This window comes from Flavobacterium nitrogenifigens, assembly GCF_003254565.1.
Lineage (GTDB): Bacteria > Bacteroidota > Bacteroidia > Flavobacteriales > Flavobacteriaceae > Flavobacterium > Flavobacterium nitrogenifigens.
In genome coordinates this window covers 57,672-161,254 of sequence record NZ_QJRI01000170.1, presented here as the reverse complement: position 1 = coordinate 161,254, position 103,583 = coordinate 57,672, and the positions used below count along the sequence as shown (strand labels likewise).

Below are 103,583 nucleotides of genomic sequence, written 5' to 3'. Positions count from 1 at the left end.
TTAATTTTTGCGATTAATAAAATAAATAGATTTAAATTCATTCCGTTAGGAATGTCTGGTCGGTAGTAGAAAATGAAATGTTGAATTGCGGTTATACGTTCCGTAGGAACGTTTGATTGGTAATACAGATGAATTATTTCCACATAACAGGTGTCCCTACAGGACACATTCATCAAAACGATATTATTTTTTTCTACCGATGAGATATTCCTATCGGAATATTAATTTTTGCGATTAATAAAATAAATAGATTCAAATTCATTCCGTTAGGAATGTCTGGTCGGTAGTAGAAAATGAAATGTTGAATTACGGTTATACGTTCCGTAGGAACGTTTGATTGGTAATATAGATGGGTTATTTCCTTATAACAGGTGTTCCTACAGGACACAATGCAAAACGGTTTTATTTTTTTCTACCGATGAGATATTCCTAGCGGAATATTAAATATTTCTATGCACTATTAAAAGAGAGCAGCTTTGTCAAAGTTTAAAACTTTGACAAAGTTCTAAGCGCCTAGCTTTGCGTTCTTAAAAAATTATAACCTCAATCAAAAAACAAAAAAAAACTTTGCGCTCTTTGCGGTTTTTAAAAAAAAAGTCTACAAAACACGATAAACAGGATACTGCATATGTGCCTTTTCATAATAAACAGAATGCTTGTAAATCCAATCCAATTGTGCTTCGGCGCTTTTAGCAAACTCGTGATCGTTTTGTTTTTTAGCTTCTAATTCTGCTTTTAGAGTTGGATTTTCTTTTAAAAGCTGCCCGGCAGTATCTTCAAAAATATATTCTGAGTAATGTTCTTTTTGCTGTAAAATTGGGTCGAAGAAATTCCAGTTAAAGAACGAATCTACGCCTTCTGGTTCAAAAGCTTCTAGAAGATATTTTACGCCTTTTTGGTTTGTCGGAACAATGTAATCTCCTTTGGCGAAAGCCATTTTAACCATTTTAGAAGTTACCATTGTATTTCTGTGTAAATAATGTCCTTCGTAAGCAGACGGAACGGTTTTAAAATCGGCAATTCTATAGCTTTCGACTTCTATAATCGTATCGTTTTTAATTGGTTTAAACGAGATATTATTGTTTTTCAAAAGATCAATAATATTCCAATATCCTCTCGGAACAACATAAGCTGTCGGAATCACAACTTCTTTAACCGATTTAAATTCTTTGATGTACGGAACATCTTTTTTATAAGGTTTGTTTCGGTCGTAATACAAACGATTTCCTGTTGTAGCATCGCTTTTTTTGTAACCTGCTTCATATCCTAAAAACGAAAAAGTAGTCGCTTTTGTGCTGTCCATTTCCCATTTTAAAGTGTATGATTTCTTTGGCTGATATTGCTCTAAGTTTTTTACTCTCAAATCTTTTATCTTTTGATAATTAGCATCGGTATAATCCAAAGTCGATTTCATGTATTCGTAGGTCATTTTTACACGTTCGGTATATTTTTTCAGCATGTGTGTTTCGACCACAAAACCAATCGTATTAAAAAGCGAAGTATAACCCGTTGTATATCGCGGACTATCGACAAACTGCCCAAAACCTTTATCTGGAGTATCTTTAAACGAATCGACATAAGGCGTAGTTTCGATTTTCTTTTTTTGAAGATCTTTTACCAAAGCCGGCATCATTTCGTTATTCATAAAATTGCCCAAAACTGTTCCTAATTTGTTATGCTGCGTCATGATGTAGGTTAGTTTGTATTGATAATCAGAACCATTGCTTACGTGATTATCGATAAAAACATCAGCATTTATTTTTTGGAAAATTTCAACAAAACTTTTTGTATTTCTAGTATCCGATTTCATTAAATCACGATTCAAATCGTAGTTTCTAGCATTTCCTCTAAAACCATAAATCTCTGGTCCGTCTTGGTTGGCACGAGTTGTTGAATTTCTATTTAAAGCTCCGCCAATATTATAAACCGGAATGGTAACCAAAACGGTGTTTTTTGGCGCTTTCATTTTCCCTGTTGCCAAATCTCTGTAGAATTGCATGGTTGCATCGATTCCGTCAGGTTCTCCCGCATGGATTCCGTTATTTATAAACAAAACAGCTTTTGTTTTCTGGATTTTATCAAAATCAAATTCCTTATCGGGATTAAAAGTAATCATGTGCAGAGGTTCACCAGAATCAGTCAATCCCATTTCTTTCATTTGAATGGTTGGGAAATCATTTGCCAGCATCTTCCAATAAGCGATAGTTTCCTGATACGAAGCCGATTGGTTGCCATTTCCTTTCTCAAAAAACGTATCGTATTTTTTGTTGTTTTGAGCGAAAATCGTGATGGTGAAAAGTGAAAAGAGAATTGTAAAAAGTTTCATGGTTTTGGGTTTAATAGGAATCAAATATAAGTTTTTTGTTTCAAGTTTAAGATTTCAAGTTTGATGTACTGTGTGTTTTTTTTAACGCAAAGCGCGCAAAGATTTTTTATATTCAAGGTTTTGAAAAACGCAAAGTTCGCAAAGCTTTGAACATAAACTTCGCGAACTTTGCGTAAACCTTTGCGTGCTTTGCGGTTAAAAAACTTTCCCTACTTTTGCAGCATGAAAAAACACCATTCCAACGATATACTTTCGAATTTAGGGATTCAGAGCCTCAACGAGATGCAGGAAACTGCACATGACGTTATTCTGAACGATAACAACGTTTTATTGCTTTCTCCGACAGGATCTGGAAAAACATTAGCGTTTTTGCTTCCAATTTTAGAATTACTGCAACCTGAAATCTTATCGGTTCAATGTTTGATTTTGGTTCCGTCACGCGAATTAGGGCTTCAGATTGAACAGGTTTGGAAGAAAATGGGAACGCAGTACAAAGTAAACATTTGTTACGGCGGACACTCGATTGAAACCGAAATGAAAAATTTAAGCAATCCGCCAGCGGTTTTAATTGGAACGCCAGGAAGAATTGCAGATCATATTGACAGAGATACTTTTAGAACCGATAAAATTCAGACTCTAATTTTGGACGAATTTGATAAATCGCTTCAATTAGGGTTTCACGAACAGATGTCTTTTATCATTGGTAGATTGCCAAAAGTCAATAAAAGGGTTTTGGTTTCAGCAACTTCAGATATTGAGATTCCGAAATACACGAGAGTTGTAAATCCAACTGTTCTAGATTTTATTCCAGAGGAAGAAGAAAAGGCAAATCTTTCTATGAAAATGGTGATTTCGCCAGCAAAAGATAAACTGCAGAGTTTATTCAACTTGATTTGTTCTTTGAAATCGGAATCAGCTATTATTTTCTGTAATCATAGAGATGCTGCAGAACGTATCAGCGATACATTAAACGAAAAAGGAATCTATTCGGTATATTATCATGGCGGAATGGATCAGGAAGAGCGGGAGAGAGCCTTAATTCAATTCAGAAACAGAAGTGTGACGTATTTGGTTACGACAGATTTGGCAGCGAGAGGTTTGGATATTCCAGAAATGAAACATGTTATTCATTATCATCTGCCTTTAAAAGAAGATGAGTTTACGCACAGAAACGGACGTACAGCGCGTATGCAGGCAACAGGAACGGCTTATATTATCATTCACGAAAGTGAAAAACAATTGGATTACATTGATTACGAAATGGATGTTTTGGATGTGGAAGGAAATGTTTCATTGCCAAAGCCACCTCAATTCCAAACTATTTACATAAGCGGCGGAAAGAAAACCAAGTTGAATAAATTTGATATTGTTGGATTCTTTTCTCAAAAAGGAAAACTGGAAAAAGAAGATTTAGGATTAATCGAAGTAAAAGATTTTGTTTCGTTTGCAGCAGTTAAATACAATAAAGTAAAGGATCTTCTGAAAAACATCAAAGACGAGAAGATGAAAGGCAAGAAGTTTAAAATCGAAGTTGCCCGCAATGTGATTAAGAAAGTTGAAGACGAGAAGAGAGGGAAGTACTGATTCTAGATAATAAAGAAGAAAGATGCAAGAAGAAAGATTTTAGAATCGAGAAGCAAGACATTAGATGTAAAGATTGGAATTTGAAATTTTTTATTTGAAGTTTATTTATTTGTATTTCAGTGTTTTAAGGATGTGTAACTAAGTTTTACAATTTTATGTTAAAAAAATAATGATTTGATAGGTGTTTTTTCAATAATTCTATGTTTTTTTGCTACAGTAAAATTGTAACCCCAAATTCAGTATGAAAAACATTATTACCCTTGCAGCTATGTTATTTAGCTTCGTTTCGTTTGCACAAGTAAAGGTTCTTGAAACTGTTCCTGTTGAGAAATTAGGGAAAGTAAATAACAATTACATCCAAAAAATTGGAGATGAGTACACGGTGTATTACACAATTATCCAAAGCGATGAGGATTCTTCTAACTTAAGAAAGTTTTCATTCAAAAACATCGATAATGCATACAACAATCTTTATAACATTATCGTAGGAGGATTTACTGCAACACCTTTGTATGATATCAAATTAGAATTACCAAACAACTACATTTGGTTGCACTACACAGGAAATGTAGTTCCAGACAAAGCAACTGTACAATTTATGGTTTCTAGTAAAGAAAGAGATGCTGATACAAACAATGTTTCTGAGCCTTTCGTAAAAGACCAAATCAGTAAATTATTCCAGAAATAATTTTCTACAAGAAATAATATATTTAAAAAGCCCGTTCTGTTTTATGAACGGGCTTTTTTTTAGTTTCAAGTTTCAGGTTTCAAGTTTGTTTACTTTGTCTTTAATTTTACTGTAATCCTGATAGTTATCGGGAGCTAATTTTCTATACTTAAAGGGTTTTTAAAAGAGCAAAGTTCGCAAAGCTTTGTGAATAAAACTTTGCGAACTTTGCGTTTTTACTTTGTGTGCTTTGCGGTTAAACTAAAATCTTAGAATCTTAGCCACTTAGAATCTTAGCATCTCTTTATATCTTCTTAACGTACTGTGTAATAATCACAATCTGCTGTCCGTCTACTTTTCCTTCAATATATTCAGCATTTTCGTGATCTAAACGGATGTTTCTAACCGCAGTTCCTTGTTTGGCAACCATGCTCGATCCTTTTACTTTAAGATCTTTAATTAATACGACAGAATCTCCGTGTTGTAGCACTACGCCGTTGCTGTCACGGTGAACTAATTTATTTTCATCATCTTCGCCTTCTCCTGTTGCTTTTGCCCATTCTAGAGTATCTTCATCTAGATACATCATATCAAGCAATTCCTGTGGCCATCCTGCAGCGCGCATACGGCTTAACATTCTCCAAGCTACTACTTGTACAGGAATATTTTCGTTCCACATGCTGTCGTTAAGACATCTCCAGTGGTTTAAATCGACATTATCTGGATTTTCAATTTGGTCAATACAAGTGTTACAGGCCAATACAGCTTCGTCAATTCCGCCTTTTCTAGTTGGAAGAACCTGATATACTTTTAAATTCTCTTCATTACCGCAAAGTTCACATTTTGACCCGCTTCGTTTGCTTAATTCTCTCTCGATACTCATTGTTTGTTGTTTGTTTTAAAAATGCGAAATTACTTATAATTTGCTTCGCTGGCAAGTTTATGGTTTGTTGTTTTATTTCTTAACCCTAACCGCCTCAGGAACCAGCATTTCGTACTCGCCACCATGACGCAATACATCACGTACAATGCTTGAACTAATAAATGAGGTGCTTGCAGCTGTCAATAAGAAAACGGTTTCTATTTTAGACAGTTTTCTATTGGTGTGTGCAATGGCTTTTTCGAATTCGAAATCGGCTGGGTTGCGTAAACCTCTTAGAATAAAATTGGCTTTTTCTTTTTTCGCTAAATCAATCGTTAAGCCTTCGTAAGTGATAACTGAAACTTTTGGTTCGTCTTTGAAGGTTTCTTCGATAAAGCGTTTTCTTTCTTCTAATGAAAACATGTATTTTTTTTCGGCATTGACACCAATGGCAATTATGATTTCATCAAATAAAGGAATTCCTCTTTTGATAATGTCTTCGTGTCCTAATGTAATTGGGTCAAATGATCCTGGGAATATGGCTTTTCGCATTTTTTTAAGGTTCTAAGGTTCTGAGATGCTAAGATTCTAAGCTTGATTAGGATTGTGATGAATCTTAGTTTTTATTTTTTTTTTTTTTTGGAATTTGTTTAAGTGATTCTTTTTGAATTGATTGCTGTTACCCATTCGTCTTTATGGCAGATTTCGCAGTTTGCGATTCCTTTTGGCAACTCTTGAGTGTGTCCGCAGAATGTGCAGGCATGAATTCCGTCTTTTGAGATGTTTTTGCTTTTTTCATTGAACAGCGAAGGTAAAATAGGGAGTCCGTATTTTACATTTTCATCAGAATAAAAAAACACGCTTATTTCTCCACTTGGTTCGATAAAGGCATGTTTCACCTGTCCTAAATGTTCAATGGATCTTACGCGAAGTTCAGAGAAAAATTCGTCTTGTGCCAGACTTTCTTTTTTAAAACTTGACACAGAAAACTTTCCATCATTAATTAAACATTCGGTTTTTCCTTCTATGAATTCTTCAAATTTTTTGCTTTTTCCGGTAAGCCAAGTAACAGATCGATATAAAATTATAATAACTGAAAATACCACTGCAGCTGGAATGATTCCAACATCTTCATAAAACATTGGATCGCCAGCAGCAGATCCTAATGCAATTATAATTACGGTTTCGAAAATGGATAATTGTTTTACACCTCGTTTACCAGCCAATTTTAAGGTTAGCAGCAATATTGTGAACATTACTGTCGAACGAAATATTACTTCCAAAAGGAAAACTTCTGGCAATTCATTAAAAAAAAGTCTATTCCATTCGAAAATTTCTTTCATTTTTAAGGTGCTAAGGTTCACAGGTTATTATTAGATTGCTAAGTCTGACAGTTGAAAAAAATAAGGTGCTAAAATCTTAGAATCTTAGCACCTTAGTGTCTTAGCGTTTTATTTCAAAGCTAACTCAATTGCATTTGTGAATAAATCTTCCAGAGAAATTCCGGCTGCTTTTGCTTGTTGCGGAATCAAACTTTCTGTTGTTAAACCTGGAATAGTGTTCATTTCAAGCATGTGCGGTTCGCCGTTTACAATAATGAATTCGCTTCTTGAGAAACCTCTCATTTTTAAAACTTCGTAAGCGCGTTTTGCAGTTTCTGACACTTTTTTAGTCAGTTCGTCAGAGATTCTGGCAGGCGTAATTTCCTGCGATTTTCCTTCGTATTTTGCTTCGTAATCAAAGAAATCATTGTCTGATACGATTTCTGTAATCGGTAAAACGATAATTTCGCCTTTGTAATTGATAACTCCTACAGAAACTTCAGTTCCGTCAAGGAAGCTTTCAATGATGATTTCGTTATCTTCTTTATAAGCTACTTCAATCGCGATTGGCAATTCTGCTTCTGTTTTTACTTTTGAGATTCCGAAACTAGAACCCGCTTTGTTTGGTTTTACGAAACATGGCAATCCTACTTTCTTAACGATTTCTGCAGTATTGATTTCGTCTCCTTTGTTCAAATAATAAGAAATTGCTGTTTTGATTCCGTATGGTTTTAAAACAGATAATAAATCTCTTTTATTGAATGTTAAGGCTGATTGGTAATAATCGCAAGAAGATTGTGGCATTCCAATCAATTCGAAATAAGCTTGCATTAATCCGTCTTCGCCTGGAGTTCCGTGGATGGCGTTGAAAACACAATCAAATGTGATTTTTTCACCGTTTACTGTTACTGAAAAATCATTTCTATCGATTGGAAATTCGGCATCGTTTTGGTCTACATAAACCCATTTTTCTTTAAAAATGTGAATACGGAATCCGTTGTATTTTGTTTTGTCAAGATATTGATACACGACATTTCCGCTGATTAATGATATTTTGTATTCGCTGGAATAGCCGCCCATGATGATGGCAATGTTTTTCATGTTTTTGTTTCAGTTTTTAATTTGTTTCAAGTTTCAGGTTTTGCCGTAAATCGTTTAAATCTGTTTTGAAACTTTATTTAATATATGTTTTTTTAATAAATAACGTTCTTATGAAACCAAGTGCCCTAGCCCCGATAGAGCCGGTATCCTTTTTGGCTGCTTTTTCTGCAGACAAAAAGATATAGGCGAAAGCGGGAATAGCTCCTAAAAATTATCCTTAGACTTTGTTCAGGATGACAATCATGGCACTTTCTTGTTTTAAACAAAATTATCATTTTTTTTGAAACGAAATACTTTATCTTTGTCGCTATTAAAAATAAATTTATGAGTTTACGTCAGTATTTAACAAGCCGAGTTTTTTTCTTGCAATTGCTTGCTGCCGCAGCTATTATTGCGGTTATTGGTTATTTATTTATGCATTGGTTAACTTTTACGACAGATCATGGACACGAAATAGCAGTGCCGAATTTGTCTAAATTGACTGAGGAGCAAGTGGAAAACAAATTGGACGAATTGGATTTGGATTACGTTCTATTGGATAGTGTTGATTACAGAAGTGAATACCCAAAATACAGTGTTGTAGAGCAAGATCCGCTGCCTGGAACAATGGTAAAAGTGGGTAGAAAAATTTATATTAAGATTAATGCTTCTGGTTTTTCTTCTGTGAAAATTCCAGATTTAATTGAGAAAACATATCGTGAGGCTGTGCCAACGTTGAAAGCGTTGGGTCTTGAGCCAGGTACGATTACGTATATTCCGAATCTTGGAAAAGATATGGTTTTGGAAATGCGTTTAAAAGGAAGAAACTTAAAAGTAGGAGATAGAGTGCTTAAAGCTTCTAAAATTGATTTGGTTTTAGGAGATGGAAAAGCAAGTTATGTAGATGAAAGTCAGGCAACAGATAGTACTGCGGTGCCTGCAGAAACCCCAAGTGATGAACAATAATATTGAAGAAAATTTAGATCTGGAAGACGAATTATTTGAGCACTACAGATTTGAAGTCCCAAAAGGTCAAGCGTTTTTACGTATTGACAAATATTTAATGTATTTGATTCCGAATGCCACACGAAATAAAATTCAGAATGCGGCAACTAATGGAAACATTTTTGTGAATGATATTCCAGTAAAATCAAATTATAAAGTAAAACCTTTTGATGTGATAACGGTTATGTTGTCGCATCCTCCGTTTGAAAATAGAGTAGATCCAGAAGATATTCCGTTGGATATTGTTTATGAAGATGATGCGTTATTGCTTATCAATAAACCGCCGGGATTGGTTGTACACCCAGGTCACGGGAATTATACTGGAACTTTGGTGAACGCTTTGGCATTTCATTTTGAAAATCTGCCAATGAACAGCAGTGAACGCCCAGGTTTGGTTCATAGAATCGATAAGGATACTTCTGGTCTTTTGGTTGTGGCCAAAACAGAAGCTGCTATGACGCATTTAGCAAAACAATTTGAGGCTAAAACTACCGAACGTGAGTATATTGCTTTAGTTTGGGGAAATGTTGTGGCTGAAAGCGGTACAATTGAAGGAAATCTAGCAAGACATTTAAAAGACCGTATGCAAATGGCGGTTTTTGATGATCCAGAAATTGGGAAGCCTGCTATTACGCATTATAAAGTTTTGGAGCGTTTTGGTTATGTAACTCTTATTTCTTGTAAATTGGAAACAGGAAGAACACACCAGATTCGTGCGCATATGAAACATATCGGTCATCCTTTGTTTAATGATGAGCGTTATGGCGGTCACTTGATTTTGAAAGGAACGACTTTTACGAAATATAAACAGTTTATTGAGAATTGTTTTAAAGCTTTACCACGTCAGGCGCTGCATGCTAAAACGCTTGGATTTGTTCACCCAAATACGGGAGAATTAATGCGTTTTGATACAGAACTTCCTCAGGATTTTCAGGATTGTATTGAGAAATGGCGTAATTATGTGAAGTCGCATAATGTTGAGGACGAAGTGTAATTAGATAATTAGGGAATTTGTCAATTAGATAATTTTCTTTAAAATAAAAAAAGCTCCTTTTGGGAGCTTTTTTTATGATTCTATTTTGACATTTCGATCAAGAAATATTGAGATTTTTTCTGCTATTTCATGTGCATCTTTTTCTAATAATTGTTTTTTTATGATGTAGTCATTTGATGAAATAGGAAAGACATCTAAGTACACCTTCCAACCTAAGCTATATTTCTCGTTGAGATAAACTACATTTATAGATTGTAATTTATATAATTTGCAATGAAATTTATTATTAATGTACAAATCTTCATTTCTAATGCTAAGTACATGTAATTTGTTTCTATACCATTCGAAATAATTATTGAATAGAATAAATAAACTTACAAGCATTAATATAATTATTGCAATAAATGTGTCAGCCAGTACTTCAGGTTTTAATAAAGAGAAAATGAATACGAACGTTGAAATGAAAATTATCGAAGGAACAATTAATGATTTTTTATTGAAATAAAAAGAAATAGTCATTTCGTTATCACCATTTTGCAAGATCTCATATTTTTCCATCCGTTATGTCTGTTTCTAGAAAGATTTTATTTTTAAATAGGTTATTTTGACTTCTCCATTGGTTATAAAACCTAATTTTCCTTTTTGGTTTAGATTGCTTTTTTCAAGAGAACATTCTAAAGTTGTTTTGTCGTCAACAGAAAATGATAATTGGTTGTTTTTGACTTTAATTTTCACTGAATACCATTTGTTGTTTTCTAATTTCATTGGTTTTCTAAACAAAGTTTTTCCGCCTCGTTTGCCATACGAATCGTCTTTTTTATCATAGACTCCGTCGCCAATTACTATGTTCTGGTCAATTTGGTATAAGTATGTTCTAATATATTTTCCTTTATCTAAATTGAGCATGATTTCGAATAAAGATGCATTTGTCATGTTCACTTTAAAATCGATTTCATAATTCTCTGGAAGCTGTTTTTTTGAAACCAAAACTCCCCATGGCGAAAGAGAACCATTTCCCGTAAGAGTATCATTTTTTAGAATCCATTCTTTAGAATTAATCGCCCAATCTGATTTTAGCTCTTTTGAATTGTTTAAGATGTATTCTTTTTTTACTGTTGATATGGTACTGGAACACGAAATCAAGATAAGTTGTAAAAGGAGAAATACTGCAAATTTTGTTTTCATTTAATTTAATTCTGAGTGATATTTTATTTTTCCGATTGAACCTGTTTCTGAAGGCAAAAGTTCGAAAACAGAAGTAGGAGCAAGGCCTTGTTCGATTCGGTGCGAAACATAAATAATACTCACATTTGTTTCTTGTTTGATGGTATTAATTAATTGAATCACTAGATCTACATTTTCGTCGTCTAAGCCTTCAACGGGTTCATCTAGAATTAATAATGGAGGGTGTTTCAAAACGGCACGGACAATTAATGCTACACGCTGCTGTCCGATAGAAAGATCTATGAAACGCTTTTTTCTTAGATGTGTCATTTCTATTACTTCAAGCCATTGTGTTACGATATTTTTCTGATGTGTTGTTGGTTCTGTATATAATCCGATTTGGTCAAAGAATCCTGAGAGAATCATTTGTTCCAGTGTGTGCCCTTTTTGAAACAAATCCATCATAGAAGTGGCGTAAATCCCGATTTGTTTTTTGATTTCCCAAACACTTTCTCCTGTACCTTTTTTTCTTCCGAATAAAAACAAGTTTTGTCCAAAACCTTTCGGGTTGTCTCCTGTAATCAAAGATAAAATAGTACTTTTTCCAGAACCATTTGGACCGACTAACTGCCAGAATTCGCCTTGTTTGATTGCCCAAGAAATGTTGTTGAGAATCTTTCTTTCATCATAACTCACCGAAACATTTTCAAGTCTGATTAATTCGTTTTCGGGAAAAGTATGGATTTCCGTTGCTTTTGGAATTGCAGTTGTATTTAATGTTTTGAAATGATTTTCGGTTTTTTTAAATGGATGCAATTCGAATGTATTGTCTTTAATTTGCGCTTTATTTGGCACAAATTCAAGCACATCGACAGTACGATTTAAAAGTTGAATAATGGCAATATCATTCGTTAGATCTTTTAAGGAATCGGCTAAAACTACTCGCGAGGCCTGATCCAAATGATCAAAAGGATTATCGAAAATTATGTAATCTGGTTTTTGATTAATACAGTATTTTAAAAATTCTTTTTTACGTTCGCCAGAAGAAAATGTTCGAAGCTGTCTATGCGAATCTGGCGAAGCTTCTACGCTGTCATATTGAAACTCTTTTTCGATAAATTTTTCAATGGCTATGTCAGAAAACAGTATTCCTTTTTGATTGTTAAAAACGGCTAATTCTCCAGTCGCTTCGCCATTTAATATATTGTCTATTAACTTCTTTTTATTTACCTGATTTGATAAAAGTATATCCCAGTGTTGCATTGTAATTTTTGTTTGTATTATTTATTTTTGCCACAGATTAAAGTGTTTTTTTGCTACGAATTACACGAATTTTCCCTAATTATAATTGATAAAAAATTCGTGCGAATTCGTGTAATTCGTGGCAACACATTTTTTTAATCCTCTTAGTCTATTAAACCGATGGCTAAAAATTATTCAGTTTGTCGAGTTGCCATTTCGCGGTCGTTTCTTGACCATTCGCTCCAAGAGCCAGCATATAGTTTCGGAATTGGAAGTCCAGCGTAATCCATCGCTAATAACGTGTGGCAGGCTGTAACGCCAGAACCGCAATGAACGATTGTGTTTTCTGGTTTTATGTCTTTTAAAACAGCTTTGTACTTTTCAGCCAATTCATTGGCAGGTTTAAAGAATCCGTTTTCATCCAGATTTTCTGTTAGCGGAACATTGATAGCTCCCGGAATATGTCCTGCAATTAAATCCAGCGGTTCTACCAAGCCATCATATCTGTTTTTATCACGAACATCGATCACAATATTTTGATCGTTTTTACGGGCTTTTTCGACTTCGTCAATATCCGCTAAAAGCAATTTCCATTCTTGAGAAGGATAAACTGTTTTTTCAAAAGTTTCAATTCCAGAATTGGTTGGAAAACCTGCTTGAATTGCTGCTTGATAACCGCCATTTAAAACCTGAATTTTTTCATGTCCAACCGCACGCATCATCCACCAGAAACGAGCTGCGAAATTAGAACCATTTTTATCATCGTAAACCACAACATGATCTGATGGTGAAATTCCTAATGAAGAAAGTACTTTAGAAAAATCTTCTGGAGATGGCAAAGGATGTCTTCCGCCATTTGCAGGATTTTCTGGAATTGCTGCCAGATCTCGATTTAAATCGACAAAACGAGCGCCTTTTAAATGTTCGTTTTGATATGTTTCAAAAGCATTCGCGCCAGCTCTTGCATCAATCAAAATGATTTTAGAATTGGCAATTAATTTTTGAGCTGTAATTAATGGAGAAAGAGTAGCAGACATTTTTTATTTTTTCTTAGAATTGCCAAGCCAAAGCAAGGCGTTTAAAATTAATTGGCTTTGTGTTTTATTTTCAAAAGTATACGATAAGGTTTTGTTTGTTCCGCCTTCATAATCAATATCGTTGTGTCCCATATTTACATACAGCATTTTGTATTTTTTGTTGGTCCAAACAACTGGGTAATAACCACTGTGCCAAATTTCATGAGCTTTTGGACCAGTTCCTAACGGAAAACTGGATTCGTCTATGGCTAACAAAATTTCAATGTCTGGATTTTTGGTTAAATCGTTGGACCATCTGTACCATTCATTTGGAGCAGAAGAGAAAGTTTTAGGTAGATTTTTAGTCACAGGATGCTGATTTTCTACTCTTAAAACTGCCGAAGTCGGTTTCCAAGTATTGCTTCCATATTCGCCAGAACCTAAAAAAGTATTGTGATACCAGTTCCAGTCTTGATTGTAGCTCGAATTGTTTAAAGCAAATGCTGAAAAGTGAAATCCGATGAAACCGCCGCCATTTTCCATATATTTTTGAAAAGCTTCACGTTGTTCTTTCTTTTCAGGACGTGTGTTTAGAAATAAAACGACTTGATATTTAGACAAAAATTTAGCATTTAAATTGTCCCAATTGCTGGTTGAATCATACTGAAAATGATGCTCCGCTGCTAATTTTGGAAAATACTTATTGGCTTCATGTACAAAGCTGATATGCGCCTGATCGTTTTTTGCGGTATAAAAAGCAATTACTTTAAATTTTGTATCTTTTTTGTTCTGTGAAAAGCCAATGAATGAAATAACAAAAAAGAGAATTAAAATGCTTCTTTTGAAAAAGGTTTGGTGGTTTTGGTTAGAAATAGTCATTTATGTCTAATGAATTATAGAGGAATTTTTTCGATTAAAATTTCATGTTCAGATTTATCAAAATAAGTGCAAGTCATTTCGACAATATCAACACGCCATTTTGCAATTCCAGCTTGTGCACAGTGATTACAGAAAGTCATATAATCGGTTTCGCCATGTTGGTGTTTTACCAAATTTTCGATAAAAAGTTCTTTGTTCGGAAAATCAGCAACTTTAATTTCTGGATATTTTTCTTCGGCTGCAGCTGTGTAATTATTTAATCCGTAGTAAACAGTGCTTCCATCGTGAACGTAAGTGTCATATCCTTTTACTCCTAAAATGATTAAATCCTGAATGTAATTTGGAAAATCTGCACCTGTTTTTACTTTTGAATGGGCTTCTTTTATTTGTTCTATTGTAAACATATTTATATAGCTTTTAGGTTAGTTTTTCTGCCACGAATTCACAAATTATATTTAATAATTTTCAAAAAACAAATTCGTGAATTCGTGGCGGGAAAAAAATATTATTTCAAAAATACGATTAATGATTTTATAAACGAATCAAAAGATTCGATATGTGGCAAATGTCCGGTATTTGGAATTTCTACCAATTTTGCATTTGGAATTGCTTTCTGAGTTTTTTTGCCCAATTCAGCATAATTTCCCATTGTTTTTCTCACTTCTTCAGAAACCAATGGTTTTCCTAAAGCTGTTTTATCTCTCGTTCCGATAATCAATAACGTCGGGCATTTAATATTTTTAAATTCATACAAAACGGGCTGCGTAAAAATCATATCGTACAAAAGAGCCGAATTCCAGGCAACAATATCGTAATCTGCTGCGGTTGTCCAGCCAGCGCCAAGTTCAGCCCATTTTTGATAATCGGCATTCCATTTTCCGTCATAATAATTTGCCATTTGGTATTGCTTGATGCCTTCATAATTCTGCTTTAATTCCGATTTGTACCACCAATCAACAGGTTTGTATGGCACGACTATTTTCCAGTCTTCTAAACCAATCGGATTTTCTAAAACTAATTTTTCTGTCGTTTCTGGATACATCAAGGCAAAGCGCGTTGCCAGCATTCCGCCCATAGAATGTCCTAAAACTGTGGTTCTGCTAATCCCTAAGTGATCTAAAAGCTTTTTGGTGTTTTCTGCCAACTGCTGAAAAGTATATTGAAAATAATCTGGTTTTGTTGATTTTCCAAAACCAATTTGATCAGGAACAATTACACGATAACCTTCTTTCGTCAGTGCTTTAATTGTAGTTTCCCAATAAGCACCATTGAAATTTTTCCCGTGCAACAAAACAATGTTTTTCTGATTGTAATTTTCTGGAATAATATCCATGTAGCTCATTTTTAAATACTGTCGTTGATTGCTCAATTCGATAAAATGAACAGGGAAAGGATATTCGTAATTGGATAAATTAATGTCCAGCGCTTTTATATTTCCCTGCTGGCCAAAACTTAAGAAGGGAATTAGTATAAATAATAGTTTGAGTATTTTCATTTGAGAGGCAGTTGTTTTTATGATTTATAAAATTAAACCGAACCATTTTTAAAACAAAGCTTAAAATCTTAAAGTTATCAGAAAAATAACTTTTGAAATGATTTTGTGGTTTTTAATGCCAATAATCGATGATTTATTAAAATTTTACCGATTAAATGATACTGATTATGAAAATAATGTATTTTAACGAGTAATGTAGCACTTTGAGGAACTTCTTTTTATTAATAGGAAAAATGTATGTAACTTAGTGTCAGAATGTTGTAAGCCTTAAATATTAGTATTATGAAAAAAACAATACTTTTGCTCCTGCTAACAGTCCCCACATTTGCCCAAGAACTCAATACTTTTGATTTCGCCGTTATAAATTCGACCTTAATTTCTGCAAATATAGACCTTGATAAAGGCCGGAGCGTTGTCGCGGCAAATCAAGACCAATATTCGGCTTATTTTCAGTATGCCCTTACGATGTGTGAAGACGATATTATTTTTGGTGCCGGAATTGACAAGTCTGAAATCGATCGTACCTATGTGGGGTATATTGGTAAGATTTGCGATAAATTTAGAGCTACAATTGGTATAGGATATGTCGATTCTAGAAGTGGTTATGAGGGGACTTTTACTGGTTTCAGCATCTCATGGCATTTTTCTGAAAACACCTATATCGGCGGAAACTTAGAAAATTTACACTCATCGATAATTGATTATGATACAGACGAAAGCTTCGATTATTATAAAAAACTGGTTCCCAAAGTTTTTGGAAGTTATGAAATTATCCCTCATGTGATTGCTTTTGGGCAATTAAGTTCGAGAGTAAATGATATTGCTTTAAAATATCAGGTTCGCCGATTTTCTGCTGGAGGATTTTATTCTGGACATTCGTTTGGAGGGATTTTCGGAACGTTGAACGTTGGACGTTTTGCCTTTTCCTGCAGTACCACTTTCGAAAGAGTAAACTTTGGATTAAAGTTTGAGTAACGAAATTAAAAATAAAGTTTGTTGAGAAAAAAATCCCAAAAACAATATCAGTAGTTGTTTTTGGGATTTTTTATAAGGTTATTGCTGGTTTATAGCCCAACAAAATCATCGCTTTTTGGGAAAATACTCAAAGCTTGAATTGCAATTTCTGGAGTAGGAGAAGCCAATTTTCTAAGTTTGGTATCCATCCATGCTCCGTCTACTGTAATGGTAGCGCAAAGTGTATCATCTTCTCTTCTAAATTCGTGAATGATCGACCAGCGTGACGCATCGGCTTTCATTTTTGAGGTTTTAGTATGAATGAATATTTTGTCTGAAAGTTTTAATTCTTTTCTGAAAACACATTCTTCTCTAAACAAAACAGGTCCAAAACCTTGTGTCTGCATTACTTTTAAGGTTAAACCTAGTTCTTCTAGGATTTCGATACGATGTTGCGCACCAAAATCGTAATAAGCGCTATGACGAACGTGAAAATTTGGGTCAAGATCTGACCAGCGGAAAGATATTTCTTTTACAAATGAAGCCATTTTTAATATTGATTTTATTGGAAAACCGAAATTACAAATAAAAAATAAACGAATATCATAAAATTACTATGCGCGCATATTTTTTTCTTCAATTAGATGTGAAAAGAAACATTTTCAATTACGCTCTTTCTACTAAACAGTTATAACAGCCAGGTCTTGCATTGTGAATATGGATGTAGCTTATTTTTTCGTTTTCGAAAGTTTTGATAATGCTTTCTTTGAGAGTATTTCCTTCTACGACAGAAGCCTCCTTCATCATGCCATTTTTATCATAACCGCGTAACGAAAGCAATCTATGATTAAACATAAGCGGAATCTGGTTCGTTTCGAATGTAGGCGAGGTGACTTTCTTTCGTATAAAAATTGGCCCGCTTGCTTGATAAGGTGAGGCTGTTTGATGATGTTGGTATGGCAATAGAAGGACTTCTTCGCCTATTTGAGCATCTTCTAAGCTAATTCTGCAAGGAAATCCTGGAAATTTATCGACAGTCATTCTGATTGCGCCAATTTTTTCTAGTTCTAGATCTGTTAATTTGAAGTAGCCTGAAAATTCTGTATGATTTAAAGGCTTGATTTTAAAATTTGCTTCCATAATTTTTTTTAAACAAAATTCATATTTGTTAGGAAGCAAAAAAATCCAAATCTTGCTATGTTTTATAATGCCATTTTTGATAATTCAACTTCAAGCTTGTCAAAATTCTCTTCGTTTTTATCAACGACATAAGGTTTTAGTTTCTGGCATTCTTCAACAGTTTCAAAAAGCATTTTGAAAACTACTTTGGTTTCATTTTCAGCAACAGTTTCAAAAGTCGTTAAGATTTGAAAAAGTGGTTTAGAATGACGTTTCCATGCAATAAGATTCGGTTTATCAATTTTTATGAATTCGCATTCGTTTTCAAAATTTCCTCTTTCTGGGCCATGCATGGTAAATTTCCATCTTCCGCCTTCGCGAAAATCAAATTCATAAAACGTATTGGTGAAACCTTTTGGTCCCCACCAATTTTTTAAATGTTCAGGATCGCTCCAGGCTTTAAAAACAAGTTCTTTGGGGAAATTCAGAATTCGTGTAGTCACAATTTCTGAATCTGTTGTTGTGGAAAGAATTTCTGAAGTCATTTTGTACGATTTTATTATTTGTAATGTATTAATATGCTTAATTCGTTGGGTGAAATTATTTTGAACACATAGAAACATAGTTTAACTAAACTTAAAAAAGGCGTTTCACTAGTTTAAATGCACATAGTTTAGCCATGTGTGGAAAGTTGTTTCTTCCATTTTCTTTTTTCGACACAAAAAACTATGTCTCTATGTGTTAAAATGCTTTTATTTTTTAATTACACCCAATGGGTTATACTTAGATACAATTTAAATGTTTACAGATTCAGTAACTGATGAAATTGTAATATCATCGGCATTCAAAGATTCTAAAAAATCCGAAGCTTCAAACACTTCTCCCATTGTGGTCACACCAGTTTTATTTATTCGTCCTGATAATATTCTGTTGATTGCTTCGACAACCAGTGGGGCTGTAACAGCATAAATATCCTGACCTTTAGCAGTAATGCTTCTTGTTGTATTTTGATTGGAAGCAGTTACTTCTATAGCAAATTGCTGAGACGATCTGTTTTTATCATCGACAGGTTTTGGCTCAGGCGTGTTTTCATTTCTAAGCTCTTCGAGCGAATTTTGACTAAGATAAGTGTTAATGTTTTTTACATTCAAATGACGGGAAATAGTGATGATTTCTGAAAGGGGCAAGGCTATAATTTCCTTAACTCCGATAGGATTTTTGAAATCCCATTTTATCACTGGTTTTGCTTCAAATTCCTGCAAAAGTTTATCTTTAAAAATGAGCCTTTTGTAGTGGTTTCGTTCGCCTGTCAATCGGGTTCCTTTTGTAGGATGCCAAGAGTCAAGTCCAATATAAATGTTTATTTCTTCAGTTTCGTTCCAGTCATTGGTTATGGCTGTGCTTAACAAATCGCCAAGTCCGCCGTAAAATGCGGCTGCAGGAATAATAAGAATTTGATCTTTTCTTGCTTGTTCAGAAAATTGTTCAAATATATCTAGTACTGGTTTTTGTTCAGCAGTTAAATCAATATAATGGCTACCTAAACGCAAAGCCGATTTTATAATAGGCTCAGCCGTGTCAAGATAAGGACCAGCGCAGTTTACAATGATTTTTGCATTAGAAAAGGCATTGTCAAGTGAAGCAGCATCATGTATATCAGCTGGTTTTATTGTCGCATCTGGATATTGTTTTTGCAGTAGTTTTAGTTTTTCTTCATCTCTTCCAGAAAGTACAATATTTTTATAACCTTGCCTGTAAAGTTCAGAAACGATAAATTTCCCTGTATGGCCATACGCGCCATAAATCGCAATGTTTTCTTTCATGTTGTTTTTTAGTTTCTTGGAAATAGTTTTTTAAAGTATTTGTTTATAGTGGTTTAAAAAACAATGAAGGTAATGAAAATAAAGAAAGGATAAAGTTGAATTTGTTTTTTTATACTTTATGAAGTAGAGTCAATTTTGTTTTGCGCTGCTTTTTCGTTTATTTTTTTAACAATCCATGGTAGTGTTAATCCTTGCCCGATTAATGTCAATAATACAACTGCGACAGAAATAAAAATAATAGAATTTCTATGCGGAAAAGGAGTTCCGTCTTCTAAGAATTTTGGCAATCCAATTGCAATGGCAAGCGAAACAATGCCTCGCATTCCTGACCAGCTAATAATTAAACTGTTTCCGAAGTCGAGAAGAGCATTTTCGCTTACTTTTCGCTTTTTCTTGTCGTTATTTTTAAAGGCTTTCTGGAGGTTTATTTTTTGAAGAAATATTCGGACCATTCTCGTGAGTAATGCTACAATTGTTATTATTATCGCATAACCAATATAAGGCAAAATCATGTTGCTCTCTATATCTTCTAAAACGTATCTGAAATTGAGTCCGATTAAGATAAAAATTAATCCGTTGAGTAAAAAGATAATAACGTCCCAAAGACTTTTAGAACTGTTTTTTAAGTGCTCAGGAAAAACTTTACTACTTAAACGTGCCATTGCCAAACCTAAGAAAACAACTGCTATAACTCCAGAAACGTGTAAATGCTCGGCAACAAGATAGGTGACAAAAGGCATTAAAAGCATAAAACTTACAACGACATTAATGTTGTTTCTAACCGTTCTTAGTATGATTCCTAATATTTTCCCCATTACCGCACCTACCAAAAAACCTCCTGCCAATAAGAAAACAAATTGAAAAGCGGCTTTCCAGATTACAAAAGTAGCCCCCATAACGGCAGCAACTGCAAAATGATAGGCAACCAATGCTGAGGCGTCGTTTATTAAGCTTTCACCTTCGAGTATTGTTAAGGTTTTTTGGGGTATTCCGAGTCCTTTTGTGATGTTTATGGCCGCTACAGCATCAGTGGCTGAAAGTACAGCTCCCAGTACAAACGATAAAGGCCATGTCATGCCGGGAATCATATAATGGGAAACTACTGCAATCCAAAAAGTAGTGAAAAAAACTAGTGGTATTGCTAGTGAACTAATTGTGCTTATATTGGTTTTGAAATGTTTTGGCGAAATATTAAACGAAGCATCATATAAGAGCGGGGGAAGAAAAATAAGGAAAATGATTTCGGGATTGATTTCGATTTCATTTATCGTTGGAATAAATCCGATGGCAACTCCAACAATAACTAGCAGAATAGGGTAGGGAAGTTTGGCTTTGTCTGCAAAAGCAGAAATACCGATGACGATGGCTAATATGAAAATGATTATGGTGTAGTTTTCCATTATGCTGATGCGCTAAATTTAGTTTTTAGATTTTTACTACTACAGTTCCGCTGATAATGTCATGGATTGCTCTTTTCTTTGAACTCGAAAAAATAGATATAAAAGAAAGCCATCCTAATAATAATTTGAATGAATATCGAATTATTGCCTGTAAAATATTTATTGATTTTGTTTCGTCTGAATTTTTTCTAATTCTAATGCTTTTAATATTGTTTCCAATTGTTCCTCCAAAAGTTGTTGCAATAGGTTCATACATAAATAACGCTATTAATAAAACAGCTCTTAGCCAATCAGGAACATTTTTAAAATTGGATAAAATGTCTGAAAAAATGATCATGCAAGCGATTATTAATACTGAATCAATTAAAATAGATTGTATTCTTTCTACTAAAAAAGGGTATTTTTCTTTCATTGATTTTTTTAACGAATATAATTAATTCTCTTTTATGTAGGAGTGATAAAAATTTTTGATGAACCTGAATGAAAAATATATTTTATCTTATTTAATGTTCTAATAATGACACTTAAAAGGAAATATGCCACGCTTGTCAGGTTTTAAAAATGTCATGTTGTCAGATTGTTTTTAGGGCACTGACGCAAAACTGACAATTTTATTTAGTTTTTTATAATGGCACAAAGATTGACTTATGCCACCTGAGTTATAAAATTAAATCAAAAATTAAATATATAAAAAATGGGTAAAATAATCGGAATTGACTTAGGTACGACGAACTCTTGTGTTTCTGTAATGGAAGGTAACGAAGCAGTTGTTATCCCTAACGCAGAAGGAAAAAGAACTACACCATCTATCATCGCTTTTGTTGAAGGTGGAGAAATTAAAGTAGGTGATCCTGCAAAAAGACAAGCAGTAACTAACCCTACAAAAACGATTGCTTCTATTAAACGTTTTATGGGACACACTTTTGCTGAAACTCAAGAAGAAGCAAAAAGAGTTCCTTACAGTGTTGTAAAAGGTGACAACAATACTCCACGTGTGGATATTGACGGTCGTTTATACACTGCTCAAGAATTGTCTGCAATGACACTTCAAAAAATGAAAAAAACTGCTGAAGACTATTTAGGTCAAACAGTAACTGAGGCAGTTATTACAGTTCCTGCTTACTTTAACGATGCGCAACGTCAAGCTACAAAAGAAGCTGGAGAAATCGCTGGTCTTAAAGTTATGCGTATCATCAACGAGCCAACTGCTGCTGCACTTGCTTACGGATTAGATAAAAAAGGAAATGATCAAAAAATTGCTGTTTACGATTTAGGTGGAGGTACTTTTGATATCTCTGTTCTTGAATTAGGAGACGGTGTATTTGAAGTATTATCTACAAATGGTGATACTCACTTAGGTGGTGATGACTTTGACCAAGTTATTATTGACTGGTTAGCTGACGAATTCAAATCTGAAGAAGGTATTGATTTACGTTTAGATCCAATGTCATTACAACGTTTAAAAGAAGCTGCTGAGAAAGCTAAGATTGAATTATCATCTTCTGCTGAAACAGAAATCAACTTACCATACGTAACTGCGACTGCTTCTGGACCAAAACACTTAGTGAAAAAATTATCTAGAGCTAAATTTGAGCAATTATCTGATTCTTTAGTAAAACGTTCTATGGAGCCAGTTGCTAAAGCATTAAAAGATGCAGGTTTATCTACATCTGATATCGACGAAGTAATCCTTGTAGGAGGTTCTACTCGTATGCCAAGAATCGCTGACGAAGTTGAAAAATTCTTCGGTAAAAAAGCTTCTAAAGGTGTTAACCCTGATGAGGTTGTGGCTATTGGAGCTGCTATTCAAGGTGGAGTTTTATCTGGAGATGTAAAAGATGTATTGTTACTTGACGTAACTCCTCTTTCTTTAGGTATCGAAACTATGGGTGGTGTATTGACTAAATTAATCGAGTCTAACACAACTATCCCAACTAAAAAATCTCAAGTATTCTCTACTGCTGCTGATTCTCAACCATCTGTTGAAATTCACGTTTTACAAGGAGAAAGAGCTATGGCTGCTGATAACAAAACTATCGGTCGTTTCCACTTAGATGGTATTCCACCAGCACCAAGAGGAGTTCCTCAAATCGAAGTAACTTTCGATATCGATGCTAATGGTATCATCAAAGTTTCTGCAACTGACAAAGGAACTGGAAAATCTCACGATATCCGTATCGAAGCTTCTTCTGGATTAACAGCTGAAGAAATCGAAAAAATGAAAAAAGATGCTGAAGCTAACGCTGATGCTGACAGAATTGCAAAAGAAAGAGCTGAGAAATTGAACGAAGCTGACAGTACTATTTTCCAAACTGAATCTCAATTGAAAGAGTTAGGAGATAAATTGACAGACGATCAAAAAACAGCTATCGAATACGCTTTAACTGAATTGAGAATGGCTCACCAATCTCAAGATCTTGACGCAATCCAAAAAGGATTAGACAATGTAAATGCAGCTTGGAAAACAGCTACAGAAGCAATGTACGCTCAAGGAGGTGAAGGACAACAAGCTGCTCCACAACAAGAGCAGTCTTCTGGAGATAACGTTGAAGATGTTGAATTCGAAGAAGTCAAATAAGTACTGATTAACAACAGTTAACAATAAGTGCTAAAGCGCTGTAAACATAATGTTTACAGCGCTTTTTCATTTTATTCCCTTTTTAATTTTAATGTTTTTTAATCGTTTTTTATCATATATTTGTACCACATTTGTACCGGCACTTAATAGGCGATAAAGTGGCACTTATTTAAGCTAATATTAACTTAATCAGTAGATAACGGAGATGAAGAGAATAGATAAACAATGTCTTGTCTGCGGGGACGGATTTCTGCCTAAAAGCGTGACTTCTGTATACTGCTCTCCTAAATGCAGCAAAAGGGCATACAAATTCAAGATGCTGCAACTTAAAAAGGAAGCGGTTATCAATGCGCTGGCAGATAAAATACCCAAGGACAGGATCTTTATTTCTGTTGCGGAAGCTGGCATTCTTTTTGGTGTCGCCAAAAGAACCCTTTACCGGCTTGTCGGCCAGGGAAAAATTCCTTCAGTTAACCTGGGAACCCGCCTTCTGAGAATAGACCGCAGAGTTATGCAAGAGCTGTATGGACCTGCACGAAGCCTTCGGCAGACTGAAAGTCTGCCGAACAAAAAATTATACAGCCTTGAAAAAGAGGACTGCTATTCAATCGGGGAAATAGCTCATAGATTTCAGATATCCGAAGGTTCTGTCTACAGCCATATCAGGAAATATTCAATCCCGACCAGACAAATTGGAAAGCATGTATTTGCTCCAAAAAGCGAAATTGACGACTTGTATAACGGAAATGATTTTATATGAAACAATTAGCAAAAACCAAGGTGACCGTGCGTCTTCGAAAAGCAGAAGACCGAAAAGAATGGTATGTTTACATAGAAAGTTATCCTGTTGAGGTTTCCGGAAAGAAAACTCCCCAGAGAATCCGTGAATATTTGAACAGAACGGTAACAACAGTGGAGTGGGACAAGAAAAGAACTGCCCGCACAGATGCAGCGGGATCAAAGTCCTACAAACCCAAACGCAGTGATAACGGAATTATAATCTGCAGAAACGAAAGCGACCGTGAAATAATGCTGTATGCTGACGGAGTGCGTAAAATCAGGCAGAAAGAATACGATAATGTAGATCTGTATAGTGATGCTGATAAACTGTTGGCTGAACAGAAAGAAAAAGGAAAAGAAGATTTTATAAAATACGTTGCTGCAGTTGCTGCTAAAAGGCACAACGGAAGTTCAAAATCCATTCGCATCAATTGGGAGCGGTTGGCCGAATTTTTAAAAAACTTTTCAAAAGGTAATTTGACGTTTTCCCGTATTGACAGCGGAATGGCGGAAGATTTTAAACTGTTTCTGCTGGGCGCTCCGCTCGGTGGAGGTAAAAAAGGAACACTTTCCCGCAACACCGCGGGAACGTATTTTGCAATATTTAAAGCAGCATTAAAACAGGCATTTATCGACGGATATTTAACTGTTGATTTATCTTCAAAAATAAAAGGCATCCCTGAACAGGAATCAAGACGCGAGTATCTGACCATTGAGGAATTGAATGTATTGGCAACAACGCCCTGCGAAAAAGACGTTCTTAAAAGGGCCGCGCTTTTCTCTGCGCTTACAGGCCTGAGACATTCCGACATTCAGAAGCTCCGCTGGAAAGAAATTAGTCTGGAAAATGGTACAGCGAAATTACATTTTACACAAAAAAAAACAAGAGGCGTCGAATATATGCCAATTTCTCAGCAGGCTTTCCAGCTTTGCGGAGAACCGCGGCTTCCTGAGCAGCTTGTTTTTGAGGATTTGACAGACACCTCTTGGATTTCGCGCCCTCTGAAAAAGTGGATTGAAGCAGCGAAAATTAAAAAAAATATAACCTTCCACTGCTTCCGCCATACATTTGCTACACTGCAACTATCGAGCGGAACAGACATTTATACGGTCAGTAAAATGCTAGGGCATACGAATGTAAAAACTACCCAAATCTATGCAAAAGTAGTAGATGAGAAGAAAAACAAGGCATCAGAAGCAATACAATTGGTATCTTTAAAGAAAAAAGATTAATGAAAACAAAGTACTTCGAATATATTGTAGTTTACCTTTCTGTATTTTTGGTCTGTGTCTTTGTCGGCATAATAGGAAGAATGGTGCTGCTGGAAAAAGGTGCGGATGAATATTCGGCGGGCGTTTTCTTTTGGATCAGCACTGGATTTGGAGTTTTAATGTTTGCAATTCTAAGTTTATTTCTAAACGATTTGGCTGAGAGATTAGTGAAACGTTTTTTGAAGGCAAAAAAAAATGGATTAATTGAAAGCCTGATTCCAAATGTAGAACTTGACAATAATGAAGAGCAGAAGCTGGATGCTTTAACTAGACTTGCGGAACCTGAAAACAAAAAAATAGCCATCGATATTGAGCAGATAAGGCAAGAGAGGCAAAATGCAATCAAAACTCACAAACAAGCCAGAATTGATACAGCGATACGTTATGCGCATCAGGAGTTCGCGTTGTATGCGTTGGATGATGATTTGAATCAATTGGGTAAAAATATTAATATATATGCTGCAGAAATAAATTTAGAAAATATTAAGCCGATTAAAGTAAAAGATCTGTCCAATCTCGATCTTTATCATTTTGGCTGGAATATCTGGAATTATTTTAAACTTAGCACACAGGGCAAAGCCGCACAATTTTTAAAACTGACCTTTGCTGATGCTTTAAAAGATGTTGAAGAGAACAGTATTAAAACGCATCTTAAAGATGATGAACAGAAAGGTTTTATAAAAATTACGGAAGATATTACTGATTTATAAATGCCAATACTTATTAAACACCGTGTTTTTTAAGTGTTTTTGTTGTGTTAAAGGACACAGCGAAAACACTTTTTTCATTTGTGCCATAACAAATAAAATTGATAGTTATGGACATAAAGAATATCTCTTTTGAAGACCTGCCTAAAGCAGTATCATTCTTAGCGAAAGAAATTGCAGAAATTAAGTCTTTGATTCAAAATGTGCAGATATATGAATCTAAAGAAAAAAGCTATCCCATCGGCGTTGAAGAAGCTAGCCTGCTGATAGGAAAAGCAAAGCCTACGATTTATGCTCTTGTAAGGCAGAGAAAAATTCCGTGTTATAAGTATGGTAAAAAACTATATTTTTTTGAAGATGAACTTTTGGCCTGGATTTCTAAAGGTAAAAAGAAAACAATTCAGGAAATCGAATCAGATGTATTGAAATATAATCGTAATAAATAATTGGATCATAGTAAAAATACAAAAGATTCGAACCTGAGAGTCTAAATTCTTTCTTTAGAGGACAAAACAAAAAAGAGCCGTGCATATTTTAATAGGATTTCCGGCATCTTGAGTTCAATTAGCCGAATAATTTAAAATTATAAATATTTTAAAGAGCTTTTGTGTTTTTTACATATTTTTCTCAGACCATTATCCGATAAATTGAATTCTTTGGCTAAAACTACCATTGGCGTTGACCATATTTTTTCATATAATTCCAGCCTTGTTAAGATTAAAACATTCATGCAAAACATTTAATTATTATAAGTTATTGGATGTACTTGATTAAAATTATTAGTAGTCAATATACTAATATTGATATTAATAAAAATACCGTTCCCTATCGAAAGCCTATTTCAAGATGTTTCAAGATTTATTTTTACAGCTTTTGTTGGATTAATGATCCAGTCGGTCCCGTTCGGCCTGATTATCCTGATATCCCGCCGTGTTTAAATAATCCTCTGAAATTTTCATGAAAATTTCAGATAGGTTAGGATGATTGTATTTATGTAAATCCGCCAGTTTTTGAAAATGAGCTGCATTGTTTTTCTCGATGTTTCCTCCTTCAAAGGGACTTCTTGAGGTAAAACCTCTTTTATTTGTAACAGTCACTGAAAAGTTATCCTTCAGGCTGGTTGTGTTGATGCGTTCAATAATTTGACTAATCTCATCTGGTGGCCAGTAGTCTTTGTTTTCTTCCGAAAATTGAGCTAAAAGTATACCGAGATGTTTGTCGGCAAATTCAATGCGGTCTGCTGTCTGGGCAAGTTCTCTGACCTTATTTATCCACATGTTTATTACAGAATGGTCAATAGTATTATCAGATCGAACACCTGGGATTTTTTTGAAATTTTCTAACAGATCGAATCCCCGGAGTGCATAGTTTTGTAATGTTTCCTTGGGAATGCTCTTGAGTTCAGGTTCTATATTTTTGTCATCAGAAGGCATATATATCCATTTGAGTACATCCACAAAAAACTCAGGACTTTCAGATAACTCATTAATCAATAGTTTGGGTTTATATCCCGAAGCGTAGGAGTTGAGTACGGTAAGATAGTGCCATTCTAGCTTAATTAAAGTTTCATTGTTTTTATCTTCACGTTTTCCAATTTCTTTAAAAAGACTTGTAATTTCATCAGGCTCTAAAAGAAAACTATCTCGGCATTCTTCAGTAGCGACCTTATACAAAATTGTAGAGAGCATCTCCGTGGGAAGTTCTTTTTTAAGGTAGTACGCTGCCCGAAGAGCACTTTTAAACCTCTTGTATACCAGTAGTTTATTTATTGCAATTATACTTTCTTTTGTTGTAATGCGCGCAAAATAAGGACCGATAGAAAGCCAGTATGTTTCATTAAAACTTTCACTTTTGTTTGCGATATAGTTCCAGAGTTCTTCTGAAGGGTCCACGTTACTGAATAGGGTAAATAAATCGATGTCGTCTAAATTCATGGTTTCCAGTTTAGAACAAAGGTCAAAAAGCCATTTAAGCCCGTGGAGGCTTGTTTTGTTCCCTATATAAAGACTTACCAATTTCTTATTTGACCCTGTATTTTTTAAAGTTGAAACTATCTCTATTATTTCACTTTCGGTCTGTTCAGCTTTGGACAAGACAGATGCTAGAATTTGTGTGCTTTCTGGCGTATCTGCTAATTTAAGTACTCCATCTATTCCTATCTCAGCTGATAAAATTTTAAGGGCTTCTAATCGGACCTTCAATACTTTACTATTGTAATCTGCCTCCTCTTTATCATCATCAATCTCTAATCTTCCCTGCGGGAAATTTACCTGATATGAATCAAAAAGCCATTTATATTTTGCTGTGGGATCCTCAGGTTCCAAAGCATTGTAAATTGCCTGGTAACGTATTAGAAACTCTTCATTTAGCGACCAGTACGCATCAGGAGAAGATCTGTGAAGGTAAAGGATTTTTCTAGTTTTGTTTCTGGACAGAGTACTGTTTTTAGGTATCGTTACATAATTAGCTTCAATAAAAACCAGCATTTTTTCACAATCTTCAAAAGAAGTCATTTTTGCTGAATGTTCGATAATAACGGCAAGCTTCTCATCACTGTTGTCAAATAATTCTAACATCAGATCCAATATTACATGATATGCGGAAGTTGCTTCTTGAAGAGAATGATCTAATGTAATGTTTTTATCAAAAAGACGCCATCTCAGTTTGTTATTAGTACTGCCCATATCGTGACTTTTCGGCATCAGCTTCCTTAATAATTCCCAGCCTTCTTTCGGATTACGCTTAATTGCTGCCGTTAGTATTTCCATTCGCTCCTGAATTGGTGCAAGTGTTTGAAAATACCTTGGTCTGTAAATATCGGCAAGGCTTTTTGCAGGCCTGTTACTGAGCTTACCTCCAGGATCCAGTTCAGCTAATTTTAATAAAATATCTGTTGCTTGAAAAAGATGTTCCGGCATCCAGGCTAAGCCTTCAAGGGCCCAGAGAAGTCCGGTGTGGCTGCTGGATTCTCCAAGAAAATCAGCTTTAGTTCGGAACATTCCCATTATCTCAGGCTCATTTTTTTGCAGCGAGTTTTGTACTGCTTTGAAAAAACTTTTTGGGGAAGCCTCAGCAATCAGGGGAAGCTTTCTATTGGTCCTTCTCCATAAGTCGGAATCCGCATCGAATAATAAATTGTTGATAACCTGATCTACCCATATTTGTGGTCTGGTGTGAAGTACAGATTGTATGCTTTCTCCATGCAGACTAATCATAACTAGTGTTTGAACAAGACCCTCCTGAGTCCAAATGGAATACCTTTTTGGAGGATTGAATGAATAAGTTATACTTATGAGTTGTGTTTCACCGCTGTTTCCAGTGTCGTTAAATACGGACATGAAGGATTCAGAAAGGATTTCAAGGTCATTTTTTGTTATATATTTTGAGACACTGTTCCATAGATCAAGAGGTGATGTTAGTCTCCATGTATTGCCGATCTGCAGTACAGGTGAGTCTTCAAAGTCTCTCCATCTGTGCAAAATAGCCATATAATCATCGAAAGGCAGACCGGATAATTTTTCCAGGATTTGACAGTCGCCAGGATTATAAATATTCCATCTCCCAAGTATCAGGGCAGGAATAATTTCCCGGATATTCTCATTTTTAAACCACGGAGCTCTATTGTCAATAAATTTTAACAGCCTTCTTAATTTATTGATATCTCTGCCGGCTTCTTTGCTGTAACGTTCAGCATCTTCTTTTGAAAGCCCCATTTCTACTAAGCCATCAATCTGGCCTTCTCTGCCTATGGTAGGCAGTATTATAGTTTTGTGGTGTATGTCATAATCAGCCCCAACAGGGATCATAACATGGTGGCCTTGTGATACAGCTGCTTGTAAAAGACTTTTGTCATCGAATTTAGGTATTAAGTTTAATGCCGTTTTAGCATAATTTACGTATAAAGTCCTATAGCTTTCTTCTTTTTCAACAACCATTGTTTTTGAAAAAAAACGCTGTTTTTGATTTTCTTCAAAACAGTCTGCTGCAGCAATAATAAATGCTAGTGCCTCCGTTTTAGTTTTGGCCTGCACAGTAATTATATTGGGGCTCCCGTTTAAGAAATCACAAAGCTGATTTACTTCATTTTCACGTCCTGAAGTAATAATTTTAGGTACAATTTGTCCTGCATCGCCGATGGACCATTCTGCCCAGAATTGTTCCGCATCCACAGTACCATCTGAAGGTACTTTTTTTAATTCTCTGGCAAACCAGAGAGCAACGGGACTGGATTTATCCAGCCACTGTTCAAGATCAACAGCGTCAAAAACCCAGATATCTTTCCATATATTTTCTGCCAGTTTTTCGGTTCGCCATTCCTCTTTTTGTGCCCAAAGCATTGGCGTTACAAATACGTAGGTACACTGCGAGGGATCATATCCTAAGGGGTCTTCCGACCTTTTCTTATAATCCGCATCGGCTTTTGGTTTAAATTTTATATTTGTTCCAAATTCCCATAAAGATTGTCCGGCTGGAACATAAGGTCTTTGCTGCTCAGAATATACGATGCCGTCCCATCCGCCAAGAAAGACAGCACTGCCTGATGGTATGTTGATTTGAGCATCGGGAAGCGTGGAAAAATAAACAAGTTTTGAAATTAAATAAGGAAAAAAACCTTTTCCTTCATATTTTTTTGCCCAGGATTCTATATCTACTCTGTCAATTAATTTCATTGGAATTCATTTAGATTTTGGTTGGTCAAAATTGATAGTGATCTAATCAAATTTATGTAATATCTGTTAGCTATTAACAAGATAATCCATATTTTTAAAGGATGAAATTAGAACCAGAAGTTGTTTTAAGATTCCAAACCTGCTTTTTTGAATCTTTGAATAAGATTAGTGTATAATAAGTTACTGATAACTATTTGGAAAAAAATATGCAATAAGTTTAGAATTAAACTTTTATTTAAATCAATTTCATTGTTTTAGTAATAAATATAAAAACTACATTTTTGCTCTTTTGCGATTGTTTCTGTTTTGAACTCTTACGCTTTCAGCTTTCCACAAATGATAGTTAAATTTATAAAACCATTTAAAAGCAATTTGTAATTCACTCAGAATGGTCTCCATATCTTTTGATGCGTCCCAAACAGCCACAAAATGGCCAAATGAGATATTTCCTCTTTCCTTTTCCGGTAACAGCATTCCTGTAACATAATTATGCATAAGGTTAATAATATTGCTCTTGTAGTTGGCGTTGAATTCAGGAGTTATCTCTTTATCATAAATCGGACCGCTGTCAGGAGAGAATTTAAAATCATTTTGGGTGCATATAGCAAAGAATTCCGTCATAAACTCATCTTTTAAATTTCGTATATTTTCCCAATTCCGGATGCTTACATCAAAATACAGTTCTCTCTTAAAAAGATCCAGACCAATCATATAGTGGCAATTTGTTTTGCCGGATTCAGCCGTTACCGATATTACAGCAGAAAGAGACCAATAGAACGTAAAATCATCTTTAATTTTACTTGCCTTAATTAAATTGTCCCAAACTTTATAAGTAGTATTTACAAAAACTTCATAATCATCCGGTTCCGGTGATTCCCATAATTTATTTATGCAGTCGCAGTAATCGGATAATATTTGTTCATTCATATAATTTGTCTTTTTATTTTTTGCCCAAGTAACGCGCCTCTTTGCAAAAACCATAGTTGTTTGCTAATGTACTACTTTAGAATTGACTTTCACGAATCTTATAATTGTCAGCGTAAAATTACCCTAAAAAGGATTATTTCTACCCAGAACCTGGTAAGAGTTGCGATGTTTGGTAAATTAATTACGATAAAGAAAATATCTGTAAATTTCTATCTGAAAAACTGTAAACATTTCGGGTGCATAACTATACTGCCATAGTTAAAATATATGGTAAAAACACATATAATAAATTTTAGTTATCTTTATGGGCTAATAATAAATAAAATAGGAGATGGAAGACATGAGAGAATTTCTTTATGGTAAAAAGGCGAGTGATGCCGTTGATAAGCTGACTGAAGGGCTGCAGAGAATTGAATCCGAACATCTGGAACTGTTTCAGGACGTGCCTTTTTCCCAATATTTCTGGATCAATTATCCGCCGAGCGCTAATCTGATGTTTACCGAAGAGAGTAAAAACCTGCCGCCGATTATAATTGAAAAGGCCAAGGCCCTTTGCAGTGAGCTAGCGTCGGAGGTGGCCCAACGGAGCTGAGATTCTGGTATATTATCACCGCATTGCCATAACAATTTCTTTGAGCCTGTCAAATTTCAGAAGTTCCTCGTAACTGTCTGTGGAGTACATAAAGGCAGGATTTTTACGGTCGGACCTGTCTATAAGCTCAACGAACAGTTTTAAGTTTTCGAGCTGAAGCATCGATAAATTTGCTATATCCTGCTGTATCTGTTCAATTGAATGCGTGTTCCTGTAATGGGTATATTTGCCCATTATACCACTGAAAATATCGCTGAGCTGTGTCAGTGGGCTTGCCTGCGAGTCCACAAAGGTATAATTTTTGTACTCTGTGCCGTTAAAAAGCATTCGGTATTCTTTCAGCTCTTCCTGTATGGAGTCTTCATTATCAAAGATATGTGTGGAATTTTTAAAGGTGTATACCGGTCGAAGGTAGAAGTGCGTCAGGTCTTTTAAAAGGACATGGTCCTCTTCGTCCATTATAAAGGCAAGCGATCCCTGCTTTCTGGACTGTTTCAGTATCTGGCGAAGTGATTCCAAGCCGAAATGAAATTCCTCCTGATCAAGATAAGGCTCAAAAATGCCAACCAACGCATCTATGAATGCTCCAATGTTTTCCGGCTGTATGTTTGGATAGCCAAAATCATAAAAAAGCCTGGCTACGTTTTCAATTTCCAGACGGCAAAGTTTGTATAGGTCGTTTTTGAGCTTATGTGAAAAATCGCCAATTTGCTGAGCAGCGCTTGAATTTAATATTGCAGAATCCACTATGTCCACGACCGACCAGTAAAGAATATTCAGGCTTGTATAATGCACATACAGCGGACTGTCTATAATATAGCGGAAAAACAGCTTAAGCTTTTGGGATTTCAAACAATCGGTAAAACCGCCAAAGGCAATATGCTTAAATTTCGCCTCTGGTGCTGTTTTCTGAAGCCTGAAGCTGTCAATCAAGGGCTGCACATCAGGCGCATCGCCTTGATGAACAAGACCTCCAAGCACAAAATTAGCCGTAAAGCTGTAGTTGAAGTCATTTTCCCTTACGTAGAATGTTTTAATGTTGTTTGTTTCGTCGTAGTAAAAGGTGTAGGGGGTGCTAAAATCAAGTCTGGCATTCTGCATGCTGTGGTACTCCTGTATGCTGATCAGTTCTGCTGTTTCAAAATCCATTATTTTCCGGATATATATAATTATAGTTCTTCGTTAGTCATAACTGTCTGCAATTTATTTTTTATTTTGGATACCTGCACGGGTAATTATACCTGTTTATTTCAAAGAATCTTTTTTCAAGTTCCATAGGCAGTTTTTATGTACTATATATTTTATTGCGCGGGCACGAGCTGATTATTATTTAAATTGTATTTTCTACACGATAATTTAATGGATCAAATAAAAGGTTTTTTTTATCTTGTGTTTTGGGACCCTGATTAATAATGGATTTGTCTTGTCTAAATGTATTTTGCTGTTTTCTAATTCATTGTGAGTTTTTTTTTTTGAAGATTTTTGAACAGCTTTAAAAATTTTGCTATATTTGTCTAAGGTTTTTTGGCATGCCTGCTCGTTTGTGCAAAGATTTTATCAGCCAATTTGTAGATAATATAACCTCAGAGCTTATTATCCGGCAAAAGTTTACAAACGCAAAATCTTCAGGATAGTAATCTTTGGAATTAAAGGATTATATTATGGAAACTATTGAGTATTTTAAACTTCAAGCAAAAAATCTTTTTAGAGATTACAACACCAGAACACCTCGTTCTGAAAAAGCGATAGGCGATTTCAAGTACGATTACGAGCCAAATTTCTTTCACATTTATGATATCATTTCGGACTATGATATTGACGAAGACAATTTTACGCTGATGAAGGCGCAGCACATCATTGCAAAAATTGCAAATTTTGACAAATGGGCTGATCTTAAAAATGCCGAACCATCGGAATTGGAGCTTGCACAATTGCTATTTGAACATCAGGATAAGATTGATCTGCTGTCATGGAAATTTTATATAGCCGATGCCCAGACTATGAATGAACAGGAACTTGATGCGGAGATTCAGGTTGGAATATTCCAAGAGGTCGTGGTTGAAAACAACATTTTTGACATGGTTGTACAGAGTTATCTGATCAAGCACAGCTATTGAGCATTTTTCGGCGGAGATTGCGTTCCGCAGTCTTTCGATTGCGCATCAACCGCACTTTTCCAAGTACTTTGGTGCAGAACGAAACATAAAAAATTCCGCCGTTACGCAGACGGCGGATTTTTTTTAAAAAATAACAGCGCTAAAGGGCGCCGTCGTCTGCAAATGAGTAATAGAATTCAGGCGATATGATCAGATGATCCACGATTTTCAAATCGAGAAACTGTCCGGCCTGAACTGCTTTGGCGGTTATCTGTCTGTCAGCAGCGGAAGGAGCTGTATTTCCGGAGGGATGATTGTGGATAAGGATTACATTAACCGCGGCGGCCCTCAGCGCGGCCGTAAAAAGAAGGCGGATATCCACAACAGTTCCCGCTATGCCACCTGATGACATTTCGTAGATTCCGAGCACTTTGTGTGACTGGGTGAGCAGCATGACTTTGCACTGCTCGATAAATTCAATTTTATTTTCGTCCCAGTTCTGGAGCGTCACTTCGTAGGCTCTTCGGGATGATGTGATTTGGGGGCGCTCTGATGCTCTGACTTTTGATCTGTATATCAGTTCAATTTCTGAAATGATGTCCAATTTCTGGGTTTCTGCCGCTGTTTTCATGGTGCAATGATTTAAGATTAATAACAGCACTTCTGGCGGGCAGAGCAGAGCAAGCGCAAAAAGCAACGCAATAAAGCGAAGCGGAGCTTCGCATTTATGTGGGAATTTTTTGCAGGTGAACCGCGTGCTGTGCCCGAAATTTGTGATGGTATTCAATCCAAACCTATCACGCTTTGTCCCTGAGAAAGGCTGCCCGCCCTTTTAGTGTCTGCTCCGCCGGAAAAAAGCCGGAATAGGTCCGGCTTTAAATTTCTTTGGCTGTCTTTGCCTTTTTCTTCATACGAGCCTTGATCTGGCATAGATTTCGGTTCATAAGCCGTAAAATCTGCTGATGATGTTTTGATGCATTATTTTTCAATCCCCTGCACTGGATGATTTCCATATATTTAAGAGATAGCTCAATAGTTTCAACAGAGCAGTTATCCACTTTAGCCGATAGTATAAGGGAATTTTTTTTCTTGTAGTACTCGTTGGTAAACACGCAGTGGCTGAGGTTGTCGCCCTCTTCCATAAATTCCTGCACATTTTCGATTACCGAGACGGTAAGGCTTTTATCAGTAAAACTAAGTCCGAAAAATTCCTTTTTCTCCTCGGCATAAACACTCTGCGCCTGAAGTATTTCCGAGCGCATCTGAGTGAGGTATTTTTTGCGCTGAATAGCCCTTTTCTTGAGTACGAGCCTGTCGTGGGATTCGGTCAGGTTTTCAGGACAGACATACAGCGGACAGCTGAGGTCTTTATTGAACCATCTTAAAAGGCTAATATAATCCTCCCAAATCCTGTAGTCGGAAATAACATATCCATGCTTAAGGCAGGTTTTTACCGCCTGCCAGTTCTGTTTGAGATGCTGTTCACTAGAAGTCAGATAATATCTCAGCATGCAAATCTGAGATGATTTCAAGAGCGTTTCAGCAAGTGAATCTTTCAGCAGGGCAGAAAAAAGTATCTGCGGTGCGATATTGTGAAAAGCGGTCTTGAATCCGTTTCTTTTTAGAGAGCTGATAACTTTCAGTTTCGGATAAACCCTGTAAGGGGATATTCGGTACTTTGGCGAGTTCTGAAAATCCTTTGGTCTTATTTCAAGGGGAGAATAATATTTCCACTGGTCGTACGCCTGAGAAAACACGTTACAGCTCAGCGACATGGTGCGCACTTCTCCTTTAGGATTAATCCAATGCTGCATGACCTCTTTGTGAAAATAGGTCGGCGCAAAACCTTTCTTCATCTGCTTGTGGGAGCAGATGATGCGAACGACCTGAAAATCTGATGCGGTATCCAAAAAAGCCGAGTATTCAATTTCCTTGAAATGCGTTTTGTTATAAGGCTGCATCTTAAGCTTTCCACGGCAAGCCGAGCATTTGATATAGTCCTGGCATTCGGGGGTACTGCACTCGGGCTTCCAAGCGTGACAGCAGTCCAAACAATGGAATTTTCCACGAGAGAGAACACCCCATTTAAGGAAAATATTATTTTCCGCCCAAGCGGTCATATCAGCAGATATAGGTGCGAGGGATGCGCTCAGCGCTGTAATCTGTTTTTCGATGATGGTTTTTGGTGTCATAGTTCAAAAAGCGTTAGGGTTGTCTGTGCCTGTCTGGCGGTCCTCTGCAAGGGAATGTCTTTTGCAGGAAAGGGTGCATCGGAAATTATTTGTTCGGCTTTTTCTGCAATAGGGGCGGGAGGAGAGAACAAATCAGCCTCTTTAGGCTGATTTGTAGTTACCGTGCATTTGATTTCGGGGATATTTCCGATAGTGTCGTCGGTGTAGTATGTTAGCGCCATATCGAAAATCTCGCTGTCGTCAAAGGCGCATTCGCCCGTTTTCTTTACTTCTGAGATGATGTATTTAAGGCAGTTCTCAAGATTCTTTGAAGCCTTTTCGAGCATAGGCGCAAAAGCGGAATCCGACTGGGATTTCCCTTTCAAGAAATCCTCTATCCTTTTTTTGAATTTTTCTGAACCTTTCATAAGGAATGTTTTAGGATTATCGGCTATTTCTCAAAAGAGCTTCTGTAGATGTCAAAACAGTATTCCTCGAAGCATAACCAGCACATAAAAGTGTAATGGGGCAGGCGGTGGCGGTTTTTCACCGCTTCGCCGAGGGAATCCTCGATTTCTTCTCGGATATTTTCCAAATCATCAAGATGTCTGATATAGAAATTTTTGCAGTCTGCGTGATAGATGAAATCTCCTATCATTCCGCTGATGCATCCCACTCTCTGCAAATCCTCCAAAAAGGATTTGAGTTGTTCTTTTTTAGTGCCGTCATAAGAACCTAAATCTGAGAGAATGATTTTATTAAATACCCTGCTTACAGGATATTCGGTGTATATTGATTTTGAAAAGGCGTACATAACTATTATTTTTTTAGGCTTATACATTTAAATTCCGACCTTAGAAAGGCAGGTCGTCGGGGTCTCTTTCATCCTGTTTTGAAACTGCATTATTTTGCTTAGGCGCTGAGGGATTATCGCTGACAAACGCAATAATCTTGATGTTAGAGGTGTGAAAGGTCAGGCTTCCATGCGCCAGCGAATCATTTCCGATGTAGACATTCAGACCGATTCGTCCGAACAGCTCCACGGCAGTTCCTTTTTTAAGATACTGCGCCACGCCTGTCGAAAGCCAGTAGGAACAGTCAATATAGGTCACTATTTTTTTAACCTCGGTACTGTTTTTAGGTTTGTAGCTGTCGTTTACGGCGATCGAGAAATTAACCACCTGTCTTTCTGCGTTTACTTTTGCCACTACGGCATCTTTTGTAAGTCTTCCAATGATTTCCATGATTTTAAAATTTAAGTGAGTAAAATTTTCAAGTCTCTTTCTCCCTCTCCCAAAGAATATTTTCAAAAGAAAAAACGGGAAAAAAGAAAGCAAGAATCAAGTGGACCGCTTGAGGATGCGGAGTGCTATAAGTCCCGAAGGGCGGCGGAGGGAAACGGAGCCGTTATGCGCATGCAGCGTCCGGGGGGCACTATCTTGGCTGCCCTTTTAACCCGTTTCGAATGAAAATAATTTTAAACCTGATTTTAAATGGACAAACAAATGATTTTAAAGCCTTCCAAACACGATTTGTCCATATAATAATTTCCTTGGGCGAAACCAAATGAAGAAAATTTGAAGACGTGCTAATTCAGGTAAAAATACTTAGGCGTTAATTCGCCTTAATCAATATTTTTGGAAACTTACTATTAAAACATCAATTACGGTTTTACGTAATGTGACTTGAAGGAAAATATTGATATTTGCTAATTCGACCGGCGCTGTAGTTTATACCGCTAATTAAAATAGAGATAGATGAATATTAACTTGTAAATATATGCACATATCAAAGATTCACATAGAAAATTTCAAGAGTTTCAAAGGCGAATTCAATCTGCTGCTTGAAAATGGCACCAACATAATTGTTGGAGACAATGAAGCCGGTAAATCAACAATTATTGAAGCAATCCACTTGGCTTTGACTGGATTGATGAATGGCAGGTATTTAAGTGCTGAACTAACGCAGTATATTTTTAATCATCAGGCTGTTGAAGAATATCTTTCTGATCTTCAAAAAGGTGTAGGCTGTGCTCCTCCGCATATACTAATTGAAATCTACTTAGAGGGTGATAGTCTGGATCTGTTTGAAGGAGATATGAATAGTGAAAAATCTAATTCTAAGGGGTTTTTTCTGAAAATTTCTTTCGATGAAAAGTATAAAAGAGAGTACGAAGAATTAATTAAAATAGGAGGGGTTAAATCTCTGCCGATTGAGTATTACAGCATTCTATGGTCAAGTTTTGCCCGCGATGAGAATATAACGGTAAGAACAATTCCAGTTAAATCGGCATTAATTGACTCGTCAAGCAGCAAATTTCAAAATGGATCGGACATTTATATATCGAGAATAATTAAAGAGTTTCTCGAGTCAAATGAAATTGTTGAAATATCCCAGTCTCATCGAAAAATGAAGGATTTTTTTAATTCAGATGAACCTATAAAGAAAATAAATAAAAAGATTTTAGAAGCTTCAAAAATATCACATAAGAAAGTGGAAATATCTGTCGAATTATCTTCTAAAAATGCATGGGAAAGCAGTTTAATGACATATTTGGACGATATTCCTTTTCATTTTATCGGGAAGGGGGAACAGTGCATCATTAAGACCAAGTTAGCATTAAGCCATAAAAAGGCAAAGGAAGCAAGCATAATTTTGCTTGAAGAGCCTGAAAACCATCTGTCGCATTCAAACTTAAACCAATTAATTTCAGATATCAAAGATGGGGGAGAAAATAAGCAGATACTAGTTTCCACGCACAGCAGTTTTGTTTCCAATAAACTGGGATTAGAGAATTTAATATTTTTAAATAATAAAAAGACAATCAAACTGAAGGATCTCTCAGCAGATACAGAATTGTTTTTTGAAAAGCTTGCAGGATATGACACCCTGCGACTGATACTTTGTAAAAAAGCCATATTAGTTGAAGGAGATTCAGATGAATTAGTGGTGCAGAAAGCATTTATGAATGAAAATGGAGGTCTGCTGCCGATTGAAAAAGGAATAGATGTGATTTCAGTCGGCACATCATTTCTAAGATTTCTTGAGATAGCCGAGAAGCTTGACAAAGAAGTCAGGGTTGTAACAGATAACGATGGTGACGTAGAGGCTTTGGGAGAAAAATATAAAGACTATCTCGGAGAGAATGCAAAAGAGAACATAAAAATCTGTTTTGATACGGAGGTAGATACCGGTTCACTAAAAATTGGCACCAAAGATTTCAATTATAATACACTGGAGCCAAAGTTTTTAAAAGCGAATGGACTTAATGCATTAAATAAACTTTTTGGAAAGTCCTTTACAGACGTTAATGAAATGCACAGACATATGCGAGCCAATAAAACGGATTGTGCATTAAAAATTTTTGACACCGCTCGGTCCATAAAATTTCCGGGATATATTTTAGAATCAATCAGGTAAAAAATGGAAAACAATAAACTAATAATTGCCGCGGCCGGTTCAGGAAAAACGACGTATTTGATTGAAGAAGCAATAAAGACCTCTGAAAAAAAGGTTTTAATTACAACTTATACCCAGGCAAATGAAGCGGAAATCAGAAAAAAAATTATTGAGAAACTAAATTATATTCCCGATAATATTACGGTGCAAACATGGTTTTCATTTCTTTTGCAGCATGGTGTGCGTCCCTTTCAAGGTGCTGTTTTTGAAAAACGAATCAATGGACTTATTTTAGTTAATAAAAAATCAGCAATGTATGTTGCTAAAAGTGATGTTGAAAATTATTACTTTACAAAAGATGTAAAAATTTATTCAGATAAGATATCTGAATTTGTGTGTACTTCTAACAGTATAGGCCGGCAGGCAGTTATAAAACGAATATCAAAAATATTTCCAAAGATATTTATTGATGAGGTCCAGGACCTTGCAGGTTATGATCTCGAAATTCTAAAATTGCTTTTTAGTTCTGATACCGAAGTAATTCTAGTTGGAGATCCCAGACAGGCAACATATTCGACCAACAGTTCTGCAAAACATGCAAGATATAAAAAAGCCAATATTGTAAATTACTTCTTCGAGGATAAATCCATCAAAATTGAAAGTGATCAGACCTCGCTGCAAGTTAATTACAGATGTAATGATTTAATCTGCAGTTTATCTAATAAGCTATATAGTAAACTTTCAACGGTAAAAAGCGGGAATGACAGCATAACAGGTCATGACGGGATCTTTTTTGTCAGAGAAAAAGATTTAGAAAATTACTTAAAACGTTATAGTCCCCTTCAATTGAGAGACAGCAGACGGCAGAAAGTAAATGATAAATATCCGGTTATGAATTTTGGAGAATCCAAAGGGCTTTCCTTTGATAGGGTTTTAATTTATCCCACCAAGCCATATATACAATGGTTCTTAGACAGTAACAGTGAACTGGCCGATACCAGCCGCTCTAAATTATATGTTGCCATTACGCGTGCACGATACAGTGTCGCCGTAGTTTACAACTTTAATAGCAGCACTGCCGCAGCTGATATAATTAACTATGATCTGGAAAAATAAAAAGAGCATATAAACTAGAAAGCTAAACAATCTAGTACTCAATACTAATTATAAGAATATAAAATGATTTTTAGAATCTTAGATACCTGGGGAGAATTTAATCCCGAAACAAAAAATGAGGTATGTCTTGTATGGGACAACTGGAACGACTACAGTTTCTATACTTTATTTGGAATTTTTTATGTTGATGATGCATCACAAAAACACGATATAGGCGTGTTGAAAATTGGCTTTAAAGGCCAAGAAGAACGGGACAGGGTTTATGATATTGGAGATGTCTTTGAATATGTTGGGGACAATTATTTTTCTGTTGGAAATTCAGAGGAATATTATGAGCAGCTCAATAAACTTGGTGATGAATTGCGGAATTTAATTCTAGACCGATTAAATGATATTGCTAAAAAGCCAGATGTTTTCAACATGGTAAAAGATGAGAAGGTTTTCGAAGTATCTTTTCTCAGAGATCTTCATCCTAATACTATAACAGGGCAGTTCAGAAGAATGGCCAAAGGCGGCGCCAGATTGACACCATACAGTTTTAGGTTTATAACCGAAGAAAGAGCAATGACCGAGTCTTTGGATTTTTTATTTGATGTAATACCAGAATCGATGCCTCCAACAAACATACACGTTTTAATTGGACGCAATGGTGCGGGTAAAACGACCCTGATCGATAATATGATACATTCGCTTTTGGTTCCATCAGATTTTCTTTCTATACCTGGTACATTTCATTTTAATCAAATCAACAAGTATGATCTTGAGGAGAATTCATTTGCAAACTTGATTTCAGTTTCTTTTAGTGTTTTTGATGAATTGGATATTCCTGAAAATCTAGATTTTATTAATGGTATGAAATATTCATACATTGGTCTGCGAGAAATTAATGAATTTCATTCCGGTATTGATATCAAAGATTTAGGTATTCTCTCGGAAGAATTTTTTGAGAGCATAAAAGTATGTAGATCAAGAAGACTGATCCCAAGACTTATCGAAGCGATTGAAACCTTAGAGTCAGATCCAAATTTTCAGAGGGAAGGATTCGCTGATATGATCCTGAATGAAGATTTACAGGCTAAGAAGGAGATCATAATTACAGCTTTTAGAAGACTTAGTTCTGGACATAAAATAATACTGCTAACAATTACAAAGCTAGTTGAAAAGCTGCAGGAGAAAAGTCTTGTTTTAATGGATGAGCCAGAAGCCCATCTACATCCGCCGCTTTTGTCGGCATTCATACGTGCCGTATCGGATCTGCTTATTAAAACAAATGGGGTGGCTATTATTTCTACACATTCACCCGTAATTCTGCAAGAAGTTCCAAGAAGCTGTGTATGGAAAATAAGAAGAAGCGGAAATGTGATGGTTTCTGACCGCTTAACCAGAGAATCATTTGGAGAGAATGTCGGTGTTTTGACTAATGATGTATTTGGCCTGGAAGTTACAAATTCGGGTTTTTATAAGATGATGACAGATATAGTTGAAAACAATGATTATAGTTATGAACAGGTATTAGAATTATTCGGCAATCAGCTTGGAGCTGAGGCAAAATCGATTCTAATGGCTTTAATTGCAAATAAAAAATAAGTGCGTAAAATAAATAAACCAATAATAACGGCAGCCGTTGTGTTTCCTGTCTGTGTCAGTACAGTAGGAAATGCAGCATTTAGAGCTAGACTTACTGCCTGCCAGGCATTAATAAATGCAGCTGAGGATGAATTTGATAATAAAATTACTAAAGGACAGATCCACACAATTGCAATTGAGACGTTAATTAATGGAAATGTGACAAATAAGGAATTGAAAAAATTGTATACAGGCCAAATGGTCGCCAAACCGCAAGGACGTGTGTACTACGACAAACTTATTTCATCCGCACCTAATGGGTTATGTCCCTTATGTTCTCATGGAGAAGCCACTACATTAGATCATTATCTTCCAAAAACCAAGTTTCCAAGACTTTCGGTAGTGCCTGTCAATTTAGTTCCTTCATGCAAAGACTGCAATACCGGCAAATTAGCAGATTGCCCGAGTGGTCCAAATGATGAAACCCTGCATCCTTATTATGATGACATTGAAAATGTAAAATGGCTAATTGCTGACGTAAATAGAACAACGCCACTCACATTAACATATAGGGTTTCTCCTCATTCAACATGGAGCGCTTTGCTTTCAGCGAGAGTAGCTTCACACTTAGACTGTTTTAATTTAAATATTTTATATGCATCCCAAGCAGCAAGACGATTATCAGGGATGAAGTACAATTTAGAAAGGATTTTTTCTAGTACTGAAGGCACTCCAGGTGTTAAAAGGTATCTGGAAGCGGAGGCCGTTTCAAATGAACAGGTTAACCTTAATTCATGGGAGAGTGTAATGTATAGAACCCTATCGGAAGATGATTGGTTTTGTTCTGGAGGTTTTCGTTCCATTGCAAGTTAGCAAGAATGTTTAGCAGAAAGGATCTCAAAAAGCATTGCTTTCACAAATTTCAGCAATAAATTTCAAGACTCTAAGAGATTATTTAAAACGTCAAATTGGACATTAAGGGAACACAATATTTTAGTTGACTACAATTGAAAAATTAGCTATTTTTATATATCCATTAAACATCAGACTCTATGGACATTGATTATCAAGACCGTAACATCTTTGAAACAGATTATATATTCCGAATCCAGACCTTTGAACAGTATCTCGAGAATCCGATGTCCTCTCAGGAGCATTATGCAAATTATAAAGCGGGACTGGTGCCCAATATCTTTTACGGGACTAATATGGCTGAGGTTCTGCTGCTGTTTAGAAGTGAATTTGATGCAGTAAAAGCAGGTCTTGACAGATATGAAGAGGACAATAACAATGATTTTCCGATGCTCAAATCCTATGTGAATACCGAAAGGGAGCTGCGCAGAATATTGGATGAAGACCAGCTTCGGGATTACACGACGCTGCTGGAACGGTCATTTGACAATCAAAAGCTGGATGCAAAAGCTGCGGCAGTGAGCCGCTTTTTCCTTTCAACGCCGATATTGAACAGCTATATATTCCAGATAGAGAAGATATTTGGAAAAGGCATACTTGACTGATTTATTATTTTGCAGGAGTTAGTTCATGACCTTAAATTTCCACGGACCTCTAAAACCAGAAGATTATATTTTACATCCAACCGGCTTAAAAATTTGAATAGTGAACAGCCAGCTGCGGGAAATGGTCGGTCGCCACTAAGCTGCTAATATTCCAGATGGTTTAAAATAAACCCTTCCAGTTCCTTGTCGATGAGCGGGTCACGCTCCGCAGAAGTCAGTATTTTGCTGTAAAGGACTATAAAATTGTCGGCAAGAAATTCTTCCATTGCATCGAGGCACTTTAAAAATGTAGGCTGCGAGGCGGCCCAGAGATATTTGCTGTTGTCGGCAATATCGGTCAGCACTGCCTGATACATATCCGGCAGTCCCGAGGTAAGAAAGTAGGCTGTGGTCATAATTAAATTTTTTATTTATTAAAATGCATTTTTATCTGTTTGAATTTCAAAAGACGGAAATTCAAAAAAAGATGCTCTGGGCTTTTGCCACCGCTTTTTTCATATCAATTCCTTTTTTTAGCGATCCTTTGAAAATGTCGCCTTCAGACCTCATGCGGGCGATGGAATTCTCGATGGTGAAATCTTTCATGGCCAGTCCCTTTTTAACCTCTTCCCAGTGCAGGGGCATGGATACCGTGGCTCCCGGTTTAGGACGAAGCGAATAGGGGCATGCAATGGTTGCACCCGAACGGTTCTGAAGAAAATCAAGGTACATCTTTCCGCTGCGGTTTTTAATCTGGCGTTCCAGGCTTGTGAAATCCGGAAGCTGTGAATGAACGATCGATACGATCATTTTGCCGAACATTTGCGACTGGTCGTAGCTGTATTTGCCTCCCAGCGGGATATAAATATGAATTCCCGTTGACCCAGATGTCTTCACATAGCCCGTGATTTCCAGCGCATCGAGTACATTTTTCACCTCGCAGGCAGCTCGGATGACCTGTTCGAAAGTATTCTGGTCCGGATCAAGGTCAATGACGCAGTAATCAGGATTGTCGGGATGCTGCACGCGGCTGAACCACGGGTTCATTTCAATGCAGCCGAGCGATGCCATATACAAAAGTGTCTTTTCATCGTCCCCGACAAGGAATTCCTTGCTTTCCCCGTCACTTGTGGTGTAGGGAAAAGTATCTGCCCATTCGGGAGCTTTTCCTTTGACATCTTTCTGGTAGAAACTTTTGCCGTGGATACCGCCGGGAAAGCGGTTCAGCGACAAAGGACGGTCTTTGAGATAGGGCAGGATGAATTCTGCGGCCTGATAATAATAGTTGAACATGTCACGTTTGGTGAAACCGTCCTCTGGCCAATAGATTTTGCTTAAGTTGGAAAAGGTGAGATTATGGCCTTTAATTTTCTTGGTCTGCGTTTCCTCTGACGGATTCAGCAGAGTGCCGCGCGCGGATTTCCCTGGCGCCGTAAGAGGCGAGGAGACGGACTTCTTCCCGCTGGTTTTAGCATCTTTAACGATGGATGAAGCCGAGTCTTCTTTTTCAAGTACGACATCACCTGCTTTTTTATCGGTTCGCATGCCTTCAAAAGAAGGGTGGCGGAAAACCCCGTCAGAGGTGATTTCTGCAAAGCTGACCTCGCAGACCAAAACGGGCTTGAGCCAGACTGCCTGGGCATGCGGAGGGTTGGGACGGAAACGTGACGGCTTGTTTATATCCGGCTCTGATGCGAAGGGAATTGTTTTGGTTACAAGCGGTTTGAACTGGTCCATCATTTCACGCTGCATTTTATCGGTAAATCCGGTCCCGACTTTGCCCATATAGACCAGCTGCCCATTTTGATAAACACCCAGGAGGAGCGAACTGAAAAGCTTGGAAGAAGAATCATTTTTGGTATATCCTGCAATAACGACTTCCTGTCTTTTGTTTGCCTTGATTTTAAGCCACTGTTTGTTTCGGCTGTCAGGGCTGTAGAGGGAATCTTTCCTTTTGGCCATAATGCCTTCAAGCCCCATTTTTGAGGCAGTCTCAAAGAAGTCTATCCCGCCGCTGAAAGGCTGGCTCAGGCGGATCCTGTCGTCACCATGTGGGAGTATCTGTTTTAGTATAAGCTGGCGCTTGGAGAGTTCCAGATCCATAATGTTTATTCCGTTGTACCACAGAATATCAAAAACGTAAAAAACCAGGTGTCCGTCCGCTTCGCTGCGCCAGTTCTGAAGCGCGCTGAAATCTGCTTTTCCGTCCTCCTGGATTACCAAAATTTCCCCATCCAGTACAGCATTGTTTTTCCAGTGCTGTAATGCGTTTGTGACTGGATAATATTTGTCGGTAAAAGGTTTATTGTTGCGGGAGGAAAGTGAAACCTCTCCCTTATTGATATAGGCGATCGAGCGGTATCCATCCCATTTTACTTCATAAATCCAAAGGGGATCATCGAAGGGCTCATTTACCAGTGTGGCCAGCATGGGCTTTATACCTGCGGGCATTGCAGCGGGCGTGCCGGCCTGCAGAAGTGCTTTCAGCTCCTGACTGCCATTTGAAATTTTTTTCTTTGCCATTTTCATTGTTTTGAATAATAAATAAAATGTGAAGCCAGCTGCGATATTTAACGCTGCCGTTGCATTGGAAGCAAAAGACAAAAAATCCCCGTTGCATATGTGGCATATGACGGGGATTTGTATAAAGTACAGGCTTGTGCTATTTCGAGCGCAGCAACTGCGCAACAGCATCGGCAGAATTTCCTGCCTGGTCAACTGCTCTCTGCAGTTCTTCCCTGCTGACATTGAATTTTTCTGTCCAGTAGGCTACCTCGTGATCCTCGTTCATATTAATGCGTGACCGGTCCTGCTGTCCTTTTTTGTTTAAATCGTCGCTCATGGCCATTTGATTTTAGATTAATAATTTATTACATTACCTGTCAGGTATTTGTGTTTCTGCCCGAACCTGCATCTGATGGATTACCGCTGTTTTTTTCATTGCGCTTAGGGCTGGTGCCGTCCTGGTCGCTTTCATCAATATCGCCCCAGTCCCCTGTGTTTTCATTCTGATTTTCGCCTTCATTCTCCTGCGCGCTGAGCATTTGGTGGTATGGGCACTTCTGCAGTTCTTCAGCACTGAAATTATTTCTATTTTCCATGATGTTAGTATTTTATAATTAATCATCTTAAAATTAAGCAGATAAGGTGCAATGTGCTTACAGGACTATTTTAAGATGTTATTTAATTATCATGCGCCGGAATAATAACATCACTAATAAAAAGAACGCCATTGGATTTTAAAATTAAATGGCTTAACGATTTTTTAGAAAATCTGTTTAATAATTTGTAAATTAGAGTGTTGAACAAAAAAAAAACAATCTCATGGAACAGCATACTATTGTTTTATCGGCAGCGAAAACTGTACTGCCCGAAAGTATTTCAAGTGATTTTGTTGCTGCACTTATCAACCGTGGGCTGACGCAGGTTGAATATTTTGGACGGGAAATCGACAATCACTGTGATATCATAAGCGACGATATGGAAGCGGTCAGTCGCGGTCTTACTTTTATCGACATCCATTTCGATACGGAACATCCAATTGGATATGAAGGGCTGGACGAATTGCAGGTGGAAGCGCTTGCTTTGAATATGCTTAAAGAATGCCGTGCTGAAATCCGAAAAGACGAAAAAGACATTACTATATACCTATAAGATGGCAGGGAGAAGAGGTAGGAAAATTATCTAAATGATTAAATTTTTGAGGCAGAGCTTTTATTATTTTCGGATAAAGATACAGAATAGGAGCCCGCGAATTAAAAGCGGCATTATCTGATCAGCGAGCGGAGATATTTTACGCCTTTACACAGCCACCGCTGCATCAGATATTTGTGATCGCATTCACCCACAGGATCAATATACGTTACCGAGACCTGCTCTATATAATCATCAATCAATGTTCCGGCTTCGCTATATATCTGCTCTCTTTTAGTCCTGCTGATTGTTTCAATTTCTTCCCCGCTCAGTATCACTCCATTTTGGGCAGCTGAACTGCTGATTATTTCTTTTATAAACTGATTTTCACTTTCTATGCACCGGGTTATATGATCGCCGTATTCCTGCTCGGGATCGAAAAAATCATCCGGGTCATTGTACTGGACAAATTCAGTTTTCGAGTACAGCTCTTTTTTAAACCGCTCATTGATTTCCTGATTGCTTACCCCTTTGAAATAATCTATATCGTGCTGCATATATGCTTAATTTGATTCCAATGCAATTATTTTGGCCTCATAAGGATAGGCAAATTCAGAGACAGCCACTGAATGGTCAAGCCAGGATGCTTCGTCATTTTTGTTCAGAAGGATCGGCATCCTTTTTTTATAGTTATGCACATACTGCATTACCTCGTTTGCTTCTGTAGTAAGCATGGTGTAGGTATTGAACTGCTGACCGGTCGAGGGTTCCGTCCATGTATTGTAAAGGCCAGCAAAAGTAAAGATTTCCTCGTCCTGCGAATTGATCTGGTACTTCTGTTTGGATTTTCCCTTCTCATCATGCCAGCGCCACTCGTAATAAGCAGTTGCAATTATCAGGCAGCGTTTCTCGGTGCTGTCTTTAAAGGAAGCTTTCTCATCAATAGTCTCAATCCTTGCGTTGAGCGTGTTTTTTCGAAAGTCTTTATCTTTCGCCCATGAGGGAAGAAATCCCCAAGTATAGTTTGTGGTGACAAGATCCGGCCTGATATCCAGTATCACGGGCAGGTTGGGATAGGCAAAACCATTTATAAAATCTGTCTGCAGGAAAGTTTCCTCGTTATCAATCTCGATATGAAATCTTTTTTTTACCTGGTCTATCGTTGACATCTGCTGGGTATAATAACACATAAGATATAATTTAGTTCTGTAAAATATTCGGTTGTCAATAGGCCACTTCTGAATGTTATGCTTCTGCGCCTTTTCATCAAATTTAAGAAAATATAAGTTAAAGCGCTATATTGCAGCAGGCTGTAAATGTTATAAAGTATCATGTCTTCATTTTATGTCTTGGCAGATTGATTTCATGCTCCTGAGGATAGGGCAGTCTTTCGGTCGTGCTGACATCTTCACGGATAAGCTCCTGTGTCCTGTACTGGTCTTTCGAATCCATATAGCGGGGATCGGGAATAAACGGCATTTTTGCCATTTTATGAATGGTAATGGTTGGAAAATGGTAATCAATTTCCACTATCCCAAGCAGCAGGTAACAGCCTCCGCCTTTAAATGGGTACTGCGCAAGCGAGTCAGGAAAATGAGCCGTGTCAAAATATGCCCCCTCATTATCGATCCAGGTGCCGAAATACATATTGCCTTTTTTTGTAGGGACCTGTTTGGTGGAAATCAAATAGGCGAGCATCCGAACCTGTTTTTTATGGCAGGACGGAAGGTCGCGTACTTTTACATCCCCGCGGTGTTTTGTCTGGAGCAGATCAAAGACCGTACAGGAAACAGGGAAGCTCAGAAGCTCGATTTCATCAAATGCATCTTCAAATAAAGACCTTTCAAGTGTAGGGAGGTGATATTCTTTTACCGGTTCCTGCAGCAGCATCGGTGTCCTGTTCTCCGGCTTGAAATTATTTAAAAGCAGGCTTGCAATTACCAGCAGCTGGTTTTTGGTTTTTCCGGTAAAGCGGAATGCACCGATGAAAATAAGGATTTTGATGCTTTCTATTCCCATTGGGATGCGGTTAATAAAGTCTTCCAGGGAGATAAAATCCCCGTTTCGAGTGCGTTCTGATTCTATAAACTTCGCCATTTTAGAGTCCAGGCTCATCAGGTGCATAAAACCAAGATATACATCATTTCCATAAAGGGTGGTCTCAAAAGTACTTTTGTTAACGCATGGATTATGGATTACCGCCCCTGCCATCCTTGCCTCATGCACATATATTTCCAGCCTGTAAAAACCTCCCTGATTATTGATTACCGCCACCATGAATTCTATAGGGTAGTGGACCTTTAAGTAAAGGCTCTGGTAGCTTTCAACCGCATAGGAAGCAGAGTGCGCCTTACAGAAGGAGTAACCGGCAAAGGATTCTATCTGGCGGTATATTTCCTCGCTGAGCTGGCGCGGATGTCCTTTCTTTTCACAGCAGGCAAAGAAATTCTCTTTCACTTTCTGCAGTGCAGCTTTAGATCTCCCTTTTCCTGACATAGCACGGCGGAGAATGTCGCCGTCTGCAGCGGGAAGCCCGCCGTAATGAAGGGCAATTTTAATGACATCCTCCTGATAAACCATTATGCCGTAGGTCTCCCCAAGCTGCTGCTGAAACACCGGGTGGAAGTATTCAAATTTTGACGGATGATTATGGCGGAATATGTATTCCTTCATCATACCGGATTGTGCCACGCCGGGACGAATTATAGAGGAGGCAGCAACAAGAGTTTTATAGTTGTCGCATTTTAATCTTCTGAGCAGTCCGCGCATGGCAGGGCTCTCAATGTAGAAACAGCCAATTGTTTTTCCCTGTGCCAGATAGGAATTAGCGGCAGCTTCATTTTTTGATAATGAAGTATCACGGATGTTGATACGTATCCCCCTGTTTTTTTCGATCAGTTTTACGCTCTCATCGATATGTCCGATGCCGCGCTGGCTCAAAATGTCAAATTTTTCAAAGCCGATATCTTCTGCCACATGCATATCAAAGAGCGCAATTGGAAATCCCTTTGGAGGCATTTCAAGGGGCGTGTAATTAGTGATAGGCTCCTCAGAAATCAAAATCCCGCAGGAATGCATGCTTCTCTGGTTGGGATATTTCTCAAGCATCATACCGTATTCCTGCACGAATTTTACAATTGAATTTGACTCATGGAATTTCATCGGATTTTTAGCAAGCATATCGAGTTCCTCTTTAGGAAGGCCGAATACTTTTCCGACTTCCCTGAAAATAGAACGGTATTTGAATTCGACATTGGTGCCGCAAAAGGCCACATGTTCATAAGTATAACGGTTAAAGATATATTCCAGAATAACATCGCGTTCCTTCCAGCTCCAGTCGATATCAAAATCGGGCGGGCTTTTGCGGTTTTCATTTAAAAAACGTTCAAAATATAAATCCAGTTCCAAAGGACAGATATCTGTTATGCCCAGACAGTAGGCCACAATGCTGTTGGCGCCGCTTCCCCTGCCGATATGCAGGAAACCCTGGCTGTTGCTGAAACGGATGATATCCCAGGTGATAAGAAAGTAGCCGCTGAATTCCAGCTGGCCGATTACCTTGAGTTCCTTTTCCATTCTCTCCCTTGCCCGTATGTTTTCTGCTCCGTAGCGCCATACAAGCCCCTGCCTTGCCAGAGAGGCCAGAAGGTCTATATCGCTTTTTCTGCTGTTGGTATAATATTTTTTATTTTTGGGTGTTTGGAAATCATAGCTGAAATTGCAGGCATCAATAATTTTCTGCGTGTTTTGGGTGATCTGCGGATATTCTTTATAAAATTCCATAAGCTCAAAAAGAGGCATCATCTTATCGGAAGTGCTGCAGGAATCCCCGGGTTCAAGTCGGGAGAGAATTACATTGCGGTCGATAGCACGCAGTATGCGGTGCAGATTGTATTCCTTTTTAGTGCGGAAAGTGACAGGCTGGAGGATAACCATATCTACGGTGCGCTTTCTCCACTGGGAGAGCACCAGCTTCTGCAGCTGGTCGGGACGAATACCGATGTACTCATTTTGGCGCAGCTCATCAGGTGCATTCTCCAAGGGATAGATTACGAAAACATCCGAAAAAAAAGGCGCAATTTCGGGAAGCGGTTTCTTTTCAAAATTATGTGCAGTCAAAAATCGGTTCATCTGGGCGAGCCCGGTGGCGTTTTGGGCAAGCCCGATATAGCGGAGCTGAAATTCCGAGCGGAATTCCATCCCTACAATAGGTTTGATGCCTGCATGGCCGCAATGCTTAATAAAATCATAAATACCAGTTACCGTATTAATATCGGTAAGTGCCATAGCGGTGACCCCGCAGGCTGCAGCCTGAGGCACGAGCTCGTCCAGCGGTATGGTTCCATAACGCAGGGAGTGAAAAGAGTGGCAGTTGAGATACATGGCTTCTCAGGGTTTGCGTTTTAAGATTTCATTTTTATTATTGGGTTTAAAGGATGCTCCGGCGCATCGCATTACCGAATCAAAACCGTAGCGGCTTTTCATGCGGTCCATAGCCTGGTATAGGGCAAGCATTTCTTCTGTATCCTGAAAAAGATCTATCTGATAGGTGCCCCTGACCAGTCCGCTGAAACGTATACCAATAAGGCGCAGACGCATTCGGCGCTGGTAGAGTTTATCAAAGAGTTCCTGAACCGTCTTAGTCAGAATGTGATCCGCGGAAGTATATTGCACCCGGCACTGTTTGGTTTCGGTATCAAAGTTGGCATACCTGATTTTAACCGTGACCGTTGAAGTCAGCCACTGCTCGGAACGCAGCTGAAAAGCAAGTTTTTCAACCATTCCCAAAAGCACCCTGTTCAGTTTAGGAATGTCAATGGTATCCTGGGAGAAAGTATGTTCAGTGGAAATGGATTTCCGCTCCGTGTAAGGTTCAACGGGATTGTTGTCAATGCCGTTGGCCTTTTTCCAGAGTTCAATTCCGTTTTTTCCGATCATCTGCATCAGCACATCAGCGGGCATTTCTGCAAGTGTGCGGATGGTGCGGATCCCAATCCTTGACAGTAGCTGAAAGGTCTGTTCGCCGACCATCGGGATTTTGCGGATCGAAAGCGGATTTAAAAAAGACTGCACCAGATGTTCCGGGATTTCAAGGTTCTGTTTCTGCTTTCCTTCACCTGTCCCTATTTTGGATACCGTTTTGTTTATTGAAAGTGCAAAGGTGAGGGGTAGTCCTGTTTCTTTTGTGATACGCTGCGCCAGCTCATTGGTCCATTTGTAGCTGCCGTAAAATTTGTCCATTCCGGTGATGTCGAGATAAAATTCGTCAATACTAGCCTTTTCTACTACGGGCGCTTTTTCCTGGATTATCTCAGTAATGTCGTGGGAAAGCCTGGAATACAATTCCATGTCGCCTTTCATGATTTTGGCCTGCGGGCACAATTTCATGGCCATGTGAATGGGCATGGCGGACCGCACGCCGAATTTTCTGGCCTCGTAGGAACACGAAGCCACAACCCCTCTTTCTCCACCGCCTATGATCAGCGGAATACCGTTAAGTTCAGAATTGGTGAGTCTTTCGCAGGAAACGAAAAACGTGTTCATGTCGATGTGTACAATTGCCCTTGTCATAATTTCTACCCGTTTATACAGATCAAAATTAGTAACAGATAATAACATTTTTAAAATATATAATGTTATAAATAGTAACAAAATTCTAAAATCCTTATTTTGCAGGGGATTTGAAAAGCATTTTTTTACAGCCAAAAATGTTTATTCAGAATTTACGCATCGTCAATTAAATGAGATTTTTTTTGAAAAGATTGAAGTCAGTATATGTTTATAAGGAGTGAAAATTCCGCAGTTAAATTCACTTATCCTTTTGTCATATTTATGTTAAATATAAAATTAATGACTATCTTGTAAGTAATTTACGTATATTTGTAATCTATCAATTGCTCCACGGATATAATTCGATTGTTTATCGATTTTCAAGTGCTTGTATATTTATAAAAAGCTTTTGCAGATTTTTAGATTCTAGTCTTCTGTAACTGCATAAATTTCTAAGCTATGTTACAACAAAAGAATTCTCATAAGATTATTTTTCACGCAGATGATGATGAGGACGACAGAATGCTCTTTATGGATGCGGTCACTGAGCTCAATCTGCCCATTAAAGTGCAACAATCCGAAGACGGGCAGAAGCTTTTAGACTGCCTGTACAGTCCCCAGTTAGAAATTCCAGAAATTGTATTTCTTGATATTAATATGCCCGGTAAAAGCGGTTTTGAATGTCTTGAAGAAATACGAAATGCAGAAGATCCTTTGAAACATATGAAAATAATTATGCTTTCAACAAGCAGCAATATTGAAAATGTTGAGCTCTCTTTTGAATTAGGAGCCGATTTTTACGCCGTTAAGCCCAGTACATTTCATGGACTTAAAAGTCTTCTTGCAGAAATCCTCACATTGGAGTGGAATGCCTCCTGGAATAAAAAGCAGTTTTTCCTTACTTGAAATAAAAATAAATTTAGAATTCAAAAAAAGCCGTGCATCATAATTGCAGGGCTTTTTTTTTGAGTAAAATACTTATAGCTTATGACGGTGATTCAGTTTGTGCAGGAGCTTTTTCAGCAGACTGTCCGGCGGCAGCTTCTTCTGTTTTCTGCACGGCATCCTGCTGGGCTGTTTTTTTCATAAGGATATAAAAGTCTCTCAGATGCCACCATGCCGGGCACATGTCAAGCGGCCCATTAAAGGTGCGTATTCCTGTGTAACAGCTTTTTAGGAAAAGCTGCGAGTCTGTAATTTTGGCCCATGGCTTCCAATCAACCTCCAAAGGCGGGGGACTGCTTTCAAAGTATCGTTTAATTTCTTCCGGATTCATAAGGCAAAATTAATTTAAAATCATTTTTTGAGCAAAGTTTCAGCAATAGAAGAACATGATACTTTAAAAAATTGCTTTGCTGCTAAAAAGTAATTTTTGAATTAATTGATGTAAATTTATATGGACTATAAAATCTCTTAACATTTAAAATTTTTATGAATTATGTACGACCTTAACCGATTCATTGAAGCCCAGAATAAAACGTATGATGATGCGCTTAAAGAAATCCAGAATGGTAAGAAACAGTCACATTGGATGTGGTTTATATTTCCGCAGATAAAAGGGCTGGGTTTTACGGATTACAATATATTTTATGGTATTGAGAACCTTCATGAAGCACAGCAGTATTACGATCATCCCGTGCTGGGAAAAAGGCTTATTGAGATTACAAATGCACTGCTAGAGATCGATAACAAAAGCGCACTTGCAATTATGGGAAGACCGGACGAAAGAAAACTGAGATCCTGTATGACTTTATTCAGCCTTCTGCCCAATGCATCTCCCTGTTTTTTACATGTGCTTAAGAAATACTATGATGGAGAAAGGGATGATAGAACTATTGAAATCCTTGGACTTCAATAAAAAAAAACTTCTTCCGACAGTCCAGATATTTAAAAAGGAAATCAAAATACTACGTGTAAGCTGTTTAATTTTTCTTCTTAATAATGAGATGTTTCAGATGGCGGCTCTCGGAAATACGGTTCATTTCAGATTCAGAAAGTTCATGGATTTCCTCTCGGATCTGGGTATAATTCCTGTTCACCTGTGCATTGTCCAGATTACGGATTGGTTCAATTTCCTTGTAGTTGTCCATTTCCTGCCTAAGAGCATTATGGTCGTTTAAAACCTCGCAGTGGAATGTCTTAAGCTCAATTTTACAGTCCGGATTATCGGCGGTCATACCTACAAATTCACCTGAACTTAATGATGCTATTTTTGAGGCCGGGACTGCGGATTCCAATTGTCTGGAACGGCTTATCGAAGTCTCGGAACTATTGATGGAAAGACTTTCACGTTCCTGCATTATTTTTCCAAAACGCTCGGAGAGCTGTTTTGCGGTATCTCCTGTCACCTGTCCTGATATAATATTTCCGGTGATATTCATGATCACATCTGCCTGTTCACGGCCGTAATCTTTTTTAAGCTGGCTCAGGTCCTGTATGCCCAGGGTCGTGCTTACTTTATTGCTTCGTGCGGTGGCAATAAGGCTGTCGATATTGTTTAGATAGACGGTGGGAAACTCATCAAAAATAAGACTGCTTTTTAGTTTGTCTTTTCTATTGGCAAGCTTTACAAGCCTGCTGATATAGAGTGAAAGTACCGCTCCGTACGTCTGTATTTTCTGCGGATTATTTCCCATGCACACAATTTTTGGAGCATCAGGATTGTTAATGTCCAGGGTAAAATCATTTCCGGAAAGCACATAATAGAGCTGGGGAGAAGAAAGTCTTGCCATTGAAATTTTTGCTGATGCAATCTGGCCCTCCAGCTGCTCGGAGGCATTATTTAAAAACGCACTGACAAATGGATTGATCAGCACCTCAATCTCCTTTTCCGAGCGCAGCAGTGTGAATAGAATCTTATAATTGAGCTGCATAAGTTCGATGACATGCGGCAGGGTACAGAACTCTCCATCGTTGAATTTTCTGAGATACCAGATCACCGCCGTCAGGAAATTTATTGGTGACTCCACAAAGAAATCACCCTGTTTTCTAATCCATTCACGGTTTAATCCAAGCAAGATGGTACGGGCTGATTCTGCTGCATCGGTTATGTCGGTCATAGAGGAAGGGTCTAGGGGATTGCACCTATGGGTGCGGGAGAGGTCATCAAAATTAATGACATAAAACTCTGGTACAACCTTGTATAAATGTCTGTGCTTTAGATAAGCATTATATACAATTCTGGTCAGGTCATCAAACTTAAAATCATAGACAAACATGCTGAATCCTTTTGCTATATGCTGGGTAATAATATGACGGATCACGAAATATGATTTTCCGGATCCAGGCGAACCGCAGACCAGGACGCCCCTGAAAGGGTTTATGATGTTGATCCAGCTTTTTCGAATCTTGTCACGAAGGTAATACTGCGCCGGAAGATTAATAGAATATTCATTTTCAAGGAGTCTTTCTTCCTGCGGAAAGGTTTCATTTTCTTTATTGAATATGTCACGGCTGTTCAGGCTTCTGCTGACAATCCTTGTCAGTAAGGTACCAGCTGTAATTATTAAAAGCAGACCAGAGCTGGTTGTTAAAACATAAATCAGAAAAACGATTTCTACATTGCAGCCAGTCTGGAAAATAAACCAGCCTGCAAAATAAAAAAACAGTCCGGCAAGCAGAAAAAGCACCGCTTTTTTTAATTTTAATTTTTCATTTTTCCTTCCTTTTGCACCGAGAAGTGAAATCAAAACAAAGAGCAGCGCCAGCAGTTTTGATTTGTGGAAATAACTAAATAAACCTGCCCTGGAGATATTCGCAAGAATCCTGTCGCTGAATTGCGAGACCAGACCGAGCTGTTTGAAAACAAAGTAGCCGTAGTAATAAAAATGGATTGCCAGAAGCATGATGCTAATCAGGCGGGTCATATCTAAAATTTTTCTCAGTGCCTGTTCATTTTCCCCTGTGTTCATAACTGTAAAATTTAAATGATTAATTATTGGAGAGTCCTTTTCTTTTTCTGTTTTTCCTTTTTCTCTTGAATTCTTTTGGAATATGTCCAGAGTAAAATTCCTTTTCGAACAGGGTGTGTATAACCTCATTCAGGCCGGCTGTCGGAATTTTTTTCATCTCCAGAATTTCCTTTATATCCAATAGTGCCTTCAGCTGTGGAGAGGAAGCCTTATTTTTTATTTCACTATCGGGATCGCTGCATTTTTTTGAGATGGCAGCGGCAGAAAATTCCTTTCCTAGCTCACTTCCGTTACAGATCTGTTTGGTAACATGATCAACATAGGTCAGCCCAAACAAGCTGCCGTCTGAAGAGATCCTTTTTACCATGGAAATCCCAATCTTGTCAAGCTCTTCTGAAAGCTGCGGCAGGGAAGGGCGATCATGCTCAAATATATTCCTTATGGAATTTTTTATCCGGAGCCCCGGACGCTGATTTTTAAGTCTGTTCTGCTCAAATTTTATCTCCAGAAATTTAAGCGTAGGGCTGCTGTAGAAATCACTTGCTTTAATGGGAACTCCGGTATGATTTCCTTCCTTGTCCAGTATGCGGTAGACCAGCCCTCCAGCTTTGAATGTTCTTGAATTTTCAGAGCCCCTGTCGGCGCAGACATTATAAAGATTCAGAACGGCATTGAGCTGGGGAAGACTTCTATACTGATAGTTGCTTAGTACAAAATCAAGCACCTTCGAGACCGCCTTTTTTGACTGTATTTTTCCATAGTGTACAGCAGTTGTTTCAATTGGTTTTATTCCATAACTGATTTCCTTAATCCTTCCCTGTGCTTTTACCAGGTTAAAATCATTTTCTATTTTGATACGCACTGCCTGAGACTGGTTGCGTCCGATATTTTGCATGTCAATCCTTTTTCCGTCCGGTTTCACCTTTACCGAAATGATATGAATGTGGGGATGCGCCGCATCAAAGTGCTGGTAGACTAAATAAGGCTGCTGGCCAAAACCGATTCCAGACATATAACTTCGGGCAATATCAATCAGTTTTTCAGCATCCAGGTCAGTTTCAGACGGATGAAAATTAAGTGAAATATGCACGCTTCCCCTCTTGACGTTTTCGTTTAATTCAAGCTGTGAGAGCAGATGGTTTATTTTAAATGAGACGTTCATTTTGTCATGATCGGCAGGATAGTTTTCAGCTCCGATACACAGGGCACCATTCTGTGAAACTTTGTTTTCATTGTAATGAAAAATGCGACGGATCGATGTTCCCGTTTTAATTACAGCGACCATTTGGCAACGAGTTTCAGCATACTATTTTTTATGTTTTCCATAGCTTCAAACAGTTTTTCTCTGTCATGCTGAGAGGATAAAATCCAGTTTTTAAATTCAGAAATCTGCCCAAGGGAATGCAGTTTTTTTACTGCCTGGTTGTAATTATTTCCAATGGCATTGAGCTCAGTTCTAAGCCTGCTGATTTCTAATAACAGTTCATCAACGGATGTATTTCTGTATTTTAAAACGATAGGTTTTCCAAGCATGTTCTTACGGGCATAATCGCTCAGTTTTGGACACAGCGATTTTTCAAATCCGATTTTTAAAATTTTCATTTCGTCTGGCGTCAAGCGCAGGTGGATCCATTTGGTACGTCCAGTGTTTTTCTCTTTCATTTTGCATCATTTTCATTTTTAACCCATTTCAAAACTTTAAAAAGTCACTGCCAGCGAGTTCCGAGCGGAATGGCAGCCGGATTTCGGATGTGATACAACCGGACATCTGGCAGATTGCAGCAGGCAAGGCAATCTTGAAGCTCTTTCATCAAAAAAGCTAATTTTTAAAGTCCTGACGAAGATACGACGGGCGTTTGGATTGATCCTATCCCTATCAAATTTTGAGTAGGGTGTTTAAGGAGTCAAAAACTAACTTTACAGTTTTAAATTATTAATTAAAGACGTTGAAATTATGATGACAAAAAATGATGCGGCAAAGGTTTATGATACTGTTTTAAGTATCCCTTCCATGAATGAACCGGTGAGAATGGATTTGAAGATTTCAAGAAAAAATGTACTGCTTTTAAGCAATTTGATCCACCATGGATTATCGACTGAAAAAGACAACTCGATTCTAGCAGAGAGTATTTCTGCGGAAGATTTAAATGAACTGAAGAACATTGCCCAGGAGTGTCTGGTGAAAGCCAATCTTGTGGAACTGAACTTAAAGCTTCTGTCACTGTCTGAGGATGTAAAAGAATAGGATAGCTATCAGGAAATTGAAAGGTGCGTACTGAAACTACTAGTCAGTATGCATCTTTTTTTAATTTTTCAGTAAATTGAACTGGCATGTTTTAGACATATTTTCGCACGTTTTTGAAACCTGTTTTTCGAGTTATTGGATATAGCTTTGTAAAAGATTTCACGTTGTTTCGGTCTTGTAACGGAATATTAATTTAGGTATGAAAATATGAAAGTCCAGTTTAATTTTAGGAGTGCGGTTATCGAAATTATCTCTATGTTATATGTCCTGCTTTTTGTCTATGCGGCAACGAGCAAATTATTGGATTTTCAGCATTTCAAAATTGAGCTTGGGCAGTCCCCACTACTGAGTGCATTTGCAGAATGGGTGGCGGTTCTGGTTCCTGCTGCTGAATATATTACATGCCTGCTTCTCATTATTCCAAGATTTAGGCTGAGGGGATTATTCTTATCTTATGGGTTAATGGTAATGTTTACAGTCTACATTTTTATTATTCTGCATTATACCTCATTTGTGCCTTGTTCCTGCGGAGGAGTGCTGGAGAAGCTGGACTGGCAATCACACATGATTTTTAATCTTGTCTTTGTATGCCTCGCAATACTGGCAATACTTCTTCACAAAGACAAAAATTTAGTAAATATTCAATCACTGAAAAGAAGGAGGTTAGTAAAGCTGTTTTCTGTTATTACCATAAGCAGTATTAGTATTGTGGCAGTATTATTTTTGCTTTCTGAAAATATCGTTCATTATCATAATAAATTGACCAGACGTTTTCCGCAGGCACCAATTCTTGAGGTTATATCTAAAGATTTAAAGCTGAATTCGTTTTATTTTGCAGGTGTTTATAACAAAAATGTCTACCTAGGCAATACAACATCGCCATTAGTACTGACAATTTTGAATTCAGAACTGTTGCAGACTAAGAAAACGATGATTGATCTGGATCATAAAGAACTTCCTTTTAGAGGAGTTTCAATTATGGTTGAGCCGCCATATTTTTTTGTGGCTGACGGAACAGTTCCGTGTGTTTTCAGGGGTAAGATTGAAAATTGGAAAGCCAAATTGATCCATCAGAAAGGAGAATATTTCACAACGGCGAGAGCCATAGATTCCAACGCAATTGCAGTGGTGGCCGCAAACAGAATCAATGGAGATAATGTGCTTGGCGTTATCCAGCTCCACAAGAATGGAAATACTATTCTAAACCCCGCAATATTGCAAAAACAGGCAGACGGTGTTTTTGATACCGATGGCATTTTAGTGTATAATAAAGAACTGGAAAGAATCATTTACCTGTATGCCTATCGCAATCAATTTACGATTGCTGACAACCATTTGAATATCGTCTGGAAAGGAAATACAATTGATACGATCACAAAAGCAAAACTGCATATTGAAAATGACAAAAGCCATAACCAGAGGCAGTTTTCGAAACCGCCATTATTTGTCAATAATAATTGCGCTTCATATAACAATTTACTATTTGTTCATTCGGCAATACCCGGCCGCTTTGAAGACGATAGAATGTGGAAAAATTCAAGTATCATAGATGTTTATGATCTCAAGAAAAAAAGTTATGCATTGAGTTTCACTATCAGCAATCTTAGAGGAAAAAAAATGCGTTATATGAAGGTCATAAATGATAAAATGTACGTGCTGATCGGGTCGCATATTATCCTTTATAAACTGCAGCCAAAAATCACATCACATTACGCAGATCAAAATGCAAAAAAATCTATTGGCCAAATAGCAGGGGACTGATCGAAAACCTGTAAAAAAGAGTAGATCATTAACCATATAAATTATATTATTATGAAATCTAATGTTTTAAAAACCATTTTACCGCTAGCAGTTGTTGCGGTTGGTTTGACTAGTGCGGCAAGCACTTCGTCTCTAAGCTCAAAATCCGTGGCTCAGCAGGGCTACCAGCACATTGCAAATCCAGACAGCTGTAACGCTGTTCAGCAGTGTGATGAAGGAGGAAACTTTAATTGTAAAATTGGAGCATCCAGCGGTTCTGGCGCCCAGCTTTATGATTCAAATTGTGTAACTCCTCTGAAGAGAAGCACTAATAATTAAATTTTAAAAGAATGCCGGCCTGTATTTTTGGGGTGCCGGCATTTCTATACATTGATTTTATCTTTTGAAATCAGCGTTCATCCAGTCTTGATGTTTGCCATTTTTCAGGTAACGGTTAAACCATTGCAAGATTCGAACATTGAGATCTTCTGCGTTTTCTTCTGTTCCCATTTCATGGCCTTCATTCGGATATACCAGAAGAGTGTGCTCCTTTTCAAGACGGCGCATCGCCAGATAAAATTCCATGCTCTGGAGAGAATGGATATGCCTGTCATTTTCGCCTACCCATCCCAATAGAGGAGTTTCTACATTCGGAGCCAAAAGTACGGGAGAATTTTTCAGATAGCTATGCATATCTTCAAATAGCGATTTTCCAATGCGCAACTGATTCTCTTCTGCACGATAAAAATCAGGCTGTCGTCTGGATCCGCTCACATAGAGATAGCTGCTAACTAGATCCGTCCAAGCAGACCCGGCAACTGCGGTCGCAAAGCGGCTGGTCTGCGTTATGATCAGATCGGTCTCATAGCCTCCGAACGAATGCCCAATCAATCCGACCCGGCTGGAATCCACATCGCCTTTTTTAATGACTTCATCAACTGCACTAAGCACGCTTTTGGTAACCGATTCCGCCAAATTGCCGTAATCATAAACCATGTCGGGATACAGAACAAAATAGCCGTTATTGATCACATTTGTGACGTTAAATCCGTCTTCAGTCAGCAGGGAAGGATTTACATACTCATTCATATAGGAAAATTGGCGCTCATAGATATGAACCACCATTGGATATTTTAATCCGGCTTTAAAATCTGGAGGATAGCACAAAAATCCTTTTGCCTTTACGCCGTTTACCTGAAATTCAATAGGCTCGTTTCTGCCCCAATAAAAGTTTTTCTGGTGGGGATTGCTCTGGATAATCTCAGTTGATTTATGGTTAAATACCATAAGTCTTGGCGATAATTCAAAGCTTTGATCCGTGTAGAGGTAAATATCCTTGTTGTCCGCTTTTTTGATCTCATCAATTTTCTTATTTTCCCACACCAAATCCTTCATTCCATTTTTTAGGTTCCAGTAGCTAAGTCCGCTCTGACCAGTTTCACGGTTTGAAGTCTGGAGAAGAAAGCCTTTGTTGAGATCTAGAAAATGTTTCTTGGATTCTGTCAGGCTAAAATACGGGTCAGAATTAAAAACTTTAATCCGATAGGATTTTTGCATTTCCCTTCCCTTAGTCAGTCGTTTTTTTACAGTTCCATCAAGTGATATGCTCCACAAATCATACTTGTCGTAAAGTATAATTTCATTATTTTTTGTCCATCCTCCAATTCCGTAGGAGGGAGCTTCAATTGGCATATTATAATCCTCGTGAAAAAATGACTCCGACAGGCCTTCCGTTATAATTGTGTGCGAATCTTTTGAAACATTATAGACCCAGCATTGCTTGGATTTTGTATAAAACAGGAAGTTGCCATCAGGTGAACCCAGTGGAAGAAAATCTCCAGTTCGATGGGCTATCACAAGTTTTCTTTTGCCAGTATCTAAATCCTGCACATATAAATCAAATGGCTGTGATTGATTGGTATTAGGCTCATAGGCAGCAGGGTCATATATGAAAGCGTGCTTGTAGTCAGCGCTTAAAAATCCGAGCGGATATTCCCTGTCTGTTATTTGCTGCACTTTATTCCCCTCTACAGACCAGATTGCCATTTTGCTGTTTAACCTGTAGTCGCCTTTGTATTTTCTGAAATCAAACAAGAGCCTGTCTTTGGAGTTCCAAATCTGTACTGCAGCGGGATCAATTGCATCGGATGCGGTCGGTTTTTCCTTTAGCCAAAAAAATACGCTTTTGCCGTCAGTTGAGAGGATCATTTTCTGGTATTTCGGATTGGAGACCTTCATGCCATTTGGATATCCAGCTGTGGTCTTTGGATCCATAGTACTGAGTCTGTTTTTGGATATATTGAAACTATGTAGTCTGGAATCTGAAATTTTATCTTCATTAAAAGCAATCGTATTGTTTTTCCATACCAGACCAAGAAGCGGCACTTCATAATCTTCTATAACTTTTGTGACTTCAATTGTATTTTTAAACTGTATTATTTCAACTCCGTATGCATTATCTTTTTCAAAACAATATGCAATGCCGTTTTTTTCCGGATCGAAAATATAATTGTTTATATCTGGAATTTCACGGATGATCATCCCTTGACCATTTCTAATTTCCAATTTGAACTTTTTCCCGCTCTGCAGGGTAAAAATTGCCAGAAACTTATGATCTGCTGAAAAATTAAAATCGGTATTGCAGGGTGCAGAAAAGGTCTTTCCAGATTTAAGATTCTGCACAATAAGGGAATCTTTTACAATGCAGGCAAAATCCGATTCCCCGTTGAATTTTCCATCTTTGGCACCAGGGAAACTATATTTTTTACGCGAACTGTTATGCTGGACAAAAAGCGTATCGGCATTTGAATTCCTATTATAGTAATTTAAAGCGTAGCTGGACCAGTTACCATTACCGGATAACTGCCCGGGACTTAGGGTGCTCCACAAATCATAATCCTTTACGGTCATGATTTTTTTCTGTTTAGCCTGTCCCCATAACTGGGGACAGGTTACTAAAACAAAAACAAAAATGACTGCTCTAAAAAAATGGCCAGTCGGTACCTTAATAGCCTTCATTTTGAGGAGATAGATTTGGGTTCAACGTTAATTCGCTTTGCGGTAAAGGCAATAATCTATTGGTAGTCTTCCATTGCGGCTTCAAAGGCGAAATTTCTTGATCTAGTCTTCCCAGCCTTTTAAGATCAAAAAAACGGTGTCCGAATTCAGTAAAAAATTCTAGACGGCGTTCTGTTAGCACAGCATCAATAATTTCAGCGGGCTCAATTGCAGCCGTATCACCCAGACCTGCCAGATTTCTGGTTTTATTCAGATCCTCTTTTGCGCCTATCAAATCACCGGCACGGGCACGTGCTTCAGCCCTGATCAGATTCAGTTCCGCCATTCTGAAAACAATCGGATATTCCAATGAGGTGGCAGTATTAGATTTTTCCTGGTATTTGTATGGATGGTACCAAGTTAATGTTCCGTTGCTTACGGCTTTCAGCCATTTGGTTTTTCGTAGATCGCCGCTGCTGAAGGCATTAACTAGATTCTCTGTAAGAGCCATTGATGGAGGTGGGCCCTGAATAAAAATAAAAACATTGCCCTGATATGTGTTAGCGCCTTCGACATTGGATATCAGCTGCCATATCGTAGCTTTGCTTTCTTTCTTAAACTCCAAATCCAAAGATGTTGGCCACACATACAAATCCGACTGATTGAGTACTGTTGAGGCCATATTTGAAGCTTCTTCCCATTTTTCTGAATACAGATAGACCCTTGCCAGCAGCGTCTGGGCTGTCGCTTTATTGGGACGAACCCTATAGCTTCCATTATATTCTTTCTGCAATAGAGTAATTGACTGCTCTAAATCCTTCTCAATTAGTTCATATACTGCCATTTCGGTCATCCTAGCAGCATTGCTGTTAATTTTATAGTCAGTTGATGTGATATACGGAACAGGGCCATATAGATTCAGGAGGTAAAAGTGAAGCAATGCCCGCACAAACAGGGCTTCCCCTTTTAGCTGCTGTTTAAAATCGGCGGGCAAAGCTTTAGACCTTTCAAGCCCTTCAATTACTGCATTGGCCGAGTAGATTTGAGTATAGCTGCTGTTCCATGTTACAGCAATCTGAGGGTCTGTGGCCACAAGGCTGTTGTTGTAATAATTTGCAAGTCCTGTTCCTGACGCTCCGTAGAATTGAAGCTCGTCAGCATAAAGGCCGAGCTGGCTGGATATGCCTGATGTATAGCCAGTCAGTATGCCGCTTTCCCTTATTTTAGAATAGACGTCGAGCATGGCGGCATTAGCGGTTGACTTTTCTTCAAATACGGTTCCGGAGGTCAGCTGGGATGAAGGAAGATCTACGTCTGTAAAATTTGAACATCCGTAAAGGAGCCATAGCATAACAAAATGCATACGATAAATGTATATTTTAATATTATCGTTTCTCATGATAAAGAGGAATTAAAAAGTTAGTTGTATTGTGGTTGTGAATACTCTTAAAGGAGGCAGATATCCCGTATATTTAAATTCAGGATCAATTCCTTTGTATTTAGTTATGGTGAAGACATTCTGCCCCTGAAGTCCGATTTTACAATTGAATTTTTTAGTGAGGCTTTGCGGCAGCTGGTAGGTAAGTGAAATATTCTTTAAGCGGATGTATGAGGCATCGCTTATGGCAGCGTCACTTGAAGAAAACTGGTAATAGGCAAATGTACGGCTTGCATCATTATCGCTAAATGCCTGATAAGGGCCAGTATCGCCTGGATTTTGCCAGCGGGACAGGACGGCTGATGGCTGATTTGCCATTGTACCGGGCATAGGGGAATACGAATTTGGATTGTAATTTTCCTGTTTGGCAAACTGAAACAGAAAATTGAGCTCTATATTTTTATATCTAAGCTGGTTCTGCAGGCCTCCGTAATATTTAGGGCTAAGGTCCTTAATGGTCTTTTGGTCATCTCCAAAATTTACAGATCCGTCTCCATCCACGTCCAAAAATTGGTACGTTCCTGTTGCAGGATCAAGTCCGGTGTAGTGGAATACTTTTGTGATATTTAACGAATGTCCAATTACATACTGGTTTTTAAACGTTGACTCGTCCAATCCTGGAAAAGAAATAAGTCTGTTTTTGTTGCTCGTTATATTAAAGCTGGTGATCCAGCTAAATTCGCCGTTTTTAATGTTTATGGTTCTTAATGTAAGCTCCAGACCTCTATTCTGCACTACTGCATCAAGATTGGCCTGCATCGTGGAGAATCCTGTTGTTCCCGGCAACGGAATTCCGACAAGCTGGTTGGAGGAACGGTTCTGGAACCAGGCAACGGTTAAAAATATCCGATCATTAAAAAAGCCTGTTTCAAGCGCAACTTCTAATTTTTTGTTTGTTTCCCATCCAAAATCAGGATTAAAAAGCCTGCTGGGCTGCAGTCCTGAAACACCCTGATATTTGGCAGCAGCCACGCTGTAGGTGTCCAAGTACTGATAATCTCCAATCTGATCGTTTCCCGTAGTTCCGTAACTGGCGCGAAGTTTGCCGAAACTTAGAACAGGCAGAAAGTCCTTAATGAGATTTTCTTGGCTGAACACCCATGCGGCACCGACGGCACCGAAGTTTGCAAATTGATTGCCGGGACCAAAACGGCTCGAGCCATCACGGCGGCCAGTCACGTTAAGAAGATACCTGCTTTCCCAGTTAAAATTCAGCCTTGCATAAAAAGCCTCATACTTATACAGATTTTCATCACTGCTTAAAACTAGATTTCGGGATGCTGATGCAGGATTTTCCATCAGGCTGTTATTAGCAAATCCAATTGCATAATTTACCTGTCTGTTACCTTTCTGCTGCTGGAAAGTGGTTCCCGCCAATGCGTCAAGAGACAGCTTGCCGAATTTATGGTTCCAGTTTAGCTGCGGCTCGATAATCCATGAATTCCTTCCCAAGCTGTTTGTAAAGACAATCGAGCTTTCGCTGCCTGCTCCGTATGCGGGATTTAAAGCGGTGGAAGGGCGCAGATTCAATTGCTTCTGGGTAAGGAAGGTATATCCGAAACTTCCCTTTGCTGTAAATCCGGCTCCAAGATCGTAGGTCACAAGTGCATTTGCCACCAAATCGTTAGTCTGGCCTTTAATTTTCCCCTCAAGCGCAGCCACAGGATTGTCAAAGGTGTTGTCCTCCCAATTTAAGTTGCCCGATCCGTCATACAGTTCAGGGGCGTTGGGAGCAAGTAGTAGCGCTGTGGAGGTGATGTCTATGGCCGGCAGGCTGTTTAACTGCGAGGTATAGATTGCCGAAAAGCTGATTTTGAATCTGCTGTCCTGAGATTCATGGTTCAGACTCAAATGCCCTCCCGCTTTCACATAATCAAAGCTTCCCAGAAATACGGTAGTTTCCCTGCTGTAGTTTCCGCTTAGAAGAAAATTGGTGCGCTCGTTACCGCCCGTAAGAGAGGACTGCAGATTGCTGTATGTCGCAACCCCTCCGATGAGTTCCTTCTGCCAGTCTGTATTTCGGTTCTGATCCCATGTGCCGTTGACATCATAGGCATAATCTGGATATTCGGTATAGCCGTCGTTGGCGAATGCTTCCCTTCTCATGGCTAAATAATCGGGCGTCTTGAGAACGTCCATGAAATGGGCCACCTGGCCGAAGCCATACGAATATGTTGTGGAGAAAGATGTTTTGCCCTGTTTGCCTTTTTTTGTTGAAATCAGGACCACTCCGTTTGCGCCCCGAGACCCGTATATTGCTGTGGCATCGGCATCTTTAAGGACTTCAATTGCTATTATATCGCCTGGGTTGATGCTGTTCAGAGGGCTGTTTTCGGCCGGCATATTGCCGGATGTCATATTGCTTCCGATACTCTGGGAAGAATAGGGGACTCCGTCAATAATATACAGCGGGCTGTTTCCGTTGAAACGCAAACTGTTCTGCCCGCGGATCTGAATTTCGAATCCGCTTCCTGGCAGACCTGTATTTTGGGTTATTTCAACTCCCGCCATTCTTCCCTGCATTGCAGCGAGCACATTAGTGACGGGCTGGGTCTCAATATCTTTGGAAGTTATACGGGCAATGCTTCCGGTTCGTTCACTTTCCTTAACAGAGTAGTACCCAGCATTTATTTTAACTTCTCGAAGAGTTGTAGTATCGTACTGTAGTGTAATGTCGATTTTCGAACGGCCGGAAACCGGAACTTTTAAGGTTTTAAATCCGATGAATGATACAATAAGAGTATCGGAAGGCGTAACATTTATTAAGTACTGTCCCGTGTAATCTGTTACAGCTGTAGCGGATGCGCGACCTTTTACGACGATAGTGACTCCAGGCAGTGGAGCGGTGCCATCGGTAATAGTACCATGTAACTGATGCTGTTGGAAAATTGAAGAAAAATAATGGGAAGAATTTCCGGCAAACGACGATGAAAAAGAGAGTAAAACTGCCGAAAAAAATAGGCAATAAAGCACCTTTCCATCCTTGTAAAATGAAAAATAATTCATAATATTGGGATTGGTTAGTTAAATAGGAATTTGATTAGCTAAGGTCCTCTGCTCTAGTTTGGTCGCTGCAGTAGAGGGCCATTTTTTATGACTTAAGCATACAGTTTAATAATCATAATAAAAGTTCTTTTTACATTAATAAACGAGTTTAAAATTTAACTTCTCTTATAATGCGAAATCATTTTGATTTAAAGTACTGCTAAGAATTTAAGCTATGAATAGTCTAATAAAAAAGGCGTGGAACTCAGCTTATTGACTTGAGGTACTGGAAATACCGAGGAACAATAAGTGAGCCCACGCCAAAGGCGTGAGCATCTTACTTATCATCTCGTTCCATCTAAATTTCCAGTTTTCAAGTCGAGATTCTAAGCGAATGCTTCAAATATTTTATGTGAAGAATCGCAAATATATAAATTCAGAAACAAATATAATAAAAAAAAATAACAACTACACATATATGTGTAGGATTAATATTTTTTTATCCATGAAATTTAGCATGTGGAAGAAAAAGAATTACATAAAGTACAAATTAAGCTTGGAGCTACTATAAGGAAAATTAGAGAGGGAAAAGATGAATTTTCTCAATCGAAATTAGCATTCGAAATTGGTATGTCAGTAAATCAGGTAGCCAGAATTGAAAGAGGTGAAACAAATCCCACGGTAAAAACTCTAACTTTAATTGCAAAAGCCTTAAAAGTTAGTATAAAAGATTTCTTTTAAGAATATAAAGATGCTATGGCATCTTTTTTTTTTTATACTCAATAAATATTAAAAAGCAGGTATATATACGGTAGCCTTTTTATTTGCAAAAGAATTATGTTGCAGCTACTACTTAAGCAAATATGGAAAACCGTAAACTAATACGAAAATGTTTTTTTATGTTTGATATTGAAACTTAGATATGGTATAAAGACATCCAAAGTAATACTTATTTAAGCATTTTACCGCTTAAATAATTAAGTTGCCTGCAAGCTTAAACATACGCACTCAAGAGAAAATACCAAAAAATAATGAGATTAATTATAGCAAGAATCCAAAATTACAGAAGTATCCTAGACACAGGAGTTTCTATTCGCTAGGCTCGGGAGGCAAATCCGAAAATAGTTAATAATTTATTATGAAACCCAATATGGTACAAGAACTTTATGTGTAATCTTACACCAAGCAAATGAATGAAATTGCAGAAAAATATATAAAAAGTCTTCCAAAAATCAGGAACTTCACCTGCACGCTTTTTAAAAATCGAGATTCTTACAAGCAACATGGCACCGGTGTTTTTGTAAAAATTGGAACGAAATATTTCCTGTTCTCTGCAGCTCATGTTTTTGATGATTTTGAAAAATTATTCATACCAATCGAAGAAGGTAAAACATTGATAAAACCTGGCGGAAGAATTATTAAAAGTAACCCAAAAAAAGATCGAAAGTCTGATGAATTAGATGTAGCAATTTTAATTTTGGACAATCAATCTGTAAAAGATTTAAGTATAGATTATTCCTTTCTTGATAGTTCAAATCTGGAGATTAATCATTCTTCAGTTGATTTTATGAGTTATATAGTTTTTGGATATCCAAGCAACTGGTCAAAAAAATCACATTCAAGAAATTCTTTTCACTCAATTCCGTTTATTGGTATCACAAAATGTGTGAATACTAACGAGTATAAGAAATTAAAAAGAAATGATTATTTAAATCTAATTGTAGAATATGACCGACAAAATACTCCCAATTTGAAATCTAAATCAATTAGCTATGGACCTGATTTATTTGGAATTAGCGGATGTGGTCTTTGGTATATAAATTATTTTGATTTAGAAAGCGAGCCAAAATTAATTGGAATTATGAACGAGTGGTCAATATCAAATAGAAACAGATTAATCGCAACAAGGATAGATGCATACACAGAAATACTTCGCAAACAAGGAATAATTGATTTTCAAGAGACAGCACTATTCGGTTTTAAATAAAACTATAGATAACTGATAGCAAAAATGTTACTATATTTAAATACTTACAAAAAATCAGAATCCTTCACTCCAGCCCCGATTGTAGCAGAAATCCTTTTCTGCCGGTCCCGAGGCTTCGGGAGGCAAAAAGATTGGAGCGCAAAGCGGGAGAGGCTGCCGGTAATCAAAAAAAAAAATGATGGGTTTTAAGACCCACCATTCCACCTTTTACAGCCAGTAAGATACTGTATGTAATTCTTATTTTTTTGATTCCTCAATAGATACTTTTCTAAACTCTTTTAAAAGTTTCTCAATTTCTAAGGAAGATTTACGAGCTCTAGCTCCAGCAGCTTTTACTCCTTTTTCTGATAAAGATTGAGATTCCGTTTTAAATGTTTCGATTTCTGCGTTGATTTTTGCAATAAGATCATTCATGATAACTTGTATTTTTTTAATTACGCGGGCAAATATATATTTTTAAAATTTAAAATTACTTCAGTTTTATACGTTACGGACTTTCTGTTTTAAGCTGTTCAATGAAATAAGCTGTCGGCATTCCCGTTTTGGCTTTAAATAAATGAGCAAAGAGCTGTTTGCTGCCGAAACCAGCTTCTGTTGCCAATGCTAAATTATTATATTTTCTTGCTTTTTTGTCATTGTGCAGCAGATCTATAATGTGTTCAATTTTTAGATCATTTATATAATCTTTGAATGCTTTTCCGCTGTAATGACGAATGATTCTTGATATATAAGTTTGATTTGAATTAAACATTACGGCCAATTTAGAGATCGTTAAATCCTTCTGGAGAAATTTTTTATCGTGTTCAAATTTTTCCAGCTGTTTAATTATATAGGAAACCGTCTCAGGATTTATATCTGTCAGATTATCACCCGTTGATCTGAATTTATCTTTACTAACCTTCCCAGAATTCAATTGCAGCATTAACTGATCAAAGTTTTTTTTGTAAAGTCTCCTGTTTCTAAAGTGGTTAAAGGTCAAAAACAATGACAATAGCAGCAATGCAACTGCCAAACCAGTAAATGCGTACACTTGTTTTTTTTCTTTTACGAACTGTTCCTGGATTTGTTCTTTCTCAAATATCAGCTCGTTTGTATCATATTCCTTGTGCAGTTTGCTTACCAAATATTTATAGGTTTCATTAAGGTAGTTATCTGCCAGAAGCAATTGATCGATACAATACAATTGTGAATCTAAGTTATTTTTTGTTTTATAGTATTTGATTAATAATTCATATGCCTCACGCAGATCAGGCCTGATATAGCCGTGACTTTTAAATATTTGATCTACTTTTAAAAAATAAGAAACCGCATTTTCATACTTTTTTAATTTCCAGTAACTTTTACCAATGTAAAAACAGCTTATAGATTCACTGGCAAAATCTTCATTATTTTTGATTTCGCCTGATACTGATTTAAGATTTTTTATCGCATCATTGTAATCTTCTTTAAAAAATTGATTGACTGCTTCCGAATGGATGAAATATGGGATCATGTCCTTATTTCCCAATCGTTCGCTTTCGGATAGTCCTAAGAGATTAGTCTGGGTGCATTTACCATAATTTCCAATTTTATTGTATGAAAGTCCCAGAGCATGAAGTGAATTTAAATATGGCCTTGATCCCCCATTCTTAAAATGGTCTGCGCACTGGGTCAATAAGGCAATAGCTTCATCATAATAACCTAAATAGGATTTAATTACAGCAATGTTATATTTAACCTTAAATATTAAATATTGATCTGAAGTTTTGGATATGTATTTATTTGCTTCTATGTAATTGTCTAAGGCCTCATGAAGTTCTTTTCTACTATAGTAAACAATCCCTTTAGAAAGATACGCCGAACCCAGTAAAGAATTCATACCGGATTTTTCGGCTGCTAATATCATACTGTCAGCATAAATCAGCCTTTGTTTTTCTGGTGACTCATGGAGGATATTTTGATATCCATTGACAATTTCTTTGTAGTTCTGTTCTTTTTCTGCCTTATATAGATAAGTATACATATAAACCGCAGCTTTGCTGCTATCTCCTTTGAAGCTGTATATTTTATCATCCAGATATTCAAAGTTTTTGTTCCTTAAAGAATCAGGTATCCGGAAATTATTTCTTTGGGATAAAATTAACTGAGTAGTAATAAGAAGAAAAAGATAGCGATACTGAGTCATATTTTATGATTTTGAGTAAAATCTTTTATAAAAGGAGAATCAAACGCTATTCTAGTCTCATTAACGTCTCCATAATATAAAAGTAACATAAAACTTATATAAAACCCTGAAAAGTAAGGGATTAATTTTAGAAACAGGGTGTGGATTTACCGAAAATCCACACCTTATTTACCGAAAACCCACACTACTGAGCTTGTTTGACATTTTTGGCGAGAGTAGATTTGTTTCGAATTCAATAGCAAAATATCGGGCATCGTGCCGGATAGAGGTTCTGCTAATCCGGATGAAATGAACTGAGAAGAAATTCTATTCACTTCAAACAAACAAATCATGAAAAATTTATTATTAACCAGTTTTGTATTTTTACTATTTACTGCCTGCTCAACTGACCCAGAAGCAGCAATTGACAAAAATCTAATTTCTAACTATGAAGATCTTGAAACCACTGGTGCTTCCGCATTGGGTTCCAAAAATCCTTTTGACAGCACGGGTAAAGAATATTATAACATTTTACAGAACTTTTTAAAGGATAATAACGCCCCTAATTCTGCAGCAGAAATCAATAGCCAGATTTCATTTATATTGAGGTTTTTAAAAGGAAATTCCACTGCTAAAGCGGCTAATTTGGGATACTCAGATCAGGAAATTCTAGACATCTTAAACGATCCTGATACCAAACTTATTGAAATTATTCAAAATAGTTTTATAAGTTCATCGAGTAAAATAATGCTGACCACGTTTGTTCAAAATCTAATAGTCCAGCAAGATGCAGCATACGCTGTGGTGAGAGACTACATAATTGATTTTGATGCAGATATTATGGCAAATGCGGATTTAGCTGCGGATGAAAAGGAAACAATACTTACAGTATCCACTATTTCAAGTTATGCGCTGTTTGCCGAGGCCGAACGCAAGGATCGTGACTGGGAAAAATCAGTCAGCACAAAACCGGCCAGACCATTATTTAAAAATAACCAGGCGGCAATAGTTACCGTAATCGCTTTACTGCCTGCACTAATCAAAAATTGAAATAACTGCAATTGAGAAATGAAACGTCGAAATATATTTTATACTATACTAATCATACTAAATATTGTATGCCTTTATTTTATAATCGACCTTTTTAATTATGATGAAATAGTAGAATACCTTTTAAACGGTGAGAAAAGAATAACTCATCCCCGAAAGCTGACCTATCTCCTTTATATAACAATCTTATCAAATCTATATTTTATGGCCTTCACAATTATGGAAAGAGCTTTTGGCGAAAAGGATTAATCAAATTAACTCACTTTTAATTTTCAGTTTAAATGTAGAAATTATGATCAGAGATTTGATCAATACCAACCTGGATGATCTGCCTATTAGGGGATTAGCTGTTCATATTATTAAAAATTATGTATTAAAGTCCCCTATAGGTGAATCATTTCGGGTTTCTAACTATTCAATTTTATTAATTAAATCGGGAAAACTAACTGTACAGTTTCAACAGACTAATCAGGTTCTGACTGAAATGGATCTGCTGGTGATACCGAGCGATTCATTTTGCAGCATCGTGCAGTTTGAAGGAAAGCTTCAGTTTTACCTGATCACTTTCAGTTTTGAATTCGCAATAAAAAACAGTTTGCGCCAGGAATTAATTGAGGCCTTACACTTTATTATTACAAGAGCTTCAATTAAGATAAAATTGGATGAAAAGGAGATGTTAATACTTTCTCTAATATATAAAGTATTGTATTTTGTCACCAGAGATTCAGCAGGCAGCGGCAGTGATAATGAACTGCATCGGATAAGTTTTAACCTATTTATGTATGAACTGAGATTAATCTACGCAAAACATTCACATGATTTTGCTCTGCAGTTTACGAGAAAAGAAAGTTTAATTATTCGATTTCTCACTATTTTGTCTATTCATTACAGAAAACAGCACAACGCCCAGTTTTATGCCGGCTCCCTTTTTGTTACTACCGGCTATTTAAATCAAATGGTAAAGGAAATAACAGGTAAGACCGTTAAGAAACTAATTGTAGAGACTATCATTTCTGAAGCGGAAAAACTGCTTGAAGATCCTCAAAATACAATTTCGCAAATCGCTGAAGATTTGGAATTCTCAAGTGCAAACAGTTTTACAATTTTTTTTAAAAGGCATACCAATTTGTCCCCATCTCAGTATCGTTTAAATGCAATGGAAAAAAATAAGACACGCTAGTTTCTGCTGCATAACTGTCAATCAAAACAGAAGTATGATGATTAGAAAATATCCGTTGGAATGGCTAGATGCTTTGATATTGCGTAACCTTGTTCAAAATCGTAACATCATTAATATTACGGAGCAAGAGTTAGCAATGATATGTGATGCCATACAGAAAGAAGCTCTTAATATTGAAATTCAGATAAAAGACGAGGTATTTGCAACGACAAAGAAAAGCGAGGTCAGGCTTTTGATCCGGAAATACCATTCCTATTTTATATTCCTGATTGACAAAATTGCCGAGAACAGAAAAAATGATCGCTATAAAACAAAAAGCATTCTGCAGATTTCACAAACGATAGTAGATACCTTATCGCATTTACTTTCTTTCATTGAAACCCGATTTGATGAATACCTTAGTCTCGATCAAAGGGTACCATTGACATATCTGCAGGTTTCCAGACGCGAGCTAATGCTCAGGCTTCGAAACATAAAAAAAATAAAATGCGATATCACTGAGGATTGTAAGACGCTGGACCTTATAATAGATAGTTTTAATCAGCACTTTCAATCTCGTAATGCTCCTAAAAGCACATATAGGCTGTTAAGATACCAAAAGAACCTGCTGCACCTCATAGAGAAGTTCAATTTTGAGCGAAAGGATGGGAATTTTTTTTCGCTGTTAGATGAAAAACTGATCAATCTTAATTTCAATTCAGCTGATTATTACAGTTACATAATCAGTAGAATTTCAACCCAATTGACGGCTAAAAATCAAAAATCTGGAAAATTAGCTTTTTTACTGATTGTTTTCAAAGAATTAAATCAGATGGAATCCAGCGAAAAGATTTGTTTCGATCCATGTCAGAGTAATATAAAAATTTGCTTAACCAACTGGATAAAATATGAAACTCAATATATTGAAAAAAGTATAGAGCTGAATATTGGCCAAAAAGAGATGACAGTATCGAAAGAGGAACTGCAGCACGATCTGCTGAAAGAAAAGGTGGAATGCATATTGTCAACAGATCAGATCGGATTAATTCTCCGGGCAGGGGATGAATCGAGAATATTAAAGGCAAAATCAATGAACCAGGTTTTCAAATCAATCGTTCCATATCTATCTACTTCGCAGAAAAGGGATCTCTCGTACAAATCCATGAGAAGCAAATCCTACACTGCAGAGGAAAGGGACAAGGAAATTGCTATAAAGACCCTGGAGCGAATAATTAAACATATACAGCAATATTAAGGTATTCATCTGCTTTTTAAACCTCCGTAAGGAGGTTTTTTTATTTGCCTGTTCTAAATAATTTGGGGAACAACTTGGGGAGCAGCTAAAAGTTGTCCTTGTAGAGATTTTGTTCTTATCGTTCCTTTGACCTGTAAATAAATCGTAACGAGTGTTGACGATTTAATGCAAGAGCTGGTGTGTAACGATAAATGAAGATGATTATGCTTTCTAATATTTCATGGGGTAACTATTTAGTTACAGTTTTAGTATTGGTACTGTTTTGGTACATTATTGTAATTCTTAAATTTTATTTAGCCCCCCTAAAAGAGCTGCTAAAGGGCAATACAAAATTAAAGTTCTTTAAAACTCCCCGTACTCCAAGATGACCAGTCAAAGGATTTATTTGGTGAATTTAAAGAGCCATTTGATACTCTTGAAGACGCAAGGGAACTCTTTTCTAAATTGGAAAGTGCGATTTCAGAAGCAGTACAAAATAATCTCTCTGGAATTGAATTCAAAAATTATGTGAAATTTATTCTTGACGAATATCCGTATGTCAGGAGATCTGCTCTTCGGGAGAAAATCAACAGCCTTATGGTCTCAGAATGCTTAAAGCACCCGCAGCTGATTTTAACTTACCCGGAAATGGATGGGCTGTGGGATGAGACCATTTCTTAAAAATTACAGAGGAATATTCCCCGTCCGCTCTAGTGCGGTATGGTATAATGTGACAAGGAGAATAGCTGATGTGACGGCGGTATTCCTCTGTTTTTATATAGTAAATATAACCTTTAAATTATAAGTGATGAAAAAATGGAAATGGAAATTTAAGAGTTTGATGTATAAAATTAAAGGACTGGTAACTTTTATTCTTGTATTTATTATCAATGGTACGTCTTATGCCCAAGACGGGGTAGCCGGAATCAATGAGGCCAATCAGAAGGTAAGAAGCTACTTTGATGCCGGTACTGAACTGATGTATGCTGTCGGGGCGATACTTGGACTAATAGGGGCCGTAAAGGTTTATCAGAAATGGAATGCCGGAGACCCCGATACTGGCAAAGTCGCTGCAGCGTGGTTCGGAAGCTGTGTTTTTCTTGTCGTGGTAGCAACTGTCATTAAATCATTCTTTGGAGTATAATGGCAGTAAGCGTATACCAAATCAATAAAGGAATCAATAAAAGTATTGAATTTAAAGGACTAAAAGCACAGTACATCTGGTATTTGGGCGGAGGAGCTGTGTTCTTAATGATAGTTTTTGCAGTGCTCTATATTATTGGAATTCCATCACTGATTTGTGTTGGACTAATTGGGATATCAGGAGTCATTCTGGTTGTTAAAATCTATCGGATGAGTAATACTTACGGAGAGTATGGAATGATGAAAGCGCTGGCCTCCAGACAGATCCCAAAATCTGTAAAAGTTCGAAGCAGGTCTGTTTTTTTAAAGTGATAGTCTTAAAACGTTAAAGCATTTATTGGATTATGAAAGTTCTAAATCTTTACGCGGGAATAGGAGGAAACAGAAAAAACTGGACGGATGTAACGGTTACTGCTGTCGAACTCGATCCCCAGCTGGCTGCTGTTTATGCAGAGCATTTCCCCCAAGATACGGTCGTAGTTGGAGATGCACACCAATATCTTATAGATCATCATAATGAATTTGATTTCATCTGGAGTTCGCCGCCGTGCCAGTCGCATTCCTCGTTCAGGCAGAACATATGCGTAAGATTCCGCGGCACTCCTGCGGTATTTCCAGACATGAGACTGTATCAGGAAATTTTGTTTCTCAGGCATAACGCAGGATGTTTATGGACTGTAGAAAATGTAAAACCTTACTATACATCACTTATCGAATCCAATGCCGCGCTGCAACGCCATTTGTTCTGGGCGAATTTTGAGATACCAGATACAGAGATACAGGCATCGGTAAAAATCCGTTATGCGCAGATAGCGGATCTTGAAGAGGCTTTAGGATTTAGTATCAGGGCGTCCAGTATACCAAACAAAAGGCAGGTACTGCGAAACTGCGTTGATCCGCAGCTGGGACTGCATATTTTAAATTCAGCCAGAAGTGTCTGGCGGAAAAAAGTGAAAATGAGTAAAACAAGGAAAAATGGAAAAAGAATTGGATGATGTTTTACCGATTATGGACGTACAGCATGACTGTATTTTGTCAAAACAGGGTGATGTGACGATAGTATTTAAAGCAGATCTGCCAGAGATTTTTACGCTGTCAGACCAGGAGTATGAGGCTTTCCACCAGTTCTGGATTAAGGCGGTTAAGCTACTGCCGAAATTCTGCGTATTTCACAAGCAGGACTGGTTTTTGGAAAAAGGATACAGAGCCGATTTTTCAAATGAGGACACCAGTTTTCTAAGCAGGAGCAGTGAAAGGTTTTTCAATGAAAGGCCGTTTCTTGATCACAGCTGTTATATAATGCTGACTAAAAAACCGGCGGGAAGAAAAAGTTCCAGTTCCCTATTTTCAACTCTGATCAGAAACACCCCTGTCCCGGAAGAAACTTTGAAGCCCCAGCTGCTGCAGGATTTTCTGGACTCAGCAGGACAGTTCAAAAGAGTACTCGAAGACAGCGGGTTTGTAAAGCTCAACAGAATTAAAAATGAGGATCTTAAAAGCCAGAGCAGAAAGATTGGACTTATTGAGCGCTACTGTTTCTTATCGGATAAGGAAAGTGAATTTGTATTTAATGATATCTCATTTAAAGACGGTTTGAGAATAGGAGATAAGTACAGCCAGCTGTTTACTCTGGGGGATGCGGCTGATCTGCCTGGTCTGTGCGGATCACGCATAAATTTTGACCGATATTCGACTGATAAAACTAAGTTCAGCATTGGTTTTGCTTCAACTCTGGGACAGCTTTTATCCTGTAATCACATCTATAACCAGTATATTTTTATTGAAGATGCACAGAAAACAATTCAGAAACTGGAGAGCAAAAGACTAAGGCTTCAGTCGTTATCTGCCTACAGCCGTGAGAACATGATAGCCCGTGACGCCACGAACGATTTTCTCAATGAAGCGATCGCGCAGCAGAGACTTCCTGTAAAAGCACATTTTAATGTACTGGCATGGACCGATAATGAGGAAAATCTAAAGGAAATAAAAAACAAGGTTTCATCTGCACTGGCTCAGATGGATGCTGCCGCCAAACAGGAAACTGTCGGGGCGCCGCAGATCTATTGGGCGGGACTTCCCGGTAATGCCGCTGATTTTCCAATGAATGACACTTTTGATACTTTCACCGAGCAGGCAGTCTGCTTTCTGAATATGGAAACGGGCTACCGTTCTTCACTCAGTCCAATGGGAATCCGATTAGGAGACCGGCTGACTGGAAAACCAGTCCATGTGGACATAAGCGATGAGCCTATAAAAAATGGAATATGCACCAACCGCAATAAATTTATCCTTGGGCCATCTGGAAGCGGCAAGTCCTTTTTCACTAACCATATGGTCAGAAGCTATTATGAGCAGGGAACACATGTGGTGCTGGTGGATGTGGGCCACAGCTATAAAGGGCTATGTGATATGGTCGGCGGATATTACTTTACTTATGATGAGAAAAATCCCATACGCTTCAACCCATTTTACATTTCAGAAGGGGATAGTCTGGATACTGAGAAAAAAGAAAGCATCAAAACACTGCTGCTGGCACTTTGGAAGAAAGATGACGAAACATTTAACAGAAGCGAGTATGTGGCGCTTTCCAATGCGCTGCAGTTATACTATGAAAAACTCGATAGTAAAACAGAGATTTTCCCTTGTTTTAACAGCTTCTATGAATTTTTAAGGGATGAATTTGTAAGTATTCTGGAGAGTGATAAAGTAAAGGAGAAAGATTTTGACATTACTAATTTTCTCTATGTTCTCAGACCGTATTATAAAAACGGTGAGTTTGACTATCTATTGAACGCAACAGAGAATCTGGAGCTTTTGAAAGAACGTTTTATTGTATTTGAACTTGATAATATCAAAGATCATCCCATACTTTTTCCAGTGGTGACTATTATCATTATGGAGGTTTTTATCAGCAAGATGAGAAAACTCAAAGGAATCCGGAAAATGATTTTGATTGAGGAGGCCTGGAAAGCAATCGCAAAAGAAGGAATGGCGGAATATATCAAGTATTTATTCAAAACTGTGCGTAAGTTCTTTGGAGAGGCTATAGTAGTAACGCAGGAAGTGGAAGATATCATCTCTTCTCCTGTTGTTAAACAGGCTATCATCAATAACAGCGACTGTAAAATACTTTTGGATCAGAGCAAATACCAGAACAAATTTGACCAGATTCAGGAACTTCTGGGATTGACGGAAAAGGAAAAAGCGCTTGTACTGTCGGTCAACAAAGCCAATGACCCTTCAAAAAAATACAAAGAAGTATTTATATCCCTGGGCGGCATGTCTTCCAAAGTATACCGGACAGAAGTATCACTGGAGGAATATCTTGCCTACACAACCGAAGAGAGCGAGAAGATGAAAATGAACCAATATGCGGCAAAGTTTGGAGGGGACATCAAAAAAGGAATTGTCGCAATGGCAAATGAAATAAGAAACGGTAAATAGAAATTGGAAATGAAAACAAGAATAATTACCTGGCTGATCTGTCTGCTGCTAATAAGCACTCCTGCTAGACCAGCAGAAAAAACCGCTGTACTGCCTATACTTGAAATTGTGAAAGCAGTCACAAAAAAAGTAATCAAAGCGATAGATCTGCGAATTCAAAAACTACAAAACAAAACGATCTGGCTTCAGAATGCTCAGAAACAGGTTGAAAATGTGCTCTCTAAATTAAAACTGGATGAGATCTCGGATTGGACACAGAAACAGAAAGAACTCTATAAAAGTTATTACCAGGAGCTGGCCAAAGTAAAATCTGTAATTATCTATTATCAGAGAATAAGGGAAATTACCAAGAAGCAGACCACACTGGTTCAGGAGTATGAAAGAGCATGGAACCTGCTTCGCCAGGATTTCCATTTTAAAGAAGATGAAATTCGTTACATGGAGCGGGTGTATAACGGTATTTTGGAAGAAAGTGTAAAGAATATGGATCAGATATTTTTAATACTGGAATCTTTCACCACTGAGATGAGTGATTTAAAAAGACTTGAAATCATCAACAAAGCTTCTGATGAGATCTACTCCAACTACGATGACCTTAAACTGTTTAATCAGCAGAATATTATGCTGAGCCTTCAGAGAGCCAAAACAGAGTCGGAAGTAAATCAAACCAAACAATTTTACGGAATTCCGTAAGTGAGCTAAAAATCATGAAAAAAATAATTTTAATTCTAACTGCTGTACTGGTTTTTACGCAGGTAATGACCGGGCAGGCCAAGCAGAGAAAAGAACTTCTGCTTCAGATTGCAGCGCTGCAGGTTTACATTGATTATGCAAAAAAGGGATACTCTGCGGTTTCCAAGGGACTGAATTTTATCGGTGATGTAAAGAAAGGCGAAGTGAACCTGCATGGAGATTATTTTTCCTCGCTTTTGAAAGTTAATCCCAAAGTCAGGAATTATTACAAAGTAGCAGAAATAATTTCCATACAGTTGAAGATAATCAAAGTTAGCAGCAAGACGATCAAGACTCTAAAGGCGGCCGATTTGTTTCATGGCACTGAACTGGATTATGTAGAGCGCTCTTTGAAGCGGTTACTGGAGAATTGCAGCGGTACTTTGGATCACCTTTTATTGATCAGTACTGATTCAAAACTGGAATTAACCGATGACCAGCGAATTGAGCGTATTGACAAACTTCATAAAAATATGCTTGAGGATTATAATTTCTGCATTTCTTTCAGCCGTGAAGCAGAACTTTTGTCTTTATCTAAAGCAAATAATCTAAAAGAAGCGAAGGAATTAAGTGTGATGTACCACTAGAAAATTTAAGTATGATGAAAAAAATAGTGTTTGCAGCAGTCGTGATCATGGTATTCTTTATTCCGTTAAAAGTAGAAGCCCAGTCTGCTGAAATCCAGCAGCTGATCTTAAATATCGAAAAGTTATCGCAGTTCAAGAAGATTCTAAGTGATATGAAAAAAGGCTATGAACTTCTGTCGGGCGGATATAAGACGGTAAAAGATATGACAGAAGGGAATTTCAGTCTCCATAAGACATTTTTGGATGATCTGTTGCAGGTCTCACCGACAGTAAAAAATTACAAAAGGGTAGGGGAAATCGTAAATCTGCAGATCCTCCTGGTCAGGGAAAGTAAAAAAGGGTTGAGCAGCTTTGTACAAAGCGGCAGTTTCAGCCAGCGGGAACTCAGTTATTTTGAAAAAGTGTACGGCAATCTTCTGGATCAGAGCCTGAGAAATCTTGACCAGCTAATAATGGTTGTAACGGCTGATAAGCTCAGGATGTCAGACCACGAAAGGCTTGAGGCAATAGATGCTGTATATCTGGAGATGCAGGATAAGATTTCTTTTCTCAGAGATTTTAATGCATCATCAAACGTGCTGCTTCTGCAGAGGGTAAAAGAATCAAATGATGTTTCCGCTTCCAAGCAATTTCATGAATTAAAAAACTAGAGTTATGATTTTATTGAAAAAAAATGAAAAATTGTTTTTGATAATTGGGATGCTGCTTTTTCAATCCACTGTCCAGGCTCAGGGACTAGGAGACGAGATGCAGAGTCTTCATTCGGTATTAGAACAGCTTTACGATGAGATGATGCCTTTATGCAGTAATTTACTAGCTGTCGGGCAGGGGATTGCAGGTTTTGCAACAATCTGGTACATCGCCTCGCGCGTGTGGCGTCACATTGCAAATGCTGAACCTATTGACTTTTATCCTCTTTTCAGACCTTTTGTAATAGGTTTCTGCATTATGATTTTTCCATCTGTGCTGTCCCTTATAAATGGCGTTATGAAACCCACGGTAACTGCGACGGCAGCAATGGTATCTGGTTCTAATAATGCCGTTGCTGTGCTTTTAAAGGAGAAAGAAAAAGCTATTAAAGAAACCGATCCGTGGAAAATGTATGTTGGCGTAACAGGAACAGGTGACAGGGACAGATGGTATAAATACACGCATGATGAAGATCCTTCTGATGAAAGCATGCTGGCGGGAATTGGGAACGATGTCAAATTTGCAATGGAAAAGGCATCCTATAACTTTAGGAATTCGGTAAAGGAATGGATGAGTGAAGTGCTTAGGGTACTCTTCGAAGCAGCTGCCCTGTGTATTGATACGCTAAGGACATTTCAACTTGTTGTTTTATCTATTCTTGGACCGCTTGTTTTTGGAATAGCCGTTTTTGATGGTTTTCAGCATACACTTACCATATGGCTGGCAAGGTATATCAATATTTATCTCTGGCTTCCTGTCGCTAATATTTTTGGCGGTATTATCGGAAAAATTCAGGAACTGATGCTGAAACTTGATCTCTCGCAGGTGCAGGCAACAGGTGATACATTTTTCAGCAGGACAGATATGGCTTATCTCATATTTATGATAATTGGTATCATCGGCTATTTTACTGTTCCATCAGTAGCAAACTATATTGTACATGCTGCGGGAGGAGGAGCTTTAGGGCAGAAAGTAACAAGCTTATTTGGCAGCTCTGCAAATTCAGTAGTTTCCAGAACGAGTCAGGGTGCGGGAATGGTCCTTGATGCAATGGGCGATGCAGATGCAAGAATGACTAGAAGTATGGCTTCTTCAGCAGGCAGCAGTCCCTACTTTAGGGAAAAGGGAAATTATATGGGCGACAAGCTCAGCGGGAATTCAAAACAGACTTAAAAGGTTTTCTCATGTTTACAAAAATGAAAAATATTGATTCGGCATTCAGATATGTAAGAGGCTTTACAATGCTTGTGATTATTGGATGTGTACTGATTTGCTGCTTTACGGTTTATAAAAGTTTTGAATCTGTATCCCAGACACGCGATAAGGTATACATACTGGCAAACGGAAAGGCTCTTGAAGCTTATTCTTCTGACCGCAAGGATAATGTCCCGGTAGAGGCAAGAGACCATGTAAGGACATTCCACAAGCTTTTCTTTACCCTTGATCCGGATGATAAGGTTATTAAAACAAATATCACAAAGGCACTTTACATGGCCGATGAAAGTGCAAAGCGGATTTATGATGACCTGAAAGAAAACGGCTTTTACTCGGGCATAATTTCGGGAAACATCAGCCAGACCATTCAGATTGACAGTGTAGCCATAGATATCAAAGAATATCCATACAGGTTCAGCTGTTATGCCAAACAGAATATTATCAGGACAACGAGCATTTCGAAAAGGAACCTCATTACCAGAGGAAGCCTTCGCAACGTCTCGAGAAGCGATAACAATCCGCATGGTTTTCTTATTGAGCGCTGGGAAACTATTGAGAATGGGGATATCGGAGTAGAAAACAGGAAATAGACAGTCATGAAGCAATTATTTAAAAAACGGGATGAGGATTATATCTATTCAGACTATTACCTGAAAGTGAAAAAATTGTGGTCGGTTAAAATGAGCATTCTCACCGCCGGTTTATCAAAAAAAAAGCAGATTGCGCTTCTTTTTGCATTTGTGGTTTTAAGTGCCGGTTATCTCATCTGTAATATTTGCAGGATTGCGTTTGCAGAGAGCCAAACAGCTAAATATAGACCTGGAGTTTCTAAGGTTTTGCCAATTAATCAAAAAAAGAAATGAATTATGGAAACAAAAACACTATCGATAAAAGAAGTAAAAAAAAGAAAAATGCTTTTGGTTCTGCCTTTAATAACACTTCCATTCATAACACTGCTGTTTTACGTTTTGGGAGGCGGCAGAACAGAAGCAGCGGTATCTTCCTACGAGCAAAAAAAAGGGTTTAATTTTAAGCTGCCCATGCCAAAATTTAAAGAAGATTCTGCCCTTGATAAAATGAGTTATTATGATCAGGCGGCCACCGACTCATTAAAGCTTTTGGAACAGATTAAAAAGGATCCTAATTATTCCAAGAGTACAATTTCAAATGGCCTCGAGGATGAATTTGCGGCAGAAGATTTTGAGAAGCACCTGTTTTCAAAAGAAAATAAAGGATTCAATTCTGCTCCGCTTGAACAGGGAAAGGAAGAGAAAGTATACGAAAAAATAAAAGCTCTTCAAAAGATAATCAGCCAGCCTGTAACTGCGGACAGCTATGGGCAGGACATGAGTGAATTTGAATCCTATGGCAGATCAAAAGAAAGTTCACAGGGGATAAAAAACCTAGAGAAGATGATGGCATCCATGGGAACTGTACAGGAACCTGATCCAGAACTGCAGCAGCTTGGCGGAATGCTTGAAAATATACTGGATATTCAGCATCCGCAGCGTGTACAGGAAAGATTAAAACAGTCCTCTGAAAGTAAAAAAGGAAAAGTTTTTACTGTTGACCCTAATATAGAAATTGATATATCCACGTCATTACAGAAGACCTCAAGCATTATAGACAATTCAAAAGGCAATTCGTTCTATTCGGTAGATGAGAGCGCAGAACTTGACAGCCAGCCGAATGCTATTCAGGCTGTAATTCATGAGACGCAGATCATTGTGAACGGATCAATTGTAAAACTAAGGCTAAGCAATGATATTAATCTGCAGGGAACTGTGATTCCTAAGAATACATTCTTGTATGGAACGGCATCGCTGAAAGGGGAGAGGCTCGAAGTAAAGGTGGATAATATCCAGTTTAGAAATTCTATTTTCCCAGTTGAACTGACAATATATGATCTGGATGGCATTAGTGGAATTTATATTCCGGGTGCTATAAACAGGGATGTCGCTAAAGCCTCTGCCGAAAGGTCGATACAGACTTTGGGTCTAACGGGAATTTCAGATTCGTGGGGTGCGCAGGCTGCCGGTATGGGAGTGGAGGCGGCAAAAAGTCTTATAAGTAAAAAGGTCAAGCTCATTAAAGTAGTGCTAAAAGCAGGCTATCAGGTACTGCTTTATGATGAGAAACAAAAGAATTTGAAGTAACTAAAAGAATTTAAAGATGAAAAAATATAACTTGATCTATTTGATCAGTTTCTGCTTTTTAGCCATATCAAGCTTCGCGCAGCTGAATAATAGAAAGACAAATTCCAATGCTGATAATCTTGTAAATCTGAATATTGGCTATTCAAAAACAACAAGTCTTGTTTTTCCTTATGCGATTAAAAGTATCGATAAAGGTAGTCCAGATATTATAATGCAGAAAGCAAAAGGAGTTGAGAATATACTGCTTCTAAAGGCAAACAGGCAGAATTTCGCCCAGACCAATCTTACAATTGTTACTGCAGACAGCAGGCTTTATGTATTTGTCTTAAACTACAACGATGATTGTCCTGATTTAAATGTAAACGCCGATAATCTGGCTGTGGTCAATGATGATATTTTGTTTTCAAAGGAAAATGAAAACCAAAAGAAAATTGAACAGTTTGCCGCCCTGGCATTAGCAAAAAAGAAAAAGATAACAGGTATACAACGTTCAAAATTTGATATTAAACTTTCGGTGAGCGGCATTTTTATTCATGAAGATGTAATGTACTTTAGGCTAGTTATAGATAATAATTCAAAAATTAATTATGAGCTTGACCAGCTTCGTTTTTTCATCCGGGATAAGAAGAAAGCGAAACGCACGGCGTCTCAGGAAATTGAGATAATTCCGCTGTATGATTCAAACAGTCGAAATGTAATTGCTGCTAAGTCTGAATGGACAGCTGTTTATGCGATGCCAAAGGTTATTATACCGGAAAAAAAATATCTGACAATCCAGCTAATTGAAAAGAACGGGCAAAGGCAGCTTGAAGTTGATATTAACAATAACCTGACTAAAAAGATATCTGCAATATAGGAATGAAGCAATGAATCTTAAAGCAAATTGTTATGACAATCGATTTAAGTGATAGTGAGATGATGCTGAGTTTTACTCAGGAGATGGCATCCCTTGGATATCAGTATGTAGCCTTTGATATAGAAATTGTAAATAACAGCAATACACTTGAGTTTTATAGAAATATTTTGGACGCACAAGAGTACTGCAGTGTTATGACTAATGATGCTGGATACTTTGAAAATTTGCCTGTCAAATCTCTAATAAATGACCTAGAGGCATTAGTGAATAGCGGTATTGATATCACATGCAAGGAGGCAATTGAAATTACTGGATTTGCAAATAGAAGAGAAAAAAGTGAACTATTAGATAATAATTTAAATTCAAACATTATGAATCAGAAAAATTTAGAATACCTGAAAGACCAGTTAAAATATACTGGATTTGGAGAGACATTCGATCTGGACTTGAAAGAAAAGATGATGCAGGGAGAAAAAGAATTTAAGATTAGTAGAGAAGGTGTTTACGGCTCGGATTCTATGAACGCCGTATTGAATTTTAAAAAATCGGATCAGACTGATATGTATTTTTTTAATTCCTACCATGTAAGTCTTCAAAAAGAAAATTCAAAAGAATCATTAGATCAGACTTTCTACATTAACAGCACGGGCGGTAATATAACACTAAAAGAAGCCTACAATTTAATGGAAGGACGTTCTGTCAATAAAGACCTGAAGAACAAAGACGGTGAGCTGTATAATTCGTGGATAAAAATTGACTTTAAACAAACAGATGAGGCGGGCAATTTCAAGCTTAATCATTACCATCAAAATTACGGTTATGACCTGGAAGCCAGCGTAGCAAAACATTCAATTAAGGAACTCGATACTCCTAAGTTTAAAGAAGATTTGTTGAATTCCCTTAAAAAAGGCAATCTACAGTCAGTCACATTTGTGGTCGGTGGTGTTGAAAGTAAGATGTTTATTGAGGCAAATCCACAATTTAAAACGGTAAAAGTCTATGATGAAAACATGCAGAGAATTAATCATAGGGAAAGTAAAGAGGAAAAGAAATCGATATTAGAAAACCAGTCTGCTTCAAAAGACCAAAAAAAAAGTTCTGATGGTGATTCTGATTCTTCTGAACCTGAAAAAAAAAATAATAACAGGAAAAGCAAATCCCATTCAATCTAATAGTAATGGAGAATTTAAAGCCCTTATCTGATTTTTTTGCTGCAATAGAGAAAGATTTTAGAATCAGCACAACGCATATTGCCATTTATGCAGCATTATTGCAGCTAAGAATAGGAAAGGGCTTTATAAATCCAGTAGAAGTATTTAGCCGTGATATAGTGTCGATAGCTAAAATTTCTTCGACATACACATATATCAAATGTGTTCAGGATCTTAACGACTATGGATACATCAACTATGTTCGTTCCTTTAAAAAGACACAAGCAAGTAAAATATATTTTGTTGATCTGCAAGGAAGTTAAATTGAGAAGCGATAGAGCGAGATTCGAAAAAAATCTGTTAACCTGCAATTACACTGTATTCTTTTTTTTTAGGCGCTATGCCAAGATTACCTCTTGAAAAATTTTAAGCTATTTTGTGGAAGTTGGAACGTTTGATGCGTGACTTTTCTTTTTGTTCTAGGTTCTAATCTGTTAAATGGTTCAATAATAAAAATAATAATTTTTATAACAAGCGCTGAAATGATTTTATAACTTTTTAAAATGTGCTAAATGATTTACGAAATGGCTTATGAAATCTTTAGTGAAAAAGTGTGAAGTCCGAAAAAAAAAATTAACGTTGGATATCACAGTTTATAAAATTCTTGTGTAAACAATTCCATATTGGGAAGCTTTGTCAACTTTAATTTGTAATGCTTCTTTTAATTCAATTCTACCTTCTAAAATATGCATTAAATCTTCTCCATTCATTAAAATTATATTAGCACCTTGTCCATTAAATTGAGAAATAACTTCTTCTCTGTAACCATTAACAGATACAAACAGACCCCTCGTTGAATCTAATTTTGTGTTTACTTTACGCTGAAATCCACCTATTTCATTTTCGTTCGGCATATCCTTTCGCCATTTAGCTTCTACTAAATAATTAAAGCCGTCAAATTTGAAATGCCCATCTATTTGTTGGGTTTCAGTTTTGTATGGCTTTTTATATTCTAATTCGGATATGGCAAATAATGCTTTTAAGATATGCTCTAATTCATAACCTGCTTTTTGTCTGTCATCTGCAATCAATCCTTTAAAAAACAAGCTTTTGAGTTCCAACAATTTATTGTTTCTTTCCAAAATAATTTGCGTTTTATCTTTCATTTGCTGTGCTCTTGATTTTGTATGAGTCTTTTGCTCCTCAAATTGTAACTGTTTTTCAGCAACAAGCGATTTCAGTCTTCTTAGCGCCTCAATTCCAGCATTTCTATCTGGTACTTCCGCAGGAACATTTCTTAACAGGCACAATTCACCTAAAATTTTTCGTTGAATAATTTTTCCATCTTCAAAATTTTCTAAATCATTTAATACTTTCCTTGCCCAAACATATTTTGCCTCATCTTTATATTTTTGAGCAAGTTCTCTACTTACACCGGCAGATCTTAAAAAGCTTTCAACATTATCTTTGTAGTGAAAGCATTTTCCAAAGCACTGAATAATTTGATCTTTTATTTCATATGATAAATATTCCATGGAAATTATATTTAACAAATTTAAGTTAGTTTAATTAGATATAGTTTTTTGCTAGTAACTCATAGCCTTGCAGCACTATAAGAGGTATTGAGATTAAAGATGCGAGTTTTTTAAATTATGCACAAATTTTCAAGAAAAAAATTAAAGCAACTTAAACTAAAAAAAAACTCTGAATTGGCAACAAAAGTAACGAATGCTGCGTTCAAACACCTATGCCGAATCTTTCGTTTAATATTAATCCTAATTTTTAATTTTTCGGAGATTTTACAATATTATCATGTACTCAAACTATTGTATAAAATCATCTAATGAGCTTAAATCCATACTCGATTTTAATTTGTATAATCAAAATTACTTTGTTGAAAAAGAACGGAGTTGGCAATCATAACTATAAGAAATCCAAAGGTTCTATAACTTATTTCCCGTTTTACTCCATTTATAAACAGTAGAATTACTAGAATTTTAAAATAAGAGTACCCCAAATATTAACTGTAGATATAATTATGAAGTGACCTTCAATATCTTTAATTACAAGTTCTGTTGTCAGTTAGCGAATAATCAAACTAATCAACTATATTTATTCCCTTAAATTAGAGACGCTTGACATTGAAAAAAAACGGAGATAAATTTCTAATTCTTCTTTCTCTTATTGGTTTTTCGGATATTGCTTAGATATGAATTATACGGCTTTATTTTTTTTTCAGCAATGTTTTCCTCTTCTGCCTTTAAAATTATTTTTTCCGGAGCATCGATTTTATTCAGAAAAATATTTATCCCGGTTATATTTTGGTTTCCTTTATATTCAGTTTTTCTATGGCTTATTTTTACTCCGCTATCTTTGATTATATTTAAAAAAACGGGTATGAATTCTTGAATATCTTTCTGAGATGAAAAAGTCAAGTCATCAATATAGCGTGTATAGGTTATATTATTTTCATTGCAAATCTTTATTAATTTATAATCTGTCTCCAGGAATATAATGTTTGATAAGTGAGTACTCGTTGGTGTTCCTTGAGGCAATTCCCCTTTCCACGTGGTTAATTTTGTCATGTAGAAAGCAAATTGTTTGTTATATCCTAATTTTACAAAAGTGTCGTGGATAATTTTGGACTTAATTGATGGGTAAAAGTCTTTTAAATCTGTTGCAAACTGATATTTGTTACCTTGATGTTGTTTTGCATTAGTAATATTACTTTTTTTCTTCACTCCGCCATGAACGTTGTCGGGTAATTCAATTTTAGAAAGAATTCTATCCTTTATTTTGGATTGAATTCCTTTTAATCTTTTTTTTGAAGGACGAATAACTCTTTTCTTGATTGTTCCGTCTAAGTATGTTTTGAATTGACCTGTTTTTTTATCTATTTTTTCTTCAATCCATTCGTTATAATGAGAATCAATATTTCTAATAATATTGTCTAGATCATTTTTTGATTCTCCAATAATAGAGGGGAAATGTAGATTATTTCGAGACTCTGAAGAATTCATTTATTAATGATTTAACGGATGGGTTAATGATTTCAAAAGCTTTTCTTTTTTCAGGAGCAATATCATCATCGTTTAAAGACATAAAAAATAAAATTGGTAGAGGAATGTCTAATTTTGAGCTAATCTCTTTTAGTGTTGACAGATTTGGCTCTTTTGTATTGTTTTCTATTTGCGATAAATATGTTTGTGTAATACCGCAAGAGGAAGCAAACTCTGTTTGAGTTTGCCCTTTTTGCTTTCTTATATCTTTTATGACAGATCCTAAATTCATAGTGTTAGTTTTATTGGAAAAATTTAAAGGGGTGTCGGATTTTGATTGAATGAGGTAATTTTTTGAAGTTGTCATGGCGTTAAATTAAAAACTTTGTAATTAGACTAACAATATCTGTGATTTCAGATTTGTAATGCTTGTCAGTCAGACCTTTCTTAGTCCTTAATCTGTTTAATTTTGCTATAGCATCATTTAAATAATTAATTTCATTCTCCGATAGAGAACACTGGTTCGTTGCGATAGATACTAATACATTTCGTAAACTATCGATGCTTTGAAGTCTTTTTAATCTAGACATTGTAAAATAGGTTTTAGTTATTGGGACACCATTGTCGCCTGCTTATTTAACAATAGCCAATTACTAAATGCGTAGACAATGTTCTCTATACACCGCTTTAAAATCCTGCTTCCAAATAATATAGAAACAATATTTGATACAACTTAATTCTGATTTGGTAAACCTTGTCGTTGGGGGATTCTTGAATCGCTTCTTCGTCGAATCGCTTCTTCGTCGAACCGTTTTTTCGTTGAATCGTTTTCTTCGTTGAATCGTTTCATCGAATCGCGCCATCGATTTGGTGTTCTGGCGTAAAGCGCAACAGTTAGGCTTTCGCGAGGTTACACATTTTCAGGGGATTGTGCCTTAAGCCCAATTAAGGGTTGCCTAAAAAATTAAGCAAAATTAAAACTCTCCATTTAGTAATTAACTTTCAAAACAATTTTCAAAGAACTATGAAGCAAATATAAATAAATATTCCTGATAGTTAATATAAATTAACAAAATATTTTAAAATATTTTGTAAAACATTGATAGTTAGTTGGTTTTTTTTTTTTTTTTTGCTTCGTTTTTTGTGTCAGTCTGGATTTTGAAGTTCAATTTTTTTGTTGCAAAAAACGGTATTACAAAGCTTGCAGTTCAAATCGCTCGAAGTTTCTTAACTGAATTTGTATAATAATATTAATTCTCAAATATTTTTTTTGTCTTTAAACTGGTAAAGCTTTTATTTTTTTTTTGTTAAAAAAACTATGATTTGTAATCCAAATCTATTTAAAAATGTTTAGATATCTTTACATTTTGAAATTAAGGTTTTTAGGAATTCTAAATAATTAATCATTCTTAACACTAGCTGTAGAAGTGAATTATATTCTTAGTAGAAATGATTTGATAAGTTCACTTCTTTTAATATTTTTCCAAAATTTTATAATTAATTCTTGCTATGAAAATAAACCGAATAATTGCCATTGCAGTAAATGAATATGATAATGTAGAATTAAATAAAATTGAAAATGCGAAGAGAGATGTTTCGGAGATAATTTCAGTTTTAAATGAGAAATACATATTTGAAGATGTTGAATTTTTATTCGATAAAACTGATACAACACGGAAATCGATATTCAATAAACTAAACCTAATTTTTACAAATGCGCTGGAAGATGAAAATATTCTTTTAATTTACGCGGGTCATGGGGAATATAATGATGTTTTAAAAACCTCATACTGGCAGCCTTCAGATTGTGACCCGCAAGATATTTCAACTTGGATTAACATTGGTGAGATAATGGCATTTATTAATGCTTCCCAAGCATTCCATATAGCAATAATTTCTGACTCTTGTTTTTCTGGAGCAATATTTGAAAATCCAAATAGAGGAGGTGGTGTGCAAGCATTCGAGAAAAGGAAATCAAGATTAGCTTTAACTTCTGGTGGGGTCGAAATGGTTAGTGACGGTGCCAAAGGGCACAATAGTCCATTTGCTGAAAATTTGATAAAGCATCTTTCTGAAAACGGTCAAGCGACATTGCCTTTTAGCGTTTTATCAAATAATCTTATTATATCATTTAACTTAGATCGTGTACAAACTCCTATGTTCGGAGCGCTAAACAATGTGGGACATGAAGGCGGTTCATTTATTTTTAAATTAAAAGGATTAGAGACTGAAAAGCATGAAAATACAAATGATTATCTAAAATTACGATTAGGTAATCTTTTTATTAAAGTAGCTGACGAGCATCGTTCACTAATTAGTAAAATTACACTTATCAATAAAGAAAAGCATGAATTGGTTCGGATTCAAAAGTATGAACAAGCAATGAAACTTCGCGATGAAGAAAAAAGAATAGAAGATTTAATTCACGATTCGACTCCTTCTTATATCAATCAAATGTTTTTAAAAGTCGAAGTCTCGAAGCGGCAGACGGAAATAATAAAAAAAATAGAGCGAAAAGTCGATGAGTTCTACGAAGAATATAGATCCAAAGAAAGTAAAATCAATACAGCCTTGCAACATCTTGAACATGAATTTTTACAGGAATATAAAGAAATAAAACCACAAGATCGCAAATCACTTCAAGCTATGGCCGAACGTGAGGCCGAGTTTTTTGATTTTTTAAATCCCGCAAGAGACTTTTTTAATTCACAGAAATCAATTTTTATCCAACATTATCTCAAAGACATTTTAAGTCTATATGAATATTTCCTGCAAGTTAAAGCAGAGTCTAGAATAATTTTCCTCGAAGAAAAGAAAACAGCACTTTTTGCAATCTTACTACAAATTTATGAATTAGAAGTTAAGATGCTTTACAGATGGTATTCTGATGAAATAGACGAACTTATGGCATTAAAGAAGATAGATATTGATTTACTTAATTGGCTTAGGAATTAAGAAGTATAGCTTCTTAACTTGTGATGGATTTCTGAATAATTTGAACATCACTCGTAATTGAATAATTTTACTAGAAGATAATTTTAAAGAATAACAATATATTTTAGAATTAAAAAAATGCATAAAGTTATAGAGATAATAAAATATGAGAGTGAAAGTCATAAAGCTGATTTTAAAAAAATAGAATATCCATTAGGAAAAGACATAAAAAAGAACGAGATTTTAAAAGACTTCTCAGCATTTGCGAATCATTTATCGGATGAAGAAAAATATATTATCATAGGAATTAAGGAAAATGCCGATAAGTCAAAATCTGTCTTTAGTGTTGATACTCCAACTGATGAATCGAAGTATCGACAATTCATTAATGAGAATATTGAACCGGAAATAAATTTTGAATATGAAACCATTAGCTACCAAGATGCAATTATTTGTTTCTTTAGATTATCCCAGAATTTCAATAGACCATATCTTTTCAAAAAAGATGTGAAAAATCCAATTACCGATAAGCCTGAATTTAAATATGGAGACGGGTACATAAAAACTGGATCTTCAACCAAAAAAATTGGCAGAAAAGAGCTGGATGATATAATTGAAAATAAAAATAACAGTACTAACCGCCAGGAGGATATTAATATTTTAAAAATTTTCGGAAGTCCTTCAAATATTGAAATTTCGAAGTGGGAGCTAAGTTTTCTGGATATTAAAATAGAAAACAGATCAAATAAATCAATTGATCTAGATGTAGAAATAGTCATTAAAAAGTCAGACAGCTTCGCACTTATTCTAGAGGAAGAATTATTGAGGGAAATAAAAAGACAGGAAAGTAAAAAAACAAATTCCGTCTACTTTCCTCCAATAGCATCTGCTAATTTCATAATGAATAATCTTCATTTAAATAAGGAGGAAAACGAAACCGAATTTATAGTACAAAGAAACCCTTTAAAAAGTAAATTTGCTTTAACTCTTGCTCAAAATTCGATCTCGGAGAATATTTTTCAGGAAGCCATTATTGTTTTAGATAAACAATCTAGTATTATCGACGCAAAGGTTATAATTAGAAGTGACGATTTTACAAAAGGAGCTCTAACAAAAAATATTAGATATATAACACCTGAAAGGACTGTCAATTCTTCCAAGTGATAATGTTTTTTCTCAGTATTTTTATAGGAAAAAATAAGAAATTTTGTATCATATTTGTACCATACAAGTCGAAAACCTAACTATATAGGGGGTGTTATTTTTGAAGAGGTAAAATAATTCTTTAGTATTAAGTAATTAGTACAAAGTATTAAGATAGAAAACCGAGTCAGAAATGACTCGGTTTTTTTGTTTTGCGTTTAGAGTTAAACCCGACAGGTTTTTGAAACCTGTCGGGTTTGCTGTAAAGGAAATGATTGTGATTTTTTACTTCGAATACTCTAGTTTATGAAATAGATTTTTTTTGCTATAAAGGAAATGATTGTGATTTTTTACTTTGAATGCTCTAATTTATGAAATAGTTTTTTTGCGTAAGTTAAACCCGACAGGTTTTTAAAACCTGACGGGTTTGCTATGCATTATAAATTAAGAAACTCTTCCAACAAAGTAAAATTTTCTCTTTTATTATGAACAGATTTTAAATTGTCGAGGTTTTCAAATAGTGAGATCACTTTTTCACGTTTTAGTTTAGTTTGTTTTTCAGAAACACAAGTTAAATAAGAACTCCATGGGTACTCTATTGGATGTTCGCAAAAACCATGATTTACGGGATTGTAATGAATGTATTTTATGACAGAACACAAATAGGATTGATTATTGATTAATTTTCTTTTAAATGGTCTTTCGAATAAAGCTCCATGTCTATTGTAACCTTTATTAATTGCTTTTGTGTAAGCATTAAATAAATTCCCAAAAGATTGATGAATAGGTATTATTTTTTTGATTTCATATTCTTTATGACTTTCTAGAATTTCTTCGAAAGTTTTAATTCTTACTAATATATGAAAATGATTTTTTAAGAGACACCAAGCTAGTGTTTCTGCAATTGGATCAATATGTTTAGTATAAAGCATTAGAAAGTATTCATGATTTCTATTTTCTTTAAATAAGTTTTCGCCATTAATTCCACGATTATAAATGTGATAATATTTTCCAGATTCGAGATTTTCGGTTTTTTGCATGTTTATTGTCGACAAGAGGCCCGAGAGATTTTTAAAACCTGTCGGGTTTAATTTATATAAAAGTAGTAAAAAGATTACTTTTTTAAAGTTTTGTGCTTTGTTAAATGTTTCTTAGCAAACTGATAAATGTCATTTCCTGTTCGGATTCTTTTTCGTAATATTACTATTGTAAATTTTCATGAATGAGAAAGATTAAATACAAGAAAGGACGCAAGCTGCAACATATTACTTTAGAGTACACTGGGTCTCATAGAGAGCACGAAACAGAGATGCAGCTTTTTGTATATAATGATGCAGATGTTGTCGAATACGATAAGTTTACTGTCTTGGCTCTAAATTCTTGCTTTGATTACACAAAAAATAATTGGCTCAATATTCATGGGCTCCATGATATTAATCTTATAAAAACGATTGGCGCTCATTTCAAATTAGATGATTTTCTTCTTGCCGATATTTTAAACACTACCAAAAGAACCAAATTAGAAGATCAGCAAGAGATTTTGTTCTTCAATATAAAATCGCTTCTTCCTTCTGAATATTCGGATAATATTAGTGTTGAACAATTAAGCTTTATTCTGAAGGAAGGAGTTTTAATATCCTTTCAGGAAAAGCGTAGCGACTTTTTTACCCACATTCGAGAGCGTTTGCGCACGCATGCAGGAATTGTTAGAACCAAAAAGGTAGATTATCTCTTGTATTTGCTTTTAGACGCTGTAATGGAGAATTTCTACATTACACTGGAAGATGAAGAAGATAAAATAGAAGACTTAATCAATTTGACTAAAAAAGAGGCAAAACCAGTTATTTTAGAGAAAATTGAAAATCATCGCGATAATTTAAATTTTCTAAAACGTTCTATAGTTCCGCTTCGAGATTCACTTTATTATTTGAAAACGAAGAAAGATGATGACGATGATAATGGATTAATACAAAAAGAGACTTTCAATTTTTTTATCAGACTGCATCAGAAAAGTTTAGAACTTTTAGATCAGATAGAATCAGATATGAGCGCTTTAGAGAGTGCTTCTAATTTTTATTTTTCGGAACAAAGCCGAAAAATGAACGAAATCATGAAAACGCTGACTATCATATCAGCCATATTTATTCCGCTTACTTTTATAGTTGGAGTATACGGAATGAACTTTGAAAACATGCCGGAACTTAAAACCCAAAATGGATATTTTATAGTTATGGGTATTATGCTTTTACTTGTGATCGCATTAATAGTATATTTCAAGAAAAGGCGCTGGTTTTAGAATTTTACATTTAAAATTACATTTTTAAAATACATATAGTTTCAAAAATATAAATTATGAGTAAAGCAATATATATAGCCACTAGTGATCATAATAGTGGTAAATCAATTATTACGCTCGGGTTAATGAGCATCTTAATTGGTAAAACAGCCAAAGTAGGGTATTTTAGACCTATAATCGAAGATTTTGTCGATGGTGAGGTAGATAATCATATTGAGACTGTTTTGTCGTATTTCAACCTCGATATTGCGTTTGAAGATGCTTACGCTATTACCAAAAGCAGATTGATTAAGAAAAAGAACAAAGGAAAAATAGGAGAGGTTCTAGATTTGATAATTGAGAAATATAAAAAGCTTGAAGAGCGTTTTGATTTTGTTTTGGTTGAAGGGACCAGCTTTACTGGTGAAGGAACTTCGATTGAACTAGATTTGAATGTTTTGATTGCCAAAAACCTGGGAATTCCGACTATAATTGTAGGTTCGGGAGTAGGCAAAACTTTAGAAGAACTTCTAGACAGTTTGTATCTGGTTTACGATTCTTTCAAATTAAAAGAAGTAGAGGTTTTATCTGTTTTTGCCAATAAAGTGCAACCAGAGAATATTGAGTTGGTTACTAATAGTTTACAGAAAACGTTGCCTTCAAATGTTTTGATTAATACCATTCCGCTTGTTTCGACTTTGAACAATCCGACCATGCAAGAAATTGTAAACGAATTGAATGCAAAAGTCCTGTTTGGAGAAAATTATCTGAACAATGAAATTGGACATTATAGTGTTGGAGCCATGCAACTTCATAATTATTTGGTACATCTGCATAACAATGCTTTGGTAATTACGCCAGGAGACCGTTCTGATATTATTTTAGGAGCTTTACAGGCAAATGAATCGGCAAATTACCCGACGATTTCAGGAATTATCCTGACAGGAAATATTGTTCCAGAAGAAAGTATTTTAAAACTTATTGAAGGGCTTTCTGCGATCGTACCAATTATCGCTGTTGATGGTGGAACGTATCATATTACCAATAAAATAGGCTCAATAAAATCGGAGATTTACGCGAATAATACACATAAGATTGAAACCTCAATTAATACTTTTGAAAAGTACGTCGAAATCGAAGCTTTATCGCAAAGAGTTATTACTTTCCAACCTGAAGGTATGACGCCAAAAATGTTTCAATACAATATGGTTAAAAGAGCGAAACAGCATAGAAAACACATTGTACTGCCAGAAGGAAATGATGACCGAATTATTACAGCAGCATCGAGATTACTGGATATGGATGTAGTAGATATTTCGATTATTGGTGATAAAAAACAAATAGAAAGTAAAGTTGCAGAACTTGGACTTACATTTGATTTTTCTAAAGTAAGCATCATCAATCCTATAGAATCTGAAATGTATGAGGATTATGCCAATACGTATTACGAGCTTAGAAAAGCTAAAAACGTAAGTATTACTATGGCAAGAGATTTAATGGAAGATGTTTCGTATTTCGGAACTATGATGGTGTACAAAGGTCATGCAGACGGAATGGTTTCTGGAGCGGCACATACTACACAACATACTATTTTACCAGCGTTGCAATTCATTAAAACAAAACCCAATTCATCGGTAGTTTCTTCCGTGTTCTTCATGTGTCTAGAAGACAGAGTTTCCGTTTTTGGAGATTGCGCTATCAATCCAAACCCAACAGCAGAACAATTGGCAGAAATCGCAATTTCTTCGGCAGAATCAAGTTTGGCATTCGGTATTGAACCAAAAATTGCTATGCTTTCTTATTCTTCTGGTTCATCAGGAAAAGGAGATGAGGTTGACAAAGTAAGAACGGCTACAGCAATTGTAAAAGAAAAAAGACCGGATTTAAAAATCGAAGGGCCTATTCAGTATGATGCCGCAGTCGACTTAAGCGTTGGAAAAAGCAAAATGCCAGATTCAGAAGTGGCAGGACAGGCCAGTGTATTGATTTTCCCAGATTTAAATACAGGGAATAACACGTATAAAGCCGTTCAGAGAGAAACAGGAGCTTTGGCAATTGGTCCAATGTTACAAGGCTTAAATAAGCCTGTAAACGACTTAAGCCGTGGATGTACTGTAGATGATATTATCAATACAGTTGTCATTACAGCGATTCAAGCACAAGGAATGTAGATAATTGTGAATTGTTAATGGTAAATTGTGAATTATAACATTGCCTTAAAAATTGCTTTTATTTCAATTAAAAATTGAGAATTAAAAATTAAAAAAATAGAACGCAGATGAGACTGATTCGCTATCGCGAAAACGCAGATTTGTACGGATTTTATTCTTGATAGAAAAAAAACGTTTTATCCGTGTCTTTACGAAGTAAATCTGCATGATCCGCATACTAATTTAAACAGAGAAAAATAAAGATTTATGTCTTTTTAAGAAAACTCAGCATCTTAGAGACTCAGTACCTTAGCAACTTAAAAAATGAAAATACTAATTATAAACTCAGGAAGTTCTTCAATTAAATACCAATTAATGGTAATGCCAGAAAACGAAGTAATCTGCTCTGGAATGATTGACCGAATTGGTTTAGAAACTTCAAATATTACCTTTAAAACGGATACAGTTTCACGCGAAGAAACACTTCCGATTCCGAACCATAAAGTGGGTTTACAAAAAGTAGCCAATATGCTTTTAGATCCTGAAAAAGGAGTAATTAAATCGACTTCAGAGATTGCTGCTGTTGGTCATCGCGTCGTGCACGGCGGAAGCGATTTTAGCGCAACGGTAAAAATTGACGAAAAAGTAAAAGAGAAAATCAAACAGCTTTTTGAATTGGCTCCTTTGCATAATCCTGCCAATTTAGAAGGAATTAATGTGGCAGAAGAAATTTTCAGTTCAGCTGAGCAAATAGCTGTTTTTGATACTGCTTTTCATCAGACTATGCCAGAAGTAGCGTATAAATATGCTATTCCAAATTATCTTTTGACAGAAAATAAAGTGCGTGTTTATGGTTTTCATGGAACAAGTCATAAATATGTTTCTGAAAAAGCCATTAATTACTTAAAAGATAATTCTAAAATAATTACCATTCACTTAGGAAATGGTTGCAGTATGGCTGCTGTTAAAGACGGAAAATGTATTGACACTTCAATGGGATTTTCGCCTTCAAACGGTTTGATTATGGGAACCCGTGCAGGTGATATTGACCAATCTGTTGTTTTTTATATGATTAAAAATTTAGGTTATACTCCAGACGAAGTAAATGCTGTTTTATTGAAACAAAGCGGTATGCTTGGCCTTACGGGTTATAGTGATTTACGTGATATTGAAGCCGAGGCTGAAAAAGGAAACAAAGATTGTCTTTTGGCACTGCAAATGAATGCTTATAGAATCAGAAAAACAATTGGAGCTTATGCCGCCGCTCTAAACGGATTAGATGCAATTGTTTTTACTGCAGGAATTGGAGAAAACTCATCTTATATGCGTAATTTGATTTGTACCGATATGGATTATTTCGGAATTGAAATTGACACAGGAAAAAATGAACTGCGTTCTAAAGAATTAAGAGAGATCAATTCAGAGAAGTTTAAAGTAAAAGTTTTAGTAGTTCCGACTGATGAAGAATACGAAATTGCAAATCAGGTTTTTCAATTGCTTGAAAATTAGAAAGTTTTATTTTCTACTTACTTATAGGCTCCTTTATGGAGCCTTTTTTATGCTTTCAGTTTAAGTTTTTTGTCAGTATCTTTGAATTTAAAAAATAATATCTTGAAATCGATACTTTTTAAATCCGTTTTCTTCTTTTTCATCGCTTTACAGCTTCAGGCACAAGAATTACTTCCCTTTGTAGAAAATTATAGCAAATCAGATTATCAGGGAGATAATCAAATCTGGAATGTTGTACAAGGTAATGATAATGCCATGTATTTTGCTAATAATCACTATTTGCTTCGTTATGACGGTGTAAAATGGGAAAAATATACGCTTCCAAATAAAACTATTATTCGATCAATTCTGATTGAAGGAGACAAAATATACTCAGGTTCATATAAAGAGTTTGGCTATTGGTACAGAAAAGATGGTACCATGCATTATGTTTCGATTACCAAAAATCTCAGATTATTTGATGAAAAGGATAATGAAGAAATCTGGAAAATATTCAGATTTAACGGTGCTCTTTATTTTCAATCTTTTAATGATGTCTTTATTTACAATGGAAAATCAATTAAGAAAATTAAATTCCCATTTCTTATTTCGTATTGTTTTGGTGTAGATAAAAATTTATATGTGGCTTCGGTTAAAGATGGGATTTATAAAATGAACGGTAAATACATTGCCAATCCAAAAGGATGGGATGTTTTAAAAAATACTGTTGTTCACGCTATAGAAAAGTTTCAAAATACGACTTATATTTTTACGCAGAAAAAGGGAGTTTTCATTGTAGAAAAAAACGGATTAAGAAGCTGGGATCATCCTATAAATGAAACTTTAAAAGCAGCAACCATCAATGTGGCAAAATTTGTCAAAAATGATAAGCTGATTATTGGAACAGGAAACCGCGGCATTTATATTTTAGATTTAAAAAATAATTCCTATAAAAATATTGAGCGTAATAATGTTTTAATGAATAATTCGGTTCTAAGTATAGGATTGGATAAAGAAAATGATTTATGGGTTGGTTTAGATAACGGAATCGCACATGTTGAGGTTAACTCTCCTATTTCTTTCTTTTATGATAATTCAGGTCTTTTAGGATCTGTCTATGCTGTGGCTGCAATTAATAAAGGTTATTTAATTGCATCTAATCACGGTATTTTTGAGTATAGTGCAGGGAAATTTAATATGATGCCTAATACACAAGGGCAAGGCTGGAATATTTCTCTAATTGACGGAAAATATATTATTGGCCATAATGATGGCACTTTTTCGTATGAAAATAATACTTTGACCAAAATAAATGGTGTCAGCGGCGGCTGGAATATGTCTAAAAGTAGTATCAACAATACGTACTTTCAATCGACTTATAGCGGTATTCTAGTTTATGATGATCCATCAAACATGTCTCATTATAAAATTATAAAAGATCTGGCAAAGCCAATAAAATACGTTGCTCAAAACAAAAAAAATGAAATTTGGGCCGCCGATAATTATCGTGGTTTATACCGTGTTTTGCTAGACGATAATTATAATACGCTTAAAGTTGAAAACGTCACACAGCAAAGCAAAATACAGAATGATTTTGGAATAAAGATTTTTGAGTTTAGAAAAGAAATCCTATTTCTAATTAATAATTCTTGGTACACTTATAATTCTATATCCAATAAATTGGAAGAAAATGAATTGTTTAATACAAATTTCAGAAATGTGACAGATGTGGTTTCCATAGACGAAGATCATTTTATGGTTTTGCAAAACGGAATCCTGTACCATATTTATGCTCAAGGAAACAAGTTTGTCTGGAATATTATTCAGGAGAAATATTATAAAGGAAAATTGATTAATGAAAATCTGAGAATTTTCAAAAAAGACAATTATTACTTATTTAATCTCGATGACGGATTTATTTCTCTTAAACTCGAATATGAAAATAAACAAAATTCAGAAGTAAAAATTGAGGCATTTAGTAATGATGCTTTAGTTCCGAGCGAAGAGAAAATAAAATTCAATACAGAATTAAAGATTAATGTTATTTCTGGAATTTATGGAGCGAGTAAGCCAAATTTATTTTATAAGCTCGACAAAGAAAAAGAGTTTATTCCAATCTCAGACGGATTAATTGTTTTGAATAATTTGAGTAGCGGTTATCATACGGTAGAAATATTCAAACACGATGGTGCAACGTACGATAAAGTTTCGTCATATAAATTTAAAGTGGCAGAACCTTGGTATTT

94 protein-coding genes (1 of these 94 only partly in view) are annotated in these 103,583 nt (G+C 36.6%); 48 read left to right on the top strand and 46 right to left on the bottom strand.

Annotation, left to right across the window (positions count from 1 at the left end):
* Window positions 1-598 precede the first annotated feature (598 nt).
* A complete protein-coding gene (locus DM397_RS08315; protein WP_111377088.1) occupies window positions 599-2,326 on the bottom strand; it encodes a M14 family metallopeptidase in 1,728 nt (575 codons plus the stop codon).
* Window positions 2,327-2,548: 222 nt separating this feature from the next.
* Here DM397_RS08315 and DM397_RS08310 point away from each other — a divergent pair, with 222 nt between their 5' ends.
* Both DM397_RS08310 and DM397_RS08305 read left to right on the top strand, forming a co-directional pair.
* A complete protein-coding gene (locus DM397_RS08310; RefSeq protein ID WP_111377087.1) occupies window positions 2,549-3,910 on the top strand; it encodes a DEAD/DEAH box helicase in 1,362 nt (453 codons plus the stop codon).
* A 241-nt stretch (window positions 3,911-4,151) separates the two neighbouring features.
* Complete coding sequence (locus tag DM397_RS08305; RefSeq protein ID WP_111377086.1) at window positions 4,152-4,598, top strand: hypothetical protein; 447 nt, start codon at window positions 4,152-4,154, stop codon at window positions 4,596-4,598.
* Window positions 4,599-4,881: 283 nt separating this feature from the next.
* Here the strand turns inward: DM397_RS08305 and DM397_RS08300 are convergent, their stop codons facing one another.
* From DM397_RS08300 to DM397_RS08285, 4 genes are all read right to left on the bottom strand, one after another.
* Window positions 4,882-5,460, bottom strand: a complete 579-nt coding sequence (locus DM397_RS08300) for a PhnA domain-containing protein (protein ID WP_111377085.1) — start codon at window positions 5,458-5,460, stop codon at window positions 4,882-4,884.
* A 72-nt stretch (window positions 5,461-5,532) separates the two neighbouring features.
* A complete protein-coding gene (coaD, locus tag DM397_RS08295) occupies window positions 5,533-5,991 on the bottom strand; it encodes a pantetheine-phosphate adenylyltransferase (RefSeq protein ID WP_111377084.1) in 459 nt (152 codons plus the stop codon).
* Window positions 5,992-6,089: 98 nt separating this feature from the next.
* Window positions 6,090-6,782 (bottom strand): DUF421 domain-containing protein, encoded by a 693-nt coding sequence (locus DM397_RS08290; RefSeq protein WP_111377083.1) that lies wholly within the window; start codon window positions 6,780-6,782, stop codon window positions 6,090-6,092.
* Window positions 6,783-6,890: 108 nt separating this feature from the next.
* Window positions 6,891-7,862, bottom strand: a complete 972-nt coding sequence (locus tag DM397_RS08285) for a D-alanine--D-alanine ligase (RefSeq protein WP_111377082.1) — start codon at window positions 7,860-7,862, stop codon at window positions 6,891-6,893.
* Between the two features lie 324 nt (window positions 7,863-8,186).
* Between DM397_RS08285 and DM397_RS08280 the strand changes: the two genes are divergently transcribed.
* On the top strand, window positions 8,187-8,807 hold the full coding sequence (locus DM397_RS08280; RefSeq protein WP_111377081.1) for a PASTA domain-containing protein: 621 nt from the start codon (window positions 8,187-8,189) through the stop codon (window positions 8,805-8,807).
* Window positions 8,797-9,840 carry an RluA family pseudouridine synthase gene (locus DM397_RS08275; RefSeq protein ID WP_111377080.1) on the top strand — a complete coding sequence of 348 codons (1,044 nt, stop codon included), beginning with the start codon at window positions 8,797-8,799 and terminating at the stop codon, window positions 9,838-9,840. The genes DM397_RS08280 and DM397_RS08275 overlap by 11 nt, the downstream gene beginning before the upstream one ends.
* Before the next feature lie 573 nt (window positions 9,841-10,413).
* Here the strand turns inward: DM397_RS08275 and DM397_RS08265 are convergent.
* The 6 genes from DM397_RS08265 to DM397_RS08240 all read right to left on the bottom strand — a co-directional run bounded on the left by DM397_RS08265 (window position 10,414) and on the right by DM397_RS08240 (window position 15,636).
* Entirely contained in the window at window positions 10,414-11,025 is a 612-nt protein-coding gene (locus DM397_RS08265) for a family 16 glycoside hydrolase (RefSeq protein ID WP_111377078.1), read from the bottom strand.
* On the bottom strand, window positions 11,026-12,267 hold the full coding sequence (locus DM397_RS08260) for an ATP-binding cassette domain-containing protein (RefSeq protein ID WP_111377077.1): 1,242 nt from the start codon (window positions 12,265-12,267) through the stop codon (window positions 11,026-11,028).
* A gap of 170 nt (window positions 12,268-12,437) precedes the next feature.
* Window positions 12,438-13,283, bottom strand: a complete 846-nt coding sequence (locus DM397_RS08255; RefSeq protein ID WP_111377076.1) for a sulfurtransferase — start codon at window positions 13,281-13,283, stop codon at window positions 12,438-12,440.
* Window positions 13,284-13,286: 3 nt separating this feature from the next.
* Window positions 13,287-14,141, bottom strand: coding sequence for a ThuA domain-containing protein (locus tag DM397_RS08250; protein WP_111377075.1), 855 nt, complete (start codon window positions 14,139-14,141; stop codon window positions 13,287-13,289).
* 14 nt (window positions 14,142-14,155) lie between these two features.
* Window positions 14,156-14,545 (bottom strand): DUF1398 domain-containing protein, encoded by a 390-nt coding sequence (locus DM397_RS08245; protein ID WP_111377074.1) that lies wholly within the window; start codon window positions 14,543-14,545, stop codon window positions 14,156-14,158.
* Between the two features lie 101 nt (window positions 14,546-14,646).
* Complete coding sequence (locus tag DM397_RS08240) at window positions 14,647-15,636, bottom strand: alpha/beta fold hydrolase (protein ID WP_111377073.1); 990 nt, start codon at window positions 15,634-15,636, stop codon at window positions 14,647-14,649.
* Between the two features lie 282 nt (window positions 15,637-15,918).
* Between DM397_RS08240 and DM397_RS08235 the strand changes: the two genes are divergently transcribed.
* Window positions 15,919-16,611 (top strand): hypothetical protein, encoded by a 693-nt coding sequence (locus DM397_RS08235; protein WP_111377072.1) that lies wholly within the window; start codon window positions 15,919-15,921, stop codon window positions 16,609-16,611.
* An 89-nt stretch (window positions 16,612-16,700) separates the two neighbouring features.
* Here DM397_RS08235 and DM397_RS08230 read toward each other — a convergent pair whose 3' ends face one another.
* The 6 genes from DM397_RS08230 to DM397_RS08205 form a co-directional block, all read right to left on the bottom strand.
* Window positions 16,701-17,138: an acyl-CoA thioesterase gene (locus DM397_RS08230; protein ID WP_111366488.1), complete on the bottom strand. Its 438-nt coding sequence runs from the start codon at window positions 17,136-17,138 to the stop codon at window positions 16,701-16,703.
* Window positions 17,139-17,256: 118 nt separating this feature from the next.
* Complete coding sequence (locus DM397_RS08225; RefSeq protein WP_111377071.1) at window positions 17,257-17,730, bottom strand: DUF1203 domain-containing protein; 474 nt, start codon at window positions 17,728-17,730, stop codon at window positions 17,257-17,259.
* 62 nt (window positions 17,731-17,792) lie between these two features.
* Entirely contained in the window at window positions 17,793-18,254 is a 462-nt protein-coding gene (locus DM397_RS08220) for an SRPBCC family protein (RefSeq protein ID WP_111377070.1), read from the bottom strand.
* A gap of 249 nt (window positions 18,255-18,503) precedes the next feature.
* The gene (locus DM397_RS08215) at window positions 18,504-19,532 is read right to left on the bottom strand and encodes a saccharopine dehydrogenase NADP-binding domain-containing protein (RefSeq protein ID WP_111377069.1); all 1,029 of its coding nucleotides are present in this window, start codon (window positions 19,530-19,532) and stop codon (window positions 18,504-18,506) included.
* 116 nt (window positions 19,533-19,648) lie between these two features.
* The gene (locus DM397_RS08210; RefSeq protein ID WP_111377068.1) at window positions 19,649-20,932 is read right to left on the bottom strand and encodes a Na+/H+ antiporter; all 1,284 of its coding nucleotides are present in this window, start codon (window positions 20,930-20,932) and stop codon (window positions 19,649-19,651) included.
* 25 nt (window positions 20,933-20,957) lie between these two features.
* The gene (locus DM397_RS08205) at window positions 20,958-21,344 is read right to left on the bottom strand and encodes an RDD family protein (RefSeq protein ID WP_111377067.1); all 387 of its coding nucleotides are present in this window, start codon (window positions 21,342-21,344) and stop codon (window positions 20,958-20,960) included.
* Window positions 21,345-21,626: 282 nt separating this feature from the next.
* On the opposite strand from DM397_RS08205, the gene dnaK reads away from it, so the two are divergent.
* The 5 genes from dnaK (at window position 21,627) to DM397_RS08180 (ending at window position 26,715) form a co-directional block, all read left to right on the top strand.
* Window positions 21,627-23,510 (top strand): molecular chaperone DnaK, encoded by a 1,884-nt coding sequence (gene dnaK, locus DM397_RS08200; protein WP_111377066.1) that lies wholly within the window; start codon window positions 21,627-21,629, stop codon window positions 23,508-23,510.
* 205 nt (window positions 23,511-23,715) lie between these two features.
* On the top strand, window positions 23,716-24,270 hold the full coding sequence (locus DM397_RS08195; RefSeq protein WP_111377065.1) for a helix-turn-helix domain-containing protein: 555 nt from the start codon (window positions 23,716-23,718) through the stop codon (window positions 24,268-24,270).
* A complete protein-coding gene (locus DM397_RS08190; protein WP_111377064.1) occupies window positions 24,267-25,523 on the top strand; it encodes a site-specific integrase in 1,257 nt (418 codons plus the stop codon). Before DM397_RS08195 ends, DM397_RS08190 begins: the two co-directional genes overlap by 4 nt.
* Window positions 25,523-26,272, top strand: a complete 750-nt coding sequence (locus tag DM397_RS08185) for a hypothetical protein (RefSeq protein ID WP_111377063.1) — start codon at window positions 25,523-25,525, stop codon at window positions 26,270-26,272. The genes DM397_RS08190 and DM397_RS08185 overlap by 1 nt, the downstream gene beginning before the upstream one ends.
* A 107-nt stretch (window positions 26,273-26,379) precedes the next feature.
* The gene (locus tag DM397_RS08180; RefSeq protein WP_111377062.1) at window positions 26,380-26,715 is read left to right on the top strand and encodes a helix-turn-helix domain-containing protein; all 336 of its coding nucleotides are present in this window, start codon (window positions 26,380-26,382) and stop codon (window positions 26,713-26,715) included.
* Between the two features lie 435 nt (window positions 26,716-27,150).
* Here DM397_RS08180 and DM397_RS08175 read toward each other — a convergent pair whose 3' ends face one another.
* The gene (locus DM397_RS08175; protein ID WP_111377061.1) at window positions 27,151-30,939 is read right to left on the bottom strand and encodes a hypothetical protein; all 3,789 of its coding nucleotides are present in this window, start codon (window positions 30,937-30,939) and stop codon (window positions 27,151-27,153) included.
* A 273-nt stretch (window positions 30,940-31,212) separates the two neighbouring features.
* The gene (locus DM397_RS08170; protein WP_142479056.1) at window positions 31,213-31,866 is read right to left on the bottom strand and encodes a hypothetical protein; all 654 of its coding nucleotides are present in this window, start codon (window positions 31,864-31,866) and stop codon (window positions 31,213-31,215) included.
* Window positions 31,867-32,197: 331 nt separating this feature from the next.
* On the opposite strand from DM397_RS08170, the gene DM397_RS08165 reads away from it, so the two are divergent.
* A complete protein-coding gene (locus DM397_RS08165) occupies window positions 32,198-32,458 on the top strand; it encodes a hypothetical protein (RefSeq protein ID WP_111377059.1) in 261 nt (86 codons plus the stop codon).
* Window positions 32,459-32,473: 15 nt separating this feature from the next.
* Here the strand turns inward: DM397_RS08165 and DM397_RS08160 are convergent, their stop codons facing one another.
* Window positions 32,474-33,607, bottom strand: a complete 1,134-nt coding sequence (locus tag DM397_RS08160; RefSeq protein WP_204251875.1) for a DUF3800 domain-containing protein — start codon at window positions 33,605-33,607, stop codon at window positions 32,474-32,476.
* Window positions 33,608-34,119: 512 nt separating this feature from the next.
* Here DM397_RS08160 and DM397_RS08155 point away from each other — a divergent pair.
* Window positions 34,120-34,575: a hypothetical protein gene (locus tag DM397_RS08155; RefSeq protein ID WP_111377057.1), complete on the top strand. Its 456-nt coding sequence runs from the start codon at window positions 34,120-34,122 to the stop codon at window positions 34,573-34,575.
* A 139-nt stretch (window positions 34,576-34,714) separates the two neighbouring features.
* Here DM397_RS08155 and DM397_RS08150 read toward each other — a convergent pair whose 3' ends face one another.
* The 5 genes from DM397_RS08150 to DM397_RS08130 all read right to left on the bottom strand — a co-directional run bounded on the left by DM397_RS08150 (window position 34,715) and on the right by DM397_RS08130 (window position 37,969).
* Entirely contained in the window at window positions 34,715-35,185 is a 471-nt protein-coding gene (locus tag DM397_RS08150; protein ID WP_111377056.1) for a JAB domain-containing protein, read from the bottom strand.
* 244 nt (window positions 35,186-35,429) lie between these two features.
* Window positions 35,430-36,746, bottom strand: a complete 1,317-nt coding sequence (locus DM397_RS08145) for a PcfJ domain-containing protein (RefSeq protein ID WP_111377055.1) — start codon at window positions 36,744-36,746, stop codon at window positions 35,430-35,432.
* A complete protein-coding gene (locus tag DM397_RS08140) occupies window positions 36,743-37,153 on the bottom strand; it encodes a Cas9 inhibitor AcrIIA9 family protein (RefSeq protein ID WP_111377054.1) in 411 nt (136 codons plus the stop codon). The genes DM397_RS08145 and DM397_RS08140 overlap by 4 nt, the downstream gene beginning before the upstream one ends.
* Window positions 37,154-37,176: 23 nt before the next feature.
* Entirely contained in the window at window positions 37,177-37,539 is a 363-nt protein-coding gene (locus DM397_RS08135) for a DUF7222 domain-containing protein (RefSeq protein ID WP_111377053.1), read from the bottom strand.
* A 40-nt stretch (window positions 37,540-37,579) separates the two neighbouring features.
* Window positions 37,580-37,969: a single-stranded DNA-binding protein gene (locus DM397_RS08130; RefSeq protein ID WP_111377052.1), complete on the bottom strand. Its 390-nt coding sequence runs from the start codon at window positions 37,967-37,969 to the stop codon at window positions 37,580-37,582.
* Between the two features lie 535 nt (window positions 37,970-38,504).
* On the opposite strand from DM397_RS08130, the gene DM397_RS08120 reads away from it, so the two are divergent.
* The 5 genes from DM397_RS08120 to DM397_RS08100 all read left to right on the top strand — a co-directional run bounded on the left by DM397_RS08120 (window position 38,505) and on the right by DM397_RS08100 (window position 44,323).
* Window positions 38,505-40,145, top strand: a complete 1,641-nt coding sequence (locus tag DM397_RS08120) for an ATP-dependent nuclease (RefSeq protein ID WP_111377050.1) — start codon at window positions 38,505-38,507, stop codon at window positions 40,143-40,145.
* A 3-nt stretch (window positions 40,146-40,148) separates the two neighbouring features.
* A complete protein-coding gene (locus DM397_RS08115; protein WP_111377049.1) occupies window positions 40,149-41,240 on the top strand; it encodes a UvrD-helicase domain-containing protein in 1,092 nt (363 codons plus the stop codon).
* Window positions 41,241-41,303: 63 nt separating this feature from the next.
* Entirely contained in the window at window positions 41,304-42,827 is a 1,524-nt protein-coding gene (locus tag DM397_RS08110) for an AAA family ATPase (RefSeq protein WP_111377048.1), read from the top strand.
* Entirely contained in the window at window positions 42,828-43,679 is an 852-nt protein-coding gene (locus DM397_RS08105; RefSeq protein WP_111377047.1) for an HNH endonuclease family protein, read from the top strand.
* A 179-nt stretch (window positions 43,680-43,858) separates the two neighbouring features.
* On the top strand, window positions 43,859-44,323 hold the full coding sequence (locus tag DM397_RS08100; RefSeq protein WP_111377046.1) for a hypothetical protein: 465 nt from the start codon (window positions 43,859-43,861) through the stop codon (window positions 44,321-44,323).
* A gap of 143 nt (window positions 44,324-44,466) precedes the next feature.
* On the opposite strand, the gene DM397_RS08095 is transcribed toward DM397_RS08100, so the two are convergent.
* From DM397_RS08095 to DM397_RS08080, 4 genes are all read right to left on the bottom strand, one after another.
* Window positions 44,467-44,718, bottom strand: a complete 252-nt coding sequence (locus DM397_RS08095; protein WP_111377045.1) for a hypothetical protein — start codon at window positions 44,716-44,718, stop codon at window positions 44,467-44,469.
* Between the two features lie 61 nt (window positions 44,719-44,779).
* Window positions 44,780-46,825 carry a DNA ligase D gene (ligD, locus tag DM397_RS08090; RefSeq protein ID WP_239457819.1) on the bottom strand — a complete coding sequence of 682 codons (2,046 nt, stop codon included), beginning with the start codon at window positions 46,823-46,825 and terminating at the stop codon, window positions 44,780-44,782.
* Window positions 46,826-46,964: 139 nt separating this feature from the next.
* Window positions 46,965-47,144, bottom strand: coding sequence for a DUF3606 domain-containing protein (locus tag DM397_RS08085; RefSeq protein ID WP_111377095.1), 180 nt, complete (start codon window positions 47,142-47,144; stop codon window positions 46,965-46,967).
* A 40-nt stretch (window positions 47,145-47,184) separates the two neighbouring features.
* The gene (locus DM397_RS08080) at window positions 47,185-47,403 is read right to left on the bottom strand and encodes a hypothetical protein (RefSeq protein ID WP_111377043.1); all 219 of its coding nucleotides are present in this window, start codon (window positions 47,401-47,403) and stop codon (window positions 47,185-47,187) included.
* Window positions 47,404-47,626: 223 nt separating this feature from the next.
* Between DM397_RS08080 and DM397_RS08075 the strand changes: the two genes are divergently transcribed.
* Window positions 47,627-47,956, top strand: coding sequence for a hypothetical protein (locus tag DM397_RS08075; RefSeq protein WP_111377042.1), 330 nt, complete (start codon window positions 47,627-47,629; stop codon window positions 47,954-47,956).
* Window positions 47,957-48,069: 113 nt separating this feature from the next.
* Here the strand turns inward: DM397_RS08075 and DM397_RS08070 are convergent, their stop codons facing one another.
* The 4 genes from DM397_RS08070 to dinB form a co-directional block, all read right to left on the bottom strand.
* Window positions 48,070-48,492, bottom strand: coding sequence for a hypothetical protein (locus DM397_RS08070; RefSeq protein WP_111377041.1), 423 nt, complete (start codon window positions 48,490-48,492; stop codon window positions 48,070-48,072).
* A 6-nt stretch (window positions 48,493-48,498) separates the two neighbouring features.
* Window positions 48,499-49,125, bottom strand: coding sequence for an SOS response-associated peptidase (locus DM397_RS08065; RefSeq protein WP_111377040.1), 627 nt, complete (start codon window positions 49,123-49,125; stop codon window positions 48,499-48,501).
* Window positions 49,126-49,264: 139 nt separating this feature from the next.
* Window positions 49,265-52,318: a DNA polymerase III subunit alpha gene (locus DM397_RS08060; protein WP_111377039.1), complete on the bottom strand. Its 3,054-nt coding sequence runs from the start codon at window positions 52,316-52,318 to the stop codon at window positions 49,265-49,267.
* Between the two features lie 6 nt (window positions 52,319-52,324).
* Window positions 52,325-53,506 carry a DNA polymerase IV gene (dinB, locus tag DM397_RS08055; RefSeq protein ID WP_111377094.1) on the bottom strand — a complete coding sequence of 394 codons (1,182 nt, stop codon included), beginning with the start codon at window positions 53,504-53,506 and terminating at the stop codon, window positions 52,325-52,327.
* Window positions 53,507-53,944: 438 nt separating this feature from the next.
* Here dinB and DM397_RS08050 point away from each other — a divergent pair, with 438 nt between their 5' ends.
* Window positions 53,945-54,391, top strand: coding sequence for a response regulator (locus DM397_RS08050; protein ID WP_111377038.1), 447 nt, complete (start codon window positions 53,945-53,947; stop codon window positions 54,389-54,391).
* A 79-nt stretch (window positions 54,392-54,470) separates the two neighbouring features.
* Here DM397_RS08050 and DM397_RS08045 read toward each other — a convergent pair whose 3' ends face one another.
* Complete coding sequence (locus tag DM397_RS08045; RefSeq protein ID WP_111377037.1) at window positions 54,471-54,761, bottom strand: DUF6965 family protein; 291 nt, start codon at window positions 54,759-54,761, stop codon at window positions 54,471-54,473.
* Window positions 54,762-54,923: 162 nt separating this feature from the next.
* Here DM397_RS08045 and DM397_RS08040 point away from each other — a divergent pair, with 162 nt between their 5' ends.
* Complete coding sequence (locus DM397_RS08040; RefSeq protein ID WP_111377036.1) at window positions 54,924-55,343, top strand: DUF1810 domain-containing protein; 420 nt, start codon at window positions 54,924-54,926, stop codon at window positions 55,341-55,343.
* Window positions 55,344-55,407: 64 nt separating this feature from the next.
* Here DM397_RS08040 and mobC read toward each other — a convergent pair whose 3' ends face one another.
* The 3 genes from mobC to DM397_RS08025 are packed head-to-tail and all read right to left on the bottom strand — an operon-like array spanning window position 55,408 to window position 59,058.
* Window positions 55,408-57,396 carry a conjugal transfer protein MobC gene (gene mobC / locus DM397_RS08035; RefSeq protein WP_111377035.1) on the bottom strand — a complete coding sequence of 663 codons (1,989 nt, stop codon included), beginning with the start codon at window positions 57,394-57,396 and terminating at the stop codon, window positions 55,408-55,410.
* Between the two features lie 19 nt (window positions 57,397-57,415).
* On the bottom strand, window positions 57,416-58,681 hold the full coding sequence (locus DM397_RS08030; RefSeq protein ID WP_111377034.1) for a relaxase/mobilization nuclease domain-containing protein: 1,266 nt from the start codon (window positions 58,679-58,681) through the stop codon (window positions 57,416-57,418).
* Window positions 58,669-59,058 carry a plasmid mobilization protein gene (locus DM397_RS08025; protein WP_111377033.1) on the bottom strand — a complete coding sequence of 130 codons (390 nt, stop codon included), beginning with the start codon at window positions 59,056-59,058 and terminating at the stop codon, window positions 58,669-58,671. Before DM397_RS08025 ends, DM397_RS08030 begins: the two co-directional genes overlap by 13 nt.
* A 292-nt stretch (window positions 59,059-59,350) precedes the next feature.
* On the opposite strand from DM397_RS08025, the gene DM397_RS08020 reads away from it, so the two are divergent.
* From DM397_RS08020 to DM397_RS08010, 3 genes are all read left to right on the top strand, one after another.
* Entirely contained in the window at window positions 59,351-59,641 is a 291-nt protein-coding gene (locus tag DM397_RS08020) for a hypothetical protein (RefSeq protein ID WP_111377032.1), read from the top strand.
* 207 nt (window positions 59,642-59,848) lie between these two features.
* The gene (locus tag DM397_RS08015) at window positions 59,849-61,402 is read left to right on the top strand and encodes a MauE/DoxX family redox-associated membrane protein (protein WP_111377031.1); all 1,554 of its coding nucleotides are present in this window, start codon (window positions 59,849-59,851) and stop codon (window positions 61,400-61,402) included.
* Between the two features lie 51 nt (window positions 61,403-61,453).
* On the top strand, window positions 61,454-61,720 hold the full coding sequence (locus DM397_RS08010) for a DUF6520 family protein (RefSeq protein WP_111377030.1): 267 nt from the start codon (window positions 61,454-61,456) through the stop codon (window positions 61,718-61,720).
* 57 nt (window positions 61,721-61,777) lie between these two features.
* On the opposite strand, the gene DM397_RS08005 is transcribed toward DM397_RS08010, so the two are convergent.
* The 3 genes from DM397_RS08005 to DM397_RS07995 are packed head-to-tail and all read right to left on the bottom strand — an operon-like array spanning window position 61,778 to window position 68,822.
* Window positions 61,778-64,399 carry a S9 family peptidase gene (locus DM397_RS08005; RefSeq protein WP_111377029.1) on the bottom strand — a complete coding sequence of 874 codons (2,622 nt, stop codon included), beginning with the start codon at window positions 64,397-64,399 and terminating at the stop codon, window positions 61,778-61,780.
* Window positions 64,386-65,777: a RagB/SusD family nutrient uptake outer membrane protein gene (locus tag DM397_RS08000; RefSeq protein WP_111377028.1), complete on the bottom strand. Its 1,392-nt coding sequence runs from the start codon at window positions 65,775-65,777 to the stop codon at window positions 64,386-64,388. Before DM397_RS08000 ends, DM397_RS08005 begins: the two co-directional genes overlap by 14 nt.
* Before the next feature lie 12 nt (window positions 65,778-65,789).
* Window positions 65,790-68,822, bottom strand: coding sequence for a SusC/RagA family TonB-linked outer membrane protein (locus tag DM397_RS07995; RefSeq protein WP_111377027.1), 3,033 nt, complete (start codon window positions 68,820-68,822; stop codon window positions 65,790-65,792).
* A 498-nt stretch (window positions 68,823-69,320) separates the two neighbouring features.
* Between DM397_RS07995 and DM397_RS07990 the strand changes: the two genes are divergently transcribed.
* Window positions 69,321-69,542: a helix-turn-helix domain-containing protein gene (locus tag DM397_RS07990; RefSeq protein WP_111377026.1), complete on the top strand. Its 222-nt coding sequence runs from the start codon at window positions 69,321-69,323 to the stop codon at window positions 69,540-69,542.
* A 448-nt stretch (window positions 69,543-69,990) separates the two neighbouring features.
* A complete protein-coding gene (locus tag DM397_RS07985; RefSeq protein WP_111377025.1) occupies window positions 69,991-70,788 on the top strand; it encodes a hypothetical protein in 798 nt (265 codons plus the stop codon).
* Window positions 70,789-71,025: 237 nt separating this feature from the next.
* On the opposite strand, the gene DM397_RS07980 is transcribed toward DM397_RS07985, so the two are convergent.
* Window positions 71,026-71,202: a histone H1 gene (locus DM397_RS07980; RefSeq protein ID WP_111377024.1), complete on the bottom strand. Its 177-nt coding sequence runs from the start codon at window positions 71,200-71,202 to the stop codon at window positions 71,026-71,028.
* Window positions 71,203-71,275: 73 nt separating this feature from the next.
* Window positions 71,276-72,790, bottom strand: coding sequence for a helix-turn-helix domain-containing protein (locus tag DM397_RS07975; RefSeq protein WP_239457817.1), 1,515 nt, complete (start codon window positions 72,788-72,790; stop codon window positions 71,276-71,278).
* A 492-nt stretch (window positions 72,791-73,282) separates the two neighbouring features.
* Between DM397_RS07975 and DM397_RS07970 the strand changes: the two genes are divergently transcribed.
* The 17 genes from DM397_RS07970 (at window position 73,283) to DM397_RS07890 (ending at window position 88,671) form a co-directional block, all read left to right on the top strand.
* Window positions 73,283-73,981, top strand: a complete 699-nt coding sequence (locus DM397_RS07970; protein WP_111377022.1) for a hypothetical protein — start codon at window positions 73,283-73,285, stop codon at window positions 73,979-73,981.
* 292 nt (window positions 73,982-74,273) lie between these two features.
* On the top strand, window positions 74,274-75,161 hold the full coding sequence (locus tag DM397_RS07965; protein ID WP_111377021.1) for a helix-turn-helix domain-containing protein: 888 nt from the start codon (window positions 74,274-74,276) through the stop codon (window positions 75,159-75,161).
* 34 nt (window positions 75,162-75,195) lie between these two features.
* A complete protein-coding gene (locus DM397_RS07960; RefSeq protein ID WP_142479058.1) occupies window positions 75,196-76,395 on the top strand; it encodes a hypothetical protein in 1,200 nt (399 codons plus the stop codon).
* Window positions 76,396-77,215: 820 nt separating this feature from the next.
* Entirely contained in the window at window positions 77,216-77,518 is a 303-nt protein-coding gene (locus tag DM397_RS07955) for a DUF4134 domain-containing protein (RefSeq protein WP_235023030.1), read from the top strand.
* On the top strand, window positions 77,518-77,829 hold the full coding sequence (locus DM397_RS07950; RefSeq protein ID WP_111377019.1) for a DUF4133 domain-containing protein: 312 nt from the start codon (window positions 77,518-77,520) through the stop codon (window positions 77,827-77,829). The genes DM397_RS07955 and DM397_RS07950 overlap by 1 nt, the downstream gene beginning before the upstream one ends.
* Window positions 77,830-77,861: 32 nt before the next feature.
* Entirely contained in the window at window positions 77,862-78,512 is a 651-nt protein-coding gene (locus DM397_RS07945) for a DNA cytosine methyltransferase (protein WP_111377018.1), read from the top strand.
* On the top strand, window positions 78,493-80,961 hold the full coding sequence (locus DM397_RS07940) for a TraG family conjugative transposon ATPase (protein WP_111377017.1): 2,469 nt from the start codon (window positions 78,493-78,495) through the stop codon (window positions 80,959-80,961). Before DM397_RS07945 ends, DM397_RS07940 begins: the two co-directional genes overlap by 20 nt.
* Window positions 80,962-80,970: 9 nt before the next feature.
* A complete protein-coding gene (locus tag DM397_RS07935; protein WP_111377016.1) occupies window positions 80,971-81,654 on the top strand; it encodes a glycosyltransferase family protein in 684 nt (227 codons plus the stop codon).
* A 14-nt stretch (window positions 81,655-81,668) separates the two neighbouring features.
* Window positions 81,669-82,280 carry a hypothetical protein gene (locus DM397_RS07930; protein WP_111377015.1) on the top strand — a complete coding sequence of 204 codons (612 nt, stop codon included), beginning with the start codon at window positions 81,669-81,671 and terminating at the stop codon, window positions 82,278-82,280.
* Window positions 82,281-82,294: 14 nt separating this feature from the next.
* Window positions 82,295-82,930 (top strand): TerB family tellurite resistance protein, encoded by a 636-nt coding sequence (locus DM397_RS07925; protein ID WP_111377093.1) that lies wholly within the window; start codon window positions 82,295-82,297, stop codon window positions 82,928-82,930.
* Window positions 82,931-82,943: 13 nt separating this feature from the next.
* Window positions 82,944-84,143 carry a conjugative transposon protein TraJ gene (traJ, locus tag DM397_RS07920; protein WP_394364555.1) on the top strand — a complete coding sequence of 400 codons (1,200 nt, stop codon included), beginning with the start codon at window positions 82,944-82,946 and terminating at the stop codon, window positions 84,141-84,143.
* 11 nt (window positions 84,144-84,154) lie between these two features.
* Entirely contained in the window at window positions 84,155-84,775 is a 621-nt protein-coding gene (traK, locus tag DM397_RS07915; RefSeq protein WP_111377013.1) for a conjugative transposon protein TraK, read from the top strand.
* Window positions 84,776-84,781: 6 nt separating this feature from the next.
* The gene (locus DM397_RS07910) at window positions 84,782-85,048 is read left to right on the top strand and encodes a hypothetical protein (RefSeq protein WP_111377012.1); all 267 of its coding nucleotides are present in this window, start codon (window positions 84,782-84,784) and stop codon (window positions 85,046-85,048) included.
* A gap of 3 nt (window positions 85,049-85,051) precedes the next feature.
* A complete protein-coding gene (gene traM, locus DM397_RS07905; RefSeq protein WP_111377011.1) occupies window positions 85,052-86,341 on the top strand; it encodes a conjugative transposon protein TraM in 1,290 nt (429 codons plus the stop codon).
* A gap of 16 nt (window positions 86,342-86,357) precedes the next feature.
* Entirely contained in the window at window positions 86,358-87,197 is an 840-nt protein-coding gene (traN, locus tag DM397_RS07900; RefSeq protein ID WP_111377010.1) for a conjugative transposon protein TraN, read from the top strand.
* 32 nt (window positions 87,198-87,229) lie between these two features.
* On the top strand, window positions 87,230-88,369 hold the full coding sequence (locus tag DM397_RS07895) for a hypothetical protein (protein WP_111377009.1): 1,140 nt from the start codon (window positions 87,230-87,232) through the stop codon (window positions 88,367-88,369).
* 5 nt (window positions 88,370-88,374) lie between these two features.
* Complete coding sequence (locus tag DM397_RS07890) at window positions 88,375-88,671, top strand: hypothetical protein (RefSeq protein ID WP_111377008.1); 297 nt, start codon at window positions 88,375-88,377, stop codon at window positions 88,669-88,671.
* A gap of 330 nt (window positions 88,672-89,001) precedes the next feature.
* On the opposite strand, the gene DM397_RS07885 is transcribed toward DM397_RS07890, so the two are convergent.
* The 3 genes from DM397_RS07885 to DM397_RS07875 all read right to left on the bottom strand — a co-directional run bounded on the left by DM397_RS07885 (window position 89,002) and on the right by DM397_RS07875 (window position 91,714).
* Window positions 89,002-89,883, bottom strand: coding sequence for a restriction endonuclease (locus DM397_RS07885; RefSeq protein WP_111377007.1), 882 nt, complete (start codon window positions 89,881-89,883; stop codon window positions 89,002-89,004).
* Between the two features lie 630 nt (window positions 89,884-90,513).
* Window positions 90,514-91,368 carry a reverse transcriptase family protein gene (locus tag DM397_RS07880; RefSeq protein ID WP_111377006.1) on the bottom strand — a complete coding sequence of 285 codons (855 nt, stop codon included), beginning with the start codon at window positions 91,366-91,368 and terminating at the stop codon, window positions 90,514-90,516.
* Window positions 91,343-91,714, bottom strand: coding sequence for a helix-turn-helix domain-containing protein (locus tag DM397_RS07875; protein ID WP_111377005.1), 372 nt, complete (start codon window positions 91,712-91,714; stop codon window positions 91,343-91,345). Before DM397_RS07875 ends, DM397_RS07880 begins: the two co-directional genes overlap by 26 nt.
* 1,142 nt (window positions 91,715-92,856) lie before the next feature.
* Between DM397_RS07875 and DM397_RS07870 the strand changes: the two genes are divergently transcribed.
* Window positions 92,857-94,302, top strand: a complete 1,446-nt coding sequence (locus DM397_RS07870; protein ID WP_111377004.1) for a UvrB/UvrC motif-containing protein — start codon at window positions 92,857-92,859, stop codon at window positions 94,300-94,302.
* Window positions 94,303-94,419: 117 nt separating this feature from the next.
* Window positions 94,420-95,445: an AlbA family DNA-binding domain-containing protein gene (locus DM397_RS07865; protein ID WP_111377003.1), complete on the top strand. Its 1,026-nt coding sequence runs from the start codon at window positions 94,420-94,422 to the stop codon at window positions 95,443-95,445.
* Between the two features lie 416 nt (window positions 95,446-95,861).
* Here DM397_RS07865 and DM397_RS07860 read toward each other — a convergent pair whose 3' ends face one another.
* Window positions 95,862-96,464 carry a hypothetical protein gene (locus DM397_RS07860; RefSeq protein WP_111377002.1) on the bottom strand — a complete coding sequence of 201 codons (603 nt, stop codon included), beginning with the start codon at window positions 96,462-96,464 and terminating at the stop codon, window positions 95,862-95,864.
* Between the two features lie 182 nt (window positions 96,465-96,646).
* Between DM397_RS07860 and corA the strand changes: the two genes are divergently transcribed.
* The 4 genes from corA to DM397_RS07840 all read left to right on the top strand — a co-directional run.
* The gene (gene corA / locus DM397_RS07855) at window positions 96,647-97,720 is read left to right on the top strand and encodes a magnesium/cobalt transporter CorA (protein ID WP_111377001.1); all 1,074 of its coding nucleotides are present in this window, start codon (window positions 96,647-96,649) and stop codon (window positions 97,718-97,720) included.
* Between the two features lie 56 nt (window positions 97,721-97,776).
* Window positions 97,777-99,870, top strand: coding sequence for a phosphate acetyltransferase (gene pta, locus DM397_RS07850; RefSeq protein WP_111377000.1), 2,094 nt, complete (start codon window positions 97,777-97,779; stop codon window positions 99,868-99,870).
* Window positions 99,871-100,173: 303 nt separating this feature from the next.
* Window positions 100,174-101,358, top strand: coding sequence for an acetate/propionate family kinase (locus DM397_RS07845; RefSeq protein WP_111376999.1), 1,185 nt, complete (start codon window positions 100,174-100,176; stop codon window positions 101,356-101,358).
* A gap of 102 nt (window positions 101,359-101,460) precedes the next feature.
* A protein-coding gene (locus DM397_RS07840; RefSeq protein ID WP_111377092.1) for a helix-turn-helix and ligand-binding sensor domain-containing protein crosses the window boundary here: on the top strand, window positions 101,461-103,583 show its 5' portion. It continues 622 nt past the right edge of the window; the window shows 2,123 of its 2,745 coding nt (coding positions 1-2,123); its start codon is at window positions 101,461-101,463; its stop codon lies off the right edge, out of view.

What these genes read in the sequence shown, in the direction of transcription:
- DM397_RS08315 (WP_111377088.1), bottom strand. Translation starts at nt 2,326, where the DNA reads ATGAAACTTTTTACAATTCTCTTTTCACTTTTCACCATCACGATTTTC.
- DM397_RS08310 (WP_111377087.1), top strand. Translation starts at nt 2,549, where the DNA reads ATGAAAAAACACCATTCCAACGATATACTTTCGAATTTAGGGATTCAG.
- DM397_RS08305 (WP_111377086.1), top strand. Translation starts at nt 4,152, where the DNA reads ATGAAAAACATTATTACCCTTGCAGCTATGTTATTTAGCTTCGTTTCG.
- DM397_RS08300 (WP_111377085.1), bottom strand. Translation starts at nt 5,460, where the DNA reads ATGAGTATCGAGAGAGAATTAAGCAAACGAAGCGGGTCAAAATGTGAA.
- coaD (WP_111377084.1), bottom strand. Translation starts at nt 5,991, where the DNA reads ATGCGAAAAGCCATATTCCCAGGATCATTTGACCCAATTACATTAGGA.
- DM397_RS08290 (WP_111377083.1), bottom strand. Translation starts at nt 6,782, where the DNA reads ATGAAAGAAATTTTCGAATGGAATAGACTTTTTTTTAATGAATTGCCA.
- DM397_RS08285 (WP_111377082.1), bottom strand. Translation starts at nt 7,862, where the DNA reads ATGAAAAACATTGCCATCATCATGGGCGGCTATTCCAGCGAATACAAA.
- DM397_RS08280 (WP_111377081.1), top strand. Translation starts at nt 8,187, where the DNA reads ATGAGTTTACGTCAGTATTTAACAAGCCGAGTTTTTTTCTTGCAATTG.
- DM397_RS08275 (WP_111377080.1), top strand. Translation starts at nt 8,797, where the DNA reads ATGAACAATAATATTGAAGAAAATTTAGATCTGGAAGACGAATTATTT.
- DM397_RS08265 (WP_111377078.1), bottom strand. Translation starts at nt 11,025, where the DNA reads ATGAAAACAAAATTTGCAGTATTTCTCCTTTTACAACTTATCTTGATT.
- DM397_RS08260 (WP_111377077.1), bottom strand. Translation starts at nt 12,267, where the DNA reads ATGCAACACTGGGATATACTTTTATCAAATCAGGTAAATAAAAAGAAG.
- DM397_RS08255 (WP_111377076.1), bottom strand. Translation starts at nt 13,283, where the DNA reads ATGTCTGCTACTCTTTCTCCATTAATTACAGCTCAAAAATTAATTGCC.
- DM397_RS08250 (WP_111377075.1), bottom strand. Translation starts at nt 14,141, where the DNA reads ATGACTATTTCTAACCAAAACCACCAAACCTTTTTCAAAAGAAGCATT.
- DM397_RS08245 (WP_111377074.1), bottom strand. Translation starts at nt 14,545, where the DNA reads ATGTTTACAATAGAACAAATAAAAGAAGCCCATTCAAAAGTAAAAACA.
- DM397_RS08240 (WP_111377073.1), bottom strand. Translation starts at nt 15,636, where the DNA reads ATGAAAATACTCAAACTATTATTTATACTAATTCCCTTCTTAAGTTTT.
- DM397_RS08235 (WP_111377072.1), top strand. Translation starts at nt 15,919, where the DNA reads ATGAAAAAAACAATACTTTTGCTCCTGCTAACAGTCCCCACATTTGCC.
- DM397_RS08230 (WP_111366488.1), bottom strand. Translation starts at nt 17,138, where the DNA reads ATGGCTTCATTTGTAAAAGAAATATCTTTCCGCTGGTCAGATCTTGAC.
- DM397_RS08225 (WP_111377071.1), bottom strand. Translation starts at nt 17,730, where the DNA reads ATGGAAGCAAATTTTAAAATCAAGCCTTTAAATCATACAGAATTTTCA.
- DM397_RS08220 (WP_111377070.1), bottom strand. Translation starts at nt 18,254, where the DNA reads ATGACTTCAGAAATTCTTTCCACAACAACAGATTCAGAAATTGTGACT.
- DM397_RS08215 (WP_111377069.1), bottom strand. Translation starts at nt 19,532, where the DNA reads ATGAAAGAAAACATTGCGATTTATGGCGCGTATGGCCATACAGGGAAA.
- DM397_RS08210 (WP_111377068.1), bottom strand. Translation starts at nt 20,932, where the DNA reads ATGGAAAACTACACCATAATCATTTTCATATTAGCCATCGTCATCGGT.
- DM397_RS08205 (WP_111377067.1), bottom strand. Translation starts at nt 21,344, where the DNA reads ATGAAAGAAAAATACCCTTTTTTAGTAGAAAGAATACAATCTATTTTA.
- dnaK (WP_111377066.1), top strand. Translation starts at nt 21,627, where the DNA reads ATGGGTAAAATAATCGGAATTGACTTAGGTACGACGAACTCTTGTGTT.
- DM397_RS08195 (WP_111377065.1), top strand. Translation starts at nt 23,716, where the DNA reads ATGAAGAGAATAGATAAACAATGTCTTGTCTGCGGGGACGGATTTCTG.
- DM397_RS08190 (WP_111377064.1), top strand. Translation starts at nt 24,267, where the DNA reads ATGAAACAATTAGCAAAAACCAAGGTGACCGTGCGTCTTCGAAAAGCA.
- DM397_RS08185 (WP_111377063.1), top strand. Translation starts at nt 25,523, where the DNA reads ATGAAAACAAAGTACTTCGAATATATTGTAGTTTACCTTTCTGTATTT.
- DM397_RS08180 (WP_111377062.1), top strand. Translation starts at nt 26,380, where the DNA reads ATGGACATAAAGAATATCTCTTTTGAAGACCTGCCTAAAGCAGTATCA.
- DM397_RS08175 (WP_111377061.1), bottom strand. Translation starts at nt 30,939, where the DNA reads ATGAAATTAATTGACAGAGTAGATATAGAATCCTGGGCAAAAAAATAT.
- DM397_RS08170 (WP_142479056.1), bottom strand. Translation starts at nt 31,866, where the DNA reads ATGAATGAACAAATATTATCCGATTACTGCGACTGCATAAATAAATTA.
- DM397_RS08165 (WP_111377059.1), top strand. Translation starts at nt 32,198, where the DNA reads ATGGAAGACATGAGAGAATTTCTTTATGGTAAAAAGGCGAGTGATGCC.
- DM397_RS08160 (WP_204251875.1), bottom strand. Translation starts at nt 33,607, where the DNA reads ATGGATTTTGAAACAGCAGAACTGATCAGCATACAGGAGTACCACAGC.
- DM397_RS08155 (WP_111377057.1), top strand. Translation starts at nt 34,120, where the DNA reads ATGGAAACTATTGAGTATTTTAAACTTCAAGCAAAAAATCTTTTTAGA.
- DM397_RS08150 (WP_111377056.1), bottom strand. Translation starts at nt 35,185, where the DNA reads ATGAAAACAGCGGCAGAAACCCAGAAATTGGACATCATTTCAGAAATT.
- DM397_RS08145 (WP_111377055.1), bottom strand. Translation starts at nt 36,746, where the DNA reads ATGACACCAAAAACCATCATCGAAAAACAGATTACAGCGCTGAGCGCA.
- DM397_RS08140 (WP_111377054.1), bottom strand. Translation starts at nt 37,153, where the DNA reads ATGAAAGGTTCAGAAAAATTCAAAAAAAGGATAGAGGATTTCTTGAAA.
- DM397_RS08135 (WP_111377053.1), bottom strand. Translation starts at nt 37,539, where the DNA reads ATGTACGCCTTTTCAAAATCAATATACACCGAATATCCTGTAAGCAGG.
- DM397_RS08130 (WP_111377052.1), bottom strand. Translation starts at nt 37,969, where the DNA reads ATGGAAATCATTGGAAGACTTACAAAAGATGCCGTAGTGGCAAAAGTA.
- DM397_RS08120 (WP_111377050.1), top strand. Translation starts at nt 38,505, where the DNA reads ATGCACATATCAAAGATTCACATAGAAAATTTCAAGAGTTTCAAAGGC.
- DM397_RS08115 (WP_111377049.1), top strand. Translation starts at nt 40,149, where the DNA reads ATGGAAAACAATAAACTAATAATTGCCGCGGCCGGTTCAGGAAAAACG.
- DM397_RS08110 (WP_111377048.1), top strand. Translation starts at nt 41,304, where the DNA reads ATGATTTTTAGAATCTTAGATACCTGGGGAGAATTTAATCCCGAAACA.
- DM397_RS08100 (WP_111377046.1), top strand. Translation starts at nt 43,859, where the DNA reads ATGGACATTGATTATCAAGACCGTAACATCTTTGAAACAGATTATATA.
- DM397_RS08095 (WP_111377045.1), bottom strand. Translation starts at nt 44,718, where the DNA reads ATGACCACAGCCTACTTTCTTACCTCGGGACTGCCGGATATGTATCAG.
- ligD (WP_239457819.1), bottom strand. Translation starts at nt 46,825, where the DNA reads ATGGCAAAGAAAAAAATTTCAAATGGCAGTCAGGAGCTGAAAGCACTT.
- DM397_RS08085 (WP_111377095.1), bottom strand. Translation starts at nt 47,144, where the DNA reads ATGAGCGACGATTTAAACAAAAAAGGACAGCAGGACCGGTCACGCATT.
- DM397_RS08080 (WP_111377043.1), bottom strand. Translation starts at nt 47,403, where the DNA reads ATGGAAAATAGAAATAATTTCAGTGCTGAAGAACTGCAGAAGTGCCCA.
- DM397_RS08075 (WP_111377042.1), top strand. Translation starts at nt 47,627, where the DNA reads ATGGAACAGCATACTATTGTTTTATCGGCAGCGAAAACTGTACTGCCC.
- DM397_RS08070 (WP_111377041.1), bottom strand. Translation starts at nt 48,492, where the DNA reads ATGCAGCACGATATAGATTATTTCAAAGGGGTAAGCAATCAGGAAATC.
- DM397_RS08065 (WP_111377040.1), bottom strand. Translation starts at nt 49,125, where the DNA reads ATGTGTTATTATACCCAGCAGATGTCAACGATAGACCAGGTAAAAAAA.
- DM397_RS08060 (WP_111377039.1), bottom strand. Translation starts at nt 52,318, where the DNA reads ATGTATCTCAACTGCCACTCTTTTCACTCCCTGCGTTATGGAACCATA.
- dinB (WP_111377094.1), bottom strand. Translation starts at nt 53,506, where the DNA reads ATGACAAGGGCAATTGTACACATCGACATGAACACGTTTTTCGTTTCC.
- DM397_RS08050 (WP_111377038.1), top strand. Translation starts at nt 53,945, where the DNA reads ATGTTACAACAAAAGAATTCTCATAAGATTATTTTTCACGCAGATGAT.
- DM397_RS08045 (WP_111377037.1), bottom strand. Translation starts at nt 54,761, where the DNA reads ATGAATCCGGAAGAAATTAAACGATACTTTGAAAGCAGTCCCCCGCCT.
- DM397_RS08040 (WP_111377036.1), top strand. Translation starts at nt 54,924, where the DNA reads ATGTACGACCTTAACCGATTCATTGAAGCCCAGAATAAAACGTATGAT.
- mobC (WP_111377035.1), bottom strand. Translation starts at nt 57,396, where the DNA reads ATGAACACAGGGGAAAATGAACAGGCACTGAGAAAAATTTTAGATATG.
- DM397_RS08030 (WP_111377034.1), bottom strand. Translation starts at nt 58,681, where the DNA reads ATGGTCGCTGTAATTAAAACGGGAACATCGATCCGTCGCATTTTTCAT.
- DM397_RS08025 (WP_111377033.1), bottom strand. Translation starts at nt 59,058, where the DNA reads ATGAAAGAGAAAAACACTGGACGTACCAAATGGATCCACCTGCGCTTG.
- DM397_RS08020 (WP_111377032.1), top strand. Translation starts at nt 59,351, where the DNA reads ATGATGACAAAAAATGATGCGGCAAAGGTTTATGATACTGTTTTAAGT.
- DM397_RS08015 (WP_111377031.1), top strand. Translation starts at nt 59,849, where the DNA reads ATGAAAGTCCAGTTTAATTTTAGGAGTGCGGTTATCGAAATTATCTCT.
- DM397_RS08010 (WP_111377030.1), top strand. Translation starts at nt 61,454, where the DNA reads ATGAAATCTAATGTTTTAAAAACCATTTTACCGCTAGCAGTTGTTGCG.
- DM397_RS08005 (WP_111377029.1), bottom strand. Translation starts at nt 64,399, where the DNA reads ATGAAGGCTATTAAGGTACCGACTGGCCATTTTTTTAGAGCAGTCATT.
- DM397_RS08000 (WP_111377028.1), bottom strand. Translation starts at nt 65,777, where the DNA reads ATGAGAAACGATAATATTAAAATATACATTTATCGTATGCATTTTGTT.
- DM397_RS07995 (WP_111377027.1), bottom strand. Translation starts at nt 68,822, where the DNA reads ATGAATTATTTTTCATTTTACAAGGATGGAAAGGTGCTTTATTGCCTA.
- DM397_RS07985 (WP_111377025.1), top strand. Translation starts at nt 69,991, where the DNA reads ATGAATGAAATTGCAGAAAAATATATAAAAAGTCTTCCAAAAATCAGG.
- DM397_RS07980 (WP_111377024.1), bottom strand. Translation starts at nt 71,202, where the DNA reads ATGAATGATCTTATTGCAAAAATCAACGCAGAAATCGAAACATTTAAA.
- DM397_RS07975 (WP_239457817.1), bottom strand. Translation starts at nt 72,790, where the DNA reads ATGTATACTTATCTATATAAGGCAGAAAAAGAACAGAACTACAAAGAA.
- DM397_RS07970 (WP_111377022.1), top strand. Translation starts at nt 73,283, where the DNA reads ATGAAAAATTTATTATTAACCAGTTTTGTATTTTTACTATTTACTGCC.
- DM397_RS07965 (WP_111377021.1), top strand. Translation starts at nt 74,274, where the DNA reads ATGATCAGAGATTTGATCAATACCAACCTGGATGATCTGCCTATTAGG.
- DM397_RS07960 (WP_142479058.1), top strand. Translation starts at nt 75,196, where the DNA reads ATGATGATTAGAAAATATCCGTTGGAATGGCTAGATGCTTTGATATTG.
- DM397_RS07955 (WP_235023030.1), top strand. Translation starts at nt 77,216, where the DNA reads ATGTATAAAATTAAAGGACTGGTAACTTTTATTCTTGTATTTATTATC.
- DM397_RS07950 (WP_111377019.1), top strand. Translation starts at nt 77,518, where the DNA reads ATGGCAGTAAGCGTATACCAAATCAATAAAGGAATCAATAAAAGTATT.
- DM397_RS07945 (WP_111377018.1), top strand. Translation starts at nt 77,862, where the DNA reads ATGAAAGTTCTAAATCTTTACGCGGGAATAGGAGGAAACAGAAAAAAC.
- DM397_RS07940 (WP_111377017.1), top strand. Translation starts at nt 78,493, where the DNA reads ATGGAAAAAGAATTGGATGATGTTTTACCGATTATGGACGTACAGCAT.
- DM397_RS07935 (WP_111377016.1), top strand. Translation starts at nt 80,971, where the DNA reads ATGAAAACAAGAATAATTACCTGGCTGATCTGTCTGCTGCTAATAAGC.
- DM397_RS07930 (WP_111377015.1), top strand. Translation starts at nt 81,669, where the DNA reads ATGAAAAAAATAATTTTAATTCTAACTGCTGTACTGGTTTTTACGCAG.
- DM397_RS07925 (WP_111377093.1), top strand. Translation starts at nt 82,295, where the DNA reads ATGAAAAAAATAGTGTTTGCAGCAGTCGTGATCATGGTATTCTTTATT.
- traK (WP_111377013.1), top strand. Translation starts at nt 84,155, where the DNA reads ATGTTTACAAAAATGAAAAATATTGATTCGGCATTCAGATATGTAAGA.
- DM397_RS07910 (WP_111377012.1), top strand. Translation starts at nt 84,782, where the DNA reads ATGAAGCAATTATTTAAAAAACGGGATGAGGATTATATCTATTCAGAC.
- traM (WP_111377011.1), top strand. Translation starts at nt 85,052, where the DNA reads ATGGAAACAAAAACACTATCGATAAAAGAAGTAAAAAAAAGAAAAATG.
- traN (WP_111377010.1), top strand. Translation starts at nt 86,358, where the DNA reads ATGAAAAAATATAACTTGATCTATTTGATCAGTTTCTGCTTTTTAGCC.
- DM397_RS07895 (WP_111377009.1), top strand. Translation starts at nt 87,230, where the DNA reads ATGACAATCGATTTAAGTGATAGTGAGATGATGCTGAGTTTTACTCAG.
- DM397_RS07890 (WP_111377008.1), top strand. Translation starts at nt 88,375, where the DNA reads ATGGAGAATTTAAAGCCCTTATCTGATTTTTTTGCTGCAATAGAGAAA.
- DM397_RS07885 (WP_111377007.1), bottom strand. Translation starts at nt 89,883, where the DNA reads ATGGAATATTTATCATATGAAATAAAAGATCAAATTATTCAGTGCTTT.
- DM397_RS07880 (WP_111377006.1), bottom strand. Translation starts at nt 91,368, where the DNA reads ATGAATTCTTCAGAGTCTCGAAATAATCTACATTTCCCCTCTATTATT.
- DM397_RS07875 (WP_111377005.1), bottom strand. Translation starts at nt 91,714, where the DNA reads ATGACAACTTCAAAAAATTACCTCATTCAATCAAAATCCGACACCCCT.
- DM397_RS07870 (WP_111377004.1), top strand. Translation starts at nt 92,857, where the DNA reads ATGAAAATAAACCGAATAATTGCCATTGCAGTAAATGAATATGATAAT.
- DM397_RS07865 (WP_111377003.1), top strand. Translation starts at nt 94,420, where the DNA reads ATGCATAAAGTTATAGAGATAATAAAATATGAGAGTGAAAGTCATAAA.
- DM397_RS07860 (WP_111377002.1), bottom strand. Translation starts at nt 96,464, where the DNA reads ATGCAAAAAACCGAAAATCTCGAATCTGGAAAATATTATCACATTTAT.
- corA (WP_111377001.1), top strand. Translation starts at nt 96,647, where the DNA reads ATGAGAAAGATTAAATACAAGAAAGGACGCAAGCTGCAACATATTACT.
- pta (WP_111377000.1), top strand. Translation starts at nt 97,777, where the DNA reads ATGAGTAAAGCAATATATATAGCCACTAGTGATCATAATAGTGGTAAA.
- DM397_RS07845 (WP_111376999.1), top strand. Translation starts at nt 100,174, where the DNA reads ATGAAAATACTAATTATAAACTCAGGAAGTTCTTCAATTAAATACCAA.